This is a genomic window from Nocardiopsis sp. NPDC101807, from assembly GCF_044766605.1.
Taxonomy (GTDB): Bacteria; Actinomycetota; Actinomycetes; order Streptosporangiales; family Streptosporangiaceae; genus Nocardiopsis; species Nocardiopsis tropica.
Map to the genome: position 1 here is coordinate 1 of NZ_JBIWMK010000004.1, position 113,324 is coordinate 113,324.

97 protein-coding genes, 2 tRNA genes and 2 pseudogenes (1 of these 101 running past the window's edge) are annotated in these 113,324 nt (G+C 72.9%); 53 read left to right on the forward strand and 48 right to left on the reverse strand.

The window, feature by feature from the left end; genetic code table 11:
* Window positions 1-186: pseudogene (locus ACIRPH_RS12975) on the forward strand (succinate--CoA ligase subunit alpha); the annotation flags it as partial.
* Window positions 183-1,730, forward strand: coding sequence for an aldehyde dehydrogenase family protein (locus ACIRPH_RS12980; protein ID WP_402913353.1), 1,548 nt, complete (start codon window positions 183-185; stop codon window positions 1,728-1,730). The pseudogene ACIRPH_RS12975 and the gene ACIRPH_RS12980, both read left to right, overlap by 4 nt.
* Before the next feature lie 222 nt (window positions 1,731-1,952).
* On the opposite strand, the gene fdhD is transcribed toward ACIRPH_RS12980, so the two are convergent.
* The 5 genes from fdhD to ACIRPH_RS13005 all read right to left on the reverse strand — a co-directional run bounded on the left by fdhD (window position 1,953) and on the right by ACIRPH_RS13005 (window position 9,179).
* A complete protein-coding gene (gene fdhD / locus ACIRPH_RS12985; protein WP_402913356.1) occupies window positions 1,953-2,834 on the reverse strand; it encodes a formate dehydrogenase accessory sulfurtransferase FdhD in 882 nt (293 codons plus the stop codon).
* Window positions 2,835-2,929: 95 nt separating this feature from the next.
* Window positions 2,930-3,904 (reverse strand): 2Fe-2S iron-sulfur cluster-binding protein, encoded by a 975-nt coding sequence (locus ACIRPH_RS12990; protein WP_402913359.1) that lies wholly within the window; start codon window positions 3,902-3,904, stop codon window positions 2,930-2,932.
* Window positions 3,901-5,895 carry an NAD(P)H-dependent oxidoreductase subunit E gene (locus ACIRPH_RS12995; RefSeq protein WP_402913362.1) on the reverse strand — a complete coding sequence of 665 codons (1,995 nt, stop codon included), beginning with the start codon at window positions 5,893-5,895 and terminating at the stop codon, window positions 3,901-3,903. Before ACIRPH_RS12995 ends, ACIRPH_RS12990 begins: the two co-directional genes overlap by 4 nt.
* Window positions 5,896-6,112: 217 nt before the next feature.
* Window positions 6,113-8,056, reverse strand: coding sequence for a molybdopterin oxidoreductase family protein (locus ACIRPH_RS13000; RefSeq protein WP_402913365.1), 1,944 nt, complete (start codon window positions 8,054-8,056; stop codon window positions 6,113-6,115).
* 103 nt (window positions 8,057-8,159) lie between these two features.
* Window positions 8,160-9,179 (reverse strand): 2-dehydropantoate 2-reductase, encoded by a 1,020-nt coding sequence (locus ACIRPH_RS13005; RefSeq protein WP_402913368.1) that lies wholly within the window; start codon window positions 9,177-9,179, stop codon window positions 8,160-8,162.
* A gap of 205 nt (window positions 9,180-9,384) precedes the next feature.
* Between ACIRPH_RS13005 and ACIRPH_RS13010 the strand changes: the two genes are divergently transcribed.
* Window positions 9,385-10,488, forward strand: a complete 1,104-nt coding sequence (locus tag ACIRPH_RS13010; protein WP_402914744.1) for a molybdopterin molybdotransferase MoeA — start codon at window positions 9,385-9,387, stop codon at window positions 10,486-10,488.
* Between the two features lie 67 nt (window positions 10,489-10,555).
* On the forward strand, window positions 10,556-11,239 hold the full coding sequence (locus ACIRPH_RS13015; RefSeq protein WP_402913370.1) for a GntR family transcriptional regulator: 684 nt from the start codon (window positions 10,556-10,558) through the stop codon (window positions 11,237-11,239).
* Between the two features lie 25 nt (window positions 11,240-11,264).
* Here the strand turns inward: ACIRPH_RS13015 and ACIRPH_RS13020 are convergent, their stop codons facing one another.
* The 8 genes from ACIRPH_RS13020 to ACIRPH_RS13055 all read right to left on the reverse strand — a co-directional run bounded on the left by ACIRPH_RS13020 (window position 11,265) and on the right by ACIRPH_RS13055 (window position 19,352).
* Window positions 11,265-11,762 carry a DUF2087 domain-containing protein gene (locus ACIRPH_RS13020; RefSeq protein ID WP_402913373.1) on the reverse strand — a complete coding sequence of 166 codons (498 nt, stop codon included), beginning with the start codon at window positions 11,760-11,762 and terminating at the stop codon, window positions 11,265-11,267.
* A gap of 68 nt (window positions 11,763-11,830) precedes the next feature.
* Entirely contained in the window at window positions 11,831-12,649 is an 819-nt protein-coding gene (locus tag ACIRPH_RS13025) for an HAD family hydrolase (protein WP_402913375.1), read from the reverse strand.
* A complete protein-coding gene (locus tag ACIRPH_RS13030) occupies window positions 12,649-13,659 on the reverse strand; it encodes an STM4011 family radical SAM protein (RefSeq protein WP_402914747.1) in 1,011 nt (336 codons plus the stop codon). The genes ACIRPH_RS13025 and ACIRPH_RS13030 overlap by 1 nt, the downstream gene beginning before the upstream one ends.
* Window positions 13,660-13,805: 146 nt before the next feature.
* Window positions 13,806-15,158: an STM4012 family radical SAM protein gene (locus ACIRPH_RS13035; protein WP_402913378.1), complete on the reverse strand. Its 1,353-nt coding sequence runs from the start codon at window positions 15,156-15,158 to the stop codon at window positions 13,806-13,808.
* Window positions 15,155-16,012 carry an STM4013/SEN3800 family hydrolase gene (locus ACIRPH_RS13040; protein WP_402913380.1) on the reverse strand — a complete coding sequence of 286 codons (858 nt, stop codon included), beginning with the start codon at window positions 16,010-16,012 and terminating at the stop codon, window positions 15,155-15,157. Before ACIRPH_RS13040 ends, ACIRPH_RS13035 begins: the two co-directional genes overlap by 4 nt.
* A 69-nt stretch (window positions 16,013-16,081) precedes the next feature.
* Window positions 16,082-17,209 carry an STM4014 family protein gene (locus tag ACIRPH_RS13045; RefSeq protein ID WP_402913382.1) on the reverse strand — a complete coding sequence of 376 codons (1,128 nt, stop codon included), beginning with the start codon at window positions 17,207-17,209 and terminating at the stop codon, window positions 16,082-16,084.
* Complete coding sequence (locus ACIRPH_RS13050) at window positions 17,206-18,285, reverse strand: STM4015 family protein (protein WP_402913385.1); 1,080 nt, start codon at window positions 18,283-18,285, stop codon at window positions 17,206-17,208. Before ACIRPH_RS13050 ends, ACIRPH_RS13045 begins: the two co-directional genes overlap by 4 nt.
* 74 nt (window positions 18,286-18,359) lie before the next feature.
* Window positions 18,360-19,352 (reverse strand): STM4015 family protein, encoded by a 993-nt coding sequence (locus ACIRPH_RS13055; RefSeq protein WP_402913388.1) that lies wholly within the window; start codon window positions 19,350-19,352, stop codon window positions 18,360-18,362.
* Between the two features lie 338 nt (window positions 19,353-19,690).
* Here ACIRPH_RS13055 and ACIRPH_RS13060 point away from each other — a divergent pair, with 338 nt between their 5' ends.
* Both ACIRPH_RS13060 and ACIRPH_RS13065 read left to right on the forward strand, forming a co-directional pair.
* Window positions 19,691-20,482: a class I SAM-dependent methyltransferase gene (locus ACIRPH_RS13060; protein WP_402913390.1), complete on the forward strand. Its 792-nt coding sequence runs from the start codon at window positions 19,691-19,693 to the stop codon at window positions 20,480-20,482.
* 176 nt (window positions 20,483-20,658) lie between these two features.
* Window positions 20,659-21,870 (forward strand): phosphatidylserine/phosphatidylglycerophosphate/cardiolipin synthase family protein, encoded by a 1,212-nt coding sequence (locus ACIRPH_RS13065; RefSeq protein ID WP_402913393.1) that lies wholly within the window; start codon window positions 20,659-20,661, stop codon window positions 21,868-21,870.
* Window positions 21,871-21,884: 14 nt separating this feature from the next.
* On the opposite strand, the gene ACIRPH_RS13070 is transcribed toward ACIRPH_RS13065, so the two are convergent.
* Window positions 21,885-22,109, reverse strand: coding sequence for a calcium-binding protein (locus ACIRPH_RS13070; protein ID WP_402913396.1), 225 nt, complete (start codon window positions 22,107-22,109; stop codon window positions 21,885-21,887).
* A 418-nt stretch (window positions 22,110-22,527) separates the two neighbouring features.
* Here ACIRPH_RS13070 and ACIRPH_RS13075 point away from each other — a divergent pair, with 418 nt between their 5' ends.
* Window positions 22,528-23,706, forward strand: a complete 1,179-nt coding sequence (locus ACIRPH_RS13075; RefSeq protein ID WP_402913398.1) for a right-handed parallel beta-helix repeat-containing protein — start codon at window positions 22,528-22,530, stop codon at window positions 23,704-23,706.
* 575 nt (window positions 23,707-24,281) lie between these two features.
* On the opposite strand, the gene ACIRPH_RS13080 is transcribed toward ACIRPH_RS13075, so the two are convergent.
* Window positions 24,282-24,354, reverse strand: a tRNA-Arg gene (locus ACIRPH_RS13080).
* A 417-nt stretch (window positions 24,355-24,771) separates the two neighbouring features.
* Here ACIRPH_RS13080 and ACIRPH_RS13085 point away from each other — a divergent pair.
* Window positions 24,772-25,872, forward strand: a complete 1,101-nt coding sequence (locus ACIRPH_RS13085; protein ID WP_402913401.1) for a D-alanyl-D-alanine carboxypeptidase family protein — start codon at window positions 24,772-24,774, stop codon at window positions 25,870-25,872.
* Between the two features lie 100 nt (window positions 25,873-25,972).
* Here ACIRPH_RS13085 and ACIRPH_RS13090 read toward each other — a convergent pair whose 3' ends face one another.
* The 4 genes from ACIRPH_RS13090 to ACIRPH_RS13105 all read right to left on the reverse strand — a co-directional run bounded on the left by ACIRPH_RS13090 (window position 25,973) and on the right by ACIRPH_RS13105 (window position 28,573).
* Window positions 25,973-26,377: an MscL family protein gene (locus ACIRPH_RS13090; protein WP_402913403.1), complete on the reverse strand. Its 405-nt coding sequence runs from the start codon at window positions 26,375-26,377 to the stop codon at window positions 25,973-25,975.
* Window positions 26,378-26,472: 95 nt separating this feature from the next.
* On the reverse strand, window positions 26,473-27,123 hold the full coding sequence (locus tag ACIRPH_RS13095) for an SAF domain-containing protein (RefSeq protein ID WP_402913406.1): 651 nt from the start codon (window positions 27,121-27,123) through the stop codon (window positions 26,473-26,475).
* A gap of 107 nt (window positions 27,124-27,230) precedes the next feature.
* Window positions 27,231-27,605: an FmdB family zinc ribbon protein gene (locus tag ACIRPH_RS13100; RefSeq protein ID WP_402913409.1), complete on the reverse strand. Its 375-nt coding sequence runs from the start codon at window positions 27,603-27,605 to the stop codon at window positions 27,231-27,233.
* A gap of 335 nt (window positions 27,606-27,940) precedes the next feature.
* Window positions 27,941-28,573 carry a 5-formyltetrahydrofolate cyclo-ligase gene (locus ACIRPH_RS13105; protein ID WP_402913411.1) on the reverse strand — a complete coding sequence of 211 codons (633 nt, stop codon included), beginning with the start codon at window positions 28,571-28,573 and terminating at the stop codon, window positions 27,941-27,943.
* 204 nt (window positions 28,574-28,777) lie between these two features.
* Between ACIRPH_RS13105 and galU the strand changes: the two genes are divergently transcribed.
* The 9 genes from galU to ACIRPH_RS13150 all read left to right on the forward strand — a co-directional run bounded on the left by galU (window position 28,778) and on the right by ACIRPH_RS13150 (window position 37,268).
* The gene (gene galU / locus ACIRPH_RS13110; protein ID WP_267948027.1) at window positions 28,778-29,716 is read left to right on the forward strand and encodes a UTP--glucose-1-phosphate uridylyltransferase GalU; all 939 of its coding nucleotides are present in this window, start codon (window positions 28,778-28,780) and stop codon (window positions 29,714-29,716) included.
* A 156-nt stretch (window positions 29,717-29,872) separates the two neighbouring features.
* A complete protein-coding gene (glp, locus tag ACIRPH_RS13115) occupies window positions 29,873-31,105 on the forward strand; it encodes a gephyrin-like molybdotransferase Glp (protein ID WP_402913414.1) in 1,233 nt (410 codons plus the stop codon).
* 170 nt (window positions 31,106-31,275) lie between these two features.
* The gene (gene moaC / locus ACIRPH_RS13120) at window positions 31,276-31,794 is read left to right on the forward strand and encodes a cyclic pyranopterin monophosphate synthase MoaC (RefSeq protein ID WP_402913416.1); all 519 of its coding nucleotides are present in this window, start codon (window positions 31,276-31,278) and stop codon (window positions 31,792-31,794) included.
* Entirely contained in the window at window positions 31,787-32,305 is a 519-nt protein-coding gene (locus ACIRPH_RS13125) for a molybdenum cofactor biosynthesis protein B (protein WP_402913418.1), read from the forward strand. The genes moaC and ACIRPH_RS13125 overlap by 8 nt, the downstream gene beginning before the upstream one ends.
* 250 nt (window positions 32,306-32,555) lie before the next feature.
* Window positions 32,556-33,263 (forward strand): GNAT family N-acetyltransferase, encoded by a 708-nt coding sequence (locus tag ACIRPH_RS13130; protein WP_402913421.1) that lies wholly within the window; start codon window positions 32,556-32,558, stop codon window positions 33,261-33,263.
* Between the two features lie 404 nt (window positions 33,264-33,667).
* Window positions 33,668-34,321: a hypothetical protein gene (locus ACIRPH_RS13135; RefSeq protein ID WP_402913424.1), complete on the forward strand. Its 654-nt coding sequence runs from the start codon at window positions 33,668-33,670 to the stop codon at window positions 34,319-34,321.
* 69 nt (window positions 34,322-34,390) lie between these two features.
* Window positions 34,391-34,467 (forward strand) — tRNA-Ala (locus tag ACIRPH_RS13140).
* A 386-nt stretch (window positions 34,468-34,853) separates the two neighbouring features.
* On the forward strand, window positions 34,854-35,483 hold the full coding sequence (locus tag ACIRPH_RS13145) for a TetR/AcrR family transcriptional regulator (RefSeq protein ID WP_402913427.1): 630 nt from the start codon (window positions 34,854-34,856) through the stop codon (window positions 35,481-35,483).
* A gap of 1,242 nt (window positions 35,484-36,725) precedes the next feature.
* Complete coding sequence (locus tag ACIRPH_RS13150) at window positions 36,726-37,268, forward strand: hypothetical protein (RefSeq protein ID WP_402913430.1); 543 nt, start codon at window positions 36,726-36,728, stop codon at window positions 37,266-37,268.
* A 43-nt stretch (window positions 37,269-37,311) separates the two neighbouring features.
* Here the strand turns inward: ACIRPH_RS13150 and ACIRPH_RS13155 are convergent, their stop codons facing one another.
* From ACIRPH_RS13155 to ACIRPH_RS13165, 3 genes are all read right to left on the reverse strand, one after another.
* Window positions 37,312-37,620: a sec-independent translocase gene (locus ACIRPH_RS13155; RefSeq protein ID WP_267948035.1), complete on the reverse strand. Its 309-nt coding sequence runs from the start codon at window positions 37,618-37,620 to the stop codon at window positions 37,312-37,314.
* A 157-nt stretch (window positions 37,621-37,777) separates the two neighbouring features.
* On the reverse strand, window positions 37,778-37,981 hold the full coding sequence (locus tag ACIRPH_RS13160; protein WP_267948036.1) for a cold-shock protein: 204 nt from the start codon (window positions 37,979-37,981) through the stop codon (window positions 37,778-37,780).
* A gap of 307 nt (window positions 37,982-38,288) precedes the next feature.
* Window positions 38,289-39,935 carry a dolichyl-phosphate-mannose--protein mannosyltransferase gene (locus tag ACIRPH_RS13165; protein WP_402913434.1) on the reverse strand — a complete coding sequence of 549 codons (1,647 nt, stop codon included), beginning with the start codon at window positions 39,933-39,935 and terminating at the stop codon, window positions 38,289-38,291.
* Between the two features lie 111 nt (window positions 39,936-40,046).
* Between ACIRPH_RS13165 and rsmI the strand changes: the two genes are divergently transcribed.
* Both rsmI and ACIRPH_RS13175 read left to right on the forward strand, forming a co-directional pair.
* Window positions 40,047-40,922, forward strand: a complete 876-nt coding sequence (rsmI, locus tag ACIRPH_RS13170) for a 16S rRNA (cytidine(1402)-2'-O)-methyltransferase (RefSeq protein ID WP_402913436.1) — start codon at window positions 40,047-40,049, stop codon at window positions 40,920-40,922.
* Window positions 40,923-41,060: 138 nt separating this feature from the next.
* Entirely contained in the window at window positions 41,061-41,723 is a 663-nt protein-coding gene (locus ACIRPH_RS13175; RefSeq protein WP_402913438.1) for an AIM24 family protein, read from the forward strand.
* Between the two features lie 119 nt (window positions 41,724-41,842).
* Here the strand turns inward: ACIRPH_RS13175 and secD are convergent, their stop codons facing one another.
* Both secD and ACIRPH_RS13185 read right to left on the reverse strand, forming a co-directional pair.
* Window positions 41,843-44,500: a protein translocase subunit SecD gene (secD, locus tag ACIRPH_RS13180; protein ID WP_402913440.1), complete on the reverse strand. Its 2,658-nt coding sequence runs from the start codon at window positions 44,498-44,500 to the stop codon at window positions 41,843-41,845.
* A gap of 82 nt (window positions 44,501-44,582) precedes the next feature.
* On the reverse strand, window positions 44,583-45,041 hold the full coding sequence (locus ACIRPH_RS13185) for a hypothetical protein (protein ID WP_402913443.1): 459 nt from the start codon (window positions 45,039-45,041) through the stop codon (window positions 44,583-44,585).
* A 195-nt stretch (window positions 45,042-45,236) separates the two neighbouring features.
* Here ACIRPH_RS13185 and metG point away from each other — a divergent pair, with 195 nt between their 5' ends.
* Together metG and ACIRPH_RS13195 are read left to right on the forward strand one after the other, a co-directional pair.
* Window positions 45,237-47,054: a methionine--tRNA ligase gene (metG, locus tag ACIRPH_RS13190; protein ID WP_402913445.1), complete on the forward strand. Its 1,818-nt coding sequence runs from the start codon at window positions 45,237-45,239 to the stop codon at window positions 47,052-47,054.
* Between the two features lie 83 nt (window positions 47,055-47,137).
* Complete coding sequence (locus ACIRPH_RS13195) at window positions 47,138-48,061, forward strand: TatD family hydrolase (RefSeq protein ID WP_402913448.1); 924 nt, start codon at window positions 47,138-47,140, stop codon at window positions 48,059-48,061.
* A gap of 142 nt (window positions 48,062-48,203) precedes the next feature.
* Here ACIRPH_RS13195 and rsgA read toward each other — a convergent pair whose 3' ends face one another.
* The 4 genes from rsgA to ACIRPH_RS13215 form a co-directional block, all read right to left on the reverse strand.
* The gene (rsgA, locus tag ACIRPH_RS13200) at window positions 48,204-49,313 is read right to left on the reverse strand and encodes a ribosome small subunit-dependent GTPase A (protein ID WP_402913450.1); all 1,110 of its coding nucleotides are present in this window, start codon (window positions 49,311-49,313) and stop codon (window positions 48,204-48,206) included.
* A gap of 210 nt (window positions 49,314-49,523) precedes the next feature.
* Window positions 49,524-50,411, reverse strand: a complete 888-nt coding sequence (locus ACIRPH_RS13205) for an MHYT domain-containing protein (protein WP_402913452.1) — start codon at window positions 50,409-50,411, stop codon at window positions 49,524-49,526.
* Between the two features lie 143 nt (window positions 50,412-50,554).
* Entirely contained in the window at window positions 50,555-51,406 is an 852-nt protein-coding gene (locus ACIRPH_RS13210; RefSeq protein WP_402913455.1) for an MHYT domain-containing protein, read from the reverse strand.
* 473 nt (window positions 51,407-51,879) lie between these two features.
* Window positions 51,880-52,419: a TetR/AcrR family transcriptional regulator gene (locus ACIRPH_RS13215; RefSeq protein ID WP_402914750.1), complete on the reverse strand. Its 540-nt coding sequence runs from the start codon at window positions 52,417-52,419 to the stop codon at window positions 51,880-51,882.
* A 571-nt stretch (window positions 52,420-52,990) separates the two neighbouring features.
* Between ACIRPH_RS13215 and ACIRPH_RS13220 the strand changes: the two genes are divergently transcribed.
* The 5 genes from ACIRPH_RS13220 to ACIRPH_RS13240 all read left to right on the forward strand — a co-directional run bounded on the left by ACIRPH_RS13220 (window position 52,991) and on the right by ACIRPH_RS13240 (window position 56,188).
* Window positions 52,991-53,683 (forward strand): carbonic anhydrase, encoded by a 693-nt coding sequence (locus ACIRPH_RS13220; protein WP_402913457.1) that lies wholly within the window; start codon window positions 52,991-52,993, stop codon window positions 53,681-53,683.
* Window positions 53,684-53,904: 221 nt separating this feature from the next.
* Window positions 53,905-54,609 carry a carbonic anhydrase gene (locus ACIRPH_RS13225; protein ID WP_402913460.1) on the forward strand — a complete coding sequence of 235 codons (705 nt, stop codon included), beginning with the start codon at window positions 53,905-53,907 and terminating at the stop codon, window positions 54,607-54,609.
* Window positions 54,610-54,903: 294 nt separating this feature from the next.
* Window positions 54,904-55,401 (forward strand): hypothetical protein, encoded by a 498-nt coding sequence (locus ACIRPH_RS13230; RefSeq protein WP_402913462.1) that lies wholly within the window; start codon window positions 54,904-54,906, stop codon window positions 55,399-55,401.
* Window positions 55,402-55,499: 98 nt separating this feature from the next.
* Window positions 55,500-55,871 (forward strand): hypothetical protein, encoded by a 372-nt coding sequence (locus ACIRPH_RS13235; RefSeq protein ID WP_402913465.1) that lies wholly within the window; start codon window positions 55,500-55,502, stop codon window positions 55,869-55,871.
* Window positions 55,872-55,942: 71 nt separating this feature from the next.
* On the forward strand, window positions 55,943-56,188 hold the full coding sequence (locus ACIRPH_RS13240; protein ID WP_267948051.1) for a hypothetical protein: 246 nt from the start codon (window positions 55,943-55,945) through the stop codon (window positions 56,186-56,188).
* A 103-nt stretch (window positions 56,189-56,291) separates the two neighbouring features.
* Here the strand turns inward: ACIRPH_RS13240 and ACIRPH_RS13245 are convergent, their stop codons facing one another.
* The 8 genes from ACIRPH_RS13245 to ACIRPH_RS13280 form a co-directional block, all read right to left on the reverse strand.
* Entirely contained in the window at window positions 56,292-57,296 is a 1,005-nt protein-coding gene (locus tag ACIRPH_RS13245; protein WP_402913468.1) for a sugar phosphate isomerase/epimerase family protein, read from the reverse strand.
* Between the two features lie 43 nt (window positions 57,297-57,339).
* Entirely contained in the window at window positions 57,340-58,047 is a 708-nt protein-coding gene (locus ACIRPH_RS13250) for a hypothetical protein (protein WP_402913471.1), read from the reverse strand.
* Window positions 58,048-58,210: 163 nt separating this feature from the next.
* On the reverse strand, window positions 58,211-59,062 hold the full coding sequence (locus ACIRPH_RS13255) for a sugar phosphate isomerase/epimerase family protein (RefSeq protein ID WP_402913473.1): 852 nt from the start codon (window positions 59,060-59,062) through the stop codon (window positions 58,211-58,213).
* Window positions 59,063-60,268 (reverse strand): substrate-binding domain-containing protein, encoded by a 1,206-nt coding sequence (locus ACIRPH_RS13260; protein WP_402913476.1) that lies wholly within the window; start codon window positions 60,266-60,268, stop codon window positions 59,063-59,065. It abuts the gene before it with no gap.
* A gap of 2 nt (window positions 60,269-60,270) precedes the next feature.
* Entirely contained in the window at window positions 60,271-61,338 is a 1,068-nt protein-coding gene (locus ACIRPH_RS13265; protein ID WP_402913479.1) for an ABC transporter permease, read from the reverse strand.
* Complete coding sequence (locus ACIRPH_RS13270) at window positions 61,335-62,408, reverse strand: ABC transporter permease (RefSeq protein WP_402913482.1); 1,074 nt, start codon at window positions 62,406-62,408, stop codon at window positions 61,335-61,337. Before ACIRPH_RS13270 ends, ACIRPH_RS13265 begins: the two co-directional genes overlap by 4 nt.
* Window positions 62,405-64,195, reverse strand: coding sequence for an ATP-binding cassette domain-containing protein (locus ACIRPH_RS13275; protein WP_402913485.1), 1,791 nt, complete (start codon window positions 64,193-64,195; stop codon window positions 62,405-62,407). The genes ACIRPH_RS13270 and ACIRPH_RS13275 overlap by 4 nt, the downstream gene beginning before the upstream one ends.
* Window positions 64,192-65,334 (reverse strand): Gfo/Idh/MocA family protein, encoded by a 1,143-nt coding sequence (locus ACIRPH_RS13280; RefSeq protein ID WP_402914752.1) that lies wholly within the window; start codon window positions 65,332-65,334, stop codon window positions 64,192-64,194. The genes ACIRPH_RS13275 and ACIRPH_RS13280 overlap by 4 nt, the downstream gene beginning before the upstream one ends.
* A 114-nt stretch (window positions 65,335-65,448) precedes the next feature.
* On the opposite strand from ACIRPH_RS13280, the gene ACIRPH_RS13285 reads away from it, so the two are divergent.
* The gene (locus ACIRPH_RS13285; RefSeq protein WP_402913487.1) at window positions 65,449-66,675 is read left to right on the forward strand and encodes an ROK family protein; all 1,227 of its coding nucleotides are present in this window, start codon (window positions 65,449-65,451) and stop codon (window positions 66,673-66,675) included.
* Between the two features lie 215 nt (window positions 66,676-66,890).
* Here the strand turns inward: ACIRPH_RS13285 and ACIRPH_RS13290 are convergent, their stop codons facing one another.
* From ACIRPH_RS13290 to ACIRPH_RS13310, 5 genes are all read right to left on the reverse strand, one after another.
* Window positions 66,891-67,397, reverse strand: a complete 507-nt coding sequence (locus tag ACIRPH_RS13290; protein WP_402913489.1) for a hypothetical protein — start codon at window positions 67,395-67,397, stop codon at window positions 66,891-66,893.
* Window positions 67,394-70,168 carry a hypothetical protein gene (locus ACIRPH_RS13295; RefSeq protein WP_402913491.1) on the reverse strand — a complete coding sequence of 925 codons (2,775 nt, stop codon included), beginning with the start codon at window positions 70,166-70,168 and terminating at the stop codon, window positions 67,394-67,396. The genes ACIRPH_RS13290 and ACIRPH_RS13295 overlap by 4 nt, the downstream gene beginning before the upstream one ends.
* A gap of 44 nt (window positions 70,169-70,212) precedes the next feature.
* The gene (locus ACIRPH_RS13300; RefSeq protein WP_402913494.1) at window positions 70,213-70,587 is read right to left on the reverse strand and encodes a DUF6507 family protein; all 375 of its coding nucleotides are present in this window, start codon (window positions 70,585-70,587) and stop codon (window positions 70,213-70,215) included.
* 12 nt (window positions 70,588-70,599) lie between these two features.
* On the reverse strand, window positions 70,600-70,932 hold the full coding sequence (locus ACIRPH_RS13305) for a hypothetical protein (protein WP_402913496.1): 333 nt from the start codon (window positions 70,930-70,932) through the stop codon (window positions 70,600-70,602).
* Between the two features lie 458 nt (window positions 70,933-71,390).
* Window positions 71,391-72,119: a DUF6069 family protein gene (locus tag ACIRPH_RS13310; RefSeq protein ID WP_402914755.1), complete on the reverse strand. Its 729-nt coding sequence runs from the start codon at window positions 72,117-72,119 to the stop codon at window positions 71,391-71,393.
* Between the two features lie 193 nt (window positions 72,120-72,312).
* On the opposite strand from ACIRPH_RS13310, the gene alr reads away from it, so the two are divergent.
* From alr to ACIRPH_RS13370, 12 genes and pseudogenes are all read left to right on the forward strand, one after another.
* Window positions 72,313-73,443, forward strand: coding sequence for an alanine racemase (alr, locus tag ACIRPH_RS13315; protein ID WP_402913498.1), 1,131 nt, complete (start codon window positions 72,313-72,315; stop codon window positions 73,441-73,443).
* Between the two features lie 214 nt (window positions 73,444-73,657).
* Window positions 73,658-74,158, forward strand: a pseudogene (gene tsaE, locus ACIRPH_RS13320) (tRNA (adenosine(37)-N6)-threonylcarbamoyltransferase complex ATPase subunit type 1 TsaE); the annotation flags it as partial.
* Window positions 74,159-74,290: 132 nt separating this feature from the next.
* Window positions 74,291-74,968 (forward strand): tRNA (adenosine(37)-N6)-threonylcarbamoyltransferase complex dimerization subunit type 1 TsaB, encoded by a 678-nt coding sequence (tsaB, locus tag ACIRPH_RS13325; protein WP_402913500.1) that lies wholly within the window; start codon window positions 74,291-74,293, stop codon window positions 74,966-74,968.
* A gap of 59 nt (window positions 74,969-75,027) precedes the next feature.
* Window positions 75,028-75,462 carry a ribosomal protein S18-alanine N-acetyltransferase gene (rimI, locus tag ACIRPH_RS13330; RefSeq protein ID WP_402914758.1) on the forward strand — a complete coding sequence of 145 codons (435 nt, stop codon included), beginning with the start codon at window positions 75,028-75,030 and terminating at the stop codon, window positions 75,460-75,462.
* Complete coding sequence (gene tsaD / locus ACIRPH_RS13335) at window positions 75,455-76,489, forward strand: tRNA (adenosine(37)-N6)-threonylcarbamoyltransferase complex transferase subunit TsaD (RefSeq protein ID WP_402913503.1); 1,035 nt, start codon at window positions 75,455-75,457, stop codon at window positions 76,487-76,489. The genes rimI and tsaD overlap by 8 nt, the downstream gene beginning before the upstream one ends.
* 286 nt (window positions 76,490-76,775) lie before the next feature.
* Window positions 76,776-77,606 (forward strand): SDR family NAD(P)-dependent oxidoreductase, encoded by an 831-nt coding sequence (locus tag ACIRPH_RS13340; RefSeq protein ID WP_402913506.1) that lies wholly within the window; start codon window positions 76,776-76,778, stop codon window positions 77,604-77,606.
* A gap of 441 nt (window positions 77,607-78,047) precedes the next feature.
* The gene (locus tag ACIRPH_RS13345) at window positions 78,048-78,368 is read left to right on the forward strand and encodes a hypothetical protein (RefSeq protein ID WP_402913508.1); all 321 of its coding nucleotides are present in this window, start codon (window positions 78,048-78,050) and stop codon (window positions 78,366-78,368) included.
* 84 nt (window positions 78,369-78,452) lie between these two features.
* Window positions 78,453-80,873: a hypothetical protein gene (locus ACIRPH_RS13350; protein ID WP_402913510.1), complete on the forward strand. Its 2,421-nt coding sequence runs from the start codon at window positions 78,453-78,455 to the stop codon at window positions 80,871-80,873.
* Window positions 80,874-81,023: 150 nt separating this feature from the next.
* Entirely contained in the window at window positions 81,024-82,190 is a 1,167-nt protein-coding gene (locus ACIRPH_RS13355) for a PQQ-binding-like beta-propeller repeat protein (protein WP_402913513.1), read from the forward strand.
* Window positions 82,191-82,278: 88 nt separating this feature from the next.
* Entirely contained in the window at window positions 82,279-83,454 is a 1,176-nt protein-coding gene (locus tag ACIRPH_RS13360) for a PQQ-binding-like beta-propeller repeat protein (protein ID WP_402913516.1), read from the forward strand.
* A gap of 218 nt (window positions 83,455-83,672) precedes the next feature.
* Window positions 83,673-84,824, forward strand: coding sequence for a hypothetical protein (locus ACIRPH_RS13365; RefSeq protein WP_402913519.1), 1,152 nt, complete (start codon window positions 83,673-83,675; stop codon window positions 84,822-84,824).
* Between the two features lie 59 nt (window positions 84,825-84,883).
* On the forward strand, window positions 84,884-86,197 hold the full coding sequence (locus ACIRPH_RS13370; protein ID WP_402913522.1) for a PQQ-binding-like beta-propeller repeat protein: 1,314 nt from the start codon (window positions 84,884-84,886) through the stop codon (window positions 86,195-86,197).
* A 62-nt stretch (window positions 86,198-86,259) separates the two neighbouring features.
* On the opposite strand, the gene ACIRPH_RS13375 is transcribed toward ACIRPH_RS13370, so the two are convergent.
* The 3 genes from ACIRPH_RS13375 to ACIRPH_RS13385 form a co-directional block, all read right to left on the reverse strand.
* A complete protein-coding gene (locus tag ACIRPH_RS13375; RefSeq protein WP_402913524.1) occupies window positions 86,260-87,165 on the reverse strand; it encodes a phosphorylase in 906 nt (301 codons plus the stop codon).
* A 107-nt stretch (window positions 87,166-87,272) separates the two neighbouring features.
* The gene (locus ACIRPH_RS13380) at window positions 87,273-89,174 is read right to left on the reverse strand and encodes a hypothetical protein (protein WP_402913526.1); all 1,902 of its coding nucleotides are present in this window, start codon (window positions 89,172-89,174) and stop codon (window positions 87,273-87,275) included.
* Window positions 89,175-89,283: 109 nt separating this feature from the next.
* Window positions 89,284-90,066, reverse strand: a complete 783-nt coding sequence (locus ACIRPH_RS13385) for a hypothetical protein (RefSeq protein ID WP_402913529.1) — start codon at window positions 90,064-90,066, stop codon at window positions 89,284-89,286.
* 115 nt (window positions 90,067-90,181) lie between these two features.
* Here ACIRPH_RS13385 and ACIRPH_RS13390 point away from each other — a divergent pair, with 115 nt between their 5' ends.
* From ACIRPH_RS13390 to ACIRPH_RS13400, 3 genes are all read left to right on the forward strand, one after another.
* Window positions 90,182-90,970, forward strand: coding sequence for an NUDIX hydrolase (locus ACIRPH_RS13390; RefSeq protein WP_402913531.1), 789 nt, complete (start codon window positions 90,182-90,184; stop codon window positions 90,968-90,970).
* A gap of 340 nt (window positions 90,971-91,310) precedes the next feature.
* On the forward strand, window positions 91,311-92,279 hold the full coding sequence (locus ACIRPH_RS13395; RefSeq protein WP_402913534.1) for a zinc-binding dehydrogenase: 969 nt from the start codon (window positions 91,311-91,313) through the stop codon (window positions 92,277-92,279).
* A gap of 216 nt (window positions 92,280-92,495) precedes the next feature.
* Window positions 92,496-92,906, forward strand: coding sequence for a VOC family protein (locus ACIRPH_RS13400; protein WP_402914760.1), 411 nt, complete (start codon window positions 92,496-92,498; stop codon window positions 92,904-92,906).
* 149 nt (window positions 92,907-93,055) lie between these two features.
* Here ACIRPH_RS13400 and ACIRPH_RS13405 read toward each other — a convergent pair whose 3' ends face one another.
* Both ACIRPH_RS13405 and ACIRPH_RS13410 read right to left on the reverse strand, forming a co-directional pair.
* The gene (locus ACIRPH_RS13405) at window positions 93,056-95,293 is read right to left on the reverse strand and encodes a hypothetical protein (RefSeq protein WP_402913537.1); all 2,238 of its coding nucleotides are present in this window, start codon (window positions 95,291-95,293) and stop codon (window positions 93,056-93,058) included.
* A gap of 381 nt (window positions 95,294-95,674) precedes the next feature.
* Complete coding sequence (locus tag ACIRPH_RS13410) at window positions 95,675-96,949, reverse strand: SAM-dependent methyltransferase (RefSeq protein ID WP_402913540.1); 1,275 nt, start codon at window positions 96,947-96,949, stop codon at window positions 95,675-95,677.
* A gap of 292 nt (window positions 96,950-97,241) precedes the next feature.
* Between ACIRPH_RS13410 and groES the strand changes: the two genes are divergently transcribed.
* The 6 genes from groES to ACIRPH_RS13440 all read left to right on the forward strand — a co-directional run bounded on the left by groES (window position 97,242) and on the right by ACIRPH_RS13440 (window position 104,727).
* The gene (gene groES, locus ACIRPH_RS13415; RefSeq protein WP_267948087.1) at window positions 97,242-97,553 is read left to right on the forward strand and encodes a co-chaperone GroES; all 312 of its coding nucleotides are present in this window, start codon (window positions 97,242-97,244) and stop codon (window positions 97,551-97,553) included.
* Between the two features lie 114 nt (window positions 97,554-97,667).
* Window positions 97,668-99,275: a chaperonin GroEL gene (groL, locus tag ACIRPH_RS13420; RefSeq protein ID WP_402913544.1), complete on the forward strand. Its 1,608-nt coding sequence runs from the start codon at window positions 97,668-97,670 to the stop codon at window positions 99,273-99,275.
* Between the two features lie 207 nt (window positions 99,276-99,482).
* Window positions 99,483-100,124, forward strand: coding sequence for a sigma-70 family RNA polymerase sigma factor (locus ACIRPH_RS13425; RefSeq protein WP_402913546.1), 642 nt, complete (start codon window positions 99,483-99,485; stop codon window positions 100,122-100,124).
* 490 nt (window positions 100,125-100,614) lie between these two features.
* A complete protein-coding gene (gene guaB / locus ACIRPH_RS13430) occupies window positions 100,615-102,105 on the forward strand; it encodes an IMP dehydrogenase (protein WP_402913548.1) in 1,491 nt (496 codons plus the stop codon).
* Between the two features lie 363 nt (window positions 102,106-102,468).
* Window positions 102,469-103,575 (forward strand): GuaB3 family IMP dehydrogenase-related protein, encoded by a 1,107-nt coding sequence (locus tag ACIRPH_RS13435; RefSeq protein ID WP_402914762.1) that lies wholly within the window; start codon window positions 102,469-102,471, stop codon window positions 103,573-103,575.
* A gap of 273 nt (window positions 103,576-103,848) precedes the next feature.
* A complete protein-coding gene (locus ACIRPH_RS13440) occupies window positions 103,849-104,727 on the forward strand; it encodes a lytic transglycosylase domain-containing protein (RefSeq protein WP_402913551.1) in 879 nt (292 codons plus the stop codon).
* A 106-nt stretch (window positions 104,728-104,833) separates the two neighbouring features.
* Here the strand turns inward: ACIRPH_RS13440 and ACIRPH_RS13445 are convergent, their stop codons facing one another.
* Entirely contained in the window at window positions 104,834-105,496 is a 663-nt protein-coding gene (locus tag ACIRPH_RS13445) for a MarR family winged helix-turn-helix transcriptional regulator (protein WP_402913553.1), read from the reverse strand.
* 106 nt (window positions 105,497-105,602) lie between these two features.
* Between ACIRPH_RS13445 and ACIRPH_RS13450 the strand changes: the two genes are divergently transcribed.
* From ACIRPH_RS13450 to ACIRPH_RS13465, 4 genes are all read left to right on the forward strand, one after another.
* On the forward strand, window positions 105,603-107,054 hold the full coding sequence (locus tag ACIRPH_RS13450; protein ID WP_402913556.1) for an MFS transporter: 1,452 nt from the start codon (window positions 105,603-105,605) through the stop codon (window positions 107,052-107,054).
* Window positions 107,055-107,253: 199 nt separating this feature from the next.
* The gene (locus ACIRPH_RS13455; protein WP_402913559.1) at window positions 107,254-108,975 is read left to right on the forward strand and encodes a glycerol-3-phosphate dehydrogenase/oxidase; all 1,722 of its coding nucleotides are present in this window, start codon (window positions 107,254-107,256) and stop codon (window positions 108,973-108,975) included.
* A gap of 139 nt (window positions 108,976-109,114) precedes the next feature.
* Window positions 109,115-109,879 carry a response regulator transcription factor gene (locus ACIRPH_RS13460; protein WP_402913562.1) on the forward strand — a complete coding sequence of 255 codons (765 nt, stop codon included), beginning with the start codon at window positions 109,115-109,117 and terminating at the stop codon, window positions 109,877-109,879.
* Between the two features lie 30 nt (window positions 109,880-109,909).
* Complete coding sequence (locus ACIRPH_RS13465; RefSeq protein WP_402913565.1) at window positions 109,910-111,319, forward strand: ATP-binding protein; 1,410 nt, start codon at window positions 109,910-109,912, stop codon at window positions 111,317-111,319.
* Here ACIRPH_RS13465 and ACIRPH_RS13470 read toward each other — a convergent pair.
* On the reverse strand, window positions 111,231-112,358 hold the full coding sequence (locus ACIRPH_RS13470; protein ID WP_402913568.1) for a TAXI family TRAP transporter solute-binding subunit: 1,128 nt from the start codon (window positions 112,356-112,358) through the stop codon (window positions 111,231-111,233). The two genes, ACIRPH_RS13465 and ACIRPH_RS13470, sit on opposite strands and share 89 nt — an antisense overlap.
* Window positions 112,359-112,562: 204 nt before the next feature.
* Here ACIRPH_RS13470 and ACIRPH_RS13475 point away from each other — a divergent pair, with 204 nt between their 5' ends.
* Window positions 112,563-113,324: the 5' portion of a TAXI family TRAP transporter solute-binding subunit gene (locus ACIRPH_RS13475; protein ID WP_402913570.1), read on the forward strand. Its footprint extends 264 nt past the window's final position; only the first 762 of its 1,026 coding nucleotides appear in the window; it begins with the start codon at window positions 112,563-112,565; the stop codon falls past the right edge of the window.

A 113,324-nucleotide genomic window follows, 5' to 3' on the forward strand; every position in this document is an offset into this window, starting at 1 on the left:
GCGGGCGCGATCGTGTCGGGTTCTGCGGGCACGGCCGCGGCCAAGCAGGAGGCCCTGGAGGCCGCCGGGGTCAAGGTCGGCAAAACCCCCAGCGAAGCGGCCCGCCTCGTACGCGCCGCCCTCGACGGCGCCACCGGCGGAGAGGAGGCGGGCGCCCTCTCCGCGGCGGCGCCCACGGCCCCATGACGACGATGCCCAAGCCCGGCACCTCCTGGGCGGCCCTGTACGCACGCTGCCGGGAGGCCGCCCCGGAGGCCTTCGGCCCGGACCGCGTCCACAACCACTGGGGCGGGCGGTGGCGCCCCGACGGCGAGCCCCGGGCCTCCTACTCGCCCGTGGACGGTTCGCGGACCGCGGACCTGCCCATGCTGGACGGCGCCACCGCGGCCCTCGCCGTGGCCGGGGCCGCCGCCGGGCACCGCGCGTGGACCGCCCTCCCCCTCGCGGAGAGGCAGGCGCGGGTGCGCGCCGCGGTCCGCGCCTGGGAACGGCACCGCGACACCCTCGCCCTCGCCCTCGTGTGGGAGATCGGCAAGCCCTGGCGGCTGGCCCGCCAGGACGTGGACCGGGCGATCTCCGGGGTGGAGTGGTACCTGGACGGCATCGGGCCCATGCTCGACGGCCGCCTCCCCCTGGACGGCCCCGTCAGCAACATCGCGAGCTGGAACTACCCGATGAGCGTGCTCGCGCACGCGATGTGCGTCCAGGCGCTCGCGGGCAACGGGGTGATCGCCAAGACGCCCACCGACGGCGGACTGGTCTGCCTGACCCTCGCCGTGGCCCTCGCGGTTCGGGAGGGGCTGCCGTTCACCCTCGTCAGCGGCGGCGGGCGCGAACTGTCCCCGGCGCTGGTGAAGGGGCCCGAGATCGGCTGCGTGTCCTTCGTCGGCGGTCGGGACGCCGGCGGCCGGGTGGCGGCCGACGTCGCCGACCTGGGGCGGCCGCACGTCCTGGAACAGGAGGGGCTGAACTGCTGGGGTGTGTGGGAGTTCAGCGACTGGGAGACCCTCTCCGGCCAGATCCGCAGGACCTTCGACTACGCCAAGCAGCGCTGCACCGCCTACCCGCGGTTCGTCGTGCAGCGGTCCCGCTTCGACGCGTTCCTCGACGCCTACCTCACCGCGGTCCGCGGCGTCCGCTTCGGCCACCCGCTCGCCGTGGAGTCCCCCGACGACGACCTGCCGGAGCTGGACTTCGGCCCCCTCGTCAACGCGGCCAAGGCCAAGGAGCTCACCGACCGCGTCGCCGAGGCCGTCGCGGGCGGGGCCGTGCCCCTCTACCGCGGCGGACTGGACGACGCCCTCCTGCTCCCGGGCCAGAACACGGACGCCTACGTGGCGCCGGTGGCCCTCCTGGAGCCGCCGCGCTCCTCACCGCTGTTCCACGCCGAGCCCTTCGGCCCGGTCGACTCGATCGTGCTGGTGGACACCGAGGCCGAACTCCTGGCCGGGATGAACGCCAGCAACGGGGCCCTGGTCGCCACGGTCTCCTGCGACGACCCCGACACCGCCTCCCGCCTGGCCACGGGCGTGCGCGCCTTCAAGGTCGGCGTCAACCGCCCGCGCTCGCGCGGCGACCGCGACGAGCTGTTCGGCGGCTGGGGGGACTCCTGGCGCGGCGCCTTCGTCGGCGGCGAGCTCCTCGTCCACGCGGTCACCCGGGGGCCCGCCCCGGAGCGCCTTCCCGGCAACTTCCCGCACTACACGCTGCGCCCCGAGGGGCGCGTCTGACCGGAGGGGGAACCGGTACGGGTCCGGTGCGCGGGGCCGGGGCACGGCTCCCCGGCGCACCGGGCCCGGCACGGCCGCTCCCCCGGCCGGGCGGAGGGCCCGGACCGGTCGGGGGGAACGGCCGGGGCGTCCGGGCGCCGCTCCGCGCGGCGGTGCGGACGCGGGGCCGGGTGTCGGGGGCGGTCGGTGCAGGGGGCTGGAGCGCGCCGACCGCCCCCGCGTCTACTGACCCGAACTGCGGACGCCTCCCGTGGCCGCCGAGGGCGCGCTGAGCGCCTTCTTCAGGAGGATCCGATGCCTTCCGGCGTAGACGTTCATGGAGGTGCCCCGGAGGAACCCGGCGAGCGTGATGCCCGCCTCCTCGGCCAGGTCGACGGCCAGTGACGAGGGCGCGGAGACGGCCGCCATCATCGGGACGCCGGCCATCCAGGCCTTCTGCACCAGCTCGAAGGAGGCGCGGCCCGAGAGCATCAGCACCGTGCCCTCCAGCGGCAGCCGGCCGGAGCGCAGCGCCCAGCCGACCAGCTTGTCGACCGCGTTGTGGCGGCCCACGTCCTCGCGCAGGGCGAGGAGCTCGCCGTCCGCGGTGAACAGTCCTGCGGCGTGCAGCCCGCCCGTGCGGTCGAACACCCGCTGGGCCTCGCGCAGGCGGTCGGGCAGGGCCGTCAGGGTGTCCGCGCCGATCCGGGCCCCGTCCTCCGCGACCCGCCACCTGGCCTGGGTGCGGACGGCGTCCAGGCTCGCCTTGCCGCACAGGCCGCAGGAGGACGTGGTGTAGAAGTTGCGCTCCAGCGACGTGTCCGGGCGGGGGACGCCCGGCGCCAGGGACACGTCGAGCACGTTGTAGGTGTTGGAGCCGTCCTCGGTCGCGCCCGCGCAGTAGCGGATCGCGGTGATCTCCTCGGCCCGCGACACCACGCCCTCGCTCACGAGGAACCCGGCGGCCAGGTCGAAGTCGTCGCCCGGCGTGCGCATGGTGATGCTCAGCGGCTCACCGTCCAGCCTGATCTCCAGCGGCTCCTCCACGACGAACGTGTCCACGCGCTCGGTCGCGGTCCCGTCCTTGATCCGGAGCACCTTCCCCCGGACAGTGACCCGTCCCATCTCCGCCCCACCGCCTTCCGGTGTCCTGCCGTCCCCGGTTCTACACGATTTCTCCGGGATTCTCATCCTCGTGGTTCCGCGCGGGGCGGAACGGTTCAGGCGCTGTCGCCGCCGGCGCCACTGCCCTTGCCGTCGCCGCCGCGGCGCTGCACGTGCTGGAAGCCGAACCGTCCCTTGATGCACAGGTTCCCGTGGGTCACGGGGTTGTCGTGCGGGGACGTGACCTTCACGATCTCGTTGTCCTGCACGTGCAGCGTAACGTTGCAGCCGACCCCGCAGTACGTGCAGATCGTGGTGGTCTCGGTCTGTTTGTCCTCATCCCAGGTCCCCGCCTGGCGCATGTCGAACTCGGTGCCGAAGGAGAGGGCTCCGGTGGGGCAGACCTCGATGCAGTTCCCGCAGTACACGCAGGCCGAGTCGGGCAGGGTGACGTCGTGCTCGGTGGAGATGCGGGCGTCGAACCCGCGCCCGGCCACCCCGATCGCGAAGGTGTTCTGCCACTGGTCCCCGCAGGCGTCGACGCACTTGTAGCACATGATGCACTTGGAGTAGTCGCGTACGTACAGGTCGTTGTCGATCTTCGCGGGCTGCTCGACCGTCGCCGCGACCGAGCCGTCGCCGGGCTCGTGCTCGCCCGAGCGCCGGGCGTCGCGCACGCCGAGCGCGGCGGCCTCGGCGCGCGGGCCGAACCTGTCGGGCTCCGCCTCGTAGCGCTCCATCCACTCGGCGACCTTCGGGGTGGTGGACAGGTCCACGGAGGAGCCGAGCAGCTCCAGGACCAGCTTGCGGCTGTGGCGCACCCGCTCGGAGTCGGTCGCCACGGACATGCCGGGCTCCAGCTTGCGCGAGCACGCGGGGGCGAGCGTGCGCGCGCCCTCCACCTCCACCACGCACACGCGGCAGGCGTTCCTGGGCGTGAGCGTGTCGCCGTGGCAGAGGGTGGGGATCTCGGTGCCGCGCTCGGCGCACGCCTCCAGGACGGTGGTGCCCTCGGGCACGCGGACCTGTTCTCCGTCGATGGTCGCGTCGATCAGCCGCCGGGGCGGGGCCAGGAGTACGGGGACGGTCATCGGGCCTCCTCGGTTGCCGCCCGGTCGCCCGCGGCGGTGCTCTGGTGGGTGTCCTCGGAGGCGGCCCGGTCGGGGCCGCCGAACAGGTCGAGCCGGTCGATCGCCGACTCCACGGCGTTCCAGGCCGTCTGGCCCAGTCCGCAGATCGAGGCGTCCTTCATCGCCCGGCCGACCTCGCGGAGCAGGGGGACCTCCGCGGCCGCGTCGCCCCCCGCGCTGATCCGCAGCAGCGACTCCTCCTGGCGGACGGTGCCGACACGGCAGGGGACGCACTGGCCGCAGGACTCGTCGCGGAAGAAGGCCGCCACCCGGACCAGGGTCGCGACCAGGTCGGCGGTGTCGTCCAGGACCAGGACCACGCCCGAGCCCAGGGTCGTCCCGGCCGCGCGGGCGCCCTCGAAGGTCAGGGGGATGTCGAGTTCGTCGCCGCGGACGAACGCCCCGGCCGCCCCGCCGAGCAGGACCGCCTGGACGGTGCGGCCCTCCGGCATGCCCCCCGCCGCCTCGATGAGGTCGCGGAGGGTGGCCCCGAACGGCAGCTCGTACAGCCCGGGGCGGCGCACGCCGCCGGACAGGCAGAACAGCTTGGGCCCCGTGGACCCGCCGGTGCCGACCGCCGCGTAGGCGGGGCCGCCCATCAGCATGATCGGCAGGACGTTGACCAGCGTCTCGACGTTGTTCACGGCGGTGGGCTTGCCGAACAGGCCCTTCTCCACGGGGAAGGGCGGCTTGGTGCGGGGCTCGCCCCGGTAGCCCTCGATGGAGCCGAAGATCGCGGTCTCCTCGCCGCAGATGTAGGCCCCGGCGCCCCGCCGGATCTCGATGTCGAAGGCGAACCCCGAGCCGAGGACGTCCGGTCCGAGGAGCCCGCGCTCCCGCGCGAGCGCGACGGCGTTCTCCAGGTGGCGCAGCGCCCGGGGGTACTCCCCCCGGATGTACAGGAAGCCGAGCCGCGCCCCGATGGCGTAGCCCGCGATCGTCATCGCCTCGACGACGGAGAAGGGGTCGCCCTCCATCAGGACGCGGTCCTTGAAGGTGCCGGGCTCGCTCTCGTCGGCGTTGCACACCAGGTAGTGCGGGCCGTCCGGCTGCTGGGCGGTGGCCTGCCACTTGCGGCCGGTCGGGAAGGCGGCTCCGCCCCGGCCGACCAGGCCGGAGTCGGAGACCTCCCGGATGACGCCGGCCGGGCCGAGCCGCAGCGCCCGGCGCAGCGCCGCGTACCCGCCCGCGGCGCGGTAGTCGTCCAGGCTGAGGGGGTCGACGGTGCCGACGCGCCGGAGGAGCACGTGGTCGGGGGACCCGGCGTCGGGGACGGCCGCCGAGGGGGCGGGCTCCGGGGCGGAGCCGGGGAGGGGGTCGGCGCCGAAGGTGGTGGGGGAGGGGGCGCGGTGTCCGTTCGCGGAGACCGGTGCGGCGGAGCCGGGGGAGCCCTCCCCCGCCAGCGCGTCCAGGTCCCCGGGGGCGGCGGGCGCCGCGACGGCGTACCGTGCAGGGGCGCCGGCCTCGATGGCCAGGGCGGCCGGCGCGCGTTCGCACATGCCGAGGCAGGGGCTCTCGTGCCAGGCGGTGTCGCCGTCGTGGCCGCCGGGCGGGCCGAGGCGTTCGGCGAGCCGGTCGCGCAGTCCGGACGACCCGGACGCCGCGCAGGCGATGTCGGTGCACAGGTGCACGACCCGGCGGGGCCGCTTCCGCAGGGAGAACATCGCGTAGAAGGAGGCGACGGCGTAGGCCTCCGCCGGCGGGACGGTGAGCCGTCGGCAGATGTGGTCCAGGGCGGGCCTGCTGATCCAGCCCACCCGGTCGTTGACCGCGTGGAGGGCGGGCATGAGCAGGTCGCGTCTGTCCCGGGCGGTGTGGCCTCCCCGCGCGTAGCGCAGGTCGACGTCCTGGCGGGCGCCGCCGTCCCAACCGGATTCGGGGGGACCGAGCACGCTGTCGACGGCTTCGCGCTCGACGGCGGTGGGCGCCTCGTCCAGGAATCGCAGGTCCACGTCTGTGTCACCTCAAATTCATGTAATCCAGATCACAGGATTTTGTATACAGAGGACAGTATGATGATCGTTATCGGGTTGACAACCCCCGTACGCGCCAAGATCGCGTAAGGAGACCCGGCCCCCGGGGCACGCGTGCGAACGCGTCGCCCAGGGAGGGGACCGCGCCGTCGCCGCAGGGGGCTGGGGCGACGGCGCGGTCCGCCGTTCGCGCACGTCAGGGCACCGGTGCTGCACTGCCGGCGTGCTCCTCCACCCTCTCGATCCGCACCGCAGCGGCCTTGTACTCGGCCGTCCCCGCGATCGGGTCGGTGGCGTCGATGGTCAGCAGCTGGGTGTCCACCTGGTGGGGGAAGTGGAACGTCATGAACACCAACCCCTGCCGCATCGCGTCCGTGACGGAGACGGGCACGAGGACGGAGCCCCGGCGCGAGGTCACCCGGACCGTCTCGCCGTCGGCGACGCCGAGCTTGGCCGCGTCCTCGGGGGAGAGGTCCAGCAGCTCGCCCCGGCGCAGCGGCGAGGAGAAGCCGCCGGTCTGCACCCCGGTGTTGTAGTCGTCCAGCCGTCGCCCGGTCGTCAGCCGGAACGGGAAGTCCTCGTCGAGGAGGTCGACCGGCGGGGAGTGGCCCACGATCCCGAACGGCGCGGGTTCGCCGCGCTCGGCGGGGTCCTCCGACCACAGGCGGGAGTGCAGGTAGGACGGCTCCAGGGTGTCCTCGGAGTAGGAGGGCCACTGGATGCCGTGCAGCTCCGCCAGGCGTGCGTAGCTCATGCCCCGGTGCATGGGGGAGAGGGAGCGGACCTCGTTCCAGATCTCCTCGGCCGAGGGCCGGGACCAGTCGACGCCCAGGCGGGTCGCGAGGTCGCACATGATCTCGATGTCGTCGCGGGCGCCCTCCGGCGGGTCCAGCGCCTTGCGGACCAGCTGTACGCGGCGCTCGCTGTTGGTGAAGGTGCCGTCGGACTCGCACCAGGACGCGCTCGCGGGGAGCACCACGTCGGCGAGCTCGGCGGTGCGGGTCAGGAAGATGTCCTGCACCACCAGGTGGTCCAGGCCGCGCAGGCGCCGGGTGGTCTTGTGCGTCTCGGGCTCGGACTGGACCGGGTTCTCGCCGATGACGTAGAGCGTCCTGAGCTCCCGCTCGTCCATCGCCTCGAACATCTGGGTCAGGGTCTTGCCCTTGACGCCCTGGATCTCGCGGCCCCACGCCGCCTCGAAGGGCGCGCGCACCGCCGGGTCCAGGATGTCCTGGAAGCCGACCAGGCGGTCGGGGATGGCGCCCATGTCGCCGCCGCCCTGCACGTTGTTCTGGCCGCGCAGCGGGTTGAGCCCCGACCCGTGCCTCCCCACGTGCCCGGTCAGCAGGGACAGGTTGATCAGAGAGCGGACGTTGTCGGTGGCGTTGTGGTGCTCGGTGATGCCGAGCGTCCAGCACAGCTGGGCGCGCTCGGCGCGGGCGTAGGCGTGCGCCAGCTCGCGGATCGCCTCGGCGGGCACGCCGGTCTCGGCCTCGGCGGCGGCGAGCGTCCAGGGCTCGACCAGTGCGCGGTACTCGTCGAACCCGCTCGTGGCGCGCCGGACGAAGGTGTCGTTGGCCAGGCCCGCGTGCAGGATCTCGCGTCCGATCGCGTGCGCGAGCGGGATGTCCGTGCCCACGTTCAGCCCGAGCCAGCGGTCGGCCCACTCGGCGGTCGGGGTGCGCCGGGGGTCGACGACGAACAGTCGCGCGCCGTTGCGGACGCCCTTGAGCACGTGCTGGAAGAAGATGGGGTGGGCGAAGCGCGGGTTGCCCCCCCAGATCACGATGAGGTCGGTGTCCTCGACCTCGGCGTAGGAGGAGGTCCCCCCGCCCGAGCCGAAGGCCGCGGCCAGGCCGGCGACGCTGGGCGCGTGGCAGGTGCGGTTGCAGGAGTCGACGTTGTTGGTGCCGACGACGACGCGGGTGAACTTCTGCGCCATGAAGTTCATCTCGTTGGTCGCCCGCGCGCAGGAGAGCATGCCGAAGGAGTCGGGCCCGTGCTCGTCCACGCCGCGCCGGAACCCGGCGGCCGCGCGGTCGAGGGCCTCCTCCCAGGAGGCCGGGCGCAGTTCGCCGCCGTCGCGGACGAGGGGTCGGGTGAGTCGGTCGTAGGGAGCGGAGAAATCGTCGGATCGCATGTGGCCTCGCTTGGTGGTCGTGGCCGGATTCGCCTGGTCCGACGGCGCCCGTGGCGCCTGACGGGGATACTGCATACAGTATTTAGCGATCATGAGCCATGGGTCAAGACCGGGCGGCCGGCGCCGGTGCGGGGGGAGCCGGAGGCCCGGGGCGATCGAGCATCCGGTCGTTGAGCAGCCCGGCCACGGCGTCCACCGCCCGGAGGGCCGGGGCGGGGGTTCCGGTCAGGTCGGCCAGCTCCACCACGGCGGACAGGATGACGTCCAGTTCCATGGGCCGCCCGCGCTCCAGGTCGTGCAGGGTCGAGGTGCGGTGGTCCCCGGCGCGCTCGGCCCCGGCCAGGCGGCGGTCGATGGAGACGGCGGGGTGCACGCCGAGCCGCGCCGCGACCTCCAGGGTCTCGGCCATCATGGTGCGCGCCATCTCCCGGGTCGAGCGGTTCCGGCAGATCTGCGCCATGGTGGAGCGGGTCAGCGCGCTCAGCGGGTTGAAGACGATGTTGCCCATCAGCTTCACCCAGATGTCCTCGCGCAGGTCCTGCTCGATCGGGCACTTGAGGCCGCCCGCCTCCATCGCGGCCTGGAAGGCGCGGCAGCGCGCGGAGGAGGACCGGTCCGGCTCGCCGATGGAGAACCGGGTCCCCTCCATGTGCCGGATCACCCCCGGGCCCGCGATCTCGGTGGCCGCGTAGACCACGCACCCGACCGCGCGCTCGACCGGGATCGTCCGGCTGACCGCCCCTCCCGGGTCCACGCTCTCGATCCGGTGTCCCGCGAGGGGGCCCTCGATCCCGTGGAAGTACCACCACGGGATGCCGTTCTGGGCGGCGACGACCATGGTGGAGGGGCCCATCAGGGGGCGCAGCATCGGGCCGCAGCCCGCGTAGTGCTGGGCCTTCAGGCCGAGGAGGACGGCGTCGACGGGGCCGACCTCGGACGGGTCGTCGGTGGCGTGCGGGTGCGCGGTGAAGTCGCCGCGCGCGCTGAGCACGCGGACGCCCCGCTCCCGCAGGGCCTCCAGGTGGGCGCCGCGGGCGATGAGGTGGACGTCGGCCCCGCCCCTGTGGAGTGCGGCTCCCGCGTAGGCGCCGATCGCTCCGGCGCCGAGTACGGCGATTCGCATGAGGACTCCCTTCCTTTCACATACTGTATACAGTATGCTCCGAGATATCGTTCTCGACATGTCGGTAGGGAGAGAAGGAATGCCCGACCCGGGTTCCCCGGAAACTTCTCCGCTTCTTCACGTCGGAGACCACCCGCGACCCCCGCTGCCCTGGACCGCGGCGCGGGAGCTGGCGCGGGTGACCGGCGCCGAGGGCGGCACGCCCATGGCCGAGGAGCCGCTCGCCGGCGCCCTCGGGGCCACCCTCGGCGCCGACCTCGTCGCGGCGGTCGACGTCCCCGCGCTCGACAGCGCCGCGATGGACGGCTACGCGGTGTCCGGGGAGGGCCCCTGGTCGGTCCTCGGGCGCTCGCTCGCCGGGCGGCGGTGCCCGGTCGCCCGGCTGGGGAGCGGTGAGGCCGTGGAGGTCGCCACCGGCGCCGTCCTGCCGGACGGCGCCACGGCGGTCCTGCCGCACGAGCTGGCGACGGAGTCCTCCGGCGCCGTGCGCGGCGGGATCGGCGCGGGGCGGCACATCCGCCGCCGGGGCGAGACCACGGCGGCGGGGACGCCGGTCGCCCGCCGGGGGAGCCCCGTCACCCCCGCCCTCCTGGGGCTCGCCGCGAGCCTGGGCCGCGACACCCTGCCCGTGGTCCGGCCCCTCGTGCGGGTCCTGGTCACCGGGGACGAGGTCGTGGTCGAGGGGACGCCGCGCCCGGGGGCGGTGCGGGACGCGATCGGCCCCGTGCTGCCCGGGCTCGTCGCCTGGGCCGGGGGCGCCTGCGCCCCCGCCGTGCGGGTCCCCGACCGGGGCCGGGACCTGGCACGGGCGCTCGACGGCGCCGGTCCGGCCGAGGTCGTCGCGGTCTGCGGCTCCTCCTCGGCCGGTCCGGCCGACCACCTGCGCCCGGTCCTGGCCCGACTGGGCGCCAGGCTCGTCGTCGACGGCGTCGCCTGCCGCCCCGGCCATCCGCAGCTGCTGGCCGTCCTGCCCTCCGGGACCGTCGTCGCGGGGCTGCCCGGGAACCCCGGCGCGGCCCTGGCCGCCGCCCTCACCCTGCTGGTGCCGGTGCTCAGCGGCCGCGCGGGCCGGCGGGACCCCGCGCACGCCGGCCGGCGGATCAGGCTCATCGGCCCGACCGGCCCGCACCCGTCCGACACCCGTCTGGTGCCGGTGCGCGTGAGCCAGGACCTGGCGGTGGAGCTGCCCGTCTCGGGCTCCGCCGACCTGAGGGGCGCGGCGACGGCGGACGCCCTCGCCGTGGTCCCGCCCTCGCGCGTCCCGGGGCGCCTCCCCGGAAGGGTCGAGCTCGTGGAGGTTCCGACGTGACCCACGCACGCCCCGTGTTTTGTACACTGTCTACAAAGACCGCGCACCAGGATTCCGGAGATTCCCTATGGCCTCGCAGGGGTTGAACACCGTCGCAGGACGGATCCAGCGTCCCGTACCGCTGCGCGAAGCCGTGTACGAGGCCATCCTGGACCTGATCACCACCCGGGCGCTCTCACCCGGCCACCACCTGGTCGAGACGGAGCTGGCCCAGACCCTGGGCGTCTCGCGCCAGCCCGTCCGCGAGGCGATGCAGCGGCTCAGCAACGAGGGCTGGGTGGACCTGCGCCCCGGCTACGGGGCGTTCGTGCACACGCCCACCGAGAGCGAGGCCGACCAGCTCCTGGCGGTCCGCGCGCTGCTGGAGACCGAGTCGGCGCGCCTGGCCGCCGCCAACGCCTCGCCCGACCAGGTCGCCCACCTGCGCGACCTGGTCGCCGCCGGGCGCGCGGCGACCGAGCTCGCCGACACCGACGCGGTGGTCCAGGCCAACGCCGACTTCCACCGCACCGTCACCGAGGCCTCGGGCAACCGGGTGCTCGCCGAACTGGCCGCCCAGGTGGACCGGCGGGTCCGCTGGTACTACGCCCCGGTCGCCCGCATCCGCGGCGCCGCCTCCTGGGACGAGCACGCCAGCCTCGTCGACGTCATCGAGGCGGGGGACGCCGACCAGGCCCTCCGCCTGATGAGCGAGCACACCGAGCGCACCCGGCGCACCTACCACGAGCGCGTGGACGGCGACGGCTCCTGAGCCCCCGCGCCGGGGTCGCGGCGGCTCAGGCCTCCGCGACCCGGTACGCGCTCCCGTCGGCCTCGCGCGTCAGGTACCCCTCCTCCACCAGGTGCCTGCGCATCGCGGACGGGTCGTCGAAGCAGGTGCGGATCGCCGTGTTCACCTGCTTCTCGGTGTAGACCACCCCGGGCGCGAAGAGCCGCCCCGTGATCCGCGCGAAGACCCCCAGGCGCAGTTCGCGCCGGACGGGCAGGGCGGTCAGCCGCCCCCGGTGGAACAGCGCGTCCACGGGGTCGCGCCCCGCCGGGGCGCTCTCCTCCAGGGCGGCCGCGAACACCCCGGGCACGCACACCACGCGCCCGCCCTCCTCCCGCACGAGTCCGGCGTCCGCCAACCGGCGCAGGCGCCGTACGGCGCCGGAGCCGCCCGCGCGGAGGTCCTCCGCGGCGGCGCCGCCGGGGCCCGCCGCGACCACGCGGGCGTAGAGCGCGAGCCGGTCGGGGTCCGCGAGCGACGAGACGATCTGGGCGGGGTGCGGCACGGTGGTCCTCCTGGGTCGGTTGTCGGCACCCATGACACCGGAGGGGGCGGGCGCCCCGCCACCGGTTTTCAGCGCCCGGCGAGCAGCCGCTCCACCACTTCGGCCACCCCGTCCTCGGTGCTCGCCGGGGCGACGCCCAGGCCCCGGGCGGGGTCGAGCAGGTCCGGGTGCCCGTCGGCCATCGCGTAGCCCATGCCGGCCCAGGTCAGCGCGGCCAGGTCGTTGGGCATGTCGCCGAAGGCCGCGACCTCCTCCGCGGCCACGCCCCACCGCTCGCAGACCAGTGCCAGGGTGGTGCCCTTGTCGACCCCCGACGCGCTCAGCTCCAGCAGGCCGTGCCCGCCCGAGTAGGTGACCTCCACCAGGGAGCCGACCGTCTCCACGGCCGCCTCGTGCAGGAGGCGGACCGGGGTCCCGCCGGAGCGCACCAGCAGCTTGGCGATCGGCGAGGTGTGCTCCAGGAGGTCCTCGGCGGAGTCCAGGACCCCGCTCACCCAGTCGCGGTGCGCCCACGGTTCGAGCAGGTAGCCGGGCTCGTGGAAGAAGCCGGTGCCCGTCTCCACGCCGAAGCCGAGGTCGGGCAGCGCGCCGCGCAGCTTATCGACCACGGTGCGCGCCGTCTCCGGGGAGAGGGCGCGCACGAGGGGCTCCGCGTCGGGGAGGTGGGCGAGCGCGCCGTTGCCGCAGAGGACGGCGGCACAGGTGAACTGGGAGGAGATGTGCCATGTCTCCCGGGGCGGGCGGGCCGTGGAGACGACCACCCTCACCCCCGAGTCGGCGGCCGACATCAGTGCTTGTCTGTTGCGGGCGGAGACGAGGCCCTGGGATCCGAGGAGAGTGCCGTCGAGGTCGGTCGCGATGACCCGGGGAAAGACCATGTGTCGCATTATGTCTGTCTCCGGTGACGGTTTGAAGCGGTTCCGCCCGGGACCGGCGTCCTCGGGGGCGCCGGGGCGGCCCCGGGGGCCACGGCCGGGAGGACTGCCGGGACGCGTTCCACGACGCCGCCCCGGAAGACGTCGTAGAGGTCGAGGGTCTCCAGGTGCACGTAGCCGATGTGGCAGTCGCAGCTGGTCAGCGGGCAGGGGCTCGGACCGAGGCCCCGGGCGAACGACCCGTCGTAGAGGTTGCCCATCGGGGCGTCCACGAAGTGGCAGCGGCGCACCCCGCCGTCGGCGTCCACGGACAGCACACTGTCACCCGTGCGGCAGGGCCGTCCGAGGCTCGGATGGGGGTTCCGGCTGTAGTGGAAGTGCGGGTCCAGGGCCTGCCACTCCGCGGCCTCCCGGTCGGTGTAGGTCCGGCCCTCGGCGGCGTTGACCCACAGGTACACGTCACCGGGCAGCTCGGCCCGCATCCTCCGGGCCGCCTCCAGGTGGTCCGGTTCGCCGACCACGCCGACGCTGAACCGCACCCCCGCGGCGGCCAGCTCCCGAGCCTTGGCGAGGAAGCGCCCGTGGGAGACCTGGCCGGGGTGGTAGGTGGTCCACAGCGCGGTGGACGACAGGTCGCAGTCGGCCAGCCAGCCCAGGCGGCCGCTCAGGTTGGTCTGGATCGCCACCCGCTCCACGTGGGGCAGGCGGCTGAGCCGGACGATCGCGGTCCGGTACCAGGAGCGCACCAGGCCCTCGCCCCAGGGGGTGAACAGCACCGAGACCCGGGTCCCCGGGTTCTCGGCGGGGCGGGCGGCCACCCAGTCGGCGAACCGCTCCAGGGCGGCCCGGTCCGCGCGCAGGGTCCCGGGGTCGTCGCGCCGCTTGGCGAAGGGACAGTACGGGCAGTCGTAGTCGCAGCTGGCCAGCGGCCCCCGGTAGAGGAGGGTGAGGTGCGCGGGCAGCTCCGGCGCGGGAAGCGGCCCGTCCGGGCCGCGCGGCGCGGGGGAGAGGGCCCCGTGGATCCCCGGCCAGGGGAGAGGGGCCACCCGCACTGGCGCGGCCGGTGCGGGGAGAGCGTCCGCCCCGGCCGGGGCGGGGCACGCGTCCGGGGCCGGCGTGACGGCGCGGGCGGGGGGAGCCCCGTGGTCCGAGGCGGCTTCCACGGCGCTCACCTGGCCTCGTACTCGGCCATCAGCGCCGACACCCGGTCGGAGAAGGCCATCGGCCCGACGGCGTCGGAGTGCGCGAGGCCCTCCGGGCTCAGCCGCACCGTGCCCGGGTCGCCGTCCGGTTCCAGCCAGCCGCGCGCGCCGAGCGCGGCGAACAGCTCCGGGAAGTCCTCCGCGGGGTGGCCGCCGAACCGCTCCGCGTAGGCGGTGGCGTCCATGCCCTCGGCCCGCAGCAGCGACTGCACGAGGTGGCGGCGCCGGCGCTCCCCGTCGTCCAGCAGGAACCCCACCTCGGCGTGCGCGAAGCCCCCCGCGCCGCGTCCCACGTAGTCCGCGATGATCGACCGCACGTGGCCCACCCCCACCGCGTAGTCGAACGAGTAGTGGGCGGACGCCGTGTACGACCGCGCCCCGCACCCGAGCCCGACCATGCCGTCGGTCTGGCAGCAGTGGTCCGGCGTGTCCGCGCCGGCGGCGGGCGCGTCCGCGCGGCGGAACATGCGCATGGACACCTGCTCGTAGCCGCGCTCCAGCAGGTGGTCGCGGCCCTGCCGGTACAGGCCCAGCCGGTGGTCGTCCCAGTCCCGGGCGCGGCGGCCCAGGCCGGTGAGCGGCCGCACGTACAGGGGGTAGAGGTAGACCTCCTCCGGGGCCCATTCCAGCGCCGTGTCCAGGGAGTACGCCCACGTGCGGGCGTCCTGCCGGTCGATCCCGTAGATGAGGTCGAGATTGAGGTCGGCGGAGGTGTGCCCGCGGAGGGCCGCCAGGGCCCGGTCCACCTCGGCGCGTCTTTGCGGGCGCCCCGCGGCGTGGGCCTCGGAGTCGAGGAAGCTCTGCACGCCCATGCTGATCCGGGTCAGGCCGCGCTCCTGGAGCACGTCCAGCCGGTCGGGCGTGGCCGTGGCGGGGGAGGTCTCCACCGAGACCGGTGTGCGGGAGAGGTCCACCCCGAACGCGCGCTCGGTGAGGTCGTAGACCCGGACGAGCTCGTCCGCGGTCAGGTAGGTGGGCGTCCCCCCTCCCAGGGCGGCGCGCGCGAAGCGGAAGCCCGCGGGCAGCGCCGCGGCCACCTCCCCGGCCTGGCGCTCCATCGCGTCCAGGTACGCGGTGACCTGTTCGGCCGGTGGCGTGGACCGCGTGAACAGGTTGCAGAACCCGCAGCGCATCTCGCAGAACGGGATGTGCGCGTACAGGGACAGCGCGCTCACGTCCTCGTCCCGCCACAGGTCCGCCAGCGGCGGACGGTCCTCGAAGGGCCGGTAGGCGCTCTTGTGCGGATAGGCGTACACGTACGACCGGTAGGGGGAGTCCTCGCGCACGGGTTCCGGGCGCGGCACGGGGGTGACGGTCACGGGGTCGCCTCCTCGGCGCGGACGGGGGCGGTGCGCCCCTGGGGCAGGAACGCGTGGGCGTAGGGGACCGTCCACACGGTCTCGTGGCCGATCCGGTGGCCGGTGTACCCGTCCTCGCCGTAGGCGGTGCCGTGGTCGGAGCACACGATCGCGAAGCACGGGCGGCGGGCGGACATCGCGGCGAGGAGGGGCGGCAGGTGCCGGTCGACGTACTCCAGGGCCGCCGCGTGGCTCTCCGGGGTGTCGCCGTCCCCGGGGGCGGCCCCCGGCAGGTGGAACCAGTTGGGCTGGTGCAGCGCGGACGCGTTGAGCAGCAGGAAGAGGGGTTGGTCCGCCGGGCGCTCCCCGGCGATCCGCACGGCCCGCGCCACCTGGTTCTCGAAGGAGCGGGGGTCGGCCACGCCGAACGACTCCTCCCAGTGGCTCTCGGCGAACATGTCCGGGATCACCGACCCCACCGCCGACCGCCGGTTGAAGAACCCCGTCCCCCCGACGCAGGCCGTGTGGTACCCCGCTCCGGCCAGGCCGGAGGCCAGGTCGGGGGTGTCGAAGGTCCAGGTGCGCGGCGCGGTGGACACGCTTCCCGGGAAGGCGGCGGCGAACAGGCGCGGATGGGGTCCGGGCGCGGCCGGGGTGGGCAGGAACCCGGCGAGCATCGCCAGGTGGGAGGCGTACGTGAAGCTCCCCGGGGCGTGTCTGCGCTCCCACCCCCCGTCCGGCAGCAGGCGGGCGAGGTGGGGGGTGCGGCCCGCCCGCGCGAGTTCGTCGGCCACGTCGAAGCGCAGGGTGTCCAGGGTGAGCAGCAGGATGTCGTGCGTGCCCACCACGGCGTTCATGTCGGGATCGGTGCTCATCGTTCTTCTTCGGGAGGAGGTGTGCGGCGGAGGCCCGGCGTGCGGGTCCGGCTCTTCGTGGGCGGTCCCTCAGGGGGAGGGGACGGGAGGGGCGGGCGCGCCGGTCGGGAAGCGGCCGGTGGCCAGCGCGTGCAGCTGTTCCGCGTAGGTGTCGCGGCCCTCGTGCAGCACCCCGGGGAGGAGGTCGCCGAAGGCGTTGACCTCGCAGACCGTGAACCGCCGCCAGCCGGGCGAGGGCATCAGGTCCACCCCCGCGTGCAGGGTGTCGGGGAAGCACGCCGCGGCGGCCTCGGCGGTGGCCGTCGCCTCCGCCCAGGCGCGGGGGCCGACCGACCCCCGCAGGGCGTCGAGGTCGCCCCGGGCGTTGCCCAGGTGCAGGTTGGTCATGGGGGAGGACGACGTGCGCGCCACGACGTGGGTGGCCCGGCCCGCGACCACCACCACACGGAGGTCGAGGACGCGGCCGTCGAAGCCGGCCTTGGGCACCCACCGCTCGACGTGCAGCCCCTCGGGGGCCAGGGCGTCCACGACCGCCGCGATGTCGGGCTCCGAGGTGTAGGTGCGCGGGCGCAGGCTGTTGAAGAGGCGCACGGAGCCGTCCCCGCCGCGCACGAGGTCGGCGGTGGTCACCGCCCTGACCCGGCTGTCGGACGCGACGGCCAGCGCGACCACCCCGGAGGCGGAGGAGCCGTGCGCGGGCTTGACGAACACCCGCGTCCAGCCGCGGTCGGCCATCGCGGCGCGCAGCGACGCGTAGCCCGTGACCGGACCGGGCAGCGCGGGGGCGACGGGGATCCCCGCGCGGGCCAGGCGGGCGTGGCAGAGCCGCTTGTCGCACATGTCCACCAGGTCCCGCGGATCCTGGAGCAGGCGTGCGCCCGGGGCGGCGGCCACCGCCTCCGAGAGCCGGTCCAGGGCGGCCCGGAACCCGGCGTGGTGGTCGGCGGTGCCCTCGGCGCGGTACGGGTCCGGGGCGCGGCTCCAGCCGCGCAGCAGGCGCTCGGTCTCCACGTCGCCGCCGGGGGAGTCCACCCGGACCAGGCCGTCGTCGGGCAGGCGGACCGGACCGGCGGCCAGCTCCCGCCACGGCACGACCGAGGGCGGGGCCAGGCCCGAGGCCCGGGCCGCCGCGAGGAACAGGTCCAGGCGGCGGTTGCCGGGGATCCCCACCACGACCAGGGGCCGCTCCCGGCTCACTCGGACACCGCCGTGTAGTAGTGGACGTGCGTCTCTCCGCCGTACTCGTCGACGTCGGGCTCCCGGGGGGCGGACACGTCGACCTCCACCCCGGCCCCGGCGAACTCCGCGCGGACGCGCGCGGCCGTCTCCTCGGACAGGTAGTGGCGGTGCAGGTCCAACCGCTTGAGGCCGCGGAAGGCCGGCGCCCCGAGAAGCACCTGGGCCCCTTCGTCGGTGAGGGTGCCCAGGGAGAGGTCGAGCGTGTGCAGCGAGGAGAGCACGGGCGCCCCGGCCAGCGCGGGGATCCAGTCGTCCAGCTCCTCGGCGTTGCGCAGACCCAGGTGGCGCAGCCGGGGGAAGGCCTCGCCGGAGAGGACGGGGGCCAGGTCCTCCGGGGTGCTCCCACCGCCGTACTCCTTGGAGCCCGGCCACAGCTCCAGGCGCTCCAGGTTGGGGAGCGGGGAGGCGCACACGTCCCGTACGACCTCGGGCCGGAGCGCCCCGCTCTGCACGGTGAGGCTGCGCAGCCCGCGGTGCTCCCCGAGCCGCAGCCCCAGCCCGGCGCTGCCGCCGCGGACGGTGAACTCGGCCAGGTCCGGGAACGCGGCGAGGAGCGGGGCGAGGTCGCCGTGCCCGATCCAGGAGATCTCGTTCTCCTGCCGGCGGATCTCACCGAAGAACAGGGACCGCAGGGCGGTCAGCTTCGGCGCGATGTCGAGCATGAACGCCAGGGCACGGTCGGTGCCCGGGTCGTGATGCTCGGAGGCGATGTGACCGATGATCAGGGCCGCGACCGCCGCGAGGTCCACCTCCTCGGAGAACCTCCTGGCGTAGGCGGAGGCGTCCTCCAGGGGCTCGTCGGAGAAGTACCGGTCCGGACGGTACGGGCGGTGGGGGTACTCCGTCCGCAGTCGCCAGGCCACTGAGCCGGGCGCGGCCAGAGCGGCGGCCAGGGCGGCGTGCGGGGGGTAGGGGTCGGGAACGGGTATCCCCTGGCGCACCATGCGCTGGTGGTGGTGGTCCACCGTGTCGAGACCGGGGAACTCGACCACGGGAAGGCCGGCGAACTCCGTCAGGTGGTGTCGGTTGGGCATGGTGGTTCTTCCGTTCGGGGAGGCGCGCCCCTATGTCTAACAGCCTGGTGCGACACCTCCGACGGCGCCTCCGCTCACTCGGACACCGCCGTGTAGTAGTGGAACTCCCCGTCGTGGGCACGCGGGCTCTGGACGTCGGACAGGTCGACCTCCACGCCGGGGAGCGCGGCGCGGAGGCGGTCGGCCGTCCCCTCGGACACGTAGTGGTGGTGCAGATCGAGCCTCCGCAGGTGCCGGAAGGCGTCGGCGGCGCCGATCAGGGCCTCGGCGCCGGTGTCGGTGAGGGTGCCCAGGGAGAGGTCGAGGACGTCCAGGGAGGCGGTCACGGGCGCCTCCGCCAGGACGGCGATCCAGTCGTCGATCCCCTCGGCGTTGCGCAGGCCCAGGTAGCGCAGGGAGGGGAAGGCCCCGCCGGAGAGGACGGGCGCCAGGTCCTGCGGCGTGGTGTCGCACCCGTACGTGTCCACCCCCAGCCACAGCTCCAGGTTCTCCAGGGCGGGAAGGCCGGAGGAGGCGATCCCCCGGCACAGCCGCCCGGGCAGGCCGCCGCTCTGGACCGTGAGGGTCCGCAGGCCGGTGTGCTCGGGGAGGTGGAGGTCGAGCCTGCCGCCGCCCACGGAGGTCTCGCCTGTCCCGCGCACGGCCAGCTCCTCCAGCGCGGGGAAGGCCTCGGCCAGGGGGGAGAGGTCGCTCTGCTCGATCCAGGAGATCTCGTTCTCCTCGTAGACGATGTCCCCGAAGAACAGCGACCGGAGCGACGGGAAGGCCTCCGCGTGGGCGATGAGCAGGTCGCGCGGGACAGTCGACGGCGATTCGGGGCCGTCCCCCCAGGTCCCGATGACGAGCGCCCTCACCCGGGCCGTGTCCACGCCCTCCAGGAAGCGGGCGAAGTACGCGGTGAAGTCCTCCTCCGCCTCGTACGGGTCGGCCCGCAGCCGCCACGCCACCGAACCCGGGTCGGCGAGCGCCGCGGCCAGTTCGCCGGGGGCCGGTTCCCCCGCCTCCGTCGCGGGGAACTCGACCACGGGGAGGTCGGCGTACTCGGTGAGGTGGGCGCTGTTCGGCATCGTCTGCTCCAGGGGCCGGGCCGGGGTTTCGGCACCCGTTCTAGCAGTCCGGGACGACATGCCGCCCGGACCGCGTCCCGGCCCCTGGGGCACGGTGTGCCCGCCGGGGGCCGGAGGGCGTCCGGGAGCCTCTCCCGGGGAGGTTCGCACCGTCGTGGGCGCGCTCGCCCCGTGCACGGTCCCCGACCGGCGCCGGGCCCCGGACGGGAGGCGCCGGGCGCCCCGGCCCGGCGGACCCCGGCGGCCCGCGCCCCCGGGAGGCCGGCGCCGCGTCGGTTCCGGGGCCGCACCGGCGGTGCGGCGGGACAAGCCCGGGTGGCCGGTGTGACAGTGGTGGCATGGCTACGCACAGCGAACTCCGCGACTTCTGGGAACGCCGTCTCGAAGGAGACTGGACCGAGAGCGGCGTCGGGTACCGGGCCCTCGGACGGCCCTTCAACACGTGGATGTACCGGGTACGCGAGGAGGTGTTCCTGCGCGAGGTCGCCGGCCTGGGGCCGCGCGGGGCCGACGTCCTCGACGTCGGCAGCGGCACCGGTTTCTACGTGCGGCTGTGGGACCGGCTGGGGGCGTCCGCGGTCACCGGCTCCGACATGACCGAAGCGGCCGTGGAACGCCTGCGCGACAGGTTCCCCGAGCACCGCTTCGTCCGCCAGGACGCCTCGGAGCTGGACGCCTTCGAGGACGGCTCCTTCGACGCGGTCTCCTGCATGGACATGCTCTTCCACATCACCGACGACGAGCGCTACACCGCCGCGGTCCGCGAGTTCGCGCGGGTCCTGCGCCCCGGCGGCCTGCTCGTCGTCTCCGAGAACTGCCTCCGGCGGCCGGAGCAGCGCGGTGAGCACCAGGTCAACCGCACCCTCGAGTGGATCACCGCGACCGCGGACAAGGCGGGGTTCGACGTCGTGCGCCGCGTCCCGATGCTCGTGCTGATGAACGCCCAGGTCGACGCCGCGCTGCCGTGGCGCAAGGTGTGGGGCGGGGTCCTGCGCGCCGCCACCGTGACCGCGCCGACCGGCTGGCTCGCGGGCGCCGCCCTGTACCCGCTGGAGCGGCGCCTGGTCCGGAGGCGGAGGGAGAGCCCCACCACCGAACTCGTCGCGCTCCGCCTCCGCGAGCGGGCATGACGGCGATGTGACGGGGGACACGTGCCGACCGTGTGAGGGGGCGGGCGGCACGCCGGGTTACGGTTGGGGTCCACCTTGTGCCGCATGCGGCGGCCTCCGGGGTCGGGCCCCGGCGCGGCGGCCGTCCTGCTCGGGAGGCGACTTTGCCAGGCTCCAGACGTTCCACGCTCAGATCCGTGGTCAAGTGGGGACTCGTGGGGCTGGTGACCACCCAGGTCGCGGTCGCCGCGACCCTCATGGGGATCAACCACTGGCGCAGGAAGGTGCGGCCGCACCGCGCGAACTTCCCTCGGACCGCCCCCGCGGAGCTGCCGGTCGGCGACACCTCCGCCACCGTGTACACCTACGGCGAGGACGTGTTCGAGGACATGCTCGAGGCGATCCGGGGCGCCCGCCGCCGGGTCCTGTTCGAGTCCTACATCGTCAAGGACGACCGGGTGGGCCACCAGTTCAAGCAGGCGCTCATCGAGGCGGCCCACCGGGGCGTCGAGGTGTACGTCGTCTACGACGGCTTCGCCAACCTCGTGGTCCCCCGGTCGTTCTACCGCTTCCCCGACAGCGTGAAGGTCCTGCGCTACCCGGCGTTCCGGCCGGGCGTGCTCCTCATGAACGTCCGCAAGTCCGGCCGCGACCACCGCAAGATCCTCACCGTCGACGGGGAGATGGGGTTCGTCGGCGGCTACAACGTCGGGTCGCTCTACGCCACCGAGTGGCGCGACACCCACCTCCGGGTGGTCGGCCCGGAGGTGTGGGAGCTGGAGAACGCGTTCGCGGACTTCTGGAACATGAACCGCCGGGGCGGGCACCCGGAGCTGGCGGGGCTGGGGGAGGCGGAGTGGAACCCGCGGTTCCGCGTGCACCGCAACGTGCCCGAACAGCTCATCTACCCCATCCGGGCCATGTTCCTGGAGGCCATCGACCGGGCCAAGGACCGGGTGCTGTTCACCCAGGCCTACTTCATCCCCGACCGCGAGCTCCAGCGGGCGCTGATCGACGCCGCCGAGCGCGGGGTCGACGTCAACATCCTCGTCCCGGAGAACTCCAACCACATCATCGCCGACTGGCTGGCCCGCGGGCAGTACTCGGCCCTCCTGGGCGGCGGGGTCCGGCTGTGGCTGTACCAGGACGCCATGGTGCACGCCAAGACGGCGACGGTGGACGGCCGCTGGTCGACGATCGGCACGGCCAACGTCGACCGGCTGAGCCTGACGGGGAACTACGAGATCAACGTGGAGATCTTCGACGAGCACGTGGCGGCGCACCTGGAGGACGTCTTCGCCAAGGACCTCACCAACTGCCGGGAGCTGACCGCCGAGGAATGGCGGAGCCGGCCGTTCGCCGCCAAGTTCAGCGAGGTCGTGCTCGCCCCCTGGCGCCCGTTCCTCTGAGGGCGCCGGGCGGGTCAGCCGCGGCGGCGCTTGGGCGGCGGTCCCAGCCTGGTCGTGAAGAAGGGGTCCGGATCCGCCTTCCGGGGCCGGGGCCCGCCCCAGTGCTGCGGGCCGGGGTGCGGCGTGCGGTGGAGCGCGTTGGCGATGGCCGAGGCGGATCCGCCCCGCTGCCGGGTGGGCGGGCCGGTCTCCTCGTCCCCGTCCGGCCCCTCGTCGGGGGCGTGGTCCCCGTCTGTCATCCGAATACCCCCCGACCTGCTGTGACGCCTGCTCCGACCGTTCCATCATCGATCGGCGGGGGCGAATTGTCATGCCGACACGGGGGCCGGCGCGCGACCTTCTCCCGGGGCGGTCGCCACCCGCCTGTACGGGCGGCGACGGAGGGCGAGCCGGGGGCGGCGGCGTGTCGGGCATGTGTCCCTAGCATGAAATCCGCGTGACGGCCAGACCGTTGACACCCCGTGGGCGGCGTTCTACCTTCTGTGCTGAAAGCGCTTTCCAGAAGGTTGGAGGACCACGGCCGGCGCCACGGCGGCGGCCGGGTCACGCGCGACCCGCACGGCGGACGGCGGGGCCGGCCCACCCGGGGCCGGTCCGGGCGCCGCCGCGGGACGGTTCCACCCCCCTCGGACCCTCGGACGAAGTCGGAGAAGAAGAATGCGAACCAGACCCCTCATCGCCTGCGCCGGCCTGCTGGCGGCGGCGCTCGGCGTCACCTCCGCCGGCGCCGCGCAGGCCGCTCCCGCCCCCCTGGAGGACACCGTGCTGTACGCGTCGCCGGACGGCGACGACGGCGCGAGCGGCACGGAGTCGGACCCGACCACCCTGGCCTCGGCGGTCGACCGCGTCAGCGCGGGCGGGACGATCAACCTCCTCGGCGGCACCTACGACCTCCCCGGAACGGTCACCCTCCCGGAGGGCTCCGGCGGAGCGGCCGGTGCCCCCACCGAGCTCTTCGCCGCCCCCGGCGAGAGCCCCGTCCTGGACTTCTCCGCCCAGAGCGAGGACCCGGCGAACCGGGGGCTCGCCCTGGAGGGCTCCCACTGGCACATCCGCGGGATCGTCGTCCAGAACGCCGGCGACAACGGCATCTTCATCAGCGGGAGCGACAACGTCGTCGAGCGCACGGTGACGCGCTCCAACCGCGACACGGGGCTCCAGATCTCCCGGCGGACCTCCGACACCCCCGAGAGCGAGTGGCCCGCGAACAACCTGGTCCTGAGCACGGTGTCCCACGACAACGTCGACTCCGACGGCGAGGACGCCGACGGCTTCGCGGCCAAGCTCACCTCGGGGCCCGGCAACGTCTTCCGGAACACCGTGGCCCACAACAACATCGACGACGGCTGGGACCTCTACACCAAGTCCGACACCGGCCCCATCGGCGCCGTGACCGTCGAGGACTCCCTCGCCTACGAGAACGGCACCCTCAGCGACGGCTCCCAGGCGGGCGACGGCGACCGCAACGGCTTCAAGCTCGGGGGCGAGGACATCGGGGTGGACCACGTCATCCGGGGCAACATCGCCTACGACAACGGCAAGCACGGGTTCACGTACAACCGCAACGTCGGCTCGATGACGGTGTCGGACAACGTCTCCATCGGCAGCGAGGAGCGCAACTTCAACTTCGACGGCGGCTCCTCGGTCTTCCGCGGCAACACCTCGTGCGACAGCGGCTCCAACGACCGGATCATCGGCGACTCCGACGGCTCGAACCAGTTCTGGTCCGGCTCCGACGGTTCCCGGTGCTCGTCCTACGACGGTGCCCTGGACTGGTCCTTCGACGACGACGGCACCCTCGTCGTCACCTTCGGCGGCACCCCGGTGACGCGATAGGAGGGAACCCCGGGCGCGCCGCACCGCCGGATCCCGGCTCTCCGACGGACGCGCGCACCGGCCCCTGAGGCCGCGGACCCGTGCACGCGCACCGGTCCGGCCCCCACCCCCGTCCGGCGCCCTCCGGGGCGCCGGACGGGCCTCCGCCGCACGGCCTCCCACCTCCGCCGCACGGCGCCCACGCGGGGAAGGCGTCCCCGGTGTCGAGGAGAGCGCTTTCCTCCGCTCCTGCGGCCGTCGTCGCGCACGCGGGCGGTCGCCGCCGTGCCCCTGGTCCAGGACCACGGGCACGGGAGACGTCGGCGCGCACGCGGGCGGTCGCCGCCCGGGCGGTCGAGGCACGGACGACCTGCCTGCCGGTCGTCGCGCACGCACACGGGCGGACGGGCCACGTCGGGTCGTCCGTCGGGGGCGCCGACGGTTCTCGCACCCCCGCGTCGCCGCCGTGCCGATCGGGCGGGACCGGAGGAGGCACCGTTCCGCGACGGTTCACGGGGATCCTCGTGCCGGGGTGGCCCGAGGCCCTGGAAGCGCAACGGGGCCCCTCCCGAAGGAGGGACCCCGTCCCGCAAGGGCGGCCCCAGCAGGATTCGAACCTGCGACACCCGCTTTAGGAGAGCGGTGCTCTATCCCCTGAGCTATGGAGCCATGGGTCTGACGGAGGTATGCGTTGCCCCGCCACCGGGCCAAGCCTAACCCAGGATAGAGGTGAATGGGGTGTCGGACCGTGTTCCCGGGGTGTGACTGGGGGACTCTGCGTGCATGGCGGAGTACGCTGACCTACGATTGGTTGTCCTGGCGCGTTGTGACGTTGTTCATGACGCGTGGTGCGTCATGGCCGGATATGTGCGCCGATCGCCCTGAAGGGCGGATCGGAGCGAGGCCCGCACAGTGATGACCAGGTACTTCACCGACGGCCGGGGAAGACGGCGGCGGGACGGGCGCGAGCCCGCACCGCGTTCGCTTCCTCCGGCGCAACGGTCCCGTGTGTCCGCATGTGGACATGTAGTACGTTCCTTGCGGTCACGGGTAGGTGTTCGAGGAAAAGCAGCCGGAGGATCATTCGTGCCGTTCACTTCTGATCCGGCGCGGCGCAGGTCCCGCGTACCGGATGGCAGCGGGGCGCTCACCGCATTCGCGGCGTTCCAGCGTGTCCGTTGCGTCCAGGCGCTGACGCTCGTGCTGGTCACCGCTCTGCTCGTCGTCCCCCTGCCTCCCGCCGCGCCGGCCGCGGCCGACCTGGACGAGTTCCGCGAGCGGGCGGAGGCGTCCTCGCAGGAGCTGGAGGAGGCCACCGAGCGCCACGTCGAGCGCCAGGAGGAGCTGGAGGCCGCCCAGGAGGAGCTGGTCTCCACGCTCCACGAGCTCCAGCAGACCGAGCTCGAACTCGGCGAGATGCGCGAGCCCCTGGCCACCCTCGCCAGCACCCTGTACCAGCAGCCCGACGGCGGCCTGCTCACCATGCTGACGTCGGGGACGCTCGACGACGACCTCCAGACGCAGTCCTACGCGGCGAAGATCTCCGAGAACAACCAGGCGCTCATCCAGGACGCCACGGACCTCCGCGAGGAGCAGGTCGGGCTGGCGAGCCAGGCGCAGGAGCTCCAGACCACCACCCAGCTGGAACAGGTGGAGCTCGCGGCGGAGGTCGAGGACCTGCGGGAGCAGTCCGAGACGAGCATGAACGAGCTCGTCCAGGAGCTGGAGGACCGGGGCATCGACCCGGACGCCTACATGGCGGCCGCGGACTGCGACCCCTCCGCGGCGTCGAGGGCGAACGGCTCGCCCAACGGCCTGCTGCCGTCCGACGCCCTGTGCGACCTGTACGACGACAAGCAGCTGCGCGCCGACGCCGCGGTCGACTTCCTCGAACTCAACATGAGGTACGTGGCCGAGTTCGGCGAGAACATCTGCATCACCAGCGCCTACCGCGACCTGCCCAACCAGCACCGCGTCTACGCGCAGGAGCCGCCCGGCTTCGCCGCCGTCCCGGGTACGAGCAACCACGGCCTGGGCCAGGCGATCGACCTGGGCTGCGGGATCCAGAACTTCAGGTCCGAGCGCTGGAACTGGATGGAGACCAACGGGGCCGACTTCGGCTGGCACCATCCCGCGTGGGCGAAGTCCAGTCCCTTCGAGCCCTGGCACTGGGAGTACAGCAGGTGACCCCGGGGGCGGCCCGCACGGGCCGCCCCCGAGCCGTGTCCGGGGTGTGCGCGGCCTCCCGCGCGGCGGGGTGAGGGTCCGCGGCCCGCCCCCGGAGCGGTCAGACGGTCTCCGGCGCGACCTCGCTCGTGCAGTGGGAGCACCGGGACGCCTTCTTGTCGATGTCGACGCAGCAGTAGGGGCAGGCCCGGGTCGTGGCCTCCTCGGCCTTGACGAACCTCTCCATGAGCTTGCCGAGCGGCAGGACGATCAGGAAGTACAGGACCGCGGCGGTGATCAGGAACGAGATCAGGGCGTCGATGAACGAGCCGTACATGAACCGGCTGCCGTTGATCTCGAAGTAGAGGTCCCCGAACGTGGGGATGCCGCCGAAGATCCCGATGAGCGGGGTGATGAACCCCTCGGTGAACGCGGTGATGAGGTTGGCGAAGACCGTGCCGATCACGACCGCGACCGCCAGCTGCACCAGGTTTCCCTGGAGCAGGAACTTCTTGAAGCCTTCCATGGAACAGCCCTACGTACTCGATGTGTGTGGGAGAGCCGGGGCGTCCGAGGGGCGCCCACCGGCGCCCGCCAGCTTTCACCACCACACGTCATCGGTCAACCGCGAATGGTGATGGACAGCCGCGAGGCCGTGGCGTGCCCCGCCAGGCTCCGCGCCTCCGCGGGCGTCGCGGCGATGAGGATCAGCGCGCCTCCCCCGCCGCCCCGGTCGGACTCGGCCGGGAGGGCGAGGACGGGGCGGTCGCTGACCACCTCCACGGCGGGCCCCGCGCGCACCGGGGCGAACTCGTCGGGGCTCCCCGCGGCGAGGACGTCCACCCGGCTGCCGGGGGAGAGGAGGCCGACCGCCCCGGGATCGGAGACCCGTACGGGGACGGCCACCAGGCCGGGCCCGTACGGGCCCGCGGGAGGGTCGGAGAGGCGGGCGTCGGTGATCACCTCGCCCCGGCGCACCGGGGACGTGAGGGAGAGGCCGGCCGCCTCCGTGTCGGCGGGGAGCGCGCCGTCCGGCACCGCGTCGGAGGGCAGGGGGCGCGGGGAGAGGTCGTCCGCGGCGAGCGGCGACGTGGCGTCGAGGTCCCTGGCGGCGACGAGGACGAGGCCTGCCGGCTCCGGGGGAGGGCGTACCGCCAGCACGGCGCTGAGGAGCGCGGCGGCCGCGAGGAGGGCGGCGACGACGCGCCGGTGCCGGTCCAGCAGGCGGGTGAGCGCCCGGCGGTGCCGGTAGGGGGGTGGTGCGCTGGTCATGTTCCAACGCTAGGCCGCGGCGGGGCCGTGCGGCCGTTGTCCACAGGCCGGACGTGCCGAGCGCCGCCGAGTGCTCGGCGGCGCTGCGTCGGTCAACGGCCCTGCGGCTATCCCGCCGCGGCGGCGGTGCTGCTGGTCGTGCTCGTGCCGGCGCTCGTTTTGGCGCCCGAGTCGCCGGAGGAGCCCTTGGCGTCCGTGCCGGAGGAGGCGGCGCCGGAGCCGGAGGAGCCGGAGTCGGAGGATCCGGAGTCCTTGCCGTCGCCGGAACCGGCGTTGGAGCCGGTCAGGACGGAGCTGTTGGAGGTCTTGCCGCTGTCGGTGCGGTAGAAGCCGGAGCCCTTGAAGACGATCCCCACGGCGGAGTACACCTTGCGCAGGCGTCCCTCGCACTCGGGGCAGACGGTCAGCGCGTCGTCGCTGAAGCTCTGCACGACCTCCATCTGGGCGCCGCACTCGGTGCACGCGTACTGGTACGTAGGCACTGTTCCGGGTCCTCCTTGCTGGCACTCTCGCCCGTTGACTGCTAAATAGTACGCGCTCGCCGACCGGAGCCGCGACAGCACCTCGCGCCGAGCGCGCGGGGCGGCCGCCCAGGCGCCGGAACGGTGGCGTCGCCGGGGCGCGACCGCCAGGGACAACGCCCGGTCCGGGCGGGATAATCCCCCCGCCGTCACGGGCCGGGCGGGCCCCGGCGGGGCCGGAGGACCCGGGACCCCGCACGCGCGTCCGCGGGCCGCCGTACGTCCTCGGGCCGTCCCCGGACGGGACCGCCCCCGTACGCGCGTCCGCGGGCCGCCGCCCGCACCGAGGCCCCGCGTCACACGGTGTCGTGTCCCCCGGGCCACACCCCGCCCGCGAACACGCGCAGGCCGCCACCGGGCGTGAGGACGGCGTCCACCGACCGGTCGTGCGGCTCGGCCGGCAGGGAGTCCACGAGTTCGTCGTCGTGCACCAGGGCGATCGCCGGGGTGTGCGGTCCCTTGCGCGCGAGTGCGCGGTCGTAGCAGCCGGCGCCCCGGCCGAGCCGGTTCCCGCTCCGGTCCACGGCGAGGGCGGGGCAGACCACGGCGTCCGCCCGGGCGAGCGCCCCGGGGCCGTAGCGGTGCCCGGTGGGCTCCACCAGGCCGTGTCCGGCCGGGGCCACGCCCCCGGGCCCGTCGAAGGCCGCCCAGTCCAGGTCGCCGCCGGGCAGGAACACGGGCAGCAGCACGTACGTGCCGCGCTTCCACAGGGCCGTCACCAGCTTGCGGGTGTCGGGCTCCCCTCCGACGGAGTAGTAGCACGCGACCGTCCCGCCCATGGCGAGCCACGGGACGCCCATCAGGGCGTCCCGGACCGCCGATCCGACCCGCGCGCGCTCCTCCGCGCCCCGGGCCCGCCGCCGGGCGAGGACCTCCCCGCGCAGCCGGGCCTTCCCCGACGGATCGCCGTCACCGCTGCTCCCGCTCATGGGGCCAGTGTGGCAGCGGGACGGCCCGAGCGGCGAGGGGGCCGCTCCCGCCGGGACGGTCCGGGCAGGTCCGGCGGGGCCTGCCCCCGGGCGGTGAACGCCGGGTGGCGGTTTGCGCTCCGCCGTCCGAAAGGGCGGGGACTTCTTGCGCCCGGCCGGGCGTCGGGGCGCCGAGACGGCCGGGGACTGTCCTAAAGTGCCGACATGAACGACGCCACCGAGCAGAAGCGACCCTCCGCATCCGCGCCCGTCACCAAGGCGGTCGTGCCCGCGGCCGGCCTGGGCACGCGGTTCCTCCCCGCGACCAAGGCCACGCCCAAGGAGATGCTGCCGATCGTGGACAAGCCCGCGATCCAGTACGTCGTGGAGGAGGCGGTCGCCGCCGACCTCAAGGACGTCCTGATGATCACGGGGCGCAGCAAGCGCTCCATCGAGGACCACTTCGACAGGGCCTACGAGCTGGAGGAGGCCCTGGAGGCCAAGGGCGACGACGCCCGGCTGCGCTCGGTGCGCGAGTCCAGCGACCTTGCCCAGGTCCACTACGTCCGCCAGGGGGAGCCCAGGGGGCTCGGCCACGCGGTCCTGTGCGCGGAGGCGCACGTGGGCGACAACCCGTTCGCCGTGCTGCTCGGTGACGACCTCATCGAGTCCGCCGACCTGCTGCGCCGCATGATCGAGGTGCGGGAGAGGCGCGGGGGCAGCGTCGTCGCCCTCATGGAGGTGGAGCCCGAGCAGGTCTCCCTGTACGGGTGCGCGGGCATCGAGCCCACCGACGAGGAGGACGTCGTCGCCGTCACCGACCTGGTCGAGAAGCCCGCGCCGGAGCACGCCCCGAGCCGCTGGGCGATCATCGGCCGCTACGTCTGCGATCCGGCGGTCTTCCCCGTCCTGCACGAGACACCGCCCGGCCGCGGCGGGGAGATCCAGCTCACCGACGCCCTGCGCGAGCTCGCCCGGCGCAAGCCCGAGGACGGCGGGACCGTGCACGGCGTCCTGTTCCGCGGCCGCCGCTACGACACGGGCAACAAGGCCGACTACATCCGCACGGTGGTGGACTTCGCCTGCCGCCGGCCCGACCTCGCGGACGAGCTCCTGCCGTGGCTGCGCGACTTCGTCGAGCGTCAGGACGCCGGACGCCCCTGACCCGCCCCGGGGGCGCCCGCCCGCGGGTCCGGCACGGCCCGGCCGCGCCGGGAAGCCGCGCACGCGGGGCCGGACGTGGTGACAATGGGACGCGCCTCAACTCCTGAGGGAGGGGAGACGCTCCGCCCCAGGAACCGCGACAACGGAGGAACCCCCGTGAAGAGCGTCGAACAGCACGTCGCCGACGTCCTGGCACTGATCGCCGACCCGCAGCCCACCGAGCTGGACCTGCTCCGGGCGCACGGCTCGGTGCTCGCCGAGACCGTCACCTCGCCGGTGTCGCTGCCGGGCTTCGACAACTCGGCCATGGACGGGTACGCCGTGTGCGCCGCGGACCTGGAGTCGGCCACGGCCGACGCCCCGGTCCGCCTGCCGGTGGTCGGCGACATCCCCGCCGGGGACCCCTCGCCGGCGGCCGTCCGCCCGGGCCTGTGCGCGCGCATCATGACCGGCGCCCCGATGCCCTCCGGGGCGGACGCGGTCGTGCCGGTCGAGTGGACCGACGGCGGCGTGGCCACGGTGTCCGTCGGCCGCCCGGTCCGCGTCGGCAACGCCGTGCGCCCGGCCGGGGGCGACGTGGCCGAGGGCGCGGTCGTGCTCCGGCCGGGCGGGCGGATCGGCGCGGGGGAGATGGGCGTGCTGGCGGCCGTCGGCCGCCGCTCGGTGTCCGTGTACCCCCGTCCGCGCGTCGTCGTGCTCTCCACCGGTGAGGAACTGGTCGAGCCGGGGCGCCCGCTCGGCCCCGGCCAGATCTGGGAGTCCAACAGCTTCATGATCGCCGCGGCCGCGCGCGACGCCGGGTGCGAGGTCCACCGCCACGGGTTCGTCGGGGACGACCCCCGGACGGTGCTCGACACGCTGGAGGGCCTGCTGGTGCGCGCCGACATCGTGATCACGACCGGCGGCGTGAGCATGGGCGCGTACGACGTCGTCAAGGAGGTGCTCACGCGGGAGGGCACCGTGGAGTTCACCCAGGTGGCGATGCAGCCGGGCAAGCCCCAGGGCTTCGGCGCGATCGGCCCGGACCGGACCCCGATCGTCACCCTCCCGGGCAACCCCGTGAGCGCCTTCGTGTCGTTCCAGGTCTTCGTCCTCCCCGCGCTGCGCCGCCTGCGCGGCCTCGACCCCCGCGGGCTGCCGGTCGCGCGCGCGGTCCTCACCGCCCCCGTGACCTCGCCGAAGGGCCGCCGCTCCTACCTGCGCGGCGTCCTGGAGGGGTCGCCGCACGGTCGCGAGGCCGCCCCCACGGTGTCCCCGGCCCTGCGCCAGGACTCCCACCAGCTCTCCGCGCTCGCCGGGGCCAACGCGCTGATCGTCGTGCCGGAGGAGACCACGGAGCTGGCCGCGGGCGTCGCCGTCGACGTGGTGCTCCTCCCCGATCCCGCCTGAGGGCCGGCCCGCGGGTCCGGCCGCCCCGGGGCGCGGCGGCGCGGGAGTTCGCGGATCGGTGGGCGGACCGTCGCCGGGGTGCCGTACGGTCGTGGATGGCGCGCCGCGGCGCGCCCGGACACCGCCGTCCCGGCCGTGTTCCGCGTACGAGCGCAGAAGCTGGCGGACCGATGAGCGACACCCCACGGACGGAGGGGGCAGACCACCCCTCCGGCTTCACCCACCTGGACGCGTCCGGCGCGGCGCGCATGGTCGACGTCTCGGAGAAGCGGGTGAGCACGCGCACGGCCACGGCCACCGGCCGCGTCCTGCTCGGCGCGGAGGCGGTCGCCGCCCTGCGCGGGGGGACGGTGCCCAAGGGCGACGCGCTGGCCGTCGCGCGGATCGCGGGCATCCAGGGGGCCAAGCGCACCCCCGACCTGGTGCCGCTGTGCCACCCCATCGCCGTGCACGGCGTGGAGGTGGACCTCACCGTCGTGGACGCGGGGGTCGACATCAGCGCCACGGTGCGCACGGCCGACCGCACCGGCGTGGAGATGGAGGCGCTCACCTGCGTCATGACCGCGGCCCTCGGCCTGGTCGACATGGTCAAGGCCATCGACCCCGGGGCCGAGGTCACCCGGGTGCGGGTCGAGGAGAAGACCGGCGGGCGCAAGGGCCACTGGAGGCGCGGTGGCGGCGGTGAGTGAGCCGGGGGGCCGTACGCACCGCGTCGCGGTCGTGACGGCGTCCAACCGGGCGGCGGCCGGGGTCTACCCGGACCGGTCGGGGCCCGTGGTCGCCGACCGGCTGAGCGCCGCGGGCTTCGCCGTCGTCGGTCCGTGGGTGGTTCCGGACGGGGCGCCGGTGGCGGAGGCGATCGCCCGGGCCCTGGACGAGGGGGCCGACGCGGTCATCACGACCGGCGGCACGGGGCTCACCCCGCAGGACCTCACGCCCCAGGCGACCCGGCCCCTGCTGTCGTACGAGATCCCGGGGATCGCCGAGGCGCTGCGCGCGGCGGGCCGGGACAAGGGCGTGCCCACCGCGATCCTGTCGCGGGGGCTGGCCGGAGTCGCGGAGAGGGGAGGGCGCCGGATGCTCGTGGTCAACCTGCCCGGTTCCCGGGGAGGCGCGAACGACGGGATGGACGTGCTGGAGCCGGTGCTCGCACACGCCTTGGACCAGCTGCGTGGCGGAGATCACGCCCGGCCCGAATGACGCCGAACAATGACCGGAATCACATCCCGGGCATTCCGTCCCTCGAACATTCTTTGACCTTGGATCGCTTTTCGGTGCGTGAGTATTGGAGTTAGGAATCAGCCGATTCTCGCGTTGTGAGAGTGACGCCCGCCACGTCACCCGTGCGGAGTGGAATACTGGAACCCGTCACCGACGCGGGAGGTCCGGCGCCTCCGCCCCCGGTGGCGCGCCCCCGGGCGGTGGCGCCGGGGGGATCGAAGGGACGGTCGTGAATCGCAGACAAGGGTGGCCCGTCACTCTGGAGGAGGGGCCGGTCGCGCTCAGACCCCTGCGGCTCCGCGACGCCGTCGCACTGCGTGACACCCGCGCGCGCAACGAGGAGTGGCTCCGTCCGTGGGAGCCCACGTATCCCGAGATGCCGCTGCGCACCACCGGGCTGGCGCCCTACGTCGCGATGCTCCAGTCCATCCGGAGAGAGGCCAGACAGGGCCTGTCCATGCCGTGGTCGGTGACCTACGACGGCCAGTTCGTCGGACAGCTCACGGTGGGCGCCATCGTGTGGGGCTCGGCGCGTTCGGCCCAGGTCGGCTACTGGATCGACAGCGCCTACGCGGGCCGCGGCGTCACGCCGACGGCGGTCGCGCTCGCGGTCGACCACGCGTTCTTCGGGGTCGGCCTCCACCGGATCGAGGCCAACATCCGCCCGGAGAACCGGGCGAGCAGACGGGTGGTCGCCAAGCTGGGGTTCCGGGACGAGGGGGTGCGCAGGCGCCAGTTGCACATCGACGGGGCGTGGCGCGACCACATCTGCTACGCGATCACGTCGGAGGAGGTCCCCCGGGGGATGCTGCGCCGCTGGAGGGAGGGGTCGTCCCCGGGGCCCGGTTCCGACCCCGGTTCCGCTTTGGGGCCACAGGGCCCGAACGGCGGCGCAGATCCGCGCGACCCGGCGAGTCCGCAGTCCGGGGCGAACTGAACGTGGCACGATCACGGTTGCGCCCGGCGCCTAAACCTCGCTTTAGCGACATTGACTCATTACTTTGCGTTGAATTGGGACTGCGCTCCGCAGTCAACTACTGACCTGCGTTTTTACCCCCGGGTGTCGGGCGGCCGAAACTGGGGGTCCACAATCTTGCGACACTCCGGTCGGAATGTGGCGCATTTATGGACACGGGGTCGTACCGTGCGGAACATAGACGCATTGACGATGCGGCCAACGCGTGGATATGGCTCCCGGGAATCACCCCGGACCCGAGGCGGGTCCGGAACGATGTCCCAGCGGGAGACGTCTCTACACCCGGGAGGACCGGGGGTACCACGCGACGCAGTGTCGACGACGTGTCGATCAACGTCCAGTGGCCGTCATCGTGAGGAGGGGTGATGAGCAGCTCTCCTCTGTACCTGGCCATCGTGGTGGTGTGGCTCATAGTCCTTGTGCCGATGTTGTTGCGCAAGGACTCCGCGGAGGTCGTCTACGACGAGCAGCGCGGGGACGACGAGGGTTCCGGCGAGCCCGGCGCCGAGGGGGCCGGGGACGGCCCCGAGGGCCGGGCCGACGACGGCGACCCCGACCTCACCGAGACCCAGGTCATCCACCGGGACGATCTGGAGCCCGACCCCGGGGTCCGCGGCGCGCAGGAGATCGACCGGGCCCGGGAGCAGTACCGGGCCGGCCGCGAGCCGCGCGCGCGGGTGATCGCCCGCCGCCGGCGCCGCACCAGCGTGCTCGCGCTGGTGACCGTCGCCACGGTCGCCGCCGTCTCCCTGGGGCTGGGGCCGTGGTGGGTGATCGCCCCGCCGGTGCTCCTGCTCTCCGGGCACCTGGTGCTCCTCCGGGAGGCGGCCAAGGCCGACGCCGAGCAGCGGGAGGCGGCCGCGCGGGCCCGCCGCAGGGCCGCGCTCCGCGCCCGCAGGGCCGAGGAGGAGCAGCGCGTCGACGCCGAGCGCGAGGCCAAGGTCATCGCCCTCCAGGAGCGGCGCAGCCAGGTGTACGACCAGTACGCGGACGCGCGTCTGCGGGCCGCCGGGGACTGACCCCCGGCCCGGGGTGGAACGGTCGGTTCGGACCACCCCGGGATTCCTGCTATCGTTTATCTCGTCTTCGGGGCTATGGCGCAGTCCGGTAGCGCACCTCGTTCGCATCGAGGGGGTCTGGGGTTCAAATCCCCATAGCTCCACCAGAAGACCAGGCGGGTCACGTCCTTCGGGACGGGCCCGCCTGGATTTTTTTTCGCGGCCCGTCGGGGGCGCGTCGAGGGGCCGCCGCCGCGGCCCCTCCGGTGTGTCCGGGGCGCTCGTGGCCGCCGGGCCGTGACAGGCGGAAGGGGTCCGCGCCCGACCGGGCGCGGACCCCTCGCCGTGCGGCCCCGGGCCGAGGGGCACTGCTGTTCCCTGCGGCGGGCGGTCGTTTCCGGACCGGAGCCCCGAGTGTCACCGGCGAAGTGTCCATCCCCTGGGGCGGGGCGGGCCGGTGCCCCACAGACTACCCCCGGGTTCCCGGGGTGTCCCGCGACAGGGGCGTCCCGTCGTCCCCACGCCGGAAACTTACCGGCGTAGAGTTTGGGTCATGGCAGACGGATACCACCACGGGAACCTGCGGGCCGCCGTCCTGGAGCGGGCCGCGGAGGTCATCGGGAGGGAGGGGCCCTACTCCTTCAGCCTGCGCTCGCTCGCGGCCGACCTCGGGGTGAGCCACACGGCCCCCCGGTACCACTTCGGGAGCCGAGAGGGCGTGCTCAACGCCCTGGCCGCCGAGGGGTTCCGGGACCTCGCCGCGCGGCTGAGGGCCGACCGGGAGGCCGGGGGAGGGCTCCTGGAAGCGGGGGTCGAGTACGTGCGGTTCGCCATGGACCGCCCGGCCCACTTCCAGGTGATGTTCGCGCCCACCCTGCTGGGCGAGGACGACGAGGAGCTGGAGGCCGCGCGCGAGGCGGCGTTCGGCGAGCTCCAGGGCGGCGTGAGGTCTCTGGCCGAGGAGGGGCGCCCCGTCGAGGACGGCGCCGCGGCCGTGGTCGCCGGCTGGGCCATCGTGCACGGCATCGCGACCCTCGCCCTCACCGGCAACCTCGACAGCTCCGGCGTCCGGCGGCTGTTCGAGGACACCGACCTGCTCACCATCACACGCCGGAGCGCGGGCCTCCTGTTCGGCCCGGCGCCCGGCCCCTCGGAGGAGGCGCCGGGAACCGGGTCCGGCTGAGCCCGCCGGACGCGGTCCCGCCGGCCGTCCCCGGACGCGCCTGGCCCCGGCCACCCGGTCCGTGCCGCGGCGCCCGTGCCGGGACCGGTCCCGCCGCCGGCGGAGCGGCGCCCCGGCGGCCGTGGGCGGTCTCCGCGGCCCGTGGAGGGCGACGGGGCGGGGCGGGACCCACACGGGGCGCCGCAGGGGCCTGAGGGGCCCCGAGGGGCATCACGGGGACGACGGGGCGCCCCTGGGGGCGTCGGACGCGTGCCTCGGAGACGGTGCCCCCGGCGCCCGGCTCCCGGCGGGGCCGCGCGTGCCGCGGGCGCCGGGCCGGCGCGCGGGTGTCCCCGGCGGGGTCCGCGGTCCCGCCGTGCCCCCTCGCTCCCGGCCCCGGGGCGGGAGCCCCGGAGCCCTTCCGGGGGAAGCCGTCCCCGGGGGAGCAGAAGGGGCTGATGGTTACGAGCCTTAGTGGGTGACCGAAACACGGCACCGAGATCCGATCGTCGGACGGTCGTCACCTGACGCGTCAGGGAGTCCATGACGCACCGTCACCACGAGGGGTGACGAGATCGCGGCGAAAAGATGTGGATACCTCCGTTTTCTGGCACTCTGTCCGTGACATCCTGGATGGTGTCCGCCCGTCACCCTGCGGATTTCGGGGGGAGCCGGCCGAAGAATAGCTCCGGTCTTCACTCGGAGTTCATGTTCGCCGCTGTCGCTCTCCGTTATCCGTATGGAATGCATTTTGCGGCTGGGTGGGCTTGTTTTGGCAGGTCGTGGGGCAGGGTGAGTGTCGTGTACATGAATAGAAGCCCCTCTGATCTGCGAAGACGCGTCGAGGTCGTTTATGTGGAAGGTGTACGCGGTGATTTTTCCGGTCCCCGTGTCGTAAAACGATGAATGTTTCACTCCGGGTCTTGCGTGAACAGAGCACCCCACGACATCGTGGTCGTGGGATGGGCTGGAAGCCAAACGAAAGGTAGATGCCATGACCACGCACGCGATGACCGTCCGTAACAACGGTTGGTCCTGGCTGTAACCAGTCCGCCGACCGGGTTTCACTGAACCCCGAAGCCCGGGCCCGTCCGATCCCCGATCGGGTGGGCCCTTCGGCCTTGCCGCGCCCGGCCCCCGCGCCCCCGTCCGCGGACGGTCGCCGGTTCGCTGATTTGACGGCGGACCGCACCGGGTAGGGACACGGACACGACCTCCCGGCCCGGCCAGGGCCGGGTCCCGCCGACCGCGAAGGGGCGGACCGTGCCCGATTCCCCCCAGTCCCCCGGCGGCTACGAGTACCCGGAGGAACCGGCTCCGGCCGGAGGGTACGAGCCGCCGGGATCCCCGCCCGAACCCCCGCAGCCGCCTCCGGAGACCACGGTCCGGCCGGCCGGGGACGAGGAGGGCGGCCCGTTGGCCGCGGCGGAGCGCTTCCGGCGCACCACCCCGGCCCGTCTCAGGACGATCCCGCCGCACAGGAGCGGGGGCCACTGGCGGCTGCTCGCCGGGACGCTCACCTACGTGATGGTGGTCGGGGGGATGGCCGACTACGTCGAGCCGGAGACCCGTGCTCTCGCCCACCTGGTGTTCTGGCTGCTCATCGCGGTCGCGTTCGCGGTCACCGTCGTGCGTGAGCGCCGCCACGGATGGGATCCCGCGCCGCGCTGGCCGTGGGCGGCGGGCGCCGTCGGGGGCGCGCTCGCGGTGGAGGTGCTCATCCTGGCGTTCGGCTCACCGGCGATCATCACCGGCTCGGTGATCCTGCTCGGCCTGGGGCTGTTCGTGCTCATGCTCGTGGGGTGAGGGCGCCGGGCGAGGAGGGGGTCGGCGGCGGGGCGGACGGGGCTCAGGTGGCCTCGTCGTCGAAGGGCGGGCGCTTGCCGTTGAGGCGCGCCGCGGGCTTCCTCTCCTGCTCCTCTTCCTCCCAGAAGTGCTTCTGCACGAAGCGCTTGGGGTTGAGGTCCTGGACGTCGAAGTCCTTGAACTCCGGGCCCAGCCCCTCCTTGATGTCGTTGGACGCGGAGTTGGCCATGGTCCGCAGTTGTCTCAGGACCCGCCCGACCTGCTGGGCGGCCTTCGGCAGCTGGTCGGGCCCGAAGATCAGCAGCGCGAGAAGGAGGAGGATGACGAACTCCACCCCGCTGATGTTGAACATGCGTGACCCTCGTCCCTCGGTGTACCTACCGGCCCCAAGCAGGTTAACCGGTATCAGCGGGGTACGGTAACCCTGCCCTGGTCACACCTGGGAGACGGAACGCGGACCAGCCCCCCACTCGGGGAGCGGAGGGCTGGGGAAACGCACGTGCGGCGGTCTAGATCGCTCGAACGTCCGCCGCCTGCGGGCCCTTCGGGCCCTGGATGATGTCGAACTCGACCTTCTGGTCCTCTTCCAGGTTCCGGAAGCCGGTGCCCGTGATCGCCGAATAGTGCACGAACACGTCGGGCTGACCACCCTCGACGGCGATGAACCCGAAACCCTTCTCAGAGTTGAACCACTTCACGGTGCCCTGAGCCATGTGCTCTCCCTTGGGGACTACGGCGGGGCCGCACCCTGCTGGCCCCGGGTCGCCGGGCGCCGAACCGACGAGTAATCCCCGTATCGACGAGCGCCCACGTGAAGTTCCGCGAGGCGCCTCGGGCATCCATGGAAACTACAACAGCAACCAGTTGCAGACAGTACCAGGGAGGGTGGTGCCGTGCCGAGCCTTTTGCGGCAGGAATCCGCCCTTCCGCGGTGTCCTGTTTCGGCTACTGGAAACTGTTGCTTTCCGCCCTCTCTGCCACTAATGGAGATCTGTGGAATGCGTGTTCTCGGCCGGTGGTTCAGGAAGCGTCGTTGCCGTAGATCCACACGTCGAACCAGAGGCGTTCCCGCCAGACCGACTCCTCGATCGGATAGGCGGCCAACACCGGATAGAAGTACGCGAAGCAGGCGACGATCAACAACAGGACGACGCCGTAGACGATGCCTCCGCCCGCCCTCAGATAGGGGGCGAAACGCGGGCTGTCGTCCCCGGCCCCCATGACCAGGCCGAGCGCCAGCACGATCGCCAGGACGAGGAAGGGCAGGAGCGGGAGCGCGTAGAAGAGGAACATGGGGCGGTCCGGGTAGGCGAACCACGGCAGCCACCCCGCGGCGACGGCCAGCAGCACCGCGCCCGCGCGCCAGTCGCGGAAGGTCACCCACCAGGCGAACATGACGACCAGGGCGAGCAGGCTGACCCACCAGATGATCGGCGTGCCGATCGACACGACCGAGGTGACGCAGTCGCCGGTCCCGCAGCCGACGGCCTCGCCGTTGTAGTGGAACATCACCGGTGTGCGCATGACGAGCCACTCCCACGGAGCGGAGATGTACGAGTGGTCGCTGGTGAGCTCGGTGTGGAACCCCATCATCCGCCGGTGGTAGTCCCACAGGCTCCACAGCGCCTCCACCGGGGCGTGCAGGAACCCGGGGACCATGTCCGGCAGCATCCCGTCCGCGTAGTCGCGGTTGTAGCCGCCCCGCGTGAACAGCCATCCCGACCACGAGACCAGGTAGACGACCCCCGCCACCACCACGGTCTGGAGGAACGCCGGTACGGCGTCGGTCCCGAGCCAGCGCCAGAACGGGCGCACCTGGCCGACACTGCTCCGCGCCCCGTAGTCCCACGCCACCGTGAGCAGCCCGAACGCCGCCACGAAGAACAGCGCCGACCACTTGGTGCCGATCGCCAGTCCGAAGCACAGCCCCGCCGCGAGCCGCCACCAGCGCATCCCCAGCCAGCCCACCGACGCCAGGTCCGCCCCCGCCTCCGACAGCCGGACGAGCCTCTCCCTGGTCTTGTCCCGGTCGATGACCAGGCAGGTGAACCCGGCGAGGATCCACAGGGTGAGGAAGACGTCCACCATGGCGATGCGGCTCAGCGTGAAGTGCAGGCCGTCCAGCGCCATGATCAGGCCCGCCGTGCAGCCCAGCAGCAGCGACCGGGTCATCCGGGTGGCCAGGCGCACCAGGATGAGGACCGAGACCGTGCCGGCCAGGGCCGCGGCGAACCGCCACCCCTCGGGGGTCATCGTGGCGCCGAACGGGAAGAGCGACCAGACCCAGTCGCCCAGGGCGATCATCCACTTGCCGACCGGGGGGTGGACGATGAAGTCGCCGCCTCCCGAGAAGATGTCCTGGCTGCCGCTGTTGAGGAGGTCGTCGGCCTCGATCGGCTCCTCGCGGGTCTCGTGCTCGTAGCCGAACTGCCAGAGCCCGTAGGCGTCCTTGGCGTAGTAGGTCTCGTCGAAGTAGATCCGCTCGGGCTGTCCCAGGTTGAAGAGCCTGAGCGCCCCGGCGAACAGCGCGACGAGGGAGGCCCCCAGCCAGGCCAGCCACCAGGGGGAGGGGTCGGCGGGCAGGAACCGTGCGCGCAGCGGGACCCTGCGGGGCGGAGAGGGCGGCGTCGAGGGCTCTGCCTCGGAGGAAAGTGCGGTGGAGGTCATCTCGGCTCGTAGGTTGGGGACGGAGATGGTTGTCCATTGCGGACGTACCACGAAACCAGGTTTCGGGTGGCGTGATAGAGCCAACCGTAGCGTGACAGGACGGGGATCACAGTGGTTGAGGGCGGAGCTGCGACGCGGAGGGTCGGGACCCTGACTCTCGCCGGGTTGCCCATCGGGAACGTGGAGGACGCGCCGCCCCGGCTGCTTCGGGCCCTGGGGGAGGCACGTGTCATCGCGGCCGAGGACACCCGCAGGCTACGCCAGTTCGCCTCGCGCGCGGACGTGCGCCTGGGCGGGGCCGAGGGGGCCCGCGTGGTGTCGTACTACGACGCCAACGAGGAGAGGCGCACCGACGAGCTGATGACCGACCTGAGGGAGGGCCGCGACGTCATCGTCGTGACCGACGCGGGGATGCCGGGGGTCTCCGACCCCGGCTACCGGCTCGCCGCCGCCTGCGCCGAGGAGGACATCCCCGTCACGGCCATCCCCGGGCCCTCCGCCGTCACCACCGCGCTCGTCGTGTCCGGGCTGCCGACCGACCGCTTCTGCTTCGAGGGCTTCCCGCCCCGCAAGGGGCTCCGCGGGTACCTGGCCGACCTGGCGGCGGAGCGCCGCACCATGGTGTTCTTCGAGAGCCCGCACCGCGTCGCCGCGACCCTGGGGGCGATGGCGGACGCGTTCGGCGCCGACCGGAGGGCCGCCGTCTGCCGGGAGCTGACCAAGACCTACGAGGAGGTGCGCCGGAGCGGGCTCGGGGAACTGGCGGCCTGGGCGGCCGACGGGGTGCGGGGCGAGGTCTCCGTCGTGGTGGAGGGCGCCCGCGGGCGCGCGGGGGAGGCGACGGACGAGGAGCTGGCCGGCGCCGTCGCCTCGCTGGAGGAGGAGGGCGTGCGCCGCAAGGAGGCGATCGCCCGCGTGGCCAAGGAGACGGGCGTGCCCAAGCGCCGGGTCTACGACCTCGTGCACGGGATCGCCGCGGCCGACTGACCCGCGCCCCTCCCCGGCCCCGGAGGACGCGGGGGGACCGGCGGGCGACACCTGGGAGAACAGGGGCGGCACGCGGAACCTTTCCGCGTCCGGAGCGTCTCACCAGGAGCACACGTGACCGTCGACCGAGGATCGTCCATGAGAAGTCAGCTCTTCCAGCAGGCCCAGGAGAACACCCAGCCTGGCATGCACCTCCAGAACCACAAGATGCTCCGTGTGGGCCTCGACGGCGAGTTCTACGCGCGCCAGGGCGCCATGGTCGCCTACCAGGGGCAGGTCGACTTCTCCTACGAGGGGGCGGGGGGCGTCGGCAAGTTCTTCAAGAAGGCCCTCACGGGCGAGGGCCTGCCGCTGATGAAGGTCTCCGGCCGCGGGGACGTGTTCCTCGCCCGTGACGCCTGGGACGTCCACCTGATCGACCTGGAGGACGAGCAGCTCACCGTGAACGGTCAGAACGTGCTGGCCTTCGAGGGGGGCCTGAGCTGGGACATCCGCCGGGTCGAGGGGGCCGGGATGACGGCCGGCGGCCTGTTCAACACGGTCTTCGCCGGGCGGGGCCGCGTGGCCGTCGCCTGCCACGGAGCTCCCGTGCTGATCAACGTCGACCAGCCCACCTTCGTCGACACCGACTCCGCCGTGGCCTGGTCCAGCTCCCTGCGCACCGGCGTGCGCCGCACCATGAAGGCCGGGGCGCTGATCGGCCGGGGCAGCGGCGAGGCGGTCCAGCTGTCCTTCGAGGGGCAGGGCTTCGTCCTCGTGCAGGCCTCCGAGGGGCCGCAGGCGCCCGTCGCCGCCGGCTGACCCGCCGCCCGCCGGGGCGGGGGAGCGGCGAGGGCCCCGGGGACGTGTCACCACACGCCCCCGGGGCCCTCGTCCGTCACGCCGGGACCTCCGCGAGGAGGCCCCGGCTCCGGCCGCGGCTAGACCACGGCGCCGTCGTCGGCCTCGCGGGCGGCCTTGGCCGCCACCTTCTGCTTGGCCTTGCGGTCCTTGATCACGTGGGGCGGGGCCGTGCGGTCCCACTTCTGCAGCCAGATGGCCAGCGGCACGGCGACGAACACCGTGGACACCACGCCCGTGGTCAGACCGACCAGCATCGCGATCGAGAAGTCCTGGAGCGAGGACCCGCCGAGGAAGACGAGGAAGCCCAGGATGATCCACGCGCCGACGGTGGTGTTGACCGTACGCGGCAGGGTGTTGAGGACCGCCCGGTTGGCGATCTCCTTGAAGGAGGACTTCTCGTCCCTCGCCCACTCGTCGCGCACCCGGTCGAACACCACCACCGTGTCGTTGACGGTGAAGCCGATGACACTCAGGATCGACGCCAGGAAGACGCCGTCGATCGGCTTGCCGAGCCAGATGAACAGGCCGACCACCAGCAGCATGTTGAACGCCAGGGACAACATGGTGGAGACGCCGAACGACCAGCGGAAGCGCCAGGCCAGGTAGATCATCTGGAGCGCCAGCGCGGCGCCCAGGGCGATCAGGGCCCGGTTGCGCAGCTCGTCGCCCATGCTCGGGCCGATCAGCTCGTCGCTGACCCTCTCCACGCCGCCGGTCGCCTCGGACAGGGCGTCGGTGATGCTCTCCGCCTCCGGGTCGGAGATGTCGCCGGTGCGCACCGCGATGTCGCTGTCGCCGGACTCCTGCACGACGGCGGTGTCCGAGCCGGGGAAGTTCAGGCCGGAGATGATGCCGCGCGCCTCGTCCACCGAGATCGGGTCGCCGGTGACCTCGTACTCCATCACGCGGCCGCCGGTGAACTCGACGCCGAGGTTGGTGTCGCGGATCAGCGGTGCGGCGATCGCGGCGGCTACGATCAGCGCGGCGACGACGAGGGCCTTGCCCCGGTGCTTCATGAGGTCGGGGTTCTTCTCGACCAGCCAGGTGCGGATCGGGCCGATCTGGTTGAGTCCGGTGACGGCCGGGTGCTTGCGGACGACCGCCCTGCGGACCGCCCACTCGACGAACACGCGCGCGATGACCAGCGCCGAGAACATCGAGACGATGGTGCCGATGCTCAGGGTCACGCCGAAGCCCTGGACGGTGCCGGAGGCGAAGAAGAACAGCAGGGCCGCCGCGATGAGCGTCGTGACGTTGGTGTCCAGGACGGCGCTCCACGCCTTCCGGGAGCCCTCGACGAACGCCTTCTCCAGGTTCGGCGGGATCGCCCTGCGGCGACGGCGGGCGAGCGCACCCGACTCGGCCTTGGCGGCCTCGTCGTCGGTGGCGTCCCGCATGCCCGCGGACTTGTTGGACTCGTACACCTTCTGCTGGCGCTGGTACTCCTCGCGCGCCCGCTCGAAGATGAGCACGTTGGCGTCGATGGCCATACCGATCGCCAGCACGAAGCCGGCCAGGCCCGGCAGGGTGAGCGTGGCCCCCAGCGCGACCAGCGCACCGTACGCGATGAGCGTGTAGAAGGCCAGGGCGACCGAGGCGAGGAAGCCGACCAGGCGGTACACCAGCGTGATGTACAGCGCGGTGAACGCGATGCCCAGGAGGGCGGCGATCGCGCTGGCCTCGATGGCGGCGGCGCCCAGGGTCGGGCCGACCGTCTGGCGCTGGACCTCGGTGACCGGCAGCGGCAGGGAGCCGCCCTCGATCAGCACGGCCAGCTCGTCCGCGGTCTCACTGGTGAAAGTGGGGCTGGTGATGCTGGTGGAACCGCCCGGCATACCGACCTCGCAGCCGATCTCCGGGTTCACCTCCGGGGCGGAGATGATCTGGTCGTCCAGCACGATCGCCACACGGCGCCGCGGGTCGCCCTGCTCGTAGCAGGCCGCGGCGCCGGTCAGCTGCGCCCACTGGTCGCGGCCCTCGCCGCGGAAGTTGACGTTGACCGTCCACTGGGTGCGGTTGACGCTGTCGAGCGCCGCGTCGGCGCTGGACACCCGGTCGCCGCGGATGGCGGTCTCACCGAGCTGGAGGTAGGTGCCGTCGGCGTCCGGGAGCGTCATGGCGACGTCCTCGGGGTTCTCCGCGCTGGGGCCCGCCGGGGGCTGCTGACCCCCGGTGGGGTCGCCGCCCATGCTGCCCATGAGCTCTTCGAGCTGCTCGGGGGTCATCTCCTCCCCGCCGCCGGCGCCCTCGCCGCCCTCGCCGCCCTCGGCGTCGGAGGGTGCGCGGGCCTCGTCGGCCGCGTTGTCCGGCGCGTTAGCGAAGTCGCCGGTCGGGGGGGCCTGCACGCCCTGGCCGCCCTGCTCGCCGACGCCCAGCACCGGGTGGAAGGACAGCTGTGCGGTCCGGCCGACGATCTGGGCCGCCTCCGCCGGGTCCTGCACGCCGGGGAGCTCGACGATGATCCGGTTCTCACCGGACCGGGACATGGTCGCCTCGGCCACGCCGAGGCGGTCGATGCGCTGGCGCAGCACCTCGACGACCTGGTCGGTGTTGTCGGAGTCGGCGGGGGTGCCGTCGGCTCCGTCCTGGGTCTCCAGCACGATCTGCGTGCCGCCGCTGAGGTCGAGCCCCAGGCGGGGTGGGATGAACCACGCCGCGCCGAACGCGACGAGGATGACGAGGAGGGAGATGAGCGCGCGTGTCCAGCGCGCTCCCGCTCCCGTTTGACTGGACAAGGGGTAGGTACCTCTCACTGCGAAGACGGGTAGCCGAACGCACGCCCGGAGGGAACCGGGCGGGGGGTGTGGCCGGGGACGGTCAGATGGCGGTGTTCGCCGCGAGAGGCGGGGCCCGCGTCGGCGGCAGCTCCCCGGAGGCGACCTGTTCGGGAACGGGGTCGGAGGCCGGGGGCGGCAGCGGCCACCAGGGCTGGTCCCACACGGCCAGGCGCAGGGCGCGACCGGGCACCGTGTCGGGCAGGTCGCGCAGGACGGAGCGCTGGTCGCAGGTGGTGGCGGGCGGGCCGACCGTGAGCATGGGGTTCTCGGCGAGGTTCGCGCGCTCGCGCGGGGTCACCGACTCCTGGGCGGCGTCGCGGCCCGGGGCGCCGTCGGGGGCGCTGGCCAGGCCGTGCGGCGGCAGGTGGGCGGAGACCGTCCCGCCTCCCGTGCCGGAGGCGACGGGGAACGACAGGATGACCAGCAGCACCATGCTCGTGAGGAGCGCGGTGGTGTGCCGGGCAGGGCGGGGTAGGGCACGGGTATCCGTGGTGACCACCGCCTCAGGTGAAGGACCGGGGAGAGGGCGTCTCCGTCACCGCGCGCCCCGGCGGCACGCGGATCGTCCAGCAGAGCATACGGGTACGGGTCGTCCCCGGGGAATCGTCCCCGGCCGGGAAAGGCGCGGGCCGAGGGCGCGCGAGCGGGAGAAATGAGGTGCGGGGCAGGCCCCCGGCGGCTTTAGGCTTGGGGCATGTCGTCGAATCGCCACATCCTGACCGCGGTCGCCTGGCCCTACGCCAACGGACCGCGCCACATCGGCCACGTGTCCGGCTTCGGGGTCCCCTCCGACGTCTTCTCCCGCTTCCAGCGAATGTCGGGCAACCACGTGCTGATGGTCAGCGGCACGGACGAGCACGGCACCCCGGTCCAGGTGCAGGCCGACCAGGAGGGCGTCACCCCGCGCGAGCTGGCCGACCGCTACAACCGGATCATCTCCGAGGACCTCGTCGCCCTCGGCCTGTCCTACGACCTCTTCACCCGCACCACCACGGGCAACCACTACGCGGTCGCCCAGCAGCTGTTCACCACGCTGTACGACAACGGGTACGTGTTCACCCGCACCACCAAGGGCGCGGTGTCCCCGTCCACCGGCCGTACGCTGCCCGACCGCTACATCGAGGGCGTCTGCCCGATCTGCGGCTACGACGGCGCGCGCGGCGACCAGTGCGACAACTGCGGCAACCAGCTCGACCCGATCGACCTCATCTCCCCCCGCTCGCGGATCAACGGCGAGACCCCCGAGTTCGTGGACAGCGAGCACTTCATGCTCGACCTGCCCGCGTTCGCGGAGGTGCTCACCGCCTGGCTCACGGGCAAGGAGGGCGAGTGGCGGCCCAACGTCCTCAAGTTCTCCCTGAACCTGGTGGACGACCTCCAGCCGCGCGCGGTCACCCGCGACCTCGACTGGGGCGTGCCGATCCCGCTGGAGGGCTGGAGCGACAACGCCAACAAGCGCCTGTACGTGTGGTTCGACGCGGTGATCGGCTACCTGTCGGCGTCCATCGAGTGGGCGAAGCGGATCGGTGAGCCCGAGGCGTGGAAGCGCTGGTGGCAGAGTGACGAGGCCCGGTCCTACTACTTCATGGGCAAGGACAACATCGTCTTCCACTCGGTGATCTGGCCGGCGATCCTGCTGGGGGCCTCGGGCCGGGGCGACCGGGGCGGCGAGGCCGGACCGCTCGGCGGGCTGGACGTCCCCACCGAGGTGGTCTCCAGCGAGTTCCTCACCATGGAGGGGCGCAAGTTCTCCTCCTCGCGCCGCGTCGTCATCTACGTGCGCGACTTCCTGGAGCGCTACTCGGCCGACGCGCTGCGCTACTACATCATGGCCGCCGGCCCCGAGACCCAGGACACCGACTTCACCTGGTCCGAGTTCGTGCGCCGCAACAACGACGAGCTGGTCGCGGCCTGGGGCAACCTGGTCAACCGCTCCATCTCCATGGCCGCCAAGAACCTCGGGGAGATCCCCGCGGCCGGCGAGCTCACCGACGAGGACCGGGCCGTGCTGGAGGCGTCGAGGGGCGCGTTCGCGCGGGTCGGCGAGCGGCTGGAGCGCTCCCAGTTCAAGGCGGGCCTCCAGGAGGCCATGCGGACCGTCGCCGAGGCCAACAAGTACATCTCCGACCAGGCCCCGTGGGCGCTCAAGAAGACCGACCCCGAGCGGATGGCCACCGTCCTGCACGTGGCCCTCCAGCTGGTCCACGACGCCAACACCCTGCTGACGCCGTACCTGCCGGAGTCGGCCAACAAGGTGCACGCGATGCTCGGCGGCACCGGGACCTGGACGGGCATGCCCCGGCTCGACACCGGGCACGACACCGTCGGCGGCTCGGAGGAGGCGGTGGACTACCTGGTCATCACCGGCGACTACGCCGGGGATGCCGCGCGCTGGGAGTCCACGCCGATCGTGCCGGGCACGCCGCTGGGCCGCCCCGAGCCGCTGTTCGCCAAGCTCGACCCGTCCGTCGTGGACGAGGAGCTGGCACGCCTGGAGAACCCCGCAGAGTAGTCCCGGACGACGGCCGGGAAGCAGGACGACCGCGCCGACGGGCCACGCCCGTCGGCGCGCCTTCGCGAAGGAACGTGAACACCATGGGCAAGCGCAGCGGCAGAGCGGTCAGGGAGCGCAACGACCAGACCCCTCCGCCGGTACCGGAGCCCCTGCGCGTCCCGGTGGCCGACAGCCACACCCACATGGACATGCAGGCCCCGGCCGTGGAGGACGTCATCGCGGCCGCCGAGGGCGTCGGGGTGACCCCGCTCGTCCAGGTGGGCGTCGACCTGCCGTCGTCGCGGTGGGCGGCCGAGGTCGCCGCGGCGCACCCGGGGAAGGTGTGGGCCGCGGTGGCCCTGCACCCCAACGAGGCGCCGCGCATCGTGCACGGCGACGGAGCCCCCGGCGTGGAGCCCGACGACACCGACTGGGCCGGGACCGCCCGGGAGCCGGCGGGCTTCAAGGGGCTGGAGGAGGCGCTCGCCGGGATCGACGAGCTGGCCGCCCTGCCGCAGGTGGTGGCGGTCGGCGAGACCGGCATGGACGCCTTCCGCACGGGGCCCGAGGGGACGCGGGCGCAGGAGGAGTCGTTCCGCCGCCACATCGCCATCGCCAAGGCCCGCGGCAAGGCCGTGATGATCCACGACCGCGACGCTCACGACGACGTGTTCCGGATTCTGGCCGAGGAGGGCGCTCCCGAGCGCGTCGTCTTCCACTGCTTCTCCGGTGACGCCGGCATGGCCCGGGTGTGCGCCGAGCACGGGTACTTCATGAGCTTCGCCGGCAACGTCACCTTCGCCAGCGCCGAGTCGCTGCGCGAGGCCGCCGCGGCGGCGCCGCCGGAGCTGGTGCTGGTCGAGACCGACGCCCCGTTCCTCACGCCCAAGCCCTACCGGGGGCGCCCCAACGCCCCGTACCTGATCCCGCACACCCTGCGCCTGCTGGCCGAGGTCAAGGGGATGGACGAGGACGAGCTCGCCGGGATCGTCGCGGGCAACGCCCGCCGCGCCTTCGGCTTCTGAGGGGGCCTCCGGGGGCCGGCGCCCCGTACCGCCCCGGAAGGCGCGGATCCCGCCGGGCGGCGGGCCCCTCCCCGCCCGGGGAGGGAACCGCCGCGTCCGAGGAGGCCGCCGGGCCGTGGACCCGCCGCGTCCGCGGGGCGGGTCAGCGGCCGCGCTTGAGCCGGGCGTTCGCGCGGGCCTCCCGGTCGGCGGCCTTCCACCGCTGCTTGCGCTCGGCGCGCACGCGCTGGTCGCCCCGGGCGCTGTTCCACTCGGCCTCGCGGCGGAGCCGGTTCCAGCGGGCCAGCCGCTCGGAGTCCAGTTCGCCCTCGTCGACGGCGGCGGTGATCGCGCAACCGGGCTCGGACCCGTGGGAGCAGTCCCGGAAACGGCACCGCCCGGCGAGTTCGCCGACGTCGGCGAAGGCCCGGTCGACGCCTCCCGGGTCGCCCGGCACGTCGATGCGCCGCACGCCGGGGATGTCCAGGACCAGCGCCCCGCCGGGAAGCTCCAGGAGCTGGCGGCGGGTGGTGGTGTGGCGCCCCCGCTTGTCCTGGCGGACCTCCCCGGTGTCCATCAGGGACTGTCCGGCGAGGGCGTTGACCAGGCTGGACTTGCCCGCCCCGGAGGTGCCCAGCAGCACCCACGAGGAGCCGGGCAGGAACCGCGGGGCCAGCTCCGCAAGTCCCTCCCCGGTGTGGGCGCTGACGCCGTGCACGTCGGCGCCGGCGGCCACCGCCCGGACGAGTTCGAGGACCTCGGGGAGCCGGTCCCCGGCCAGCTCCGACTTGGTGACGGCGACGACCGGGGTCGCGCCGCAGGCCCAGGCGAGGCTGAGGAAGCGCTCCAGGCGGCCCACGTTGGGCCCCTGGTCGGCGGCCTCGCAGACCAGGACCGCGTCGACGTTGGCGGCCAGCACCTGGTCGTGGGAGTCCTTGGCCACGCCCTGGCGGACGAGGCTGGTGGAGCGTTCGAGGACGGCCTCCACGAGCCAGGTGTCACCGGACCGGCGTACGGCGACCCAGTCGCCGGCGCACGGGGCCGAGGAGGGGTCCTCCCGCGCGGCCCTGGTCAGGGCGGGGCCGTAGTCGGCGTGGGTCTCGCCCGGGAGGCGGACCAGCGCGCCGCCCCGGCGTGAGGAGGACACGCGTGCGGGGAGCAGGGTGTGCCCGCTCGCGTGGGAAAGGGTGTCGAAGGCGTGTTCGACACGCGGGTTCCAGCCCAGCCGGGTCAGCGGGTGGGAGGCGGGCGTGTCGGTACGTGGTGTGCTCACGGCGGTCTCTCTGGGAGGCGAGCCGTCCGGAGGGCGGTTCCCTCAGGGCTCGCGGACGAACGGGAAGGCGGGGAGGGTGGCACTCGCAGAGTCGGTCATCGCTCTTCCTTCCGTCGTCGGTCGCCGTTCGGTGCACGACGCCCGCGGGCCCGCCGAGTCTAGGACCGGCGGGCCCGCGGGCTCCAGTGGTTTTCCGGGGTGCGCGGCGGCTCAGCGCCGCCTGGTCCACACGTCGTCCTCCGGGGCCCGCGCCGGCGGGGCCGGGGCGGCAGGGGAGGGGGCCGCGCCGTGGCGCGGCCGGTACCCGGCGTCGGTCACGTGCTCGCTGTCGGGTGGGGCGGGGGTCGCGTGGACCGGGCGCCGTGAGTAGTCGGGGCGCTCCTCGTCCACCCCGAGGAGGAGGAAGAGGCTGCAGACCAGCAGGAAGACGAACAGGCCCGTCATCATGGGCAGCAGCAGGTCCGTGGTGCTGGCCCCGGGCGGTGGGCCGTAGCGGTTCAGGCGTGAGGGCTCGATGTGCACCCCCAGCATGCCGGTGTAGTGCATGGAGGTCACCGCGACGGCCATCACCGGCGAGGCCAGGAGGATGGCGGCCATGCCGCGCAGCCGGGAGGCGCACCACAGGGCGCTGGTGGCCGCGACCAGGGCGATCGCGCTCGCCAGCGCGATGTAGACGGGGTCGTGGTGGAGTTCGCCGTGGACGCTCATCGACGCCATGCCGGTGTAGTGCATGGCGACGATGCCGGCCCCGGCGACGAGCCCGCCGAGCAGCAGGGTGGACGTCCTCCGCCGGGAGATCGTGATGGTGAGGGCGACGCCCATGACCAGGACGGCGATGACGCCGCTGACGACGGTGAGCAGGGCGTCGTAGCGGACCGAGGTGCCGGTGGGGGAGAACCCCATCATGGCGATGAAGTGCATGGACCAGAGCGCCATGCCGCCGAGGGAGAGGGATGCCAGGGCCAGCCACTGCCACCGCGTGAAGGTCTTCGACCGGCGGGCACGGGCGGCGAAAGCCAGACCGAGGAACGAACCGATGGCCGAGACCGTGAAGGCGATGAGGGGGGTGAGCCAGTCCTGGGTGGGGAGATCGACCACAACTCGCTACTTTCTATGACCTGGGTCACAAATCAACCCAGGTTATGGATAGTAGGGATGGTCAGGATGGGGCACCAGGGGTTTGGGGAAACCAGAGTGGCCTGATGTGGCCATTCATCTCCACGGTGGCCGCCTCGAAGGTCTCAGGCGGGCCGGTCCCAGGCGCTGCCGGTGCTGTGGCGCGCGGTGTAGCGGCCCTTCTCCCCGCCCGGGAGCGCCGGGGCGGGCGCGGGTCGGTCGTCCCGCCGGGCGGTCCGCGACGCGCGGCGCGGCTCGGAGTCGTCGACGCCGAGCATCAGCAGGAGGCTGCACACCAGGAGGAAGACGAACAGGCCCACGACCAGGGGCAGGAGCAGTTCCGGGGCGGTCGAGCCCGGGACCGTGCCCGGGTTCCGGGTCTCGTCCACGGTGACGTGCACGCCGAACATGCCGGTGTAGTGCATGGAGGTCACCGCGACGCCCATCACCAGGGAGGCGAGCAGGATCGACACGACGCCCCTGAGCCGCTGGGTGAACCACAGGGCCGCGGTCGCGGCGAGCAGGGCCACGGCGCCGGCCAGCCCCACGAACAGCGGGTCGTGTCCGAGGTGGCCGTGCATGTTGATGGACGCCATGCCCAGGTAGTGCATGGCGACGATCCCGCTCCCGGCGATGGCGCCGCCCGCCAGGAGCCACCCCGTCCCGCGGCGGATGACCGTCAGGTACTGGGCCAGCCCCATGGCCAGCACGGCGAGGAGGCCGCTGGCGACGGTGAGGGCCGGGTCGTAGCGGATCGCCAGGCCCGGGACGTGGAACCCGAGCATGGCGATGAAGTGCATCGACCACACGGCGGTGCCGCCGAGGCAGAGGGCGCTGAACACCAGCCAGGTACCGCGCCCGGCCCCGCGCGTGTTCCGGGCGCGGGCGGCGAACATGAGGCCGACGAAGGAGCCGATGACCGACACCGCGTAGGCGACCGCGGGGGTCAGGGCCCCGTGGGTGAAGTGCTCGACCATGGCCTGCGGCTCCGGGGGTGTGGGGAAGGAGTCCTGTTCAGGCCAATCCTAGGGAGACCGGCGCCGGTCGGGGACGGGTTCGGGCCGTACCGTCCCACCACGGCGGGCGGTCGCGGCGCAAGGGTCCTTGGTCCTGAGGGCATGTGGCGGACGGTAGCCGTGGTCTCTGTGACGCCAAACACATCGGGGAGGCCGCTCCGGGTGCGTCCGCCGCCGCCCCGGCCGCGGTCCCGTGCCCGTGGCGGACACCGGCGCCGGGGCCGTCCACGGGAGCAGGGCCGCCGGGGGCGGGGGCTCCGCGTCGCGCTCCCAGGGCGTGTTCCGTGGACGCCGTCCGTCGCGAGCGGCGCATCCGGTGCGTGCACCGCAAGGCCGAAGAAGGGGTCGTGGCGGGGTCCTGTCGACGGAGGAGAACGCCGCGAGGGGCGTGCTGGGGCGACGCGCAGCAGGGCGGGGGCTCCGCGTCGCGCCGGCTAGGCGCGCAGGCCCCCGAAGGCGATCCGGGCGAGGGTGTCGGCGACCTCCTCCGAGGCCAGGCCCCGGTCCGGCTTGTACCACTCCACCAGCGAGTTGACCATGCCGAACAGCAGGCGGGCGGCGACCGCCGGGTCGACGTCGCTGCGGATGTCGCCGTCGACGATCCCCTCGCGCACCAGGTCGGCGATCAGGTGGTCGAACTCGCGGCGCCGCTCCAGCGCGCGCTTCTCCACCTCCGTGTTGCCGCGCACGCGCAGCAGGAGGGTCACGTGGGGCAGCTCCTCCACCAGGACGCGGACGCTGCCGCGCAGCACGTGGTCGAGCCGGTCGATGGCCGGGCCGGTCGTCGAGGCCTCCTCGCGGGTGACCGCGAACAGGGCGTCCATCGCCAGGTCCAGGGAGCGGCGCAGCAGTTCGGTCTTGCCGGTGACGTGGTGGTAGATCGCCGACTTGGTCACGCCCAGGGCGCGCGCCAGGTCCTCCATGCTCGTGCCGTCGTACCCGCGCTCGTTGAACACGCGCGCGGCGACGCGCAGGACGGAGTCGGCGTCGTGGCCGGGGCGGCCGGAGCGCCGCCGTCCCGCCCCGCGGCGGGAGGACGCTGATTCGGGAGGGGAAGTTCGGGACACGGTTGTCGAATCTACCTGGTGGAGGGCGCCGGTGCGCGGGTTCGGCCGGGAGCCGCCCTCGTGTCCGGGGGTCCGCGCGAGGACGCGGTGACTTGACGAACGGTCGGTCGATGATGGCAGGCGGACGACGCCCGTGCCCTCTGGGCCCGTGTGGTCCGTGCCCGCGCCGCCTGTGCCTGCAGGGTGCGTGCCCGTGCCGCCCGTGCCCGCTGGGCCCGTGTCGTCCTTGCCCGGGCCGCCCGTGCCCGTGCCCGCTGGGCCCGTGCCGTCCGTACCCGCAGGCCCCGTACCCGCGGCGGCCCGCCCCGTCCGGGGCCTCCGCCGAGGGGCTCCGCCCACCGCCCGGGGTGAGACACGCTTGCCCCAAGGATTGCCCCTGCGGGATTGTCCGCCGCTCCGCGCGGGCGTAGCTTCGGCCTCATCGTCACAGGTGCGGGCGGTACGGCGCCCGCGCCCACCCGACCCTGAGCGAGGCAGCATGGCGATCGTCCAGAACGCCGCCCCACGGAGGGCGACGATCACCGAGGGCCACGACGCGTACCGCAGGCGGCAGCGGCTCGACCGGGGCAACACCCGGTGGCGCACCTTCGGCTCCGTCCACCCGCGCCAGGGCTCCGGACGCAGGCGCGAACTGCTCGAACACCAGGCGCCCCGGGTGTCCGTCCTGTCCTGCGCCGACTCCCGCGTGCCCCCCGAGATGGTCTTCGACCAGGGGCTCGGCGACATGTTCACGGCCCGGTCGGCGGGCCAGGTGCTGGACTCGTCGGTGCTCGGCACGCTCGTCTACGGGGTGGACGCGTTCGACACGGTGCTCCTGGTCGTGCTGGGCCACGACTCGTGCGGGGCCGTGAAGGCGGCCGTCGAGGCCCACCGGACGGGCGAGCTGCCGCCCGGGAACCTCGGCTACCTCGTGGGGCAGGTCCTGGAGGTCGTGGAGACGGTGCCGGAGCAGGGGACGGAGAAGGCCTTCCTGGACGCCTGCGTGCGGGCCAACGCCCGTGCCGTCGCCGAGCAGCTGCGGCACGAGCCCGGCCTCCGGGAGGCGGTCGCGGCCGGGCGCATGAAGGTCGAACCCGCGCGCTACGACCTCAGGCGCTCCCGCGTGGAGTGGCTGGACGACGCGTCCGGGGGCGAAGGGGGGATCCCGGAGCAGAGAGCCCGGAGCGGGTGAAGGCGCAGGTGGACCAGGACGGGCGAACGGCCGCACGGGGAATCCCGGGCGGCCGTTCGTCCGTCCGAATTGGGGCGGTTGTGATTGTCGTTTTCTGAGTGGCGTTCTGTGGCGCAAGGGATTCGTTAAAGAGGTTGGAGAGGTTGGCGGCATAAGGGTAATTTGGTCCTCGTTTGGCGACATTGGTCTCTAATGTCGCTAGTCGAGAAGGGAAAACCCCCATGGCCATCACCCGTCGCGGCGCCTTACGCGCATCCCTCATCGGCGGAGTCGGGGCAGCGGTCGCCACCGCAGCCTCCGCCTCCGCCTGGGCGGTCCCCATGCCCTCGCCCTCCCCCGGACCCCAGGACGCGGCCTCGGCCCTCCGGCTCCTCAAGGAGGGCAACCGCCGCTGGAAGCGCATCGCCTCCCGCCACCCCCACGAGGGGGCGGCCCGCAGGGCCGAGATGGCGCTCGGGCAGGACCCGTTCGCCGTCGTCCTCGGGTGCGCGGACTCCAGGGTCGCCCCGGAACTGGTCTTCGACCGGGGGCTCGGCGACCTCTTCACCATCCGGTCCGCCGGCCAGGTCCTGGACTCCTCCGTCCTCGGCAGCATCAGCTACGCGGCCGAGCACCTGGCGGTCCCGCTCATCGTCGTCCTCGGCCACGCCTCCTGCGGAGCGGTCGGCGCGGCCGTGGAGGCGCACCGCACCGGGCAGGTCCCGCACGGCCACGTCGGCTACCTCGTGGAGCAGATCCTGCCGGTCGTCGAGTCCACGCCGGACGACGGGGGCGACTTCGTGGACGCCTGCGTGCGGGCCAACGCCGAGTACATCACCGGCCTGCTCCGCCAGGACGCCGACCTGCGCGACCTGGTCGACACGGGCCGCCTGGACATCGTCCCCGCCCGGTACGACCTGGAGACCTCGGCGGTGTCCTGGCTCTGACGCCGCCGACGTCCGTTCCGGGGCGTAGGGCCTGAAAGCCGCACAGGACAAAAAAGGTGATCGACCGGATACTTCCGGTCGATCACTGTCGTTCTCGGGTCTGGAAGACACATTCCACTCGAGGGATTTACGGCAGTAAATAACTCGCATGGCCTCCTATCAGGCAAAACAAAACACATGACGCAAAAACCTGCAGATTCGCGAGAATAGCCTTATTCTCGTGGTGTCCGCAAAGGACTGCCTGATTCACAGCGGGCCGGTCGCCGAACGGCCCCTTTCTCGCAAAGGACCGCCGTGCGCGCCTTCGACCAGCAGATGCGGGAGATGCTCCAGACCCCGGGAGTGCGCAGTGTCGGCCTCGTCGACTGGCGGGGCGGACGCACCCTGGCGCGCGTCGGCGCGGACGACCGCTCCGACGACGCCGAGGCGATCCTGAGGGCCGTCCACGGCGGTCCGCTGTGGGCCGTCGGGGACCTGGAGGACATGGTCGTCACCGGGACCGACCGCTGCCTGCTGCTCGCCGTGCTCGACGACCCCGACCTGTGCCTCCAGGTGTGGATGGCCAGGGACGAGGGCAACCTCGGCTACGCCCTGCGGCGCCTGAGGCGGCTCGCCCGCACGGCCGCGGTGCCGCGCCCCCGGCAAGGCGGCGACCTGCCACCCCGCCGGGGAGGCGACCCCGACCGTCCCCCCGCCCGGGCCGCCGTGTCCGTGGACCGCCGGGTCCTGGAACGGGTCCTCACCGCGCTCCGCACCCTGTCCGCCGACCGGCCGGACGTGGGGGTCGCATGACCTCAGGAGCCTCGCCCCGGCGGGGCGTTCCGGGGCTTCGCCGATGGATGGCCGACCTGAAGGCTCAGCGCCGACCTACACCCAGGAGAGAGAAGGACATGCCGAACATCGAATCCGGTCTCAAGGAAATGATGCAGATCGAGGGGGCCATCGGCGCCGCCGTCGTCGACTACAGCAGCGGAATGGCGCTGGGCACCCTCGCGTCCACGAACACCCTCGACCTCACGGTGGCCGCGGCGGGCAACACCGAGGTGGTCCGCGCGAAGATGCGCACCATGGACCAGCTGGGCCTCAACGACGCGATCGAGGACATCCTCATCACCCTGTCCGGCCAGTACCACGTCATCCGGCCGCTCACCAGCCGCAAGGGGCAGGGCCTCTTCCTGTACCTGGCGCTGGACCGGGCCCGCGGCAACCTCGCCCTGGCCAGACACCGGCTCAAGGGCATCGAGGGGGATCTGGAGGTCTGAGCATTCCCAGGGGCCGAGGCGATGGGGGAGAATGCCGGTGTCAACCCCCCCGACGCCGTAGGGAGCCCGGTATGTTCCGGATCGTGATCAGCCGCCTCACCCACGACGGACTGCACGTCACCCCAGAGCAGCACAGGACGGCCATGTCGGTCGACGAGGCGGTCCTGGCCGTGCGGCAGCACCTGCCCACCGCCGACACCGGGGCCCTGCGCGGCGACGCCGTGCAGACCTCCGTCAACCGGGTCAACGACTTCCGGCGCGACGTCCGCACCGGTGACGGCGACCGCTTCCGCGTGGTCATCGCCCCCATGATGTGACCGGGCCCGCCGCGGCCCCCGACGGAGACGGGGCCGCCCCTCCCCGGGAGGACGCGGGGAGGGACGGCCCGGGGCCCGGCGCGGGTGCGGCCGGGCGGTCCCCTCAGCCCGAGCCGAAGGCCGAGTCGAAGGACGACTCCGGCGGGTCGTAGGCGTGGGAGCGGACGAAGTCGACCGCCTCCGCCGCCCCGACCAGGCGGTCCATGCCCGCGTCCTCCCACTCCACCGAGATCGGCCCCTCGTAGCCGATCGCGTTCAGCGTGCGGAAGCAGTCCTCCCAGGGGACGTCCCCGTGCCCGGTCGACACGAAGTCCCAGCCCCGGCGGGGGTCGCCCCACGGAAGGTGGGAGCCGAGCCGGCCGTTGCGGCCGTTGCCCGTGCGCTTGCGGGTGTCCTTGCAGTCCACGTGGTAGATCCGGTCGCGGAAGTCCCAGAGGAACCCGGCCGGGTCGATGTCCTGCCACACCATGTGGCTGGGGTCCCAGTTCAGGCCGAACGCGGGCCGGTGGCCGACGGCCTCCAGGGCCTTGTGGGTGGACCAGTGGTCGTAGGCGATCTCGGAGGGGTGCACCTCGTGCGCGAACCGCACCCCCACCTCGTCGAACACGTCCAGGACGGGGTTCCACCGGTCGGCGAAGTCCCGGTACCCGGCCTCGATGACGTCCTCGCCCACCGGCGGGAACATGGCCACGTACTTCCAGATCGCCGAACCGGTGAAGCCCACGACCGTGGACACGCCGAGCCTCGCGGCGGCGCGGGCGGTCGTCTTCATCTCCTCGGCGGCCCTTCGCCGCACGCCCTCCGGGTCCCCGTCGCCCCACACGCGGGAGGGCAGGATGTCCCGGTGCCGGTGGTCGATGGGGTCGTCGCAGACCGCCTGTCCGAGCAGGTGGTTGGAGATCGCCCACAGGCCCAGGCCGTGGCGCTCGAGGACGCCGAGCCTGTCGCGCACGTAGTCGTCGTCCACGGCGGCCCGCGTGACGTCGAGGTGGTCGCCCCAGCAGGCGACCTCCAGGCCGTCGTAGCCCCACGAGGAGGCCAGGGAGCACACCTCCTCGAAGGGCAGGTCGGCCCACTGGCCGGTGAAAAGGGTGACTGGTCGCGGCATGTTCGCTGTCTCCGTGGTCGGGGGGTCGTCGGTGGGTTGCGGGTCAGTGGTCGTCGCCGTGCCCGTCCTCGGGCGCGGGGTCCCCGCCGCCCTCCTCGGCCCCGTCGGGCAGGAGCGCGCCGGGGACGGCGGGCAGGTACAGGTGGACGTGCTCCCCGCCGGCCTCCAGGCTCAGCAGGTCGAGCTGGGTGGCGGCGGCCGACCAGGTGACGACCGCCTCGTTGCGCAGGTCCATGGCGATGTGCAGCACGTCCATGCGCAGCTCCTCGTCCTCGGCCTGGGCCGCCTCGGCATAGGTCTCCACCGCCATGGACAGGAGGCGGACGGACGAGGTCAGCCCGGTGTGGGCGACGCTGTGGGAGGACCCGTCGGACGGCGGGTCGCCGAAGTGCCCCGCCGCCTCCTGGACGCCGGTCCGCCAGGAGTTGACGGTCGCGGCGTCGGTCGTGTCCAGCGGCGGGTGCGATCCGTCGGTGGGCAGGAACTCCTCCATGTCCTCCACGATCGGGGTCAGGCCCTCCACGGCCATGCGGGTGTGCTCGACGAGGTCGTCGACCGGTGCGGCGGCCTCCCCGGCTGGGGCGGCGGCGGAGCCGGCGCCCTCACGGCCGAGGAAGACCACGGAGGCGGCGACGAGCGCGCCGACCAGGACGAGCGAGCAGGCCGTCAGCCACCATGTGGCGGCCGTGGCGGGGGCTGCCCCGACCTGCGTCTCGGGCACCGTGTCGGAGGGGGGTTTGCGTGCGGACATCGTGACGTCTCCTCGGGAAGAGTGGAGCCGCCCGACTTCAGATGGCGCTTTCCGGTGAGCGCGGCACCGAGCGGGGGTGATGGTCTCCGGCCCGGCCCGGGCGCCGCGGTCCGTGGTGCGGTCACGGCCGCGAGCGGTTCGCTCCGAAGCACGGCGTCTCCCTTCAGGAGGTCAGTGAGCGCAGGTGGGCCAGGCCGTCGACGGCGATCGCGTCCTGCGACGCCGCCAGGGGTCGCCAGACGGAGGCCGCCGTGGCGATGCTGGCATTGTCCGCCGTGAACGATTCGATGACCAGGGGGCCGTCGTAACCCGCCGCGTCCAGCGAGGTCAGGATGCCGCGCCAGTCCAGGTGGTCGGCCCCCGGCGCGCCCCGGTCGTTCGCGCACACCTGCACGTGCTTGATCCGCCCGGCGGCCCGGCCGATCGCCGCCGCCACGTCCTGCTCCTCGATGTTCATGTGGTACAGGTCCAGGGCCAGGCCGCAGTGCTCGGCCGGCAGGTCCGCGAGCACGGCCATCCCCTGGTCGACCGTGTTGACCAGGCTCGTCTCGTACCGGTTGAGCGGTTCGACCGCCACACAGACCCCCGCGGCCGAGGCGTGCCCGACCACGGGGGCGAGCCCCTCGACCAGCTCGGCACCGGTCCGCCGGCGCTCGTCCGGGGACAGCCTCCACGTGCGGCCGACCGAGGCGTAGGCCGGGCCGGCGACGACGGGGGAGCCGACCGTCGCCGCCGCGTCCACGACCCGCTTGAGGTAGTCCTGCGTGGCCGAACGTGTGGCCGGGTCGGTGGCGACGAGCTCCCGCCCCGGTGCCATGACCAGCACGACGGTGGCGCCGAGCCCCAGCCCGTCCAGCAGCGCCCGTGCGCGCCGGGGGTCCCAGTCGCCGACCTGTTCGACCGGGAGCTCGATCACGTCGAACCCCCACCCCGCCACGCGGGGGGCGATCCGCTCCAGCCCGGCGTCGGTCAGGGGCGACGTCCACACCCAGGTGTTGACCCCCAGCGCGCGCATCTACCGGTCCGTCCAGGCCTCGGGGAAGCCCGGCAGGTCCTCGCCGCCGAACTTCGCGTAGTGCAGCGACGGCATGTCCGCGTTGCGCTCCAGGTACTCGGGCAGCTCGTCCTGGGTGATGGGCGACTGCGGGAGGATCCACTCCGAGGGGACCTCCTCGCCGGCGAGGATCATGCTCGCGGCGAGGACCGGGGTACGCCACTGGAAGTTGGAGTAGACCGGCGCGATGGCGGTGAGGCCCTCCTCGTCCCACTTGCGCATGAAGCTCAGCTCGTCCTCGCCCGCGATCACCGGGTAGGGCTGCCCCGCGTCCTCGAAGGCCTCCAGGCCCGCGACGGCGCCGTCGCCCGCGTCCATCCAGATGCCGTCGATCTCGCCGCGCTGGAGGTGCTGGGAGACCAGGTCCTTGATCCTGGCCCCGTCGCCCTCGGTGAACTCGTCGGCGACCACGTTGAGCTCGCTGGCGCCGAAGATCTCCTGGGCGGCGGCCCAGCGGTGCTCGAGGACGTCGACGCCGGGCAGGATGCGCAGCGCCAGCACGTTCGAGCCGGGCTCCAGGTTGTCGACCAGGAACTCCGCGGCGTCCGCCCCGTAGGCGTAGCCGCCGATCGGGTGGATGAACGTGACCATGCAGTCGGAGTTCACCCCGCGGTCGAAGACCACGACCGGGACACCGCTCTCGCACGCGGTCTCCACCGCCGGGGTCAGGGTGGCGGTGGTGGACGGCGAGATGATGATGACGTCGCAGTCCCCGGAGTCCACGAACGCCTGGATGTCGGAGATCTGCTGGTTGTCGTCGTCCGCGGCGTCGGACACCCGGAAGTCGCCGATGGCGCCCTCCTCCTGGAGGGCCTCCACCTGCTGTTCCATGGTGATGAAGCCGGTGACCCGCCACGGGTTGGACACCGAGGCGTTGGAGAAGCACAGGGTGGCGTCCTCCGGGGAGTCGTGGGCGAACCCGGAGGTGTCGATCCACTCCGGCTCGATCGCCTGCATCCACGGCTCGTCCTCGGGGCCCTCCGGGGCGATCTCGCGCTGGGCCAGCTGGGCGTCGTACTCGGCCTGGTCGAACCACTCCTCGCTGGGGGCGAGCTCGCTGCCGCCCTCCTCGCCGGCGGCGCCGTCCTCCGGCACGTCGGTCGTACACGCCGTGAGCATCAGTGTCAGGCCGGCGGCGCCGGCGAGCAGCACGCGGGGGACGCGCATGGTTACCTCCTGGAAGTGCCGAGCGGCCGCTCGGTCGGATGGTCCGGTCGCCGTCGCAGGCGCTCCGGCAGTCGAAGGTCGCCCCGGCGGGCCGCATAGGCCACCGCGGCGATGATGATGACTCCCTGCACCGTCGGCTGGATGGTCGACGGCAGGTAGAGCTGGTTGAACAGGGTGAACAGCGCCTCCACGGTGACGGCGCCCAGGACGGCGGCGACCACCGTGCCGCGGCCTCCGCCGAGGACCACCCCGCCCAGGACGACGGCGGTGATGGCGGTGAACTCCAGGCCCTGCCCGACCTGCGCGGTGACACCGGCGTACCCGCCGATGAGGATCGCGGCGACGGTGGCCAGGAGGGAGGAGCCGACGAAGGCCAGCGTGCGCACCCGCCACACCCGCACCCCGGAGAACGCCGCGGCGACGTCGTTGTCGCCGGTCGCGATGAGGGAGCGGCCGTAGGGGGAGCGCATCAGGAGCACCCCGGCGACGGCGACGACGGCCGCGATCACCAGCGCCCACGGGAGCTGGCCGAGGAAGGGCAGGTCCTCGACGCCGCCCCGGCCGGGGACGCGGAAGGCCTCCGACAGGGCGCCGGTGGGCGCACCCCCCGTCCAGTACCGGACGGCCCCGTACAGGATGAGCATCGTGCCCAGGGTGGTGATGATCGAGGGCACTTTCAGCAGGGTCGTGACGAGGCCGTTGACCAGGCCGACCAGCAGGCCGAAGGCCAGCATCACGCCGATCACCGGCAGGGTCGCGGCCTCCTCCCCGTCGATGAGGCGGGCCGCGATCACCACCTGGGCCCCGACCAGCGAGCCGACCGAGAGGTCGAACTCGCCGGAGACGATCACGAGGTACTGGCCGATCGCGAGGATCACCAGCGGCGCGGCCTTCTTGGCGAACGCCATCAGCGGCGGGCCCTCGAAGAACGACGGGTTCTGGGTGGCGATGACCGCGAAGATCAGCGCCAGCAGCAGGGCGACGGTCGGGGCTCCTCCCCTGCCCAGCGCCACGAGCGCGCCCGGGACGCGTCCGCGGGGTGCGGGGGGTGCGGGCGTGGGCGCGGTCATCGGCGGCCTCCCAGGGGTTCCGGTTCGGGGCGGGGCCCGGGATCGGGGGCGGGCGGCGGAGGGGCCCCGCCCGAGGGGAAGCGGACCCGGACGGCGGCGCGCGAGTGCCGGCCCCGGGCGTAGACGGCGACGGCGGCGATGACGATCACGCCGCGCATCACGTCCTTGACGAAGGGGTCGACGCCCAGCACGTTGAACACCGTGTCGAGCGTGGCGAGGATGAACACCCCGGCGATCGTCCCGGCCACGCCTCCGCGCCCGCCGAGCAGGTAGGTGCCGCCCAGGACGACGGCGGCGATGGCCTCCAGCTCGTAGCCGTTGCCGTAGACCGTGGCGCTGCCGGTGCCGAACCTGGCGGCCAGCAGCAGGCCCGCCACCCCGGCGGTGACGGAGCACAGCACGTGCGCGGTGACGGTGGGGATCCCGGCGCGGACGCCGGAGAGCCGCGCGACCTCGGCGTCGCCGCCGACCGCGTACATGTGGTACCCCGTGCGGGTGCGGTGCAGGAACAGCACGGCGGCCGCGGCGAGGCCCAGCATGACGAGGGTGGAGACCGGCAGGAAGCCGATCCGCGTGTAGCCGAAGGTCTGGAAGGCGGCGGGGATCGACCCCGCGGGGCCCTGGAAGTTGGTGTCCAGGTAGCCCTTGACGATCAGCCCCATCCCCAGCGTGGCGATGAACGGGTTGACCCGCAGCCGGGTGACCACGAGGCCGTTGGCCAGGCCGATCAGCGCGGCCAGGCCCAGGGCCGCCCCGACGCCGAGCAGGATCCGGGAGGGGTCGCCCGCCATGGTGGTCGCCGCGACCACCGTGGAGAGCGCGGCGACGTAGCCGACCGAGAGGTCGAGGGACCGGCACAGGATGACGAGGGTCTGGCCGATGGCCAGGAACCCGAGCAGGCTGCTGCGGGTGAACAGGTCGACCGTGTTGGCGGTGGTGAACAGGTTGCCGCCGCGCACGGCGACGTAGACGGCGCTCGCCGCGAGCAGCAGCACCAGGGCCAGGTAGACCGGGCCGGTGGCGCCGAGCCGGGACCACAGGCCCCGGACGGAGGTGGTGGCGCGTGTCACGGTGCGGCCTCCTCGTGCCGTGCGGGGGAGCCGCCGCCGTCGGAGCCGGGGCGGTGGCCGGGCCCGTGGCCGCTGTCGCCGTGGCGCGCGGCGCCGGGGGACGGGCCGGGGTCGTGGTCGGAGCGGGGGCCGGGGGCAGCGGATCCGGCGGCCCGGTCGGAACCGTCGCCGGAGCGGGGCCCGTCGCCGGAGCGCACGGCCGCGACGCGGGGGTCCTCGACCGCCGGGGCGTCCTCCCGCGGATCGCGGGGGGAACCGGTGGCCACGGCCATCACCGCCTCCTCGCTCGACCCCCCGGGGAGCTCGCCCGCGATCCGGCCGTCCGCCAGGACGACCAGCCGGTCGGCCATCCCGATCAGCTCGGGGAGTTCGGAGGAGATCAGCACGATCGCCGCCCCGGAGGCCGCGAGCTCGCGCATCAGCCGGTAGACGGCCTGCTTGGCGCCCACGTCGATGCCGCGGGTCGGCTCGTCGAGGACGATCACGCCGGGTTCGGTGGCCAGCCACTTGGCCAGGACCACCTTCTGCTGGTTGCCCCCCGACAGGTACCGGACCTCCTGGTCGTTGCCGCCGCGCGTCACCAGCTCCAGGGAGGAGAGGATGCCGGGCAGCCGCCGGACCCGGCGCGCCGACCCGAACGGCAGGACCGCGTCCAGGACGAGGCGGCCGTTGGCGGTGACGGACTGGTTCAGCGCCAGCCCCTGCGCCTTGCGGTCCTCGGTCACCAGGACCAGCCCGGCGCGCACCGCCCGGCGCGGGGAGCGGGGATCGATCCGCCTGCCGTCCACCGCGACCTCGCCGCGGGTGAAGCGGGCGATGCCGAACAGGGCGTGGGCGACCTCTGTGCGGCCGCTGCCCTGGAGCCCCCCGAGCCCCAGGATCTCCCCGCCGCGCACCTCGAACCCGATCCCGTCCAGCTGGCCGTTGCCCCCGCCCCTGACCGAGAGCCTGACCTGGCCGACCCGGTCGCCGCGGGGCTCCAGGCGCTCGGGGAAGACCGACGACACCGGTCGGCCGACCATCCGGCGCACCAGCTGCGCGGGCCCGGTCTCCTCGGCCGGGACCGTCTCCACCAGGTCGCCGTCCTTGAGGACGGTGATGGTGGCGGCCAGGTCGAAGATCTCCTTCATGCGGTGCGACACGTAGAGGACGGCCACGCCGCGCTCGCGCAGGCGGCCGATGATCCGGTACAGGACCTCCACCTCGTGGTCGGCCAGAGCCGCCGTCGGCTCGTCCATCGAGATGATGCGCGCGTCGTGCGACAGCGCCTTGACGATCTCCACGATCTGCTGTTCGGCCACCGACAGGGACCGGACCCTGGTCCAGGGGGCGATGCCCTCCAGGTCCAGGTCGGCGAGCAGCGCGGCGGTGGCCCGCTCCATGGCGCGGCCGTCCACGAGGCCCCTGCGGCGCGGCTCGCGGCCCAGGAACACGTTCTCGGCGACGGTGCGCTCGGGGAGGAGGTTGAACTCCTGGAAGACCGTGGCCACCCCGGCGCGCTGGGCCTGGACGGGGTGCTCGAAGGAGACGCGGGACCCGGCCAGCTCGACGGTGCCCGAGTCCGCCCGGTGCACGCCGGCCAGCACCTTCATCAGGGTGGACTTGCCGGCGCCGTTCTCCCCGACGAGGGCGTGCACCTCCCCCGGGTACAGGTCCAGGTCGACGCCGTGCAGCACGCGCACGCCGAGGAAGGACTTGGTGATCCCCCGCATCCGCAGGAGGGGTTCCGCTGAGGCCGGGGGAGGGGGCGCGGGGGGCGCGGAGCCGGGCGGCGGGGAGGCGGTCATACCGCGTCCACCTCCGGGACGTCGACCCAGCGGCGCTCCCGCGCGGAGGTCATGACGGCCTCGGCGATGACGGCGGCGCGCAGGCCGTCGGCGAACACGGGAAGGCCCTCCGGGGCCTGCCCCGCGATGGCCGCGCCCGTGTCGCGGACGAGCGCGTTGAAGCAGTCCTGGTAGCCCTGCGGGTGGCCGACCGGGACGGTGACCAGGCGGGCGGCGTCGGCGCTCAGCGCCGGGTCGTCGCGGGTGATGGTCCCGGTGCGGCCGCGGCTGCCCGCCCAGAGGGTCTCCGGCCGCTCCTGGTCGAAGGCCAGGGAGCCCTCGGTGCCGGAGACCTCCAGCACCAGCTGGTTCTTGCGGCCGGGGGAGACCTGGCTGATCACCGCGCTGCCGATGGTGCCGTCGGCGGTGGAGAACTGGAAGGACACCAGGTCCTCGGTGGCGACGGGGCGGCCGTCCCGGGTGTCGTTGACGCGGGAGGTCTGGGCGCACACGGTCGCGATCCGGTCGCCGGTGACGAACTCCAGCATGTCGCACCAGTGCGAGCCGATGTCGCCGAAGGCCCTGGTGGGTCCGCCCAGTTCCGGGTCGACCCGCCAGTTGTCCTCCTCCGGGTAGAGGAGCCAGTCCTGGAGGTAGCCGCCGTGGGCGAGGCTGACGCGGCCGATCGACCCGGAGGCGACCAGGGCGCGGGCCTCGCGGGCCATGGGGTGGAAGCGGTAGGTGAAGGGCACCACGGCGACCCGGTCGGCCTCCCGCGCGGCGTCCACGAGGCCCCTCGCGGTGTCGGCGTCGGTGGCGAGGGGCTTCTCGCAGACCACGTGCTTCCCGGCGGCGAGGGCCGCCAGGCTCAGCGGGGCGTGGAGGTGGTTGGGGGTGCAGACGTGGACGACGTCCACGTCCTCGCGGCGGATGAGTTCGAGGGCGTCGGCGTGCGCGTGGGCGATGCCGTTGGCGAGCCGGAACCCCTCCGCCTTGGCCGGCGAGGAGCCCGCGACCCCGACGACCTCGCCGCCGGCGGCACGGACGGCGTGGGAGTGGACCCGTCCCATGAAGCCGGTGCCGATCACCGCGGCGCGGTAGGCGTTGGGCGTGGTCGCACCGGGTTCGACTGCCTCACCCAGGCTTGTGACCTTTCTCACTGACATGCGGCGAACAGTACGCCCGACTTATGTCGATCGTCAAGCAGAAGTTGACTGACGTGGGAACATTAGAGGCGGTCCGGGTGGCCCGGAGTCCTGTGCTTCACTGTTCGCATGACGGAAGACGCGCTCACTGACCCGGGGAGTCGAGGCGTGACGGACCTGCGCGCCGCCGCCCCGACCGCCGCACCCGGTGCGGGAACCCTGCTCCGGCTCCTACGGGACGGCCGGCCGCGCACCCGCTCGGAACTGGCGTCGGTGACCGGCCTGGCCCGCTCGACCGTCACCCAGCGCGTGGACGCCCTGCTCGCCAGCGGACTCATCGGACCCGCGGGCGAGGCCGTCTCGACCGGCGGCCGGCCCCCGACGACCTTCTCGTTCCGCCCCGGGGCCCGCGTCGTCCTCGCCGCCGACCTCGGCGCCACCCACGCCCGCCTCGCGCTCACGGACATGTCGGGGACCGTGCTCGCCGAGGAGCGCGCCGACCTGGACATCGCGCTGGGGCCCGAGACCGTTCTGGACTGGGTCGTCGGCAACGGCACGGAACTGCTCGAGGGCGCGGGCCGCGGGGTCGGCGAGCTCCTCGGCCTGGGGATCGGCCTGCCCGGCCCCGTCCAGCACTCCACCGGGCGCGCCGTCAACCCGCCGATCATGCCCGGCTGGGACAACTTCGACGTGCCCGGCCACGTGCGCGGCCGGCTCGACGTGCCGGTCCTGGTGGACAACGACGTCAACATCATGGCGATCGGCGAGCACCACACCGCCTGGCCCGACGCCAGCCACCTCATGTTCGTCAAGGTCGCCACCGGCATCGGCTGCGGCATCGTCAGCGAGGGCAGCGTCTACCGGGGCGCACAGGGGGCCGCCGGGGACATGGGGCACATCCACGTGCCGAGCGGCGGCGACAAGCCCTGCCGCTGCGGCAACACCGGCTGTCTGGAGGCCGTCGCCAGCGGCGCGGCCCTGGCCGCCGCGCTCACCGCGGCGGGCGTCCCGGCGTCGGGGGCCCGCGACGTCGTGGAGCTCTCCCGCAACGGCTCGGTCCCCGCCCTGCGCGCCCTGCGCCAGGCCGGACGCGACATCGGGGAGGTCCTCGCCGCCTCCGTCAACATGTTCAACCCGTCGGTCATCGTGATCGGCGGCGCGCTCGCCCTCGCGGGCGACCACCTCCTCGCCGGGGTCCGCGAGATCATCTACCAGCGCTCACTGCCTCTGGCCACCGAGCACCTGAGCATCGTCTCCTCCCGCGCCGGGGAGGGCGCGGGCGTGGTCGGCGCGGCCGTCATGGTCATCGAGCACTGCCTGAGCCCCCGCCACGCCGACACCCTCGTCAACGGCTGACGGGGCGCCCCGCTCCCGGACGGGGCGGGTCGTCGGAGTGCCATGCGGACTGCGAACCTTCCTCGCATCCCTCCATGAGGAGATCAGGATGAGGATCTACTTCGGAGGACATCTGAATCGTCTTCGGGATGGATTTCGGATCTCTGCGCTGAGACGAACCCCGGCAGGAAAGCCGTGGTCTGAGGGTCGGTCAATGATGTCTCAGGTTTTGGAGATCAATTTTTGCGGTCCATCTCCTGAAGTGCTTCTTCGTCAAATTCGAGGAGAGGTCTAATTGTGGCATACTTTTCAGCGGTCTTTCTTGGGGTTCCAATGCCGTTGACCTCAATGAATCCGGTTGAGTCAAGGTTCACCATTCCGCCCCTTTCGTACAGTCGGATGAGTGGTGTGAAGGGGTCTGGGAACCTGGTCAGATCGAATCCGTTGTCTTTCAGAAAAGAGAAGTGTAGGGACCATTCAACTGTCTTCACTACATGGTAGGATCCATTTCCTGACATGCTTTCGTGTACTTCGCGAACGCAAGCCTCCGGGGCGCGCGCCTCCGGATCGATGTAGTGGGCTATGTCATAAAATGGCCATCCTGCTGCGCGGAGTTCGAGAGACCACAGGGCTGATCTCCTGAGATGCTCCTGGAGAAGGCGTACCTGAGACCGCTTCTGGGTCCTTTTGTCGCTCCAGCTGATCAGTTTGATCTGCTCGGCGCGCTGCTCGAGTTCGCTCATTCTGCCTGGTACCTCTCGAAGATATGTCGTGCTATTTCCTCGGCGTTGGACAAGTCTGCATTGGGTTCGATGTTCGGCTTGCTCCAATCCTCTAGGTACTGCCCGTACGGGGTTTTCATATTTTCGGCAGGTGCGACGTCGTGGGCTCCGTAGTGGGTTGCAGTCGGATTCGGGGCGATTTCTTCCAAAATTTCATCCCTTTCCCAGGCTGACGGGTCGGGTGAACGATAGGGCATGCCCCAATCCATCAGTATGCTTTCTACGGATTCATGTTCGAGCCACCTTCTGAAAGCTGCCTTTTCGGATTCCGGGATTTCTCCGTGCGGGGCTTTCTCCCACCACTTGGCGAGATATTCTGCAGGGGTGAATCGGCCTCGTCTTACATCGTTGGGTCCGACTGTGACATCATGGACTCTGAAGAAAATATGATCCTTGATGCGCCTGATTGCTTCTTCTTTGATTCCAGTTGTTTCTGAAATCGCCTCGATGTCGCCTGTTGTATTTCTTATTCGTTCGTAAGCCTGTGCTGGCCAAATTTCTCCTGGAGATTCGGCATATGCATTTCCGTCCTCGTCGAACCAGCGCCCTGAAGCATCTGTGTATCCGAATTCTACAGGGTCGAGCCACTTATCACGAAGAATTGCTGGCTCCTTGGTGGCCGGATCAGGACCTTCAGGTGACCGCCCATGGTCTTCCGAAGCAAGATCTGATCGTTCACTTGGGCCACTGGTGTCGAAGCCGACAGGTTCAACGGTCGGTTGTCGGGGTCTTCCCGTGCTGTTCCCGCGATCTTCCGAAGGATGGTCTCCGACCGTTCCTCTCTGCGTCCCTTGCTCGCCGTCCTGACCCTCGCCGGAAGGGGTGCGCTTGGGCGGGTCGCCGCCGTCGGCGCTGTTGCGGACGTCCGGGTTCCGGTCCCGCATGTCGGACCCGTGCCGGTTCCGCGCGTCCGTGTCGGTCCGCGGGTCGCGCTCCCCCACCCGGTCGCCGTCGGATCCGCGTCCGGTGCCGTCGGTGAGATTCACGGTCCGGTCGGGGGTCGGAACGGGGGCGTCGCGTTCGGCGGTCAGGGTGTCGTCGCCCCGTCCGCCCACACCGGCGGGGACCCGGTCGCCGGCGCCCTCGGGGCCGTCGAAGAGCTCGGCCGCGGTCCAGCGGCCCTCCTCGGAGCCCCTGGGGCCGTTCGGGTCGGTCTGGGACTCCCGCGCGACCTCCTCGATCCGCTGCTGGTTGCCCTGATCGGCCGCGCGATCGACCTCGGCCAGGTCCGGCCGGTCCACGATGTCCCAGAACGCCTCGCTGTCGGCCAGCTGCTGGGCAGTGGGATCGACCGGCCGGGCCGGGTCCTGCCCGTCGCGGTCGTTCCGCGGCTGAGCGGGACGGCCCGGCGCCCCGGGGCGGCCGCCGGGGTCCGAGGACCCTCCGCCGCTGTCGGAGGCGGAGGCCCACCGGTCCAGGTGGGTCTGGAGCTCCGTCCACTGCGCCGGGCTGTAGTCGCCCCGGTCGAAGGAGCTCGCGTCCAGGCTCGCGATCGGGGAGTTCACGCCCCCGTAATTGGGGACCCCGGCGGGCAGGTCCACGTCCACGTCCGTGCCGGAACCGGAGTCCGAGCCGCCGCCGCGTCCGCCCATCCCGTCGACGATGGCCATCCCGCGCCAGGCCATCAGCGGCACGCCCACGACCGATCCCACGCCCGTCGCGGTCAGGGCGGCGCCGCCGACCATCGCGACGATGTTGAGCGCGGCGGTGCCGATGACGTACCCGGGGCGTTCGCCCCACTCCTCCCAGGGCACCACCGAGTGGGCCAGGTCCTTCCAGGCGGAACCGAGCGCGTCCCCGCCGGCCCAGCCCCAACTGTCGGACTCGCCGTCGTACATGCCCACCAGGGAGGCCACGGACTGGACGTTGCCCTCGTGGTACTCCCACAGGGCGTCGCCCCAGGACGCCTGGAACCACCCCTCGGAGCTGTGCATGCCCAGCATCGCCCCGGTGCCCTCGACCGCTCCGACCCCGAAGTCCCACACCGCTGCCCCGGCGTCGACCCACCAGTGCTCGTCGGTGGTGGCCCCGCCCATGTCCCACTCGGTGGCCAGGTCCGACAGGCTGTCCTCGTACCCGTGGTAGAACACGTCGGGGTCCAGCTCGCCGCCGCCGGAGGGCATCGCCTCGAACCCGGTGCGGTCGGGGACGTAGCGGTTGATCTGGTTGGCGCAGTCGCGCTCGGCCGCCTCGTAGTCCTCGATGATGCCGGTGCCCTCGCTGATGAGGCGGCTGTTCTCCTCCACGTCGGGGCTCTCGCCGATGCCGAAGAAACCGGCCACGCCCTCGGCGTCGCGCCAGTCGTCGTCCTTGGCGTCGATGCGGGCCCGGAACGTGTAGGCCTCGGTGCGCAGGGAGTTCCAGCGCCTCTTGATGCCGCGCAGGTCCTCGGCGAAGTTCTCCAGCGCGTTCGCGGCGTTGTCCAGACCGGTCAGGACATCGTCGCCGTCACGGGCCACGGGGCCCAGGACCGTGTAGAGCTCGTCCGCCTCGGGGGCCTTGTAGCTGGACGTGAGCGCGCCCCAGGATGAGTCGATGTCGTTCCCGGTGTCGGCCACCGACTGGCCGGCGGTGCGGAGGGCGGCGGCGAGGGTCTCGATGTAGCCGGGGGAGGCGGTGGGGACGGGGAAGGTCGCGGGGCTGATCTTGTCGTCCCCGTCCGTGAGCATGCTGACCTGCTCATCGGTGGTCAGGGGCGTGGTCGAGGTCGGCAGGTCGGGAGCTGGGGGCACAGGTGTACTCCGGGGGGAGGGGGCCGGGGGAGGGCGGGGCGGGGTCAGACGAGCTGGGCGTTCCCCGGGCCGGGCGGGGGCGGCGGCGGGTCGGGGACGACGCCCGCGTTCTGCTGGGCCTCCAGCGCCATCGTCCGGTTCCCCTCGACGTAGGCGGTGGTGGCCTCGCTGGTCTGCCGGACGGCGTTGGAGGTCAGGGCGAGCATGTCGCCCATGAGGCCGAAGTAGTGTCCGGCGAACTCGCCCAGGGCGATCCCGATGGGGGCGCTGTTGATGTGCGTGCTGAGAGAGGTGACGCGCTGCTCGATCGTCTCCATGTCACCGAACAGGCCCTCGCCCCCTCCCTCCTCGCCGATGTAGGACATGGTGGTGGTGAGCACGGCGCCGACCTCGGCCGGCTGAATGTTCCAAGCGGTCATGGTGTCCTCCGGTCACGGGTCGCGGGGCGGATCGGTCGGGCCGGGTGGGCGGGCGCGGAAGCTCTCGGGACGGAACACCTCCGCGTCGGCGGCGTCGCCGGGGGGAGGGGCGGCCTCGGCCTGGTGGGCGGCCTCGACGGTGTGGAGCAGCCGGTTCAGCGCCGGGCGGGTCCGCTCGAGGTCGGTGCGGGCGCGCAGGCGCATGTACTCGGAGGTCCTCCGGAGCCCGAGGACGTGGAGCGGGGCGGAGGGTTCCGCGGCCGGGTCCTCGTGCCCTTCCGGGAACCGGGCTCCGGGGGCCGGCGTCCGGCCGTCGTGCTCGGGGGACACGTGGTCGAACTTCACCGGAGGACCCCTCCCGGAGACGCCGCGGCGACGGACACGGGCGGGGCGGGCGGGCTCCGGGGCGTCGTGCGTCTCACGGGGTGGTTGCCTCTCTCCAGGTGGGGGACGACCTTCTCGCGAACCGGTCCGGCCACTGCGGCGAGCCCTCACCGTCCGACAGTTGCGACGTACGGAATGTAGGCATAGTTCCTTTTTAGCGTGCTGCACCGACACCCGGGGGAGCGGACGAGGGGGGACGATTCGCCCGCGGACACGGGGCCGGGGGCGCCCGGTCGGCATCGGCTCTGGTCAGGAGGGGGCCGACCGGAGGGAACCGGTCCCGGACCCTCCTGGCACCGTGTCCCGGGACACGCCGGCGTGGCCGGGAGCGGCCACGCGGCGAGGGGCGGAGCCGGTCGGCTCCGCCCCTCGCGTACTGCTCGTTGTTCGGTGTGCCACACGTCCCTCTCGGGAGGCTCCTACAGGGTTCTCGGGTCCTGCCGGGCCTGTTCCTCCCTGATCTGCTCCACCCTGGCCTGCGCCTCCTCCGCGTCCTGGTCCTGAGCACGCACCTGGGTGCGGTGGTACTCCTCCTGGCTCACGGAGGGCAGGATGCCCTCGTGCTTCAGGGCGGGCTCCTCGGGGTGGGAGGGAACCACGTGTTCCTGATCCTCGCGGGGTCGCGGCGGGGTCTCCCCGATGGGGCTGACGGTCGCCCCGGGCGTCTGCGCGGCCTGCGTGCCCTGGACCGTCGTGGGCACGCCGGCGCTCCGCTTGTTGAGCGTGGAGGTGCGCCCCACACTCCGCAGCAGGGTGATGATCACGACGCCGGTGACCAGGTTGATCACCGCCGTCCCGCCCTGGCTGGCGGTCTCGTCGCCCTGGCTGAACGGGGCCACGGCCGCGATCGCGGTCGCCAGACCGACGATCCAGCCGAAGAAGGTCCCCGCCTTCGGGGCCGAGAGCAGCAGCAGGTGCATCAGAGCGGTGGCGAGCAGGGCCGCGACGGCGGCCATGAGCGCGTATGCGACGGTGCTCGCGTCGCCCAGGTTCCCCGCCTCCTCCGGTGCGAGCACCGGTACGTCGAACACCCCGCGGAAAACCAGGGCGCCCGCGAAGATCACCAGAGCCGCGACGACCGCGGTGGCGAGGCCACCCGACCAGAGACGCGTGGTGTTGACGGGTCGTTCTCTTCCGAACTCGGTCATGCCGGTACCCCCTGATACGGCTTCGAGGCCGGTCATACCCCGCATTCCTCCGTTTACTACGAGTGACCATGAAAAACGGCAAGTTACCTGGTCAACCGGCATGAATCGGCTTACGGCCGAGACGCCCGGACCCGGGCGCAGACCACATACGCGCAGCTCCACACGGGTCTCCCACACGTGGAACACTGGGGACATGGCTCACTTCGCGCACGCCCGCGTCGACCTGGACGCTCTCACCTCCAACGCCCGCCTGCTCCGCGAGCACGCGGGCGGCACCCCGTTGATGGGTGTGGTCAAGGCCGACGGCTACGGGCACGGGATGCTCCCCGCCGCGCGCGCCCTGATCGCGGGCGGCGCCTCCTGGCTGGGCACGGCCCTCATCGGCGAGGCCCTCCAGCTCCGTCGGGCCGGGATCACCGTCCCGGTCCTGGCCTGGATCATCCCCCCGGGCGAGCCCGTCGGCGAGGCCGTCGGGGCCGACATCGACCTCGGGGTGAGCGACCGCGCGGTCCTGGACGAGGTCGTCTCCGAGGCCCGCCGCCTCGGCCGCACCGCCCGCGTCCAGCTCAAGATCGACACCGGCCTCAACCGGGGCGGCGTGAGCGCGGCGGACTGGGCGGAGCTGACCGAGGCCGCGGCCCGCGCCGAGGACGACGGGCACCTGCGCGTCTCCGGGATCTGGTCGCACTTCGCCTGCGCGGACGAGCCCGGCCACCCGTCGATCGGCCTCCAGCTCTCCAACTTCCACGAGGCGCTGGAGATCGCCGACAAGGTGGGCCTGACCCCCGAGGTCAGGCACATCGCGAACTCGGCCGCGCTGCTCACCCTGCCCGAGACGCGCTTCGACCTCGTGCGCGGCGGGATCGCGAGTTATGGCCTGTCCCCAATCCCGGATTTCTCCTTGCCCGGATTGCGGCCCGCCATGACCCTGCGCTCCCGCGTCGCCCTCACCAAGCGCGTGGGCGCGGGGAGCGGGGTCTCCTACGGCCACCGCTACGTCACCGACCGCGAGACCACCCTGGCCCTGGTGCCGCTCGGCTACGCCGACGGGGTCCCCCGGGCCGCCACCAACAAGGGCCCCGTGCTCCTCGGGGACCGCGTCCGCACCATCGCGGGAACAGTCTGCATGGACCAGTTCGTTCTCGATGTGGGGGACGACGGGGTGGAGGCCGGCGAGTACGCGGTACTGTTCGGCGACCCGGAGGAGACCCCGGGGGCCCCGACGGCCCAGGACTGGGCCGCGGCCCTGGACACGATCCCGTACGAGATCGTCACCAGGGTGGGCGTCCGGGTCCCGCGCGAGTACGTCGGCGCGGAAGCCTGACCGGTCGCGGAGAACCGGTCACAGACGTCCCCCACCCCGCCTAACCTGGGTGAAGAGGTCACTTCCGGCACGCCCCGCCACAGGGGCGCCCCGGCGGCCCCGAACCCGTGCGGGCGGCGCCCGCAGGCGCGGGCCGGCACGTCCCCGACGTGAGGCCCCGGCCCGGCGCGCCCGGCCACCGACCGACCACACCCCAAGACGAGCAGCGAGCCCGATGACAGACGTGACAGCAACCACCGTGTCCACCGTCCGCGAGGTCACCGCCGCCACGGACGACGCCATGCGCGCCCTGGGCCGCGACCTCGCGGCCCTCACACGCCCCGGCGACCTGCTGATCCTGTCCGGGCCGCTCGGAGCGGGGAAGACCACCCTCACCCAGGGCCTCGGCGCGGGCCTCGGCGTGCGCGGGTCGGTCACCTCCCCGACCTTCGTCATCTCCCGCGTCCACCCGTCCCTGGTGGGAGGCCCCGCCCTCGTGCACGTGGACGCCTACCGGCTCGGCGGGCCGGACGAGATCGACGACATCGACCTCGACATGACCCTGCCCGACTCCGTCACCGTGGTCGAGTGGGGCGAGGGCGTCGCCGAGGAGCTGTCCGAGGACCGGCTGGAGATCCGGATCGAGCGGCACCGCGACGACTCCCGCACCGTGCGCCTGCGCGCCGTCGGCGACCGGTGGTCCGGGGTCGAACTGCCCCGCGGGGAGGCCGCCGGCCCGCCCCCCGCCCACGACGGCTCCCCCGGAACCGCGGCCGCCGACGGCGCCGGCTCCGGGGAGGTCACCCCGGCCGACGCTCCCATCGACCTGCCCGGCTCCGACGCCGGGCGCGGATAGGCGGAAACACCCGTGCTGCTCCTGGCCTTCGACACCGCCACCCCGGCGGTCACCGCCGCGATCGGGGAGAGCGCCCCAGACGGGGCGTTCACCCTGCGCGCCGGCGCGTCCTCCGTGGACGCCCGCCGCCATGGCGAACTCCTCAGCCCCACCGTCCAGCGGCTGACCGAGGAGGCCGGGATCGCCCTGGCCGACCTCGACGCCATCGCGGTCGGCATCGGCCCCGGCCCCTACACGGGGCTGCGGGTCGGGCTGGCCACCGCGCACGCCCTGGCCGACGCACTCGGCGTCCCCTGCCACGGCGTCACCACCCTGGACGCGCTCGCGTTCGCGACCGGGCGCACCGAGCCGTTCCTCGCGATGACCGACGCCCGCCGCAAGGAGGTGTTCTGGGCGCGCTACGACGACCGCCTCACCCGTGTGGGAGAGGTCGGGGTCGCCAGGCCCGCCGAACTGGACACCGGCGGCCTCCCGCTGGTCGGCGACGGGGCCCGGATGTACGCGGAGGTCCTCGGCGCGGGCACGGCCGACCCCGCACCGCTCCACCCGGACGCCGCCGCCATGGCAGAACTGGCCCTGCTGCGCCTGGCCCGGGGCATGGAGCTCCCCGCGCCCAACCCCCTCTACCTGCGCCGCCCGGACGCGGTCGAGCCCGGAGCCCCGAAGAAGGTGCGCCAGTGGGTGAAGTGAACGACGGCGCCGACCGGGCGCCCGCCGCCGTGGGATCGACCGCCGTGCGCCTGCGCGCCATGACCGCCGACGACGTCCCGGCGGTCATCACCCTGGAGCGCGCCCTGTTCCCGCTCGACGCCTGGAGCGAGGGCATGCTCCGCGAGGAGCTGGCCGAGTCCACCCGCCACTACGTGGTCGCCGAGAGCGGCGACACGGTGGTGGGCTACGCCGGGCTGAGGTTCGTCCCGCCCGAGGGCGACGTGCAGACCATGGCCGTGGCCGAGCAGGTCTGGGGTCGGGGGATCGGGAGCGCACTGCTCACCGAACTCCTCGACCGGGCCGCCGACCGCGGCGTCACCCACATGTTCCTGGAGGTCCGCTCGGACAACCCGCGCGCCCAGGACCTGTACAAGAGGTTCGGCTTCGTGCAGATCGGTGTCCGCCGGGGCTACTACAACGGGGCCGACGCGTTCGTCATGCGACGCGTCGCGGAGAAGGGGACCCATGAGTGACCTGCCGCTGATCCTGGGGATCGAGTCGTCCTGCGACGAGACGGGCGTGGCCCTCGTCCGCGGCTGCGAACTGCTCGGCGACTCGGTCGCCTCCAGCGTGGACCAGCACGTCCGCTTCGGCGGGGTCGTGCCCGAGGTGGCCAGCCGCGCGCACCTGGAGGCGATGACCCCGACCGTCCGGCGGGCGCTGGACAGCGCCGGGGCCGAGCTCTCCGACGTGGACGCGATCGCGGTCACCGCGGGCCCCGGCCTGGCCGGCGCCCTGCTCGTGGGCGTGTCCGCCGCCAAGGCCTACTCGATGGCGCTCGGGAAGCCGCTCTACGGCGTCAACCACCTGGTCGGCCACGTGGCCGTGGACCAGCTGGAGCACGGGCCGCTGCCCAAGCCCGCCATCGCCCTGCTCGTCTCCGGCGGCCACACCTCGCTGCTGCTGGTCAACGACCTGGCCACCGACGTGGTGTCCCTCGGGGACACCGTGGACGACGCCGCGGGCGAGGCCTACGACAAGGTCGCGCGGCTCCTCGAACTGCCCTACCCCGGCGGCCCGCCCATCGACAGGGCCGCCCAGAAGGGCAACGCCAAGGCCATGCGGTTCCCGCGCGGCAAGTGGGGCGACGGCACCTACGACTTCTCGTTCTCCGGCCTCAAGACCGCCGTGGCCCGCCACGTCGAGGACGCCGACCGCCAGGGCCTGCCCCTGGTGGTCGCGGACATCGCCGCGGCCTTCCAGGAGTCGGTGGTGGACGTGCTGACCCGCAAGGCCGTGGACGCCTGCGTCGAGCACGGGGTGAGCACCCTGGTCATCAGCGGCGGTGTGGCGGCCAACTCCGCCCTGCGCGCGCTCGCGGAGCAGCGCTGCCGGGACGCCGGGATCGAGCTGCGCGTCCCGCGTCCCCGCCTGTGCACGGACAACGGCGCGATGATCGCCGCCCTGGGCGCGGAGGTGGTGGCCGCCGGGCTGCCGCCGTCGGCGCTCGACCTGGCCACGGACACGTCCCTGCCGGTGGAGTCCCCGCTGGCGATGTAGGCGGTCGTGCGCGTATCCGAGCGCACGTGGGGGCGGGACGCACAGGCGTCCCGCCCCCACGTGTTCCTCGGGGGCGGCGCCGGGGCCCGGGCGGCGTGTCGTCGTGCCGATCAGGGTGCGGACGGCCGACACGGGTCGACAGCTCTCGATGTCGGGTTCGATGCCTTATGGTGTCGCGTGGTGGGCACACGGCGGCCCGGGGAACGGCACCGCCGACGACCGCACCGCCGTCCCCGCGCAGACGCCCCGCCCCCGCCGGTACCGCCAGCGAACCAGGAGATCCGCAGTGACCCGTTCCAGCACCGTCCTCATCACCGGCGCCACCGACGGCCTCGGCCTCGGCCTGGCCGAAGACCTGGCGGCCGACGGCGTCGACCTCGTCCTCCACGGGCGCAGCCGGGAGAAGCTCGACCGGATCGCGGACCGGATCGGGGAGGGCGGCGCGGCCAGGCCGCGCACGGTGGTCGCGGACATGGCCGACCTCGGCCAGGTCCGCGGCATGGCCGCCGAGATCCGCGCGTCGGAGAGCCGCCTCGACGTCCTGGTGAGCAACGCCGGCATCGGGTCCGGGGAGCCGGACGGGCGCGACCGCCGCACCAGCGCCGACGGCCACGAACTGCGCTTCGCCGTCAACTACCTCTCCGGTTTCCTGCTCACGCTCGAACTCCTGCCGCTGCTGCGCGACTCGGCCCCGTCCCGTGTCGTCAACGTCGCCTCCCTCGGACAGACCCCGCTCGACTTCGACGACCTGATGCTGGAGCAGGACTACTCCGGGACCCGGGCGTACCGCCAGAGCAAGCTCGCCCAGATCATGTCCGGCTTCGCGCTGGCCGCGCGTCTGCCCGCCGACGAGGTCACGGTCAACAGCCTGCACCCCGCGACCTTCATGCCGACCAAGATCGTCCGGGACATGACCGACCGCAGCGTCGACACCCTGGAGCAGGGGGTGGCCGCCACCCGCCGGCTCGTCACGGACCCGGAGCTGTCCGGGACCACGGGACTCTTCTTCAACGGGACCGAGGAGATGCGCGCCAACGGCCAGGCGTACGACGAGCAGGCCGTCCAGGACCTGTGGAAGGCGAGCCTGGAGCTCACCGGGGCCGAGAACCCCTTCTGACGGGCCGACCGGACCGTTGCGGGTGGGGAGCGTGAGTCCCTGAACTGGATGAACTCGTACCTCTAGACATTCTCGGCGCCGGACCTCGCCAGAGGTACGAGATCACGGCGGAGGGGGTGCGCATGGAGGTGGCGCAGAGCCGGGGCGCGTTCCGGGGCGCCGTGACCGACGACGGCGTCCCCGCCGGCCGGGCCCAGGACCGGGGGAGGGGAGGGCCGTGGGGCGGCCCTCCCCTCCCGTGCTTGCACGCGACACAGGCCCCCGCCATCCCCCTGACCACTTCCGGCCACACTGTCAACCACGCCTCCGAACAGGGGACCGACCGCCCGGACCGCCTTCGGAGCTGGATATCTTGGGTTCCGATTATCGGCTGGATACGGCTGATACCTCCGGTTGTGCCGGAACGTCTTAGCAAGTCAGAACAGGGAAGTGGGTGAGCCTGTGTCCGGTGGCACTGGTGTGAACGCGGACGACGCCTATGCGGGCGGCTCCGCCTCGGCGGACGCGGCGGCCCGGCTCAGGGACCTGCCGACCGACTTCGACGAAGCGGTCCAGGCGGCCAAGAGCGCGGTGAGCCCAGCGCCGGGCATCACGGGGTGGGGATCCTTCGGGGAGGACCACGCGCAGCACATGGTCGACGTCAAGGAGCACGCGAGGACCCTCGCGGAGAACATCCAGGACGGCGCCTACGAAGCCGCCGTGACGGACCTCGAAGCGGCCGAGGAGTACCACATCCCGATCAACGGCCCGCAGCCCTTCTAGAAACCCCGTACGCCCCCTGCCCCCGGGGTTCCTCGGCCCCCGTACCCCACACCCCTCCCGTAGCCCCATCTTTTGGAGTCCCCCTTGTCCGCGCTCAGCTACACCGAATGCGAGATCGATCGAGGCGTCGTCGCGTCGGCCAGAAGCACCTTCGAGGAGTTGCACGCCACGATCAGCGGCCGTTCAGGCGAGTACAACACCATCACCCAGCCGGTGGGGTTCGAGTTCACGGACCTGGTCGGGGAGGGGCTGAGGAGCGCCGCCGAGGAGAACCACTCCTCCTGGAGCAGCTCCATGATGGCGTGCATCCACGCCTACGGCGTGCTCGACAAGATCAGCACGGACGTCCAGTGGTACGAGGACAAGATCGAGGAGATCAAGGGAAACCTCTCCACCGCCCTCGCCAACAACGCTGAGCCGGACAACCTGAACATCGTCCAGCAGATCGTCGACTCCCACAACCTGGACGCCGAGCGTGCGTGGCGGGACCTGGAGACCCGCTGCGACGAGACCGAGGAAACGCTGCGCGGCGGCCCGACCCCCGAGAACATCCGTGCGCTGGCCGAGGGCGGGCACCTGGGGGAGTACGGCCTCATCGGCTTCTACACCACCAACGACCTGAACTACTTCTACGTCGACGAGAGCCAGGCCGAGACGATCGCGATCCACATCCGGGACGCGGTTCTCCACGGCCACGACGGGAGCATCGAGGCACTCGAGGACCACCCCGAGTTCCTCGCCCTCATCGGGAACGTGGTCGCGCGGGCGCAGACCGCCCAGCAGAACGGAGACCAGCTCCTGGACGGCGAGATCGAGTTCCTGGAGACGCTCTTCGGGGACCTCGGCGCCGTCGACGGCGACGACCCCGGCTTCCTCGCCTTCATGGACCAGGTGAACTCCAGCGAGCACATCAGCGACTCGCTGCGCGGCGACATCAGCCGGAACCTGGCGAACTCCATGCTCGTACTCTCCGACGAGAACATCGGCGGCGGCATGGACAGGCTCCCCCAGGACGTCGTCGACGTCCTGGACGTGCCGGACTTCCCCGACGTGAACACCCTCTCCCACGACTCGGAACTCCCGGGCTTCATGGACGCCTACAGCGACTGGGGACAGCCCTTCACGACGCTGAGCGACTTCCTCGACAGCGCCGGACCAGGGATACAGGGCGGAACGGAGTTCTCCACCACGCTGATGGGGACCGTGGCCGCCACGCTCGACGTCCCCTACTTCGCCGCCGGCGAGCCCGGGGACGAGCACTTCCAGAACGTCATCGACGTCGCCTCCCGCAACGACGAGGCGAACTACATCATCCTGACGGGCGAGGACTTCGAGGGCAACGAGTTCCAGCACCACGAGAGCCACGGGGACCTCACCCCGGAGAAGATCCTGGAGACCTTCTACACCCACAACTGGCCGGACGACGGCGCCGCGGTGAGCGGCATCACCGACTGGATCGGCCAGAGCCGGGGCGTGGACGTCGGCGGGGTCACCGACGAGATCCGGGGAACCGCCCTCGCGAGCCTGATGGCGACGATGGAGGCCCCCGCATTCCAAGAGGCCGTCTTCGCGACCGGACATAACCTCGAAGAAAGCGTCGGCGAGGGGGACTCCGAGGAGGAAGTTCTCTGGATGGACGTATCAGCTGGTTACCTGAACGGAGAGCTGGCTGACGGGTTCGGGGATATCTTTATTTCCTATATGGATGAATTCTCGGATTCGGATGGGCTTCCGGGAAATAAGGAAGTCTCTCATGGTTGGAATGACGAGCTTGAGCGCGTTGAACTGTCGGCGGAGAGTCGATTGGCGTTCACTCAGTTCATCATGGGTGATCCGGATGCGGCTGCGCGGGTGTACGGAGAGGTTTCCATGCACACGGCGGAGCGCATGGAAGACTATGCCAACAGTAGTGGTGAGAGGGATCATACGCCCACGGTGCTCGCCGGGAGCCTGCAGGGGCTCGTCGATAATGCGCTCATGAACGAAAGCGCAATCCGTTCAGACGTTCACAATGATGCTGCTGCTTACCATAACAAGGTGACGGGCGCGGCAGTGGATGTCATTGGCGGGCTGGCGGGGGATGGAAATGTTTCCGGCTTCGTTGTGGAGATGGCTAAGTTTGCCGCCAAGGAATCCCTGTCGATCCCTGAGAACCCGGAAGGGACTCGGGTTCCCGTTATCGAAGACTGGGCTCATGATGAGAAGCTGATGGGTTTTGCCATCTCCGCTGCGGCAAATGCTGACCCCGACCTCATGGACGAGCTCGCGGAGGCGGGGGCGGTGCGGGAGGACGATGGAGGGAACCGGTACGTTCCTCTAGACCATGCTCAGTGGGAGGGGAAGAATACAGACGGCACATTTCAGACCGTATTCGACAGCCTGGACGAGCGGCCCTGGTTGGACGGTGAGGGGAGTATGGCGAATGCGGTCCACAACTATCTGAGCGCGTTTGACAGGACTGGTGACAAATGGGAGACGGTTTCCGTGTGGAGACCTGAAAACTGAGTGGATCAAGAAATGGCTTGGCTCTATGGACCTGGAAGTTCCGTGCGAATTCGATTCTCTATTTTCTTTCTCCCGGTTTTCCTCGTCGGGTGTTCTTCTCAAGGGCATGAGGTCACGGAATCCGTCGTAGAGCTGGATCACCGGTCAGCCGTGAGCGAGGTCGCGTGGGACTGGGCCGCGTCGGACAGCTCACGGTCGGCGGTGTTCCCGGTGCCCGGTGGTGTGGCGGTTCTGCAGGCAGCCGGAGTCGTCGTCCTGTCTGGTGAGACCGGTGAGGAGCTCTGGCAGTACCGGGTCTCCGAGGGGGAGGTCACGGGAAACGTCTCCGACGACGGTCGCCACGTCGTGCTCCGGTCGGAGGATGACACCGGGGCGGGCACGGAAGAAGCGGAGCTGACCGTTCTCGACTCGGGCACCGGCGAGATCGTGCACGAGTTCGACTCCAGCGGCATCGAGGCTGTCGAACGCGTCGGCTTCGCCCCGCAGATCGGAGAGTCCCTCAGCGGTGTCACGGGCGACATCTGGGCCGTCCAGGACGAGGCCGGTGTGACCGCCCACCGGTGGGAGGACGGCGAAGTCCTGTGGTCGTCGGCCACGGCCGACCTGGCGCGGTGCACGGACGTCGGCTCCGTCGACGATCTCGCCGTCCTCGACGACGTCGTGGTCGCCGCCTTCACCTGTTACGAGCAGCCGGAAGGCGAAGATCCGGTCGATATGACGGAGGGGCAGGAGTTCGTCTCTGGTCTGGTGGGGCTCGATCCCACCAGCGGTGAGGAGCTGTGGCGGTCCGAGGACCAGCTCGGATTGTTCCCGGCAGACTCCCACAGCAGAGTGCTGACGGTTCAGGGCAGTGGTCTGATCGTCGTCGAATACCCCTACGAAGAGGTGCGTCAGCTGGTCGACCCCTCCTCAGGGGGCGTGACGGATCTTGGGCGGAACGATGTCCTGTGGTCGAGTTCCGACGGCTCCACATTGGGGGTCTGGCACGCCGAGTCCAGGGACTACCGACACGAGGATGGTTCCGGTGAGGCTCTCACGAGCCTCGTGGAGGAGACCGGGGCCGTGCCCGAGCCCACCGTCAGCGGCGGTGGCTTCCTCGGCCTGGAGGACGGAGTCCTGTACCTGGCGGAGGAGGTCGAAGGAGGGGCGGACGCGCCGGTGCTGGCCTACTTCGCCGGCTTCCAGGGTGCTTCCGAGATCACGGCTGACTGGGACGCGCAGAGGACGGAGGTCCACGACGCCGTGTCCGTACCGGGCGCCGTCGTGGTCTCCTACACCGATGACGAAGGACGGAGCGGTGTCATCGGGCTGCGTTAGAGGACGGTCGAGGCGCTTGTGCCCCTGGACGCGGCTTGCCGCAGCTGCCCTCTTCCCGGCCGCTGCGAATGAGACCTGAGGTGAAGGCGTGACGCAGGTGCGATTGGTGGGCCGGTGGGGGTACGCGGCCGCCGGGCTCGCAGTGGTGGTGTTGGGGGCGGGGTGCGCTGCCCAGGGTGAGACCGTGGCGGACCCAGGGGTGGCTGACGACGCGCGAGGCGCGTTCACCGTGGCGGAGTTCGAGGCGGTGGAGGAGTTCCTGGCGGAGGACTCGCGGGGGCCGGCCACGGAGTTGCTGGCGACCGGCTCCGGTGTGCTCGCCCTGTTCGACGACCAGGTCGTCTCCTTCGGGGTGGATCCGGTGGCGGAGGCCTGGCGGCACGAGATCCCCGCGCCTGTGAGCGACGTTTCCGTGGAGAGCACCGGAGAAACCGTACTGGTGAGGTACGGGGCCGATGTGGGGCCCGTGTCCGGTGAGCAGGTCACGGTGTTGGACGCAGAGCGCGGCCGGGTCCTGGAGTCCTACACCGCCCGGGGCGAGGCGGTCCCGGGCGAGAGCCGATCGCTGGGTGATGTATGGGTGACGGCTGGATCCGGAGGGACTTTGACGGCCAGGCGGACCGCTGACGGCGAGGTCGCGTGGGAGCACAGCCTCACCGGTACGTGCTCCGGCGGGGACGCGGAGGACATCGATGTCGCTGCTGCCGGGATCCAGCTGCTGGTGGCCTATGCCTGCGGGGCGGACGGCACGGCGCACGCCGCGATGCTCGACGGCGGTACCGGGGAACCGTTCTGGGAGCAGACCTGGGCGGGAGCCGAGGTGCCCCGGGTGAATGTGGTGCACGAGCACACGGTCCCGGGCGGTCCGGACGACGCGGTCTTCCGGATGTTCGACGAAGAACTGAGCGGTGAGTTCCTCTTCGTGCACGGGAGCGAGACCAATGGCGTCGAGCCGTTCGTGCCCGAGCCCTGGCGGAGCGCGCCGGGGGTGGGTGAGTACGCGGCACAGCCCCTGGATGACTTCGAGGTGGCACCTCGTGAGATCGCCCTGCACTCGGCCCCCGAGGGGCGCATGCACGATCATGTCCTCCTGGGTGCGGTCGGATGGCTGGTCGAGGAGGACGGAGTTCCCTTCTCGGTGGAGGACATCGACGAGTCTCTGTTGATCGACGGCGAGGTCGTGCAGAATCCCCGCCAGTGGACGGTGGGGGCACCCGGTTATGTCTCCGCTCTGCTGGTCGAGGTCGAGGAGGCTTTCTCCTAGCGGTCCCGTGCCCTCGTGCTGTGCCAAAAATGCTCTTCACGAAGAAAGGATGATCGGTGTCCCGTGGTGTGAATACGGTTTCCTCAGGCAGGAGGCCCTTTTCCTCTTCGGTTGCTGTTCCCCTGCTGATCTCCTTTTCTCTGCTCACCTGTTCCTGCTCCTTCCCCGGTGAAGCGGGTGGCGCTGAGGAGGTCTCGGAACCGCCGGCTGTCTCCTCGGTGAGCGGAATCGGCTGGGAGTGGGAGGCCCCCGCGGGCCGCACGATCGAGAGGGTGGAGCCGGTCCCGACAGGCGCTGCCGTCGTGCTGGACACCGGGATCGTGGTCCTGCACGGACAGACCGGTGAGGAGGTCTGGAGCCATCTCGCCGCGGAGGGGGAGAGGTTCACGGCTACACGCACCGTGGACGGCTCGGCCTTCCTGGTCGCGCACGGTGCCGAGGACGCCGAGGTCCCGGAGGAGAGCCTGGTGCTCGACGCCGCCACCGGGGCGGAGGGAGGGGAGTTCCAGGTCCTGGAGGAGACGGCCCCCTGGGGCCTGTGGCGCGTCAGCCGCGATGAGCGGGTGTCCCGCCCCGCCGGCGAGTCGGAGTCGTTCCGCCCTATCTCGGTCGCCGAGGTGGGGAGCGGTGAGCTCCGCTGGGAGCAGGAGGAGCCGCTGGAGTGCGAGGCCGCGCCAGGGCTTCCCGCCCAGCAGGTCGACGCGCTTCTCCACGAGTCGGTGCTCGCGGTCCTGGTCACGTGCAGCCCTGAGCGGTTCGAGGAGTCCATGGAGGTGACGACCGCGGTCGTCGGCCTGGACCCCGCGGACGGCGGAGAGCTCTGGCGGGAGGAGTTCACCTACGAGGCCTCGAGCCCCTTTCCCGCAGCCTCCGTCTCCCTCGACGGAGACATGATCGTCCTCCAGGGGGTCGAGCTTCCCGAGGCGCACGTCCTCAACGCCTCCGACGGGGATGTCGTCGCCAGTACGTCGCAGAGCGTGGCGGGGGTGTTCGACGGGAGCGTCCTGGCGTGGGACGGAAGTGCCGGAGGTCGTCGCTACGACCTGCTCGGAACGGACCTGGAGACCGTGGAGTCCGTCGAGCTTTCCGAGCGTTCGGGCGGGCCGCTGCTGAGCGAGGAGGACGTTCTCCCTCTCGGTGACGGCCTGGTGAGCGTGGAGGTCCTGGAGGAGGGCGGTGCCTCGTCCGGACTGGCTCTGGGTTTCACGCCGTGGGGCGGTTCTGAGACCGAGGTGCTCGACCCCGGTTTCCCGATCGAGGCCGGTGACTATTTCGACCGGTTCACGGGGCAGGTGGTCGAGGTTCCCGGCGCGGTCGTGCTGGTGGACGGAAGGTCTCCGGAGCCCACGCAGTTGGTCGCCTACCAGTGAGCGCACCCGCTCGACCGTGCCGGGGGCAGGCGCCCGGGGGCCGGTCCTTCACCTGTGACATGAGCACTCTGAAAGGACACCTCTCCGTGAGATATGGGACGGCCGTCGCCGTGGCGGCCGCTTTTCTCCTCACGTCCTGCGGTTCGGGCGGCTCTGCCGGCACGGAGGGTTCGGAGGAGATACGGGACCTCGACCGCCCGGGTTCCGTCAGCGGTGTGGCGTGGACCTGGGAAGCCCCCGAGGGCGTCGCCGACCTCGCCGGCGTCCACGCCGTCCCCGGCGGAGTCGCCGCCGTCGTGGACGACGGGGTGATCGGCCTCTCCGGGGAGAACGGCGGAGTCATGTGGGAGCACCGGGTGCCCGGAAACGAGGTGTTCGGTGCGGTGGCGGGCCAGGGACGGTACTTCGTGCTCCAGGTCCTGGACCCCGAAGACCCGGAGGCGCCGCCGAGGATGATCGTCGTCGACCTCTCCACGGGTGAGTCCGTCCACGACTACGCACTGCGGGACGGGGACAGCGCGTCCGGACTCGTCAGGGGAGGGCTGGCCGGCGTCACCGGTGAGCACTGGATCACCGTCGGGGACGACGAGGACCTGGTCGCCCATGAGCTGGGCAGCGACACGACCGCCTGGTCCGTCCCGGACGTGGCCGGGTGCGACGGCGTCGGCAGCGTCGACCGGACCGCCGCGACGGACGACGTCCTGGTGGCGGCCTTCACGTGCTACGAGCAGCCCGAGGGCGAGGACCCGGTCGAGATGACCGAGGGGCAGGAGTTCGTGTCGGGTTTCGCGGGTTTCGACCCGGCGACGGGGGACGAGCTGTGGCGCACGGAGGCGCCGGCGGGCATGTTCCCCGGTGACGCCCACGAGCGAGACCTCACCGTGCACGAAAGCGGGATCGTCACCGCCTACTACCCCTATGAGCAGGTCGGACAGGTCGTCGACGCCGCCACGGGCGACGTCGGGGCACTGGAAGGGGGGGAAGTCCTCTGGTCCAGCGAGGACGGCTCTCTCCTGGGGATGTGGGACGGGCGTACACGCGGTTACCGGATCCAGGAGATCGGCGGAGACGTGCGGGAGAGCTGGGGGGACGAGCGGGTCGGTGAGGGGACGGCGATCGTCAACGCGCTTCAGGGGGACGTCGAGACGGTCGGCCTGGAGGGCGGGGCGCTCCACATGGGCGACCTGTTCGAGGGCGGGGCGGGGGAGACGGAACTGGCCGTCTTCGAGGGCTTCGAGGAGACCGTCCCGGTCACCTTCTCGTGGGACGCGGAAGCCTCCATGGAGGTGGACCAGACCGTCGTCGTACCGGGCGCCGTCGCGGTCTCCTACATCGACCACTCCGGGAGCAGCGGGGTCATGGGCCTGCGGTAGGCCGCCCGTTCCGCGGCGGCCGGGGGCGGGGCGTACACCCCGCCCCCGGCGTCGGGAGGGGCCTACCCCTCGGAGCCGAAGAGGTCGAGGAACGCGGCGGCGAAGGCCGCCGCGTGGGCGGCGGCGACGGGCTGCCACAGGGTGTCGGAGTCCTCGTCCTTGCCGCTGAGCAGGTCGGAGACGCCCCGGATCACCAGGGAGTCGGCGCCCGGGGACAGGTAGGCGCTGCGCAGGAAGCCGTAGCCCTCCATCTCCACCGCGACCGCGTCCCCGCAGTGCTTCCGCAGCCGTTCGGCGGTGAGCGCGTCCCGGTCCGCGACGACCTTGTTGCCCGAGGCCACCGGCTTGACGAAGGCCCGGGGCGGTTGCGGGAGGCGGTCCGTCAGCACGCGCTCCGGCCACTCCTGCCGGAACACCACGTCCATGGCCCGCTGCACGGCGGCGTGGGACGGGGCGGCCGTCTTCGCCCGCGAACGGAAGTCCTCCGCGTCCTCCTTCCCCGTCTCGTAGTCGTAGATCGCGTCGGCCACCACCACGTCGCCGAGCCGCACGTCCTTGACGCCGCCGGCCACACCGACGAAGAGGACCACCTCGGGTGCGAAGGCCGTGCGCGCCCTCTCCAGCGACACGCCCGCGTCCACGTTGCCCGGCCCTACCTGTGCCAGGGCGACCCGGCGCGACCGCCGCTCCCCGGCGAGCGTGCCGATCCGGTAGAGGGTGCCGCTCTCGCCGTGCTCCTCGAACGGCCCGGTCAGGTGCGCCGCCACCGCCGCGTACTCGCTCGCGATGGCGGTGATCACCACCGCGTCCGCGAGCGTGCCGCGCCGGGCGTGCCGACCGGCGGACGGCGCCACCGACGGTTCGGGCGGGACGGGGCCCTTGTTGACGGTGGTGCTGCCGGAACCGAAGTTCATCCCGTCGGCGTTCTGCGTCCCGAACACCTGGTTGCCGTGGTTCGTGCCGTCCATGTCCTGCCTCCACACCTTCGTCCGCTGCCATGCCCTGCGCATGCGCCCGTGCCGACGGGACCGCGACCGGGTCCTGCCCGGGGGCGACCGCGTGCGGCCCCGGGCGACTACCCCCGGCCGGAGCCGTCCCTGCCGCCCCCGCTCCCGCTTCCCTGTCCGGCTCCCTTGTCGACGGTGGTGCTGCCGGGGCCGAAGTTCATCCCGTCGGCGTTCTGTGTCCCGAACACCTGGTTGCCGTGGTTGTTGTTGACGTTGTTGATGATGCGGCGCACCTGCTCGGTGTCGTAGCCCGCCTCCCGCAGCACGTCCCGGACGCAGATGAGCACCTTCTCCGGGATGGCGCGGGTGACGCGGACGACGTCGTGTGCCTGGAACAGCTGACTCAGCTCGGGGGCGGCGGCGCGGTGTCGGACGCCCATCCTGGGGGAGTAGTCGACGAACTCCTTGTGCGCACGGGCCCAGGCGTGCAGGTTCCTGCTCTCAGCGGCGGCGTTCCGCGACCTGATCCAGGCCACGGCCTCCGCAGGGTTCGTCCTGAGGTCGTCCAGGACCCCGATGAACGCCGACCCGAGCAGCTGTTCGACCTCCGCCGGGTCTGGGCCGACCGGCAGGGGACCCTCGGGAACCTGGTAGGACGGGGAGACCGGAGGCATGACCAGCGTCTCGCCCTCGATGTTGAGCAGCCCGCCCTGGGTGGTCAGCCGCACGAAGAAGGTCACCACCACCTGGCTCTCCCACATGCTGACGCCGATCTCCACGAAGTGGCGGGCGCGCTCATGGAAGGCGTCGACGAACCCGCTGACCCACTCCTCCCGCAGCCGCCATCCCTGCTGGTCGATCAGTACCGGGGCCAACCGGGTGATGTCGTCCTGACGCCGCCCCGGCAGGAACACGCAGTCGGCCACCTCGACCTCGCGGCGGGTGCTCGTCCCCATGCCCTCGGTGCCGGTGAGCCGGGGGACCTCCGTGCGCAGCCGGTCGTAGAGGCGTTCGATCAGCGCCGAGCCCGCCAAGGGCGGGGCGGCGTCCTCCGCCCCCGGGCCGGTCCCCGTGTCCGCGTCGGCGGGCACGTCCTCCGCGGGCACGTCCTCCGCGGGCACGTCCTCCGCAGGCGCGTCCTCCGCAGGCGCGTGCGCGGCGTCCGCGCCCCCGGCGTTGTGCTCCGCCGCCTCCGCCCCGTCCCGGGCCGGGAAGAGCTTGAGCGTCACGGGCCAGGAGGCGTAGGGCTCGCCCACACCGACGAAGGGGGTGAGGTCGTTGTAGAAGGCCACCGGCACGGTGCCCACGCCGCTGTCCCTCCGCGGGTGCTCCGCACGCACGCGGATGGCGCGGAGGGCGGCGTTGGTCCTCCGCCGGACCCAGAACCCGATGCCGACGGTGGCGCCGAGAAGGATCAGCAGAGCCGCCCAGAGGGGGAGGACGTCGCCGAGTCCGCCCGGGTCGGAGATCTCCGTCGGGCCTGCGCCGTACGGGTCCAGCCCGAGGAGGAAAGCCGACTCGCTCAGGACGAGGACCGGCAGGAGGACGGTCACCAGAAGGACCACGGTCACCGCGGTGGCCAGGAGGACCAGGCACCCCCCGCGTCGCCGCGAGGCGTCCTCGCCCTCACGGCGGCGGCGCGCCGCGGCGACCAGGGCCCCGACCAGGACGAGGGCGATGAGCGAGGCCGGGAAGTTGAAGAGGGAGAGGACGACGACGGCGCCCAGGAACAGCGCCCCCGCGGTGGCCCGGACATCGCGCGCCTTGCGGCACTCCTCGGTGACGCGCGCCGCGTCCAGGCCGGGTTCCCGGGGGAGGGTGCGGTGGGGATTCTCGACGCGCTCCCGCAGGACGTCGGCGCGGAAGGCCGGGTCCTGCCAGGCCGCAGCGCTCAGACGGGCGGTGGAGTCGTACTCGGGGGCGCCCGCCGCGTGCTCGACGTTCCACACGGCCGGGGCCGCTGTCGGCGGAGGGGGGACGCGGTCGGCGGGCCGACCGCCTCGGGTGTGCTGATCGCTCTGTTCGGTCACGACGAGCTCCTACTGATCGCGGACGCCCCGGGTCTCGGCGTCCGGTCTCGGATGGGGGACTGGTGGTGCGAAGGGGCGGACGGGGACTGCGGGTCTCTCGGGCGTCTCCCTACGGGTCGGGGGTCGTGGCGGGGGCGCCGCCGGGGACCCTGGCGGACTCCCACGCGGTGTCGAAGATCCGCAGCGCGAAGTCGTACAGCGCCCCGGACCGGTGGGCCACCACGCAGGGGGAGTGCCGCCCGTGCGCGTCGCCCTGGTAGAGGGTGAGGAAGACGAGGTTGTCGGTGGCGATGACACGGTAGAGGTTCGGGAGGTCGTACAAGCGGATTTCCGTGTTCCTCCGGTCCCGGGTGGCCTCGGACAGGTAGTGGAAGTTGGCGAGCACCTGCTCGGTGAGCAGGCCGCGGCCGAAACCGGGGTCGAGGGAGATGAGCTCCTCCTCCCTCCGCTCCAGCCAGGAACCACCGTCCCCGGGGGCACGGCCCGGGGTGGTCCCGTCCCGGCCCCCGGCCGGGAGCCCCGCCGGCCCCTCCCCCGCCGCCTCCGGGGAGGTGGCGGGGAAGGGCCGGTCGGAGCCCGGGTCGGGCAGGAGCACCCGGACGAAGTCCGGCGGCCGTCCTCCGCCGTTCCACAGTGGCGCGAAGCCGTCCCGGGTGAGTTCGTTCCCCCGCCCGACCATGACGCGGAGCCAGCGCGCCCGGCTGATCTCGCCGGACAGCTCGACCCTCGCGTCGTCCTGGTGCCGGTGGACCCGCAGCACTCCGAGCCCGCTCAGGCGGGCGACCGCTGCCAGGAGCCACCAGCGCAGACGCCGGGACAGCAGGCCCCCGAGCCCGACGGTGACGGCCGTGGCGGCCAGCGAACTGGTGACCCCGAGCATGAATTCCGTCAACGTGGGCTCCTCGTGGGGGGCCGGACCGTCCCGGCTCGGCAGGAGACTTTCTAGTCACCTTGACCATAATGGGTGATCCGTTTCAGGTCAAGGGGACCTTTAGTAGATTGGCCGGATGACGCACAGCGCTCCACCAGCGGTTCCCCGGTTCCCCGTCTCGGTGACGGTCGACCTCGTCATCTTCACGGTCCGGGACGACGCCCTCCACGTGCTCCTGGTCGAGCGGGGCAAGGAGCCCTTCCTCGGCGGCAGCGCCCTGCCCGGCGGCTACGTCCGCCCCGACGAGGGGCTGGACGAGGCCGCGCTGCGCGAACTCCGGGAGGAGACCGGCCTGGACGGCGGGCGGCTCCACCTGGAGCAGCTGCGCTCCTACGGAGACCCCGGCCGCGACCCGAGGGGGCGCGTCATCACCGTCGCCTACCTGGCGCTGGGACCGGACCTCCCCGCTCCCGTGGCGGGGACCGACGCCGCCCACGCCTTCTGGGCCCCGGTGGGGGAGGCCCTGCGCGCGGACTTCGGCCTCTCCTTCGACCACGGGGCGATCCTGGCCGACGCGGTCGAGCGGGCCCGCTCCAAGCTGGAGTACACCACGGTGGCCACGAGCTTCTGCCGGGAGCCCTTCACGGTCAGCGACCTGCGGCACGTCTACGAGGTGATCTGGGGGATCGCGCTGGACCCCAGCAACTTCCGCCGCAAGGTCACGAGGACGGCGGGCTTCCTCGAACCCACCGGCGAGCGCAGGACCTCGGAGACCGGCCGCCCGGCCGCCCTCTACCGGTTCGGCGGGGCCGCCGCGATGTCCCCGCCGCTCCTGCGCTCCGGTGACATCGCCGGCCGGGGCGCCGGGGGCGGTCCCGGTCGCGTGTGGGGCGGGCCGTCCCGCCCGGGTGCCGCACCGTTCTGACCACGGCGGTCCCGGTCGCGTGTGGGGCGCGCGCGACGCCCGCGTCCGGGTCCGTGGCCGGCGACCCCGCCGTCGAGGGGGGTCGGCGCGACACCCGAGGCCGGGGAGCGGCGGGGAGGGGCACGTCCGGTCACCGGGTGTCGCCGCGCGACACCCGCGGGGGAGCGGTCGGGGTTCGAGGAGGTCCGTCTGGCGCGTCCCCGCCGCGCGACACCCGGGGCCGGGGAGCGGCCCCCGGCCCTCCCCGCGGCGGACGGCGCGGGCTTCCGGGCCCCGACGCGCCGGGGCCCGCCCGGGCCCGGGGTGGAACGGGAAACGGACACCGTGGTTGGCTACGGACATGTTCGCTATCACCGCAGCACGCATCTCACCCGAGGACCCGCTCTCCGGACTGGAGGCGGGTGAACGCCCCGACCCCGAACCCCGCGAGGGGTGGACCGTGGTCGACGTGAGGGCCGCCGCCCTCAACCACCACGACCTGTGGAGCCTGCGGGGCACGGCGCTCAGCGAGAAGCACCTGCCGATGGTCCTGGGCACCGACGCGGCGGGCACCGACGAGGACGGCAACGAGGTCATCGTGCACGGCGTCGTCGGCGACCCTGCGGAGGGCGGCGGCGACGAGACCCTCGACCCGCGCCGGTCGCTGTTCTCGGAGGTCTACGACGGCGGCCTCGCGGAGAAGATCGCCGTCCCGAGGCGCAACCTGGTGCCCAAGCCGCCGGAGCTGAGCTTCGAGGAGGCCGCCTGCCTGCCCACCGCGTGGCTCACCGCCTACAGCATGCTCTTCGGCAAGGCCGACCTCCGGCCCGGTTCGACGGTGCTCGTGCAGGGCGCGGGCGGCGGGGTGTCGGCGGCCCTCATCCGGCTGGCGTCCCACGTGGGGCACCGCGTCTACACCACCAGCAGGAGCGAGGCCAAGAGGGAGCGGGCCCTCGCCCTGGGCGCCCACGCGGCGCTGCCCACGGGCGAGCGGCTGCCGGAGAGGGTCGACGCCGTCTTCGACTCGGTCGGCAAGGCCACCTGGGGCCACTCCCTGCGCTCCCTCAAGCCGGGCGGCGCGGTCATCACCTGCGGCGCCACCAGCGGCGACGCGCCCTCCGCCGAACTCAGCCGCGTGTTCTTCCTCCAGCTGCGGGTCATCGGCTCCACCATGGGGACCCGGGAGGAGCTGGACGCCCTGGCGCGGATGTGCGCCCGCACCGGCGTGCGCCCCGAGATCGACCGGGTGCTGCCCCTGTCCCGGGCCCGGGAGGGGTTCCGGGCGATGCTCGACGGGGACCACTTCGGCAAGATCGTCTTCACGGTCTGACCCGCGTCCGCCGGCTCCGCCCGGGGCGGTGCGTACCGCGGCCGTCCCGGGGCCGCGTCCGGCGCTTCTCGTGCGGGGCCCTCCGCCGGGGCCCGCCCGACCGGTCGGCCGGGCCCCGGCGAGGGGTTTCCAGGTCGAGGACAGGGGATGACCGCCTCTCCCCGTAGCTTCGTCCCGAAGACGCCGGGCGGGGCCCGGCCGACGAGGGGGCACGCCATGCTGCGCGGAATGAGCACCATCAGCCTGTGGGCGGACGACGTCACCGAGGCCGCCGACTGGTACACGGAGGTCCTGGGCGTCGAACCGTACTTCGAGCGCCCGGGACAGGGGCTGCCGCCCGCGTACGTCGAGTTCCGGATCGGCGACCACCAGCACGAACTGGGCATCATCGACCGCAGGTACGCCCCGGCCCCCGCGGGGCCGAGCCCGGGCGGCGCGGTGGTGTTCTGGCACGTGGACGACGTGGAGGGGGCCGTCGGGCGCCTGCTCGGACTGGGTGCCGCCGAGTACGAGCCCCTCACCCGGCGGGAGGCCGGGTTCGTCACCGCGTCGGTGGTCGACCCGTTCGGCAACGTGCTGGGGGTCATGTACAACCCGCACTACCTGGAGATGCTCGACGCGCGCTGACGCCCGAGCCCGCCACGGCCGGCCGGGGCACGGTGCGCCTCGCGGCGCCCGCGCCCCGGGAACGCGGGAGGGCCGGGACGCCCACGGCGTCCCGGCCCCCGGGGGGCGGTCAGGGGGCGGACGGCGCGTCCGCCGCCCCCGTCCCGCCGCTACTCGTCGTCCTCGTCCTCGTCGCGGCGGCGCTTCTTCTTGCCGTCCCGGCCCGGGCGCAGCAGCGCCTCGGCCAGGGCGAGCACCGTCTCCTCCAGGGAGGAGAACCGCTTGGTGATGTCGTCGTGCGAGTTCTCGACCGCCTCGGTGACGGTCTCCTCCAGCTCGTGGCGGTCCGGGCGCTGCTTGAGCTCGCGCAGCACCGGGGCCACCGCCGAGGTGACGTGCTCGTCGATCTCGTCCAGCTTGCCGGAGTGGTCCAGCTGCGGGCGGTCCACCAGGTCGGTCAGGCGGCGGTGCAGCTCGCTGACCTCCATGGTCTGCGGAAGCTGGTTGAGCCGCTGGTTGAGCGCCTCCAGCCGGTCGTCGATGGCCTCCATGCGGCCGTCCACGCCCTCGAAGTGCCCGCTGACGCCCTCGAACTGGCCCTCGACGCCGTTGATCCGGCCGTCCACGCCGTCCAGGCGGCCGTTGACACCGTCCATCCGGCCGTCGATGCGGTCGATCTTGCCCTCGACGGACTCGAAGCTTCCCTCGAAGTGCCCCTCGAAGGTGTCGAAGCGGTCGGTGAGGCGGCCCAGCTCGTGGTCCACCTTGCCGGTGATCTGCGAGAGGTGGTTGTCGACCTTGCCGGTCAGCGCCTCGCGCTGCCGCTCCAGGCGCTCGTCCAGCGCGCCGCGGTGGGCCTCGACCTGCTCGGTGAGGGCCTCGGCCAGCGTCCGGTGCCGCTCCTCGGACTCCGTGGAGAGCCTGTCGCCGGACTCCCGGACGGACGCGCGCAGCTCCGCGAAGCCCGCGGTGACCCGCTCGGAGTCCTCGGAGATCCGGGCGCCCAGGGCGTCGGCGCGCTCGGCCAGGGCCTCGCGCAGCCGCTCCGACGTGGACTCGGCGTGCTCCCGGGTCTCGGTGCGGCCCAGCTCCATCTCCTCGCCGAGCTCGGCCAGGCGCTGGCGCAGGTGGGTGCGCAGCTCGGTGAGCGACGACTCGTGGTTCTCCCGCAGCTTGGCGAGCGACCCCGTGACGTCGGCGACGGCGGCGGTCGCCTCGGCGTGGTTCTCCTCGGCCTGCGTGCTGAGGTAGCCGACGCTCTCCGCGACCTTGGCGGCCAGGGCCTCGTGCCTGCCGGTGAGGGCCTCGTGGCGCTCGCCGGACGCGGCCGCCAGGGCGGTGAGCTCCCCGGCCAGGGCGGTGGTGCGCTCGCCCAGCTCGCCGGTGTTCTCCTGGAGGCGGGCCAGCAGGGTCTCGTGCTGCTGCGCGGTGAGCTCCTCCACGGAGGCGCGCAGCTCGGCCGTGCGCTCCTCCAGTGCGGTGCGCAGTCCGGCCGTGCGCTCCTCGCCCGCGGCGCGGAGCTCGGCGGCCCGCTCGTCGGCGGAGGCGCGGAGGTCGCCGGTGCGCTCCTCCACGAGGGCCCGCAGCTCGCCGGAGACCTCTTCGGCCTTGGCGGTGAGGGTCTCGCCCAGGCCGGTGCCGACGGCGGTGAGGGCCTCGCGGCTCTCGGCGACGGCGCCCGCCAGGCTCTCGCGCCCGGCCTCGACGGCGCCGGTGATCTCGGTCCGCCCGGCGGCCAGCGCCTCGGCCAGCTCGGTGCGCCCCTCGGCCAGGGAGTCGGAGAGCTCGGTGCGGCTCTCGGCCAGAGCGGTGACGACGGCCCCGTGCCGCTCGCCGGAGACCTCGGAGAGGGCGGACAGCGACGCCTCGACGGCCTCGGCCTTGGCGGTGAGCGCGGCGAGGGCGGTGTCGAGGGAGTCCAGGCGGGCGCCCACGGTCTCGCTCAGCCCGTTCAGGCGCTCACCGAGCTCGGTGACCTGGTCGGCCGTCCGGTCGCCGGTCTCGGCCATCCGCTGGAGGCGGGTGAGCACGGTGTCCAGGTGTCCGGCGATGCGCTGTGTGTCGGCCCTCAGGGACGGCATGTCCGACAGCGGCTTGACCTGCTGGCCGACGACCTCGATGTGCTCGGCGAGGGTCTCGGCCCATTCCGGCGGGCGGGCGAGGAAGTCGTCGATGCGCCCGTTGACCGTGGTGACGGACTCGGCGAGGGAGGTGAGCTCGCGCTCGCGCAGTTCGCGGAGCAGCCACTCCATCCCCTCGAGGCGCTGGCGCATCTCCTCGCTGACGGCGCCCTGCGACTTCTGCTCGGAGACGTGCTCCTGGGCGGCCTGGGAGAGCAGGTCACGCATCCGGTCGGAGACACCGGACTGGCCTCCCCCGTTGAGGAAGTTGTGGTTGGTCTGTTCCACCGAGGTGCTCCTTTGGTTCTGGCGCTCCCGTACCCATGCGGGGGAGTGGACGGTTCCGGACGGGTCGGGTTCTCGATGGTCCCCGGGCGGGCGGCGCCCCCGGACGGTTACCGCCCTATCGTGACTGGAGTGTGACTGTCCGTATATGTACGGCGCAAGGCCCGAGATCCGACCGCATCGCGGGGCGGGCCGCTCACACGAGTCTTCCGGGTGAATCCATGAGAAGGGAAGGACTGCAGCGGTCGCCAGTTTAACGACCGGGGCCCCTGCGCCCCCAGGGGACGGCGGAAGATCTGGGTGAGAGAGGTAACGATCTGGGGTCCGCGCGCCCGCCGCCGGGCGTGCCGGGAGCCCGGGCGCCGACGGGCCGCCGCCGGGGGATCACCCCGGGGAGGGGGTCCCGACCTCGCGGCACAGCAGGCAGAAGGGCCGGTCGCCGATCCTGGTGAGGACCACGGTCACCGACTCCGGGCCCGACGCCCGCAGATCGCGGCGCAGCTTCTCCGTGTCCACCGCCGATCCGCGTTTCTTGATCGTTACCGTCCCGGCGTCCAGCGCCCGCACCGCAGACCTCAGGCGCTTCAAGGAGAACGGCAGCATCTCCACCACCTCCAGCACCCGCCACAGCGGTGACACGGCCGCCGTGTCCGCGGTGAAGTAGGCGATCCGCTCGTCCAGCAGCGCGCCGTCCACCCGCGCCGCCGCCTCCGCCACCAGGTGCGACCGCACCACGGCCGGGTCCGGGTCGTACAGGTAGCGCCGGGCCGGGGCCACGGGCGCCGGACCCGCCCCGGGGTCGGCGTCCAGGTGCGCGGCCGCCCCCTCCCGGGCCAGCAGGCCCTCGCGCTCGTGCAGGACCGTGGCGCGCCGCCGGGCCCCCGCGCCCTCCGCCAGGGCGCCGAACCACAGGGCCGTCTCCTTGAGCTCCCCGTCCACCGAGATCCACTCGGCGGAGGCGTCCTCGGGCAGCGCCTCGTGCGGGATGCCCGGCGCCGCCTTCAGACAGGCGGCCTCCGCGGCCCCGGCCAGCCGCGTCGCCACGTCCCACGGGGGGGAGTAGGCGGCCGGGTCGAACACCCGGCCGCGCCCGCCGCGCCGGGCGGGGTCGCAGAACAGCAGCGGGTAGCGGCCGACCGCCGACGCGTCGACCTCGCCCTCGCGGACCCGCGCCAGGTCCGACAGCCCGAGGGCCCCGATGTTGGCGCGGGCCACCGCCACCGTCAGCGGGTCGGAGTCCACGCCCTCCACGGGGACGCCGCGCCCGGCCAGCGCCAGCAGGTCCGCGCCGATCCCGCAGCACAGGTCGCCCGCGGCGCCGCCCGCCGGCACCGCCCCCGCGACCGCCGCGGTCCGCTCCGCCCGGTAGTCGGCCACGACGCGCCGGGTGGACTGCTCCAGGCCGTTCGGGGTGAAGAACATCCGCTCCGCCCGGTCGCCGAACTTGGCCCGGCCGCGCTCGCGGAGGGAGACCTGGGTCAGGAGCGCGTTGACCAGCTCCGAGACGGGTAGGTCCGGGTCCAGGGCCGCCACGCGCGGGTCGGACCGCAGCAGGGACGCCGTGCCGAGCTGGTCCCGGACCGCGCCCCCCGGGTCGACGTCCGCCAGCACCTCCCGGCCCGCGTCGGAGAGCAGCGCCTCGAAGGCGGGCACGCGCATGGGGTTCACCTCGGACGTCGAAGGGCGGTCTGTGTCGGCGGTCCCGGACCCCCGCGCGTCGACGGGCCCCGGGGCGCGGGGCAGGATGCCCGGCTCCTCACGGAAGTCCCCGAGCGGGGGTCACGGTCGCATTTCCATTCTGGCACTCTCAGGGGTAGAGTGCTAATCGCGACGACGCCGGTCTGGCACCCGCGACGACAGGCCGCCTCTGTCGCCCCTTTTTCGCAGTCGGTCCGCGTGCCAGCGCGGGCCGGAGCCAGTACACCGAAACCTTGAAGGGGGAGGTCACACCGTGTCGACCGCCACCAAGACCGTGCTGAAGCCGCTCGAGGACCGCGTCGTGGTCAGGACGCTGGAGGCCGAGCAGACCACCGCTTCCGGTCTGGTCATCCCGGACACCGCCAAGGAGAAGCCCCAGGAGGGCGAGATCCTCGCCGTGGGCCCCGGCCGTTGGGACGACGAGGGCGACAAGCGCATCCCGCTGGACGTGAAGGTCGGCGACGTCGTCCTCTACAGCAAGTACGGCGGCACCGAGGTCAAGTACGACGGCCAGGAGTACCTGGTCCTCTCCGCCCGCGACCTGCTCGCGGTCGTCGAGAAGTAGGTCTCGACGGGGCCCGGTCCGCCGGGCTCGGAGCCAGGCATCCCGCACCGGTCGGCATAACGCCGGGCGGGGCGGGATGCTCGTTTTATACGAGCCTCAAGAGGAAGCACCCACATGCCGAAGATCCTGGAGTTCGAGGACGACGCCCGCCGCGCCCTCGAGCGGGGCGTCGACCGCCTCGCCAACGCCGTCAAGGTGACGCTCGGCCCGCGCGGCCGCAACGTCGTCATCGACAAGAAGTTCGGCGCCCCCACCATCACGAACGACGGCGTGACCGTCGCCCGTGAGATCGAGCTGGACGACCCGTACGAGAACCTGGGCGCCCAGCTGGTCAAGGAGGTCGCCACCAAGACCAACGACGCCGCCGGCGACGGCACCACCACCGCGACCGTCCTGGCCCAGGCCCTGGTCCGCGAGGGTCTGCGCAGCGTCACCTCCGGCGCCTCCCCGCTCGCCCTCAAGAGGGGCATCGACGCCGCGGCCGCCCGCGTCTCCGAGATCCTCCTGGAGCGCGCCCGCCCCGTCGAGGAGCGCGAGGACATCGCCTACGTGGCGACCAACTCCGCCCAGGACGCCCAGATCGGCGACCTGATCGCCGAGGCGTTCGACAAGGTCGGCAAGGACGGCGTCATCACGGTGGAGGAGGCCCCCACCTTCGGGATGGACCTCGACTTCACCGAGGGGCTCCAGTTCGACAAGGGCTACGTCTCGCCCTACTTCGTCACCGACGGCGACCGCCAGGAGGCGGTGCTGGAGGACGCCCTCATCCTCATCAACCAGGGGAAGATCAGCAGCCTCAACGAGCTGCTGCCCCTGCTGGAGAAGGTCGTCCAGAGCAAGAAGCCGCTCCTGATCATCGCCGAGGACATCGACGGCGACGCGCTGGGCGCCCTGGTGCTCAACAAGATCCGGGGCACGCTCAACGTCGCCGCCGTCAAGGCGCCCGGCTTCGGCGAGCGCCGCAAGGCCATGCTCCAGGACATCGCCGTCCTCACCGGCGGCCAGGTCATCGCCGAGGAGGTCGGCCTGACCCTGGAGAACGCCGAGCTCGACGCGCTGGGCAGCGCCCGCCGCACCGTCATCACGAAGGACGCCACCACCGTCGTCGACGGTGCGGGCGAGCAGTCCGAGATCGACGACCGCGTGCGCCAGATCCGCAAGGAGATCGAGGCGAGCGACTCCGACTGGGACCGCGAGAAGCTCCAGGAGCGCCTGGCCAAGCTCGCGGGCGGCGTGTCCGTCCTGCGCGTCGGCGCCGCCACCGAGGTGGAGCTCAAGGAGAAGAAGCACCGCCTGGAGGACGCCATCTCGGCGACCCGCGCGGCCATCGAGGAGGGCATCGTCGCCGGCGGCGGGGCCTCCCTGGTGCACGCGGCGTCCGCCCTGGACGACCTCGGTCTGACCGGCGACGAGGCCACCGGTGTGGCGATCGTGCGCCGCGCCCTGGTCGAGCCCGCCCGGTGGATCGCGGAGAACGCGGGCGCCGAGGGCTACGTCGTGACCCACCGGATCTCCGAGCTGGAGGTCGGCCACGGTTACAACGCCGCCAAGGGCACCTACGGCGACCTGACCGCCCAGGGCATCCTGGACCCGGTCAAGGTCTCCCGCTCCGCCGTCCAGAACGCCGCGTCCATCGCGGGCATGCTCCTGACCACCGAGGTCCTGGTGGCGGACAAGCCCGAGGAGGAGGCGGACGACCACGGCCACGGCCACGGTCACTGACCCCTCGCGCCGGACCCGGTGACGGGTCGGGCGCGAAACCGGCCCGGGGGCGGGACACGTCGGTGTCCCGCCCCCGCGCACTACCACGTGCGCCCCTCTTTTCCCCCTGGAGTGTGTGGCGTTTTCGGACGTTTTTCCCAAAACGTGACCATTCCGTAGTTGGCGATTGGAGCGGTTGGGTCCCGCAGTGGGGGCATCATTCCTAACGTGACGGATGCAGGCGCCCGGGGGGGCGCTACCGCGCAGCGGCCAGGAACACACGGGCAGGCGGACTCCGCCGCCCGCGACACAGGGTTGAACCATCTGGGGTCGCTCGCCGTCCGGGGGGACGACGGGGCCATGGACTCGCTGTTGCGCGCGGTCCGGCCCATGGTGGTCAGGTACTGCCAGGCACGCCTCGCACGGGTCTCGGGCCTGGCCCACTACTCCGACGACGTGGCGCAGGAAGTGTGCATCGCGCTGCTCTCGGCCGTGCCGCGCTACCAGGACCGGGGCCGCCCCTTCGCGGCCTTCGTGTTCGGCATCGCCGCCCACAAGGTCGCCGACACCCTGCGCGTCGCGGGCAGGGTGGAGACGGTGCCCACCGACGCGGTGCCCGAGCAGCCGGACGACGACCCGGGGCCGGAGGAGTCGGCGGTGCGGGTGATCGAGGCCCAGCGCGCCAGGGAGCTCCTCGACGAGCTGCCGGAACAGCAGCGCAAGCTCCTGGTCATGAGGGTGATCGCAGGACTGACAGCGGATGAGACGGGACATGTACTGGGAATGTCGGCGGGCGCGGTACGGGTCGCCCAGCACCGAGCTATCGCTCGGCTTCGGCAGGTGGCCGTGGCGAACCGCCTCCTCCCCTGACCACGGCGGACGCCCCCGTCCCGGGCGCCGCGTGTGCCCCGACCGCCCACGGGCCCACGGCCGCTGCCGCTACCGCCCCGGCGGGGCCGGACGCCGCCGCCCCGGCTGGCACTGAGCCTGTCGTACCGGGCGCCGGTCCCGCCCTCGGGCACGTCGGCCGACCGTGGCCCCGGCCGCTCCGGTGGACGGGCCCCTTCGTGCTGCCCGGCCGCTCCGGTGGACGGGCCGCCCGTGGACGCCCCGCTCAGCGGCGGACGGCCCCTCCCGGTTCCTCCCGCGGGAAGCCCGGGGCGCCGGCCGGTGTTGTGCGGAGACAGGGGCGGGCAGGTCCGCCCGGACGCGGCCCCAAACCGTGATACCGCTCACTTTCGGGTCGGGGTGACGGGTCAAACACCTCATTCCACCGGGGCCGCACAGGGCGACGACCTAGGATGAGACGACACGCGGGGGCGAAACCGCGCAGGTGTGCCGGGAAAGCGGAGGTTGTGTCATGGGCCAGGAGTACAGCGACTACGGGGACAAACTGCTGCCGCCGGGGTTGACCTACGACGACGTGCTCCTCGTACCGGCCTACTCCGACCTCCAGCCGGGCGAGGTGGACACCACCACCCGCCTGTCCCGCAACATCACCCTGAGCATCCCCCTGCTGTCCGCGGCGATGGACACCGTCACCGAGGCCCGGATGGCCGTGGCCATGGCCCGCCAGGGCGGCGCCGGCGTCCTGCACCGCAACCTCTCCGCCGAGGACCAGGCCAGCCAGATCGACCTGGTCAAGCGCTCCGAGGCCGGGATGGTCACCGACCCCGTCACCTGCAAGCCGGAGGACGACCTCGCCGAGGTCGAGCGCCTGTGCGCCCACTACCGGATCTCGGGCGTCCCCGTCACCGACGCCGCCGGCTCCCTCGTCGGCATCGTCACCAACAGGGACATGCGCTTCGAGAGCGACCGCACCCGGCTGGTCCGCGACGTCATGACCACCGAGAACCTGGTCACCGCTCCCGTCGGCGTGAGCCGCGAGCAGGCCTTCGAGCTGCTCCGCAGGCACAAGGTCGAGAAGCTGCCCCTGGTCGACGCGCAGAACCGCCTGCGCGGCCTGATCACCGTCAAGGACTTCATCAAGAGCGAGCAGTTCCCCGACGCCACCAAGGACGCCGACGGGCGCCTGGTCGTCGGCGGCGCCGTCGGCGTCGGACCCGAGGCCGAGGAGCGGGCCAAGCTGCTCGTCGAGGCCGGGGTCGACTTCGTCGTCGTGGACACCGCGCACGGCCACTCCGCCGGGCTCGCCGACATGATCGCCAAGCTCAAGGCCAACTCCCGCGCCGACATCGTCGCGGGCAACGTGGCCACGCGGGCCGGCGCCCAGCTGCTCGTCGACGCCGGGGCCGACGCCGTCAAGGTCGGTGTGGGCCCGGGCTCCATCTGCACCACCCGCGTCGTCGCCGGCGTCGGGGCGCCGCAGCTCACCGCCATCCTGGAGGCCTCCAGGGCCTGTGGTCCGGCGGGCGTCCCGCTCATCGCGGACGGCGGGCTCCAGTACTCCGGCGAGATCGCCAAGGCCATCGCCGCGGGCGCCAGCACGGTCATGCTCGGCAGCCTGCTCGCGGGCGTCGAGGAGAGCCCCGGAGAGCTGATCTTCATCAACGGCAAGCAGTTCAAGGCCTACCGGGGCATGGGCTCGCTCGGCGCCATGCGGGGCCGCTCCTTCTCCAAGGACCGCTACGCCCAGGCCGACGTCGCCTCCGAGGACAAGCTGGTCCCCGAGGGCATCGAGGGCCAGGTGCCCTTCCGCGGCCCGCTCCAGGCGGTCGCCCACCAGCTGGTCGGGGGCCTCCACCAGTCCATGTGGTACGCGGGGACCCGTACCGTGCCCGAACTCCGCGAGCGCGGCCAGCTGATGCGGATCACCAGCGCCGGACTGCGGGAGAGCCACCCGCACGACATCAAGATGACCGTCGAGGCGCCCAACTACAACGCGCGCTGACCCGTCCCGCGCGCCGGTCCGCCGGCGCGTCGGCGGTGCGGGCCGTCCGGGAGACCCCTCCCGGGCGGCCCGTTCGCGTCTCCCCCTTTCCGCCCCCGCCCCGGCTGCGGTGCGGGGCGGCTCCGCCGCCCGGACGGTTCGGGGGCCCGGGAGCGCCGAGGACCCGGCCCCCACGGGAACGGGTGAGGCCCCCGGGGCCCGCCCGGCCGGTGGGGCTGCGACCCGCCCGGCCCCGGTGCGCGAGTCCAGGCGGAGCGGGTCAAACCCGGTCCAACTTTTGGGCGGATAGACTCTCGGCGGCAGGAAAGACGCCGGTAGACGAGCCGGTGACGCACGTCAGAGGGGATCGAAACGTTGGCGCAGGTGGAGATCGGGCTGGGCAAGAACGGGCGCCGGGCCTATGAGCTCGACGAGATCGGGATCGTGCCTGCCCGACGCACGAGGGACCCGGAGGAGGTGTCGATCGCCTGGCAGATCGACGCCTACCGGTTCGAGACGCCGCTGGTGGTCAGCCCCATGGACAGCGTCGCCTCCCCCAAGACGGTCGTGGCCGTCGGGGAGCAGGGCGGTCTGGGCGTGCTCGACCTGGAGGGCCTCTGGACCCGCTACGAGGACCCGGAACCGCTGCTCCAGGAGATCCGCGAACTCGACGACGTCGCGGCCACCAGGCGGCTCCAGGAGATCTACGCCGCCCCCATCCGGGAGGAGCTGATCGGCCGCCGGATCGAGGAGATCCGCGACGCCGGCCTGGTCACCGCGGCGCGGCTGTCGCCGCAGCGCACCGCCCAGTACCACAAGGCCGTCGTCGACGCCGGCGTGGACATCTTCGTGATCCGCGGCACCACGGTGTCCGCCGAGCACGTGTCCGGGCGCGCCGAGCCGCTCAACCTCAAGCAGTTCATCTACGACCTGGACGTCCCGGTCGTGGTGGGCGGGTGCGCCACCTACACCGCGGCCCTGCACCTGATGCGGACCGGCGCGGCCGGCGTCCTGGTGGGCTTCGGCGGCGGTTCCGGGCACACCACGCGGTCCGTGCTCGGCGTGGCCGTGCCGATGGCGAGCGCCATCGGCGACGTGGCCGCCGCGCGCCGCGACTACCTGGACGAGTCCGGGGGCCGCTACGTGCACGTCATCGCGGACGGCGGCATGACCGGCAGCGGTGACATCGCCAAGGCCCTGGCCTGCGGCGCCGACGCCGTCATGGTGGGTTCGCCCCTGGCGCGGGCCACGGAGGCCCCCGGCGGCGGCTACCACTGGGGCAGCGAGGCCCACCACGAGGAGCTGCCGCGCGGCGAGCGGGTCAGGGTGGGCACCATCGGCGACCTCAAGTCGATCCTGCACGGCCCGGCCGACACCAGCGACGGTTCCATGAACCTCATGGGCGCCCTGCGCCGCACGATGGCCACCTCCGGCTACACGGACCTCAAGGAGTTCCAGCGGGTCGAGGTCGTCGTCAACCCGCACCGCTAGGCGTACGCGTCCCGAACGGGTCGAGGGGGCCGTGCCGTGCGGCACGGCCCCCCCGCGTCCGCGCAGGCCCGGGCGCGGGGCCGGACCGACGCGCCCCGCGGCCCCGTGAGCGGCCCGGTGGCCGGGACGGCGCCGCCCGGGGGCCGGGCCCCACGTCCCTGAACTGGGAGAACGGGGGTGGGGGTGGGATCGATGAGCACCGACTGTCCCTGGTCGCGTACTTTGGTGACGCGTGATGTGCAGTTGACCTTTTCTTGACGAGCGGGGAGCCAGATGGGCAGCCGACGGGACACCGGTACCGGGAGGCGTCGAAGTCGTGGTCCGGTGATCGCCGTCTGTGTGACGCTCTCACTGTGCCTGTTGGTGACGGGAGGAGTGTTCTACCTGGTGGGGCGGGTGTCCGACGCCCTCAACGAGTGGTCCCCGCCCGCCGGGCAGACCGCCGAACCCCAGGCCGGGACCATCGAGACGCCGCCGCACGACCAGCTCACGGGGCCGCCGGACCGCTCCGAGCTGACGGCGGCCGAGGCGGACCCGGGCGCGTCCGGGGAGCCGGGCGCCGACGAGCGGCACACCCCGGAGCCGACCGCCCCGCGCGCCGAGGGCGCCTGGGTGGAGCGGGTGGCCGAGGCGACGACCATCCCGAGCCGGGCCCTGGAGGGGTACGCGAGCGCGCAGCTGGTGATGGCCGAGGACCAGCCGTCCTGCCAGCTGTCCTGGCCCACCCTGGCCGGGATCGGCATGGTGGAGTCGATCCACGGCACCTACGCCGGGGGCGAGCTCGGACCGGACGGCACCACGACCGTGGACATCATCGGCATCCCGCTCGACGGCACCAACAACACCCGCGCCATCCCCGACACCGACGGCGGCCGGTACGACGGCGACACCGAGTGGGACCGGGCCATCGGCCCGATGCAGTTCATCCCGACGACGTGGGGGCGCTGGGGCGCCTCGCTGGAGGGCGGCGACCCCGACCCGCACAACATCGACGACGCGGCGCTGGCCGCCGCCCGGTACCTGTGCTCGGAGGGCCGCGACCTGACCGACGCGGCCGACTGGGAGGACGCGATCCTGGAGTACAACCAGTCCAGGGAGTACCTCAACGACGTCCTCGCCTACGCGCACGCCTACGCCGACGCGTCCGCCTGAGCGGTTCCGTCCACAGGCCCCGACGGGGGCCTCCCGCGGAGCGGTTCCGCGTGGTTCCCTGGAATCGGGGGGTCCCCGGGCCCGCTCCGCGCAGCCGTGCCCGCGCTCACCCGCGCGCCCCGGCCCCCTCCGGTGCGCCGGTCCCCGCGGCCCCGCCCGCCGTGCCGGTCCCGGGCGTCCTGTCCCCGCCCCCGGTCCCGCCGTCCGCGCCGGTCCCGGACGTACCGCCTGCCCTGTGGCCCCCGCCCCCGGCCTCCCGCGCGAGCGCGTCGCTCTCCTCCCGGGTGGGGACGCCCTCCCGGGCGAGCGCGCTCTCGGGGGCGAGCCGGGCGAGCAGTGTCCGGCTGATGTCGAGCAGCTGGTCGCGCTGCTCGGCGCTGAGCACGTCGAACAGGTTCTCCCGCATGCTGACCACGTGCCTCGCGCCGGCGTCCCGCAGGACCCCGCGGGCCTTGTCGGTCAGGACGGCGAACCAGCTGCGGCGGTCCTCCTCGCAGTGCACGCGGTCCACGAGGCCCGCCTCGGCCAGCTTCCGCACCGCGTGCGAGATCCGGCTGGCCCTGGTGTGGGTCAGCTCGGCCAGGTCGCTCATCCGCAGTGACCCGTGCTCGGTCTTCGAGAGCAGGACGAGCAGCTCGTAGTAGGTCAGGGGGAGGTCGACCTCCTGCTGGACGTCGCGCTCCACGCGCTGGTCCAGCAGGCGGAAGGCCAGTGTGGCGGCGTCCCAGGTCCGCTCCTCGGACGTGCTGATCCCGCAGTGCTCGCTCATGGTCAAATGCTACCAGTTTGGAATGTTGCGCACTGAAGCATTCTGCCTTACTCTCGTGCTGAATAGTTCAGCGCTGTAGCAAAACCCTCCCAGAGAGCCGTGCCCCATGAATCCCACCGAACCCGCAGCCTCCACCGGCCCCGGAGCGCCCGCCCGTCTCGCGGGCCCGGCAGAGCCCCGGTCCACCGCCGGCCCCGGGCGACCCCGCCGGGCCGTCCTCGCGCTCGCCGTCCTGGCGCTGGCCCACTTCACCATCTCGGTCGACTTCAACATCGTCTACATCGCTCTGCCGCAGATCGGCGCGGACCTCGGCTTCGGCCCCGCCTCGCTCCAGTGGGTGGTCACCGCCTTCTCGCTCGGCTACGGCGGCTTCCTCCTCCTCGGCGGCCGGGCCGCCGACCGGCTCGGCGCGCGCCGCATGCTCGTGGCCGGCGCCGCCCTCATGGGCGCGGCCTCCGTCGCCGGGGCCCTTGCCCAGGACCCCGGGGTCCTGATCGCCGCCCGCGCGCTCCAGGGGCTCGGCGCCGCGGCGCTCTTCCCCGCCACCCTCTCCCTGCTCAACAACACCTTCCGGAAGGGGCCCGAACGCACGCGCGCCATGGCGGTGTGGGGGACCGCCGGCGCGTTCGGCGCCCTGGCCGGAGGCGCCGTCGGAGGCATCCTCACCAGCGTGTTCGGCTGGCCCTCGGTGTTCTGGGCGCTCGTCCCGGCCACCCTCGCGGTCGTGGTGGCGGCCCCGGGCGTGCTCCCGGCCGACGGGCGCCGCCCCGCACGGGCCGGGTTCGACCTGCCCGGAGCGGCGGCGGTCACCGCCGGGTCCCTCCTGGTGGTCCTCGGCATCTCCCTCGGGCAGAGTGCCGGGTGGGCCTCCTGGCAGAGCGCCGGGGCGATCCTCCTCGGCCTGCTGACCCTGGGGGCGCTGCTGCTCCTCGAACGCCGCGCCCCGGACCCCCTGCTGCCGGCGGGCCTGCTCACCAACCGCCCCCTGCTGGTCACCATGGCGCTGGTCTTCGTGCTCATGGGAACCGTGAACACGCTGCACTACGTGTACACGACGCACGTCCAGGGCGCCCTCGGCCTCAGCCCGCTCGCGGCGGGGCTCGGCTTCCTCCCGCAGGGGCTGGCCGCCATGCTCGGCTCGGCCCTGCTCCTGCCGCCGCTGCTCGACCGGTGGGGCGTCCGCCGAGCGCTGGCGGCCGGCATGGCCGGGTCGGGCGCCACCGCGGCCCTCTTCGCCGTGGCCGTCGCCGCCGACTCCTACTGGGCGGTGCTCCCGGCGGTCGTCCTGCTCGGGGTGACGGCGGGGACCACCTACCCGGTGCTGTTCGCCGCCGCCGCGTCGGGCGTCGCCGACGACGAACAGGGGGTCGGTTCGGCGATGGTGTCCACCGCCCAGCAGATCGGCGCCGCCGTCGGCCTGGCGTCCCTGGTCGCCGTCGCCGACGCCGCCGCGGGGCCCGCCTCCTCCGGGCTCGGCGCCGCCTCCCTCGCGGGCGGTCTGGCCACCGCGGCCGCCGCCCTCCTCGCCCTGGCGCTGCGGGGCCGTCCGGCCGGATGAGCCGCCGGGCAGGTCCGCGCACCGCCCTGCGGCCGGCGCGTCCCTGGGCCGCCGCGCGGAGGACACGCCGGTCCGGGGGCGGGCGCACGGCGCGCCCGCCCCCGGGCGGCTAGCCTGGTTCCCTCTGATCGCCCCGATGGACACGGGCCCCGGGTGGGTATGCGCCTGGGAGTAACACCATCGAGACGGAGGACCACGGATGGCTACCACCTGGCTGGGACCGAAGGGGCGCGCCGAGGCGCTCGCGTCGATGAAGGACGGGGAACTCGACGTCCTCGTGGTCGGGGGAGGCATCGTCGGGGCCGGTATCGCCCTGGACGCGGTCTCGCGCGGGCTGTCCACGGGGCTCGTCGAGGCACGCGACTTCGCCTCGGGCACCTCCAGCAGATCCAGCAAACTCATCCACGGCGGACTGCGCTACCTGGAGCAGTTCGACTTCGAGCTCGTCCGCGAGGCGCTGCACGAACGCGGTCTGCTCCTCACCACCATCGCGCCGCACCTGGTCCGCCCGGTGCCCTTCCTGTTCCCGTTCGCGCGGCAGTGGGAGCGCGCCTACATCGGCGCGGGCGTCACGCTGTACGACGCCCTGGCGATGTCCTCCCGCAACAACCGGGGGCTCCCCTCCCACCGGCACCTGAGCAGGAACGGCGCGCTGAAGGTCTTCCCGGCCCTCAAGCGCAGCGCCCTGGCGGGGGCGATCCAGTACTGGGACTGCCAGGTGGACGACGCCCGGCTCGTCACCAGCGTGCTGCGCACCGCCGCCGGACTGGGGGCCGGGATCGCGTCCCGGGTCCAGGCGGTCGGGTTCCTGCGCGAGGGCGAACACGTCGTCGGCGCCAGCGTCGCCGACCTGGAGACCGGCGACGAGCTGCGCATCCGCGCCCGTCAGGTGGTCAACGCCGCGGGGGTGTGGACCGACGACATCCAGGAGATGGTCGGCGGTCGCGGGCAGATCCACGTCAGCGCCTCCAAGGGCATCCACCTGGTCGTCCCGCGCGACCGCATCCAGGCCTCCTCCGGCATGATCCTGCGCACGGAGAAGAGCGTCCTGTTCGTCATCCCGTGGGGCCGCCACTGGATCATCGGCACCACCGACACCGCCTGGGACCTGGACAAGGAGAACCCTGCGGCGAGCCGCGCCGACATCGACTACGTCCTGGACCACGTCAACCAGGTCCTGCGCACGCCCCTGGGCAGGGACGACGTCGAGGGCGTGTACGCGGGGCTGCGGCCCCTGCTGACGGGCGAGTCCGAGGAGACGTCCAAGCTGTCCCGGGAGCACACGGTCGCCCACCCGGTGCCGGGCCTGGTCCTCATCGCGGGGGGCAAGTACACCACCTACCGGGTGATGGCCAAGGACGCGGTGGACGCGGTCGCCCACGGCCTGGGCGGCGGCGTCCCACAGTCGGTCACCGACCGGCTTCCGCTGGTGGGCGCGGACGGCTACGCAGCGCTCTACAACCAGCGGTACCGGCTCGCCCGCGACTCGGGCCTGCACGTCTCCCGGATCACCCACCTGCTCCGCCGCCACGGCTCCGGCGTGCACGACCTGCTCGACCTCGTCAGGGAGCGCCCCGACCTGGGACGCCCGCTCGCGGCGGCCGACGACTACCTGCGCGCGGAGATCGTCTACGCCGCGGAGGCGGAGGGGGCGCGCCACCTGGAGGACGTCCTCTCCCGGCGGACCCGGATCTCCTTCGAGACCTGGGACCGGGGGATCGCCGCGGCCGAGGAGGCCGCCGAACTCCTCGCCGGGCCGCTGGACTGGAGCAAGGAGCAGATCCAGCGGGAGGTGGAGTACTACCGCAAGGGGATCGAGGCGGAGCGCGCGGCCCAGGAGCAGGACACCGACCAGGAGGCCGACGCCATTCAGCACGGGGCGCCCGAGATCGTCCCGGAGGCGCGCGTCACCCGGAACTGACCGGCGGGCGGGGGCGCCCCCGCCGAGGCCCCGCGGGCCCGCCGTCCCCGGACGGCGGGCCCGCGCGTGTGGCCTGCGGCACACCGCCCCGCTAGGGTGCGGTAGCGACCCCTGCCCTCCCCCCGAAGGACGCGAACCCATGATCAAGGTGCTCCTCGTCGAGGACGACGTCCGGCTCGCCGACGCCCTCGCCGGCGCACTGGAGGCCAACGGCTACACGGTCGACCAGGTCCGGACGGCCGAGGGCGCGCTGGCCGCGGCCCCCGCCGACCTGGTCCTTCTCGACCTCGGCCTGCCCGACATGGACGGCATCGAGCTGTGCGGCCTCCTGCGCGAGCGCCACGACGTCGGCGACACCGCGGTCATCATGGTCACCGCGCGCGGCAGGCAGCGCGAACGCGTCCGGGGCCTGCGCTCGGGGGCCGACGACTACGTGGTCAAGCCGCTCGCCGTCGACGAGCTCTGCGCGCGGATGGAGGCGGTGCTGCGCCGTACCCGCAGGCGGGACGGGGGTCCCCTGGCGATCGGCCCCCTGCGGGTCGACCGCGCGACGCGCGCCGTCGTCCGCGACGGCGCGCGGGTGGACCTCACCCGGAAGGAGTTCGACCTCCTCCTCGCCCTGGCGGCGGAGGCGGGCGCGGTCGTGTCCCGCGAACGCCTGATCCTGAGGGTGTGGCGGACCACCTGGCCGGGGACGCTGCGCACGCTGGAGGTGCACATCGGCACCCTGCGGGCCAAGCTGGGCGTGCCCGGGCTCATCGAGACCGTGCGCGGCGTCGGCTACCGGCTGGCGGAGGGCGGGAGCGGCGTCCCCGCCTCCCGTCACGGGCCCGACCGCGGGCCCGACCGCGGGCCCGACCCGGCCGGACGCGCCGCCGAGGCCGCCCCGGCCCGGCGGGCCTGACCGGGGCCCGGCCCCGACCGGGGCGCCGCCATGCGCCGACGCGTGCTGACCGTGTACGCGACCCTCCTGGTCGCGGCCTGCCTCGGGCTGGCCCTGCCCCTGTGCGGGAGCATCGCCGCCCGGGGCACCTCCGACATGCTCCTGGACCGGATCAACGACACCGCCCGCTTCGCCGGCCTCGCCGAACCGAGTGTGCTCACGGGGTCGGCGACGGGCCTGACGGGCGAACTGGCGGCCTACGACCGGCTGTACGGCATCACCGCCCTCGTCGTCGACCGGGACGGCGCCGTCGTCGCCTCCTCCCGCGAGGGCGCCGACCTGTCGGACCTGGAACCCGGGCGGCGGGGGGAGCACGGCGGCGAGCTGCCCGAGGCGGTGCGGACCGCGCTGGCCGGCAACCGCATGGGCGCCGACAGGGTGGTCTACCCCTGGCAGCGGGGGCCGCTGGTCGTGGCCGAGCCCATCGGCAGCTCGGGCGAGGTCGTCGGCGCGGCGGTCACCGCCTCGCCCACCGGCTCCCTGCGCCGCTCGACCCTCGTGCAGTGGTGCGTGGCCTGGGCGGCGGTCGCCGTCCTCATGGCCGCCGGGTTCGCCGCGGCGGGCCCCCTCACGCGCTGGGTGCTGCGCCCCATCGACGACCTGGACGAGGCGACCCGCGCCGTCAGCGGGGGGAGCCTGGACACCAGGGTGCGGGCGGAGGAGGGGCCCGAGGAGCTGCGCCGCCTGGGGGAGTCGTTCAACCGGATGGCGGACACCATCACCTCCATGCTGGAGAGCCAGCGCACCTTCGTGTCCTACGCGGGCCACCAGGTGCGCAACCCCCTGGCGGCCCTGCGGCTGCGGGTGGACTCCCTGTCGCGGCACCTCACCCCGGAGGGGGCGCGCGAGCACCGGATGGCACTGGACGAGGTGGACCGCCTCTCCCGGATCTGCGACAGCCTGCTCACCCTCGCCCGGACGGAGGACACGGAGCCGTCCCTGGTGTGGGAGGACGTCCTGGAGGTCGTCGACGACCGGCTGGCGTCCTGGGAGCCGATCGCGGAGCGCGCGGGCGCCGTGCTGGTCCGCGAGGGCGACGAGGGGGTGCGGGTCCGCAGCGCGGAGGGGACCCTGGACCAGGCGCTGGACGCGCTCATCGACAACGCCCTGAAGTTCGGCGGGAGCGGAGTGCGGGTCACGGTGCGGGTGGAGCGGGGGGAGGCGGGCCCCGACGGGCCCGGCCACGTGGACGTGCACGTGGTGGACGACGGGCCGGGACTGCCCGAGGCGCGGCTGGAGCAGGCGTCCCGGCCGTTCTGGCGCGACGGCCACGACGGGGTGGGAGGCTCCGGGCTGGGCCTGTCCATCGTCGTCACGCTGCTGGAGCTCCAGGGGGCGCACCTGTCCCTGCGGCCGGCCTCGCCGCACGGGATCGACGCGAGGATCCGCCTGCCGGCCTGAGCGCGTCCGCCGCCCCGCCGCCGACCGGCCCGTCGTAGGCGTACTTGACCTCGCGGTAGTACTCGGCCGCGCCGGGGTGCAGGGGGATCGGCAGGGTCGCGATCGCCGACCGGGTGTCCAGGTGCAGCGCGACCGGGTGGATCCGGGCCAGCTGGTCCCGCCACTCGAACAGCAGGCGGGTCAGGTCCTCCGCCGAGTCGTCGGGCATGGACGCGTCGGCGATCAGCAGGCTCGGGACCCCGACGGTGCGCACCGGGGGCACGCCCGGGTACGTGCCCGCGGGCACCGGCCGCTCGGAGAAGTACTCGCCGTACCCGGCGACCAGCGCGGGGACGTGCCCTGCCAGGTCGAGCAGCCGGACGGGGGTGCGCTCCGCCAGGTCGGCGACCGCCTGGGTGGGCAGGCCGCCGGACCAGAAGAACGCGTCGACCTCCCCGGTCTCCAGGGCCCGCGCCGAGGCCCCGATGCCCAGCTGGAGCCGGACGGTCCCGCCCTCCCGGAGGCGGCCTTCGGATCCTGCGGGCGCCGGGCGGAGCCCGGCCAGGTCCAGGAGCCGGTCGGCCATCATCTCGGTGCCCGAGCCCCGGGCGCCCACGGACACGGTGGCCCCGGCGAGGTCGGAGACCTCCTCGTAGGGGGAGTCCGCGCGCACCACCAGATGCGTGTGGTTGTCGTAGAGGCGGGCGATCGCCGTGATGGGCAGGGGTTCCTCGAAGGGCGGGTCCCCCGCGACCGCCAGCGCGGCGACGTCGGCCAGCGTGAAGGCGGCGTCCAGGGAGCCGGCGGCCACCCTCCGGTTGTTCTCCACGCTCGCGGCGGTGGTGAGCGCGGTGATCTCGGTGTCCGGGCGGGCGGTCGCGATCCGGGCGAGCCCGGAGCCGTAGGCGTGGTAGACGCCCCCTTCGCCGCCCGTGCCGAGGGACAGGCGCAGCGGGTCGGACACCCACGTCTGCGACCAGGTGAGGAGGGGGGCCGCGACCACGACCGTGAGGAGGAGCCCGGCGGTCGCGGACAGCCGCTGGACGGGGGATCGCGCCATGGCCCGAACACTAGCAAGGACCGCGAAACCTCAGGAGAGGCTCAAATCCCTTCCGTCCCGCTACGGGTTGCGGGCGCGTGACGGCTACGTTTCAGGTCAGCGGAGTGGCCTGAGCCACATCGCCCCTGCTCGGAGCGGATCCCGCCTCCGGTCGGAGCCGCTCCGCCACAGCCCCCGCCTTCCCCCGAGAGGACACCCCCGACCATGCGACGCCCGATGCTGTCCCTGGCCGCCATCCCCGCCGGCGCCCTGCTGCTGGCCGGCTGCGCCCAGCCCGCGGAGTCCGGGGGCGAGGAGGCCGGCCTCGGGGCCGGACCCGTGCAGGAGCGCCTCAGCATCGTCACCGGCGGCACCGCGGGCGTCTACTACCCGATCGGCGGCGCCCTGAGCACCATCATCGGCGACCACGTCGAGGGGCAGACCGGCTCGGTCGAGGCCACGGGCGCGTCGGTGGAGAACATCCGCCTGCTGGGCTCCGGGGAGGGCCACATCGGCATCGTCCAGGGCGACGCGGCCGACCAGGCCGCCCAGGGCAGCGCGGACTTCGAGGGCGACCCCGTCCAGACCTACTCGCTGGCCGTCCTCTACCCCAACGTCTTCCACGCGGTGACCCTGGACTCCATCGCGCAGGCCAAGGGCTTCGAGTGCTTCGGGGACGTGGTCGGCAACCGCTACTCCGTCGGCGACGTCGGCAGCGGCAACGAGGCCACCACCAACCAGGTCTTCGAGTCGCTGGAGATCGCCCTCACCGAGATCGAGATCGACCAGCTCGGCTACGCGGAGACCGCGAGCGCGCTCCAGAACAACCAGCTCGACGCGGGCTCCTGGGTGGTCGGCGAGGGCCACGCCGGGATCACCGAGCTCGGCACCACCGACGACATCTCCATCATCCCGCTCTGCGACGACGAGCGCTCCGCCGTCGTCAACGGGTACGGCGGCTACACCGAGCACGTCATCGCGGGCGGC

Excerpts from the sequence above, each read along its gene's own strand:
- ACIRPH_RS13255 (WP_402913473.1), bottom strand. The coding sequence starts at position 59,062 with ATGCGCGCGCTGGGGGTCAACACCTGGGTGTGGACGTCGCCCCTGACC.
- ACIRPH_RS12980 (WP_402913353.1), top strand. The coding sequence starts at position 183 with ATGACGACGATGCCCAAGCCCGGCACCTCCTGGGCGGCCCTGTACGCA.
- ACIRPH_RS13175 (WP_402913438.1), top strand. The coding sequence starts at position 41,061 with ATGAGAAGTCAGCTCTTCCAGCAGGCCCAGGAGAACACCCAGCCTGGC.
- ACIRPH_RS13005 (WP_402913368.1), bottom strand. The coding sequence starts at position 9,179 with ATGCGAATCGCCGTACTCGGCGCCGGAGCGATCGGCGCCTACGCGGGA.
- tsaD (WP_402913503.1), top strand. The coding sequence starts at position 75,455 with ATGAGTGACCTGCCGCTGATCCTGGGGATCGAGTCGTCCTGCGACGAG.
- ACIRPH_RS13390 (WP_402913531.1), top strand. The coding sequence starts at position 90,182 with ATGACGCACAGCGCTCCACCAGCGGTTCCCCGGTTCCCCGTCTCGGTG.
- ACIRPH_RS13470 (WP_402913568.1), bottom strand. The coding sequence starts at position 112,358 with ATGGCGCGATCCCCCGTCCAGCGGCTGTCCGCGACCGCCGGGCTCCTC.
- ACIRPH_RS13210 (WP_402913455.1), bottom strand. The coding sequence starts at position 51,406 with ATGGTCGAGCACTTCACCCACGGGGCCCTGACCCCCGCGGTCGCCTAC.
- ACIRPH_RS13455 (WP_402913559.1), top strand. The coding sequence starts at position 107,254 with ATGGCTACCACCTGGCTGGGACCGAAGGGGCGCGCCGAGGCGCTCGCG.
- ACIRPH_RS13225 (WP_402913460.1), top strand. The coding sequence starts at position 53,905 with ATGGCCATCACCCGTCGCGGCGCCTTACGCGCATCCCTCATCGGCGGA.
- ACIRPH_RS13395 (WP_402913534.1), top strand. The coding sequence starts at position 91,311 with ATGTTCGCTATCACCGCAGCACGCATCTCACCCGAGGACCCGCTCTCC.
- ACIRPH_RS13010 (WP_402914744.1), top strand. The coding sequence starts at position 9,385 with ATGGCCGAGGAGCCGCTCGCCGGCGCCCTCGGGGCCACCCTCGGCGCC.
- ACIRPH_RS13195 (WP_402913448.1), top strand. The coding sequence starts at position 47,138 with ATGGGCAAGCGCAGCGGCAGAGCGGTCAGGGAGCGCAACGACCAGACC.
- ACIRPH_RS13245 (WP_402913468.1), bottom strand. The coding sequence starts at position 57,296 with ATGCCGCGACCAGTCACCCTTTTCACCGGCCAGTGGGCCGACCTGCCC.
- fdhD (WP_402913356.1), bottom strand. The coding sequence starts at position 2,834 with ATGGGACGGGTCACTGTCCGGGGGAAGGTGCTCCGGATCAAGGACGGG.
- ACIRPH_RS13250 (WP_402913471.1), bottom strand. The coding sequence starts at position 58,047 with ATGTCCGCACGCAAACCCCCCTCCGACACGGTGCCCGAGACGCAGGTC.
- ACIRPH_RS13090 (WP_402913403.1), bottom strand. The coding sequence starts at position 26,377 with ATGGAAGGCTTCAAGAAGTTCCTGCTCCAGGGAAACCTGGTGCAGCTG.
- ACIRPH_RS13000 (WP_402913365.1), bottom strand. The coding sequence starts at position 8,056 with ATGCGATCCGACGATTTCTCCGCTCCCTACGACCGACTCACCCGACCC.
- ACIRPH_RS13275 (WP_402913485.1), bottom strand. The coding sequence starts at position 64,195 with ATGACCGCCTCCCCGCCGCCCGGCTCCGCGCCCCCCGCGCCCCCTCCC.
- ACIRPH_RS13055 (WP_402913388.1), bottom strand. The coding sequence starts at position 19,352 with ATGCCGAACAGCGCCCACCTCACCGAGTACGCCGACCTCCCCGTGGTC.
- alr (WP_402913498.1), top strand. The coding sequence starts at position 72,313 with ATGGCTCACTTCGCGCACGCCCGCGTCGACCTGGACGCTCTCACCTCC.
- ACIRPH_RS13040 (WP_402913380.1), bottom strand. The coding sequence starts at position 16,012 with ATGAGCACCGATCCCGACATGAACGCCGTGGTGGGCACGCACGACATC.
- groL (WP_402913544.1), top strand. The coding sequence starts at position 97,668 with ATGCCGAAGATCCTGGAGTTCGAGGACGACGCCCGCCGCGCCCTCGAG.
- ACIRPH_RS13310 (WP_402914755.1), bottom strand. The coding sequence starts at position 72,119 with ATGACCGAGTTCGGAAGAGAACGACCCGTCAACACCACGCGTCTCTGG.
- ACIRPH_RS13465 (WP_402913565.1), top strand. The coding sequence starts at position 109,910 with ATGCGCCGACGCGTGCTGACCGTGTACGCGACCCTCCTGGTCGCGGCC.
- ACIRPH_RS13260 (WP_402913476.1), bottom strand. The coding sequence starts at position 60,268 with ATGCGCGTCCCCCGCGTGCTGCTCGCCGGCGCCGCCGGCCTGACACTG.
- ACIRPH_RS13160 (WP_267948036.1), bottom strand. The coding sequence starts at position 37,981 with ATGGCTCAGGGCACCGTGAAGTGGTTCAACTCTGAGAAGGGTTTCGGG.
- rimI (WP_402914758.1), top strand. The coding sequence starts at position 75,028 with ATGACCGCCGACGACGTCCCGGCGGTCATCACCCTGGAGCGCGCCCTG.
- ACIRPH_RS12990 (WP_402913359.1), bottom strand. The coding sequence starts at position 3,904 with ATGACCGTCCCCGTACTCCTGGCCCCGCCCCGGCGGCTGATCGACGCG.
- metG (WP_402913445.1), top strand. The coding sequence starts at position 45,237 with ATGTCGTCGAATCGCCACATCCTGACCGCGGTCGCCTGGCCCTACGCC.
- ACIRPH_RS13235 (WP_402913465.1), top strand. The coding sequence starts at position 55,500 with ATGCCGAACATCGAATCCGGTCTCAAGGAAATGATGCAGATCGAGGGG.
- ACIRPH_RS13300 (WP_402913494.1), bottom strand. The coding sequence starts at position 70,587 with ATGACCGCTTGGAACATTCAGCCGGCCGAGGTCGGCGCCGTGCTCACC.
- ACIRPH_RS13145 (WP_402913427.1), top strand. The coding sequence starts at position 34,854 with ATGGCAGACGGATACCACCACGGGAACCTGCGGGCCGCCGTCCTGGAG.
- ACIRPH_RS13050 (WP_402913385.1), bottom strand. The coding sequence starts at position 18,285 with ATGCCCAACCGACACCACCTGACGGAGTTCGCCGGCCTTCCCGTGGTC.
- ACIRPH_RS13075 (WP_402913398.1), top strand. The coding sequence starts at position 22,528 with ATGCGAACCAGACCCCTCATCGCCTGCGCCGGCCTGCTGGCGGCGGCG.
- ACIRPH_RS13095 (WP_402913406.1), bottom strand. The coding sequence starts at position 27,123 with ATGACCAGCGCACCACCCCCCTACCGGCACCGCCGGGCGCTCACCCGC.
- ACIRPH_RS13015 (WP_402913370.1), top strand. The coding sequence starts at position 10,556 with ATGGCCTCGCAGGGGTTGAACACCGTCGCAGGACGGATCCAGCGTCCC.
- ACIRPH_RS13410 (WP_402913540.1), bottom strand. The coding sequence starts at position 96,949 with ATGCGCGTGCCCGCCTTCGAGGCGCTGCTCTCCGACGCGGGCCGGGAG.
- ACIRPH_RS13105 (WP_402913411.1), bottom strand. The coding sequence starts at position 28,573 with ATGAGCGGGAGCAGCGGTGACGGCGATCCGTCGGGGAAGGCCCGGCTG.
- ACIRPH_RS13445 (WP_402913553.1), bottom strand. The coding sequence starts at position 105,496 with ATGAGCGAGCACTGCGGGATCAGCACGTCCGAGGAGCGGACCTGGGAC.
- ACIRPH_RS13240 (WP_267948051.1), top strand. The coding sequence starts at position 55,943 with ATGTTCCGGATCGTGATCAGCCGCCTCACCCACGACGGACTGCACGTC.
- ACIRPH_RS13440 (WP_402913551.1), top strand. The coding sequence starts at position 103,849 with ATGGGCAGCCGACGGGACACCGGTACCGGGAGGCGTCGAAGTCGTGGT.
- ACIRPH_RS13285 (WP_402913487.1), top strand. The coding sequence starts at position 65,449 with ATGACGGAAGACGCGCTCACTGACCCGGGGAGTCGAGGCGTGACGGAC.
- guaB (WP_402913548.1), top strand. The coding sequence starts at position 100,615 with ATGGGCCAGGAGTACAGCGACTACGGGGACAAACTGCTGCCGCCGGGG.
- ACIRPH_RS13370 (WP_402913522.1), top strand. The coding sequence starts at position 84,884 with ATGAGCACTCTGAAAGGACACCTCTCCGTGAGATATGGGACGGCCGTC.
- moaC (WP_402913416.1), top strand. The coding sequence starts at position 31,276 with ATGAGCGACACCCCACGGACGGAGGGGGCAGACCACCCCTCCGGCTTC.
- ACIRPH_RS13135 (WP_402913424.1), top strand. The coding sequence starts at position 33,668 with ATGAGCAGCTCTCCTCTGTACCTGGCCATCGTGGTGGTGTGGCTCATA.
- ACIRPH_RS13460 (WP_402913562.1), top strand. The coding sequence starts at position 109,115 with ATGATCAAGGTGCTCCTCGTCGAGGACGACGTCCGGCTCGCCGACGCC.
- ACIRPH_RS13375 (WP_402913524.1), bottom strand. The coding sequence starts at position 87,165 with ATGGACGGCACGAACCACGGCAACCAGGTGTTCGGGACGCAGAACGCC.
- ACIRPH_RS13400 (WP_402914760.1), top strand. The coding sequence starts at position 92,496 with ATGCTGCGCGGAATGAGCACCATCAGCCTGTGGGCGGACGACGTCACC.
- ACIRPH_RS13265 (WP_402913479.1), bottom strand. The coding sequence starts at position 61,338 with ATGACCGCGCCCACGCCCGCACCCCCCGCACCCCGCGGACGCGTCCCG.
- ACIRPH_RS13060 (WP_402913390.1), top strand. The coding sequence starts at position 19,691 with ATGGCTACGCACAGCGAACTCCGCGACTTCTGGGAACGCCGTCTCGAA.
- ACIRPH_RS13165 (WP_402913434.1), bottom strand. The coding sequence starts at position 39,935 with ATGACCTCCACCGCACTTTCCTCCGAGGCAGAGCCCTCGACGCCGCCC.
- ACIRPH_RS13155 (WP_267948035.1), bottom strand. The coding sequence starts at position 37,620 with ATGTTCAACATCAGCGGGGTGGAGTTCGTCATCCTCCTCCTTCTCGCG.
- ACIRPH_RS13025 (WP_402913375.1), bottom strand. The coding sequence starts at position 12,649 with ATGCGACACATGGTCTTTCCCCGGGTCATCGCGACCGACCTCGACGGC.
- ACIRPH_RS13070 (WP_402913396.1), bottom strand. The coding sequence starts at position 22,109 with ATGACAGACGGGGACCACGCCCCCGACGAGGGGCCGGACGGGGACGAG.
- galU (WP_267948027.1), top strand. The coding sequence starts at position 28,778 with ATGAACGACGCCACCGAGCAGAAGCGACCCTCCGCATCCGCGCCCGTC.
- ACIRPH_RS13450 (WP_402913556.1), top strand. The coding sequence starts at position 105,603 with ATGAATCCCACCGAACCCGCAGCCTCCACCGGCCCCGGAGCGCCCGCC.
- ACIRPH_RS13290 (WP_402913489.1), bottom strand. The coding sequence starts at position 67,397 with ATGAGCGAACTCGAGCAGCGCGCCGAGCAGATCAAACTGATCAGCTGG.
- ACIRPH_RS13220 (WP_402913457.1), top strand. The coding sequence starts at position 52,991 with ATGGCGATCGTCCAGAACGCCGCCCCACGGAGGGCGACGATCACCGAG.